106 protein-coding genes (1 of these 106 running past the window's edge) are annotated in these 115,343 nt (G+C 35.7%); 53 read left to right on the top strand and 53 right to left on the bottom strand.

What is annotated here, in order from left to right:
• Both ACY2RT_RS07705 and ACY2RT_RS07700 read right to left on the bottom strand, forming a co-directional pair.
• A protein-coding gene (locus ACY2RT_RS07705) for a phosphoglycerol geranylgeranyltransferase (protein ID WP_490155323.1) crosses the window boundary here: on the bottom strand, positions 1-633 show its 5' portion. Its footprint begins 72 nt before the window's first position; the window shows 633 of its 705 coding nt (coding positions 1-633); its start codon is at positions 631-633; its stop codon lies beyond the left edge, outside the window.
• On the bottom strand, positions 630-1,274 hold the full coding sequence (locus ACY2RT_RS07700) for a 4'-phosphopantetheinyl transferase superfamily protein (protein ID WP_490155322.1): 645 nt from the start codon (positions 1,272-1,274) through the stop codon (positions 630-632). Before ACY2RT_RS07700 ends, ACY2RT_RS07705 begins: the two co-directional genes overlap by 4 nt.
• An 81-nt stretch (positions 1,275-1,355) precedes the next feature.
• Between ACY2RT_RS07700 and ahcY the strand changes: the two genes are divergently transcribed.
• Complete coding sequence (gene ahcY, locus ACY2RT_RS07695; protein WP_490155321.1) at positions 1,356-2,672, top strand: adenosylhomocysteinase; 1,317 nt, start codon at positions 1,356-1,358, stop codon at positions 2,670-2,672.
• Between the two features lie 92 nt (positions 2,673-2,764).
• Complete coding sequence (locus ACY2RT_RS07690) at positions 2,765-4,777, top strand: endo-beta-N-acetylglucosaminidase (protein ID WP_490155320.1); 2,013 nt, start codon at positions 2,765-2,767, stop codon at positions 4,775-4,777.
• Positions 4,778-4,785: 8 nt separating this feature from the next.
• Here ACY2RT_RS07690 and ACY2RT_RS07685 read toward each other — a convergent pair whose 3' ends face one another.
• On the bottom strand, positions 4,786-5,484 hold the full coding sequence (locus tag ACY2RT_RS07685) for a hypothetical protein (RefSeq protein WP_490155319.1): 699 nt from the start codon (positions 5,482-5,484) through the stop codon (positions 4,786-4,788).
• Positions 5,485-5,841: 357 nt separating this feature from the next.
• On the opposite strand from ACY2RT_RS07685, the gene ACY2RT_RS07680 reads away from it, so the two are divergent.
• The 9 genes from ACY2RT_RS07680 to ACY2RT_RS07640 all read left to right on the top strand — a co-directional run bounded on the left by ACY2RT_RS07680 (position 5,842) and on the right by ACY2RT_RS07640 (position 11,036).
• Positions 5,842-5,997 carry a hypothetical protein gene (locus ACY2RT_RS07680; RefSeq protein WP_490155318.1) on the top strand — a complete coding sequence of 52 codons (156 nt, stop codon included), beginning with the start codon at positions 5,842-5,844 and terminating at the stop codon, positions 5,995-5,997.
• Between the two features lie 42 nt (positions 5,998-6,039).
• Positions 6,040-7,995 carry a tetratricopeptide repeat-containing sensor histidine kinase gene (locus ACY2RT_RS07675; protein ID WP_490155317.1) on the top strand — a complete coding sequence of 652 codons (1,956 nt, stop codon included), beginning with the start codon at positions 6,040-6,042 and terminating at the stop codon, positions 7,993-7,995.
• 8 nt (positions 7,996-8,003) lie between these two features.
• Positions 8,004-8,672 (top strand): response regulator, encoded by a 669-nt coding sequence (locus ACY2RT_RS07670; RefSeq protein ID WP_490155316.1) that lies wholly within the window; start codon positions 8,004-8,006, stop codon positions 8,670-8,672.
• Positions 8,673-8,760: 88 nt separating this feature from the next.
• Positions 8,761-9,033 (top strand): hypothetical protein, encoded by a 273-nt coding sequence (locus tag ACY2RT_RS07665; RefSeq protein WP_490155315.1) that lies wholly within the window; start codon positions 8,761-8,763, stop codon positions 9,031-9,033.
• 10 nt (positions 9,034-9,043) lie between these two features.
• Positions 9,044-9,274 carry a hypothetical protein gene (locus tag ACY2RT_RS07660; RefSeq protein WP_490155314.1) on the top strand — a complete coding sequence of 77 codons (231 nt, stop codon included), beginning with the start codon at positions 9,044-9,046 and terminating at the stop codon, positions 9,272-9,274.
• 2 nt (positions 9,275-9,276) lie between these two features.
• Complete coding sequence (gene yidD, locus ACY2RT_RS07655; RefSeq protein WP_490155313.1) at positions 9,277-9,600, top strand: membrane protein insertion efficiency factor YidD; 324 nt, start codon at positions 9,277-9,279, stop codon at positions 9,598-9,600.
• An 86-nt stretch (positions 9,601-9,686) separates the two neighbouring features.
• Positions 9,687-10,388: a hypothetical protein gene (locus ACY2RT_RS07650; protein WP_490155312.1), complete on the top strand. Its 702-nt coding sequence runs from the start codon at positions 9,687-9,689 to the stop codon at positions 10,386-10,388.
• Between the two features lie 21 nt (positions 10,389-10,409).
• On the top strand, positions 10,410-10,775 hold the full coding sequence (locus ACY2RT_RS07645; RefSeq protein ID WP_490155311.1) for a hypothetical protein: 366 nt from the start codon (positions 10,410-10,412) through the stop codon (positions 10,773-10,775).
• A gap of 15 nt (positions 10,776-10,790) precedes the next feature.
• A complete protein-coding gene (locus ACY2RT_RS07640; RefSeq protein WP_490155310.1) occupies positions 10,791-11,036 on the top strand; it encodes a hypothetical protein in 246 nt (81 codons plus the stop codon).
• 57 nt (positions 11,037-11,093) lie between these two features.
• On the opposite strand, the gene ACY2RT_RS07635 is transcribed toward ACY2RT_RS07640, so the two are convergent.
• From ACY2RT_RS07635 to mutY, 9 genes are all read right to left on the bottom strand, one after another.
• Entirely contained in the window at positions 11,094-11,675 is a 582-nt protein-coding gene (locus tag ACY2RT_RS07635; protein WP_490155309.1) for a DUF3332 domain-containing protein, read from the bottom strand.
• Between the two features lie 134 nt (positions 11,676-11,809).
• A complete protein-coding gene (gene rpmA, locus ACY2RT_RS07630; RefSeq protein ID WP_490155308.1) occupies positions 11,810-12,073 on the bottom strand; it encodes a 50S ribosomal protein L27 in 264 nt (87 codons plus the stop codon).
• 20 nt (positions 12,074-12,093) lie between these two features.
• The gene (gene rplU, locus ACY2RT_RS07625) at positions 12,094-12,651 is read right to left on the bottom strand and encodes a 50S ribosomal protein L21 (RefSeq protein ID WP_490155307.1); all 558 of its coding nucleotides are present in this window, start codon (positions 12,649-12,651) and stop codon (positions 12,094-12,096) included.
• Positions 12,652-12,773: 122 nt separating this feature from the next.
• Positions 12,774-13,211, bottom strand: a complete 438-nt coding sequence (locus tag ACY2RT_RS07620) for a DUF4199 family protein (RefSeq protein WP_490155306.1) — start codon at positions 13,209-13,211, stop codon at positions 12,774-12,776.
• A gap of 80 nt (positions 13,212-13,291) precedes the next feature.
• Entirely contained in the window at positions 13,292-14,161 is an 870-nt protein-coding gene (locus ACY2RT_RS07615; RefSeq protein WP_490155305.1) for a DMT family transporter, read from the bottom strand.
• Between the two features lie 56 nt (positions 14,162-14,217).
• Positions 14,218-14,775 (bottom strand): gliding motility lipoprotein GldD, encoded by a 558-nt coding sequence (gldD, locus tag ACY2RT_RS07610; protein ID WP_490155304.1) that lies wholly within the window; start codon positions 14,773-14,775, stop codon positions 14,218-14,220.
• 1 nt (position 14,776) lies between these two features.
• A complete protein-coding gene (locus tag ACY2RT_RS07605; RefSeq protein WP_490155303.1) occupies positions 14,777-16,108 on the bottom strand; it encodes a gliding motility-associated protein GldE in 1,332 nt (443 codons plus the stop codon).
• Positions 16,109-16,129: 21 nt separating this feature from the next.
• Complete coding sequence (locus ACY2RT_RS07600; protein WP_490155302.1) at positions 16,130-16,591, bottom strand: single-stranded DNA-binding protein; 462 nt, start codon at positions 16,589-16,591, stop codon at positions 16,130-16,132.
• Between the two features lie 60 nt (positions 16,592-16,651).
• The gene (gene mutY, locus ACY2RT_RS07595) at positions 16,652-17,719 is read right to left on the bottom strand and encodes an A/G-specific adenine glycosylase (protein WP_490155301.1); all 1,068 of its coding nucleotides are present in this window, start codon (positions 17,717-17,719) and stop codon (positions 16,652-16,654) included.
• Positions 17,720-17,845: 126 nt separating this feature from the next.
• Here mutY and ACY2RT_RS07590 point away from each other — a divergent pair, with 126 nt between their 5' ends.
• From ACY2RT_RS07590 to ACY2RT_RS07580, 3 genes are all read left to right on the top strand, one after another.
• A complete protein-coding gene (locus tag ACY2RT_RS07590; protein ID WP_034260286.1) occupies positions 17,846-18,136 on the top strand; it encodes an HU family DNA-binding protein in 291 nt (96 codons plus the stop codon).
• Positions 18,137-18,422: 286 nt separating this feature from the next.
• Complete coding sequence (locus tag ACY2RT_RS07585; protein ID WP_490155300.1) at positions 18,423-19,973, top strand: Rne/Rng family ribonuclease; 1,551 nt, start codon at positions 18,423-18,425, stop codon at positions 19,971-19,973.
• A gap of 70 nt (positions 19,974-20,043) precedes the next feature.
• Positions 20,044-20,520, top strand: a complete 477-nt coding sequence (locus tag ACY2RT_RS07580; protein WP_490155299.1) for a regulatory protein RecX — start codon at positions 20,044-20,046, stop codon at positions 20,518-20,520.
• Here ACY2RT_RS07580 and ACY2RT_RS07575 read toward each other — a convergent pair.
• The 4 genes from ACY2RT_RS07575 to ACY2RT_RS07560 all read right to left on the bottom strand — a co-directional run bounded on the left by ACY2RT_RS07575 (position 20,517) and on the right by ACY2RT_RS07560 (position 24,481).
• Positions 20,517-21,380, bottom strand: a complete 864-nt coding sequence (locus ACY2RT_RS07575) for a cupin-like domain-containing protein (RefSeq protein ID WP_490155298.1) — start codon at positions 21,378-21,380, stop codon at positions 20,517-20,519. The two genes, ACY2RT_RS07580 and ACY2RT_RS07575, sit on opposite strands and share 4 nt — an antisense overlap.
• Positions 21,381-21,494: 114 nt before the next feature.
• Positions 21,495-22,127 carry a fibronectin type III domain-containing protein gene (locus ACY2RT_RS07570; protein ID WP_490155297.1) on the bottom strand — a complete coding sequence of 211 codons (633 nt, stop codon included), beginning with the start codon at positions 22,125-22,127 and terminating at the stop codon, positions 21,495-21,497.
• 69 nt (positions 22,128-22,196) lie between these two features.
• Positions 22,197-23,291 carry a biotin synthase BioB gene (bioB, locus tag ACY2RT_RS07565; protein WP_490155296.1) on the bottom strand — a complete coding sequence of 365 codons (1,095 nt, stop codon included), beginning with the start codon at positions 23,289-23,291 and terminating at the stop codon, positions 22,197-22,199.
• A gap of 32 nt (positions 23,292-23,323) precedes the next feature.
• Complete coding sequence (locus ACY2RT_RS07560) at positions 23,324-24,481, bottom strand: beta-ketoacyl synthase N-terminal-like domain-containing protein (RefSeq protein WP_490155295.1); 1,158 nt, start codon at positions 24,479-24,481, stop codon at positions 23,324-23,326.
• 66 nt (positions 24,482-24,547) lie between these two features.
• Here ACY2RT_RS07560 and ACY2RT_RS07555 point away from each other — a divergent pair, with 66 nt between their 5' ends.
• Positions 24,548-24,988, top strand: a complete 441-nt coding sequence (locus ACY2RT_RS07555; protein ID WP_490155294.1) for a cytochrome c oxidase assembly factor Coa1 family protein — start codon at positions 24,548-24,550, stop codon at positions 24,986-24,988.
• Here the strand turns inward: ACY2RT_RS07555 and bioA are convergent.
• From bioA to ACY2RT_RS07540, 3 genes are read right to left on the bottom strand one after another with little or no spacing between them, the layout of a single operon-like run.
• Positions 24,974-26,239, bottom strand: coding sequence for an adenosylmethionine--8-amino-7-oxononanoate transaminase (gene bioA, locus ACY2RT_RS07550; RefSeq protein WP_490155293.1), 1,266 nt, complete (start codon positions 26,237-26,239; stop codon positions 24,974-24,976). The two genes, ACY2RT_RS07555 and bioA, sit on opposite strands and share 15 nt — an antisense overlap.
• Entirely contained in the window at positions 26,217-26,843 is a 627-nt protein-coding gene (gene bioD / locus ACY2RT_RS07545; protein ID WP_490155292.1) for a dethiobiotin synthase, read from the bottom strand. Before bioD ends, bioA begins: the two co-directional genes overlap by 23 nt.
• Entirely contained in the window at positions 26,840-27,985 is a 1,146-nt protein-coding gene (locus ACY2RT_RS07540; protein WP_490155291.1) for an aminotransferase class I/II-fold pyridoxal phosphate-dependent enzyme, read from the bottom strand. The genes bioD and ACY2RT_RS07540 overlap by 4 nt, the downstream gene beginning before the upstream one ends.
• Before the next feature lie 37 nt (positions 27,986-28,022).
• Between ACY2RT_RS07540 and ACY2RT_RS07535 the strand changes: the two genes are divergently transcribed.
• Positions 28,023-28,547 (top strand): GNAT family N-acetyltransferase, encoded by a 525-nt coding sequence (locus ACY2RT_RS07535; protein ID WP_490155290.1) that lies wholly within the window; start codon positions 28,023-28,025, stop codon positions 28,545-28,547.
• 17 nt (positions 28,548-28,564) lie between these two features.
• On the opposite strand, the gene ACY2RT_RS07530 is transcribed toward ACY2RT_RS07535, so the two are convergent.
• The 11 genes from ACY2RT_RS07530 to ACY2RT_RS07480 form a co-directional block, all read right to left on the bottom strand.
• Positions 28,565-29,230, bottom strand: coding sequence for a hypothetical protein (locus tag ACY2RT_RS07530; RefSeq protein ID WP_490155289.1), 666 nt, complete (start codon positions 29,228-29,230; stop codon positions 28,565-28,567).
• Between the two features lie 33 nt (positions 29,231-29,263).
• Positions 29,264-30,355, bottom strand: a complete 1,092-nt coding sequence (locus tag ACY2RT_RS07525; protein ID WP_490155288.1) for a hypothetical protein — start codon at positions 30,353-30,355, stop codon at positions 29,264-29,266.
• Positions 30,333-30,860: a hypothetical protein gene (locus ACY2RT_RS07520; RefSeq protein ID WP_490155287.1), complete on the bottom strand. Its 528-nt coding sequence runs from the start codon at positions 30,858-30,860 to the stop codon at positions 30,333-30,335. Before ACY2RT_RS07520 ends, ACY2RT_RS07525 begins: the two co-directional genes overlap by 23 nt.
• A 1-nt stretch (position 30,861) precedes the next feature.
• On the bottom strand, positions 30,862-31,347 hold the full coding sequence (locus ACY2RT_RS07515) for an RNA polymerase sigma factor (protein ID WP_490155286.1): 486 nt from the start codon (positions 31,345-31,347) through the stop codon (positions 30,862-30,864).
• A 152-nt stretch (positions 31,348-31,499) separates the two neighbouring features.
• Positions 31,500-32,342, bottom strand: coding sequence for a DUF4249 domain-containing protein (locus ACY2RT_RS07510; protein ID WP_490155285.1), 843 nt, complete (start codon positions 32,340-32,342; stop codon positions 31,500-31,502).
• Between the two features lie 4 nt (positions 32,343-32,346).
• Entirely contained in the window at positions 32,347-34,725 is a 2,379-nt protein-coding gene (locus ACY2RT_RS07505; RefSeq protein WP_490155284.1) for a TonB-dependent receptor, read from the bottom strand.
• 185 nt (positions 34,726-34,910) lie between these two features.
• Positions 34,911-35,189 carry a F0F1 ATP synthase subunit delta/epsilon gene (locus ACY2RT_RS07500; RefSeq protein WP_490155283.1) on the bottom strand — a complete coding sequence of 93 codons (279 nt, stop codon included), beginning with the start codon at positions 35,187-35,189 and terminating at the stop codon, positions 34,911-34,913.
• 81 nt (positions 35,190-35,270) lie between these two features.
• Entirely contained in the window at positions 35,271-36,776 is a 1,506-nt protein-coding gene (atpD, locus tag ACY2RT_RS07495; RefSeq protein ID WP_490155282.1) for a F0F1 ATP synthase subunit beta, read from the bottom strand.
• A 187-nt stretch (positions 36,777-36,963) separates the two neighbouring features.
• On the bottom strand, positions 36,964-38,811 hold the full coding sequence (gene glmS, locus ACY2RT_RS07490; protein WP_490155281.1) for a glutamine--fructose-6-phosphate transaminase (isomerizing): 1,848 nt from the start codon (positions 38,809-38,811) through the stop codon (positions 36,964-36,966).
• 14 nt (positions 38,812-38,825) lie between these two features.
• Entirely contained in the window at positions 38,826-40,454 is a 1,629-nt protein-coding gene (gene bamH, locus ACY2RT_RS07485; protein ID WP_490155280.1) for a BamH family beta-barrel-assembly machinery protein, read from the bottom strand.
• Between the two features lie 17 nt (positions 40,455-40,471).
• Positions 40,472-41,281 carry a glycogen/starch synthase gene (locus ACY2RT_RS07480; protein WP_490155279.1) on the bottom strand — a complete coding sequence of 270 codons (810 nt, stop codon included), beginning with the start codon at positions 41,279-41,281 and terminating at the stop codon, positions 40,472-40,474.
• A gap of 106 nt (positions 41,282-41,387) precedes the next feature.
• Between ACY2RT_RS07480 and panC the strand changes: the two genes are divergently transcribed.
• From panC to radA, 5 genes are all read left to right on the top strand, one after another.
• Positions 41,388-42,233: a pantoate--beta-alanine ligase gene (gene panC, locus ACY2RT_RS07475; RefSeq protein ID WP_490155278.1), complete on the top strand. Its 846-nt coding sequence runs from the start codon at positions 41,388-41,390 to the stop codon at positions 42,231-42,233.
• A gap of 12 nt (positions 42,234-42,245) precedes the next feature.
• Entirely contained in the window at positions 42,246-42,596 is a 351-nt protein-coding gene (gene panD / locus ACY2RT_RS07470; protein ID WP_490155277.1) for an aspartate 1-decarboxylase, read from the top strand.
• A gap of 1 nt (position 42,597) precedes the next feature.
• Positions 42,598-43,563: a lysylphosphatidylglycerol synthase transmembrane domain-containing protein gene (locus tag ACY2RT_RS07465; protein ID WP_490155276.1), complete on the top strand. Its 966-nt coding sequence runs from the start codon at positions 42,598-42,600 to the stop codon at positions 43,561-43,563.
• A 62-nt stretch (positions 43,564-43,625) separates the two neighbouring features.
• Entirely contained in the window at positions 43,626-44,780 is a 1,155-nt protein-coding gene (locus ACY2RT_RS07460; RefSeq protein ID WP_490155275.1) for an alpha/beta hydrolase, read from the top strand.
• 175 nt (positions 44,781-44,955) lie between these two features.
• Positions 44,956-46,317, top strand: a complete 1,362-nt coding sequence (gene radA / locus ACY2RT_RS07455) for a DNA repair protein RadA (protein ID WP_490155274.1) — start codon at positions 44,956-44,958, stop codon at positions 46,315-46,317.
• On the opposite strand, the gene ACY2RT_RS07450 is transcribed toward radA, so the two are convergent.
• Genes ACY2RT_RS07450 through ACY2RT_RS07435 form a run of 4 tightly spaced genes read right to left on the bottom strand, consistent with a single transcriptional unit; the run spans position 46,318 to position 49,538 of the window.
• Positions 46,318-47,358: an aldo/keto reductase gene (locus ACY2RT_RS07450; RefSeq protein ID WP_490155273.1), complete on the bottom strand. Its 1,041-nt coding sequence runs from the start codon at positions 47,356-47,358 to the stop codon at positions 46,318-46,320.
• A 44-nt stretch (positions 47,359-47,402) separates the two neighbouring features.
• Complete coding sequence (locus tag ACY2RT_RS07445) at positions 47,403-48,365, bottom strand: OmpA/MotB family protein (RefSeq protein WP_490155272.1); 963 nt, start codon at positions 48,363-48,365, stop codon at positions 47,403-47,405.
• Between the two features lie 2 nt (positions 48,366-48,367).
• Positions 48,368-48,769, bottom strand: coding sequence for a DUF2255 family protein (locus ACY2RT_RS07440; protein ID WP_490155271.1), 402 nt, complete (start codon positions 48,767-48,769; stop codon positions 48,368-48,370).
• A 4-nt stretch (positions 48,770-48,773) separates the two neighbouring features.
• Positions 48,774-49,538 (bottom strand): exodeoxyribonuclease III, encoded by a 765-nt coding sequence (locus ACY2RT_RS07435; protein ID WP_490155270.1) that lies wholly within the window; start codon positions 49,536-49,538, stop codon positions 48,774-48,776.
• Between the two features lie 123 nt (positions 49,539-49,661).
• Between ACY2RT_RS07435 and ACY2RT_RS07430 the strand changes: the two genes are divergently transcribed.
• Positions 49,662-53,078: a DUF8818 domain-containing protein gene (locus tag ACY2RT_RS07430; protein WP_490155269.1), complete on the top strand. Its 3,417-nt coding sequence runs from the start codon at positions 49,662-49,664 to the stop codon at positions 53,076-53,078.
• 63 nt (positions 53,079-53,141) lie between these two features.
• On the opposite strand, the gene ACY2RT_RS07425 is transcribed toward ACY2RT_RS07430, so the two are convergent.
• Positions 53,142-56,060: a GEVED domain-containing protein gene (locus ACY2RT_RS07425; protein WP_490155268.1), complete on the bottom strand. Its 2,919-nt coding sequence runs from the start codon at positions 56,058-56,060 to the stop codon at positions 53,142-53,144.
• A 246-nt stretch (positions 56,061-56,306) separates the two neighbouring features.
• Here ACY2RT_RS07425 and ACY2RT_RS07420 point away from each other — a divergent pair, with 246 nt between their 5' ends.
• On the top strand, positions 56,307-56,663 hold the full coding sequence (locus ACY2RT_RS07420) for a hypothetical protein (protein WP_490155267.1): 357 nt from the start codon (positions 56,307-56,309) through the stop codon (positions 56,661-56,663).
• A gap of 40 nt (positions 56,664-56,703) precedes the next feature.
• Here ACY2RT_RS07420 and ACY2RT_RS07415 read toward each other — a convergent pair whose 3' ends face one another.
• The 4 genes from ACY2RT_RS07415 to ACY2RT_RS07400 form a co-directional block, all read right to left on the bottom strand.
• The gene (locus ACY2RT_RS07415; protein ID WP_490155266.1) at positions 56,704-58,878 is read right to left on the bottom strand and encodes a T9SS type A sorting domain-containing protein; all 2,175 of its coding nucleotides are present in this window, start codon (positions 58,876-58,878) and stop codon (positions 56,704-56,706) included.
• Positions 58,879-59,135: 257 nt separating this feature from the next.
• The gene (locus ACY2RT_RS07410; RefSeq protein ID WP_490155265.1) at positions 59,136-61,292 is read right to left on the bottom strand and encodes a T9SS type A sorting domain-containing protein; all 2,157 of its coding nucleotides are present in this window, start codon (positions 61,290-61,292) and stop codon (positions 59,136-59,138) included.
• 83 nt (positions 61,293-61,375) lie between these two features.
• Positions 61,376-62,911, bottom strand: a complete 1,536-nt coding sequence (locus tag ACY2RT_RS07405; protein WP_490155264.1) for a glycine--tRNA ligase — start codon at positions 62,909-62,911, stop codon at positions 61,376-61,378.
• A 63-nt stretch (positions 62,912-62,974) separates the two neighbouring features.
• The gene (locus ACY2RT_RS07400) at positions 62,975-63,856 is read right to left on the bottom strand and encodes a DUF8428 domain-containing protein (protein ID WP_490155263.1); all 882 of its coding nucleotides are present in this window, start codon (positions 63,854-63,856) and stop codon (positions 62,975-62,977) included.
• Between the two features lie 220 nt (positions 63,857-64,076).
• Between ACY2RT_RS07400 and ACY2RT_RS07395 the strand changes: the two genes are divergently transcribed.
• Positions 64,077-64,607 carry a ComF family protein gene (locus ACY2RT_RS07395; RefSeq protein WP_490155262.1) on the top strand — a complete coding sequence of 177 codons (531 nt, stop codon included), beginning with the start codon at positions 64,077-64,079 and terminating at the stop codon, positions 64,605-64,607.
• A 36-nt stretch (positions 64,608-64,643) separates the two neighbouring features.
• Entirely contained in the window at positions 64,644-66,248 is a 1,605-nt protein-coding gene (locus ACY2RT_RS07390) for an Ig-like domain-containing domain (protein WP_490155261.1), read from the top strand.
• Here the strand turns inward: ACY2RT_RS07390 and ACY2RT_RS07385 are convergent.
• The 4 genes from ACY2RT_RS07385 to ACY2RT_RS07370 form a co-directional block, all read right to left on the bottom strand.
• Positions 66,235-67,014 (bottom strand): amidohydrolase, encoded by a 780-nt coding sequence (locus ACY2RT_RS07385; protein WP_490155260.1) that lies wholly within the window; start codon positions 67,012-67,014, stop codon positions 66,235-66,237. The genes ACY2RT_RS07390 and ACY2RT_RS07385 overlap by 14 nt on opposite strands.
• Before the next feature lies 1 nt (position 67,015).
• The gene (locus ACY2RT_RS07380; protein ID WP_490155259.1) at positions 67,016-67,486 is read right to left on the bottom strand and encodes an ankyrin repeat domain-containing protein; all 471 of its coding nucleotides are present in this window, start codon (positions 67,484-67,486) and stop codon (positions 67,016-67,018) included.
• Between the two features lie 102 nt (positions 67,487-67,588).
• Positions 67,589-69,820: a catalase/peroxidase HPI gene (katG, locus tag ACY2RT_RS07375; protein WP_490155258.1), complete on the bottom strand. Its 2,232-nt coding sequence runs from the start codon at positions 69,818-69,820 to the stop codon at positions 67,589-67,591.
• Positions 69,821-69,950: 130 nt separating this feature from the next.
• A complete protein-coding gene (locus ACY2RT_RS07370) occupies positions 69,951-71,096 on the bottom strand; it encodes a methionine aminotransferase (protein ID WP_490155257.1) in 1,146 nt (381 codons plus the stop codon).
• Between the two features lie 104 nt (positions 71,097-71,200).
• Between ACY2RT_RS07370 and ACY2RT_RS07365 the strand changes: the two genes are divergently transcribed.
• Positions 71,201-73,450 (top strand): tetratricopeptide repeat-containing hybrid sensor histidine kinase/response regulator, encoded by a 2,250-nt coding sequence (locus ACY2RT_RS07365; RefSeq protein ID WP_490155256.1) that lies wholly within the window; start codon positions 71,201-71,203, stop codon positions 73,448-73,450.
• A gap of 4 nt (positions 73,451-73,454) precedes the next feature.
• Here ACY2RT_RS07365 and ACY2RT_RS07360 read toward each other — a convergent pair whose 3' ends face one another.
• The 4 genes from ACY2RT_RS07360 to ACY2RT_RS07345 form a co-directional block, all read right to left on the bottom strand.
• Positions 73,455-74,201 (bottom strand): succinate dehydrogenase/fumarate reductase iron-sulfur subunit, encoded by a 747-nt coding sequence (locus ACY2RT_RS07360; RefSeq protein ID WP_490155255.1) that lies wholly within the window; start codon positions 74,199-74,201, stop codon positions 73,455-73,457.
• A 9-nt stretch (positions 74,202-74,210) separates the two neighbouring features.
• On the bottom strand, positions 74,211-76,226 hold the full coding sequence (locus ACY2RT_RS07355) for a fumarate reductase/succinate dehydrogenase flavoprotein subunit (RefSeq protein WP_490155254.1): 2,016 nt from the start codon (positions 76,224-76,226) through the stop codon (positions 74,211-74,213).
• Between the two features lie 10 nt (positions 76,227-76,236).
• Positions 76,237-76,902, bottom strand: a complete 666-nt coding sequence (locus ACY2RT_RS07350; protein ID WP_490155253.1) for a succinate dehydrogenase cytochrome b subunit — start codon at positions 76,900-76,902, stop codon at positions 76,237-76,239.
• 105 nt (positions 76,903-77,007) lie between these two features.
• Positions 77,008-79,851, bottom strand: coding sequence for a WD40/YVTN/BNR-like repeat-containing protein (locus tag ACY2RT_RS07345; RefSeq protein ID WP_490155252.1), 2,844 nt, complete (start codon positions 79,849-79,851; stop codon positions 77,008-77,010).
• Positions 79,852-79,980: 129 nt separating this feature from the next.
• On the opposite strand from ACY2RT_RS07345, the gene ACY2RT_RS07340 reads away from it, so the two are divergent.
• The gene (locus ACY2RT_RS07340) at positions 79,981-80,565 is read left to right on the top strand and encodes a Crp/Fnr family transcriptional regulator (RefSeq protein WP_490155251.1); all 585 of its coding nucleotides are present in this window, start codon (positions 79,981-79,983) and stop codon (positions 80,563-80,565) included.
• Between the two features lie 74 nt (positions 80,566-80,639).
• Positions 80,640-81,932 (top strand): aminopeptidase P family protein, encoded by a 1,293-nt coding sequence (locus ACY2RT_RS07335; RefSeq protein WP_490155250.1) that lies wholly within the window; start codon positions 80,640-80,642, stop codon positions 81,930-81,932.
• Here the strand turns inward: ACY2RT_RS07335 and brnQ are convergent, their stop codons facing one another.
• A complete protein-coding gene (gene brnQ / locus ACY2RT_RS07330; RefSeq protein WP_490155249.1) occupies positions 81,933-83,198 on the bottom strand; it encodes a branched-chain amino acid transport system II carrier protein in 1,266 nt (421 codons plus the stop codon).
• A 30-nt stretch (positions 83,199-83,228) separates the two neighbouring features.
• Between brnQ and ACY2RT_RS07325 the strand changes: the two genes are divergently transcribed.
• The 3 genes from ACY2RT_RS07325 to ACY2RT_RS07315 all read left to right on the top strand — a co-directional run bounded on the left by ACY2RT_RS07325 (position 83,229) and on the right by ACY2RT_RS07315 (position 84,519).
• Complete coding sequence (locus ACY2RT_RS07325) at positions 83,229-83,999, top strand: alpha/beta fold hydrolase (RefSeq protein WP_490155248.1); 771 nt, start codon at positions 83,229-83,231, stop codon at positions 83,997-83,999.
• Between the two features lie 65 nt (positions 84,000-84,064).
• Positions 84,065-84,319 (top strand): DUF1660 family phage protein, encoded by a 255-nt coding sequence (locus tag ACY2RT_RS07320; protein ID WP_490155247.1) that lies wholly within the window; start codon positions 84,065-84,067, stop codon positions 84,317-84,319.
• Positions 84,316-84,519, top strand: a complete 204-nt coding sequence (locus tag ACY2RT_RS07315) for a hypothetical protein (RefSeq protein WP_490155246.1) — start codon at positions 84,316-84,318, stop codon at positions 84,517-84,519. Before ACY2RT_RS07320 ends, ACY2RT_RS07315 begins: the two co-directional genes overlap by 4 nt.
• Before the next feature lie 2 nt (positions 84,520-84,521).
• Here ACY2RT_RS07315 and thiL read toward each other — a convergent pair whose 3' ends face one another.
• On the bottom strand, positions 84,522-85,577 hold the full coding sequence (gene thiL / locus ACY2RT_RS07310; protein WP_490155245.1) for a thiamine-phosphate kinase: 1,056 nt from the start codon (positions 85,575-85,577) through the stop codon (positions 84,522-84,524).
• A gap of 467 nt (positions 85,578-86,044) precedes the next feature.
• Here thiL and ACY2RT_RS07305 point away from each other — a divergent pair, with 467 nt between their 5' ends.
• The 18 genes from ACY2RT_RS07305 (at position 86,045) to ACY2RT_RS07220 (ending at position 103,388) form a co-directional block, all read left to right on the top strand.
• Complete coding sequence (locus ACY2RT_RS07305; RefSeq protein ID WP_490155244.1) at positions 86,045-87,964, top strand: choice-of-anchor B family protein; 1,920 nt, start codon at positions 86,045-86,047, stop codon at positions 87,962-87,964.
• Between the two features lie 115 nt (positions 87,965-88,079).
• Positions 88,080-89,492 (top strand): choice-of-anchor B family protein, encoded by a 1,413-nt coding sequence (locus ACY2RT_RS07300; protein ID WP_490155243.1) that lies wholly within the window; start codon positions 88,080-88,082, stop codon positions 89,490-89,492.
• A gap of 310 nt (positions 89,493-89,802) precedes the next feature.
• The gene (locus ACY2RT_RS07295; RefSeq protein WP_490155242.1) at positions 89,803-91,215 is read left to right on the top strand and encodes a choice-of-anchor B family protein; all 1,413 of its coding nucleotides are present in this window, start codon (positions 89,803-89,805) and stop codon (positions 91,213-91,215) included.
• Positions 91,216-91,314: 99 nt separating this feature from the next.
• Positions 91,315-91,629: a hypothetical protein gene (locus ACY2RT_RS07290; protein ID WP_490155241.1), complete on the top strand. Its 315-nt coding sequence runs from the start codon at positions 91,315-91,317 to the stop codon at positions 91,627-91,629.
• 11 nt (positions 91,630-91,640) lie between these two features.
• On the top strand, positions 91,641-92,999 hold the full coding sequence (locus ACY2RT_RS07285; RefSeq protein WP_490155240.1) for a hypothetical protein: 1,359 nt from the start codon (positions 91,641-91,643) through the stop codon (positions 92,997-92,999).
• A gap of 28 nt (positions 93,000-93,027) precedes the next feature.
• Complete coding sequence (locus ACY2RT_RS07280) at positions 93,028-93,801, top strand: MbnP family protein (protein WP_490155239.1); 774 nt, start codon at positions 93,028-93,030, stop codon at positions 93,799-93,801.
• Between the two features lie 10 nt (positions 93,802-93,811).
• On the top strand, positions 93,812-94,885 hold the full coding sequence (locus ACY2RT_RS07275; RefSeq protein WP_490155238.1) for a cytochrome-c peroxidase: 1,074 nt from the start codon (positions 93,812-93,814) through the stop codon (positions 94,883-94,885).
• Between the two features lie 176 nt (positions 94,886-95,061).
• Positions 95,062-95,391, top strand: a complete 330-nt coding sequence (locus ACY2RT_RS07270) for a HesB/IscA family protein (RefSeq protein WP_490155237.1) — start codon at positions 95,062-95,064, stop codon at positions 95,389-95,391.
• An 18-nt stretch (positions 95,392-95,409) separates the two neighbouring features.
• On the top strand, positions 95,410-96,858 hold the full coding sequence (gene sufB, locus ACY2RT_RS07265) for a Fe-S cluster assembly protein SufB (protein WP_490155236.1): 1,449 nt from the start codon (positions 95,410-95,412) through the stop codon (positions 96,856-96,858).
• Between the two features lie 20 nt (positions 96,859-96,878).
• Complete coding sequence (locus tag ACY2RT_RS07260; RefSeq protein WP_490155235.1) at positions 96,879-97,295, top strand: hypothetical protein; 417 nt, start codon at positions 96,879-96,881, stop codon at positions 97,293-97,295.
• 3 nt (positions 97,296-97,298) lie between these two features.
• A complete protein-coding gene (gene sufC / locus ACY2RT_RS07255) occupies positions 97,299-98,051 on the top strand; it encodes a Fe-S cluster assembly ATPase SufC (protein ID WP_490155234.1) in 753 nt (250 codons plus the stop codon).
• Between the two features lie 21 nt (positions 98,052-98,072).
• Positions 98,073-99,389 (top strand): Fe-S cluster assembly protein SufD, encoded by a 1,317-nt coding sequence (sufD, locus tag ACY2RT_RS07250; protein ID WP_490155233.1) that lies wholly within the window; start codon positions 98,073-98,075, stop codon positions 99,387-99,389.
• 26 nt (positions 99,390-99,415) lie between these two features.
• Positions 99,416-100,633 (top strand): aminotransferase class V-fold PLP-dependent enzyme, encoded by a 1,218-nt coding sequence (locus ACY2RT_RS07245; RefSeq protein WP_490155232.1) that lies wholly within the window; start codon positions 99,416-99,418, stop codon positions 100,631-100,633.
• Between the two features lie 10 nt (positions 100,634-100,643).
• Positions 100,644-101,093, top strand: a complete 450-nt coding sequence (locus ACY2RT_RS07240; RefSeq protein ID WP_490155231.1) for an META domain-containing protein — start codon at positions 100,644-100,646, stop codon at positions 101,091-101,093.
• Positions 101,094-101,095: 2 nt separating this feature from the next.
• The gene (locus ACY2RT_RS07235) at positions 101,096-101,521 is read left to right on the top strand and encodes a SufE family protein (protein WP_490155230.1); all 426 of its coding nucleotides are present in this window, start codon (positions 101,096-101,098) and stop codon (positions 101,519-101,521) included.
• 4 nt (positions 101,522-101,525) lie between these two features.
• Positions 101,526-101,852: a DUF59 domain-containing protein gene (locus ACY2RT_RS07230; RefSeq protein ID WP_490155229.1), complete on the top strand. Its 327-nt coding sequence runs from the start codon at positions 101,526-101,528 to the stop codon at positions 101,850-101,852.
• Positions 101,852-102,358: a DUF2480 family protein gene (locus tag ACY2RT_RS07225; RefSeq protein ID WP_490155228.1), complete on the top strand. Its 507-nt coding sequence runs from the start codon at positions 101,852-101,854 to the stop codon at positions 102,356-102,358. Before ACY2RT_RS07230 ends, ACY2RT_RS07225 begins: the two co-directional genes overlap by 1 nt.
• Positions 102,359-102,470: 112 nt before the next feature.
• On the top strand, positions 102,471-103,388 hold the full coding sequence (locus tag ACY2RT_RS07220) for a DUF3078 domain-containing protein (RefSeq protein WP_490155227.1): 918 nt from the start codon (positions 102,471-102,473) through the stop codon (positions 103,386-103,388).
• Between the two features lie 132 nt (positions 103,389-103,520).
• On the opposite strand, the gene hflX is transcribed toward ACY2RT_RS07220, so the two are convergent.
• Positions 103,521-104,726, bottom strand: coding sequence for a GTPase HflX (hflX, locus tag ACY2RT_RS07215; RefSeq protein ID WP_490155226.1), 1,206 nt, complete (start codon positions 104,724-104,726; stop codon positions 103,521-103,523).
• Positions 104,727-104,801: 75 nt separating this feature from the next.
• On the opposite strand from hflX, the gene ACY2RT_RS07210 reads away from it, so the two are divergent.
• From ACY2RT_RS07210 to ACY2RT_RS07200, 3 genes are all read left to right on the top strand, one after another.
• On the top strand, positions 104,802-105,767 hold the full coding sequence (locus tag ACY2RT_RS07210; protein WP_490155225.1) for an endonuclease/exonuclease/phosphatase family protein: 966 nt from the start codon (positions 104,802-104,804) through the stop codon (positions 105,765-105,767).
• A 64-nt stretch (positions 105,768-105,831) separates the two neighbouring features.
• The gene (locus ACY2RT_RS07205; RefSeq protein WP_490155224.1) at positions 105,832-106,746 is read left to right on the top strand and encodes a PorP/SprF family type IX secretion system membrane protein; all 915 of its coding nucleotides are present in this window, start codon (positions 105,832-105,834) and stop codon (positions 106,744-106,746) included.
• A gap of 20 nt (positions 106,747-106,766) precedes the next feature.
• Positions 106,767-108,659 carry an OmpA family protein gene (locus ACY2RT_RS07200; protein WP_490155223.1) on the top strand — a complete coding sequence of 631 codons (1,893 nt, stop codon included), beginning with the start codon at positions 106,767-106,769 and terminating at the stop codon, positions 108,657-108,659.
• 4 nt (positions 108,660-108,663) lie between these two features.
• Here ACY2RT_RS07200 and ACY2RT_RS07195 read toward each other — a convergent pair whose 3' ends face one another.
• The 3 genes from ACY2RT_RS07195 to ACY2RT_RS07185 form a co-directional block, all read right to left on the bottom strand.
• Complete coding sequence (locus ACY2RT_RS07195; protein ID WP_490155222.1) at positions 108,664-109,572, bottom strand: alpha/beta fold hydrolase; 909 nt, start codon at positions 109,570-109,572, stop codon at positions 108,664-108,666.
• Between the two features lie 96 nt (positions 109,573-109,668).
• Complete coding sequence (locus tag ACY2RT_RS07190) at positions 109,669-111,087, bottom strand: DUF5689 domain-containing protein (protein ID WP_490155221.1); 1,419 nt, start codon at positions 111,085-111,087, stop codon at positions 109,669-109,671.
• A gap of 23 nt (positions 111,088-111,110) precedes the next feature.
• Positions 111,111-114,002: a carboxypeptidase-like regulatory domain-containing protein gene (locus tag ACY2RT_RS07185; RefSeq protein WP_490155220.1), complete on the bottom strand. Its 2,892-nt coding sequence runs from the start codon at positions 114,000-114,002 to the stop codon at positions 111,111-111,113.
• A gap of 189 nt (positions 114,003-114,191) precedes the next feature.
• On the opposite strand from ACY2RT_RS07185, the gene ACY2RT_RS07180 reads away from it, so the two are divergent.
• Positions 114,192-115,256 (top strand): endonuclease/exonuclease/phosphatase family protein, encoded by a 1,065-nt coding sequence (locus tag ACY2RT_RS07180; protein WP_490155219.1) that lies wholly within the window; start codon positions 114,192-114,194, stop codon positions 115,254-115,256.
• Positions 115,257-115,343 lie beyond the last annotated feature (87 nt).

Here is a 115,343-nt window from a genome sequence, read left to right as displayed (position 1 = left end):
TTGAGTTTCATTTTTAATGCCTCCTCCCACTAATAACGGGACCTGTAACACTTCTTTTACAGCTTGTATAATTGCAGAGTTTACCGGAAATTCTGCTCCGCTCCCTGCTTCCAAATAAATTAATTTAGCTCCCATATATTGGCCTGCCAATGCAGTATTTACAATAGTTTCCAATTCATTTTGAGGGATAGGATTGGTATTTGTAATGCGTGCTACAGCCGATTCATTCCCGCCGTCCAGCAATAAATATCCGGTGGAAATTATCTCTAAATCTGAATCACGAAGTTTTGAAACAGACTTTACTTGTTGCCCTACAAGATATTCTGCATTTCTTCCGGAAAGTAATGATAAAAACAACAGAGCGTTAGCTGAAGGTGTCACTTGCGAATAATCTCCGGGAAATAAAAAAATTGGTAACTCAGTGTATTTCTTAAGTGCATCTACGGTTGCTTCGGTATAACCATTGACAACAGTACTTCCGCCAACAAAAAGATGTGTGGTTTGTGAAGGGATCTTCTTCAAAAAAGTTTCAACTTCAGAAGCATCAAATTTATCCGGGTCTATGAGAATGGCGAGGAATTTTTTCCCTTCAGAGACACCATCAAGTAAGGTTTGGTAATAGATTTGTGTCATTGTTCTATTTCTTCAGAAATTAATGCATACGCACAGGTAAATCCTTCAAATTCTAAAAACCAGACATTGTATAGTTCCTTTTTGTCTTCAAACCTAACATTTGCCGTAGACTGTAGTTCTTCCAAATTAAAATTGTCAACATAAATATGTTGTAAAAAACTTACGCCCGGAGTTGCAAAACTTTTATACAAAGACTCTTTAGCACCCCAGACCATAGTCAATTTTCGCATAATAGCGTCTTCATTCGCAAGAGTTCTATATTCTTCGACAGGTGTGAATTTGTGAGCTATTTTTAGAATCTTGAGGCGCTGTTTTTCAATATCTATCCCCACTTCTGTATCACTGATAATGATAGCCGAAAAGATAAAAGAATGTGTAATCGAGATATGTTTATTGTCTTTTAAATGCGGTTTTCCGTATGTATCATAAAACAAATCATGATCGGTATAGCCTTCATTAGCCAGTAGGTGTCTTACACTCATAAATCCGCGCCGGTGCAGATCACTTTTCATTCCATCCACCCGGGTACGACAATTTTTAGTGAGTATAATCCCTTCAGAAAGTTCCTCAAAAGATTCATCTATCTTCCAAATAAGAACTTTAGTAGTAGGGCTAACTGTTATAGTTTTGTAAAGTGGCATATAATATTGCAGATATTATGTATTTTTGCAATCCGAATTGCCTTCGGAAAGGAAAAAATTAATAAATTCAAATATAGTAATATGTCAACTAAAACAGTGCCTTACACAGCGTATAAAGTAAAAGATATTTCCCTTGCAGAATGGGGACGTAAAGAAATTGAATTGGCAGAAGCTGAAATGCCCGGTCTTATGTCTTTACGCGAAGAATACAAAAATGAGCAACCTTTGAAAGGTGCACGTATTGCAGGTTGTTTGCACATGACCATACAAACTGCTGTATTGATCGAAACGTTACAAACTTTGGGAGCTGAAGTGACCTGGAGCTCTTGTAATATTTTTTCTACACAAGATCAAGCTGCTGCTGCTATTGCTGCCACAGGCACTCCAGTCTATGCATGGAAAGATATGACTGAAGAAGAATTTGACTGGTGTATTGAACAGACACTTTTCTTTGGTGAAGACCGCAAGCCTTTGAATATGATCTTAGATGACGGGGGTGATCTAACCAATATGGTATTTGATAAATATCCTGAGTTAGCTTCCGGAATTAAGGGCCTTTCGGAAGAAACCACTACCGGAGTACATCGTTTATACGAACGTATGAATAATGGTACTTTGGTAATGCCTGCTATCAATGTAAACGATAGTGTGACCAAGTCTAAATTCGATAATAAATATGGTTGTCGTGAAAGTGCTGTGGATGCTATAAGACGTGCTACAGATATAATGCTTGCCGGAAAACGTGTAGTAGTTTGTGGGTATGGCGATGTAGGTAAAGGTACTGCTGCTTCATTTAAAGGTGCCGGGTCTATTGTAACAGTTACTGAGATCGATCCTATTTGTGCATTACAAGCTGCTATGGATGGCTTTGAAGTTAAAAAACTGGAAACTGTTATAGCGAAAACCGATATAGTTATCACTACTACAGGAAACAAAGACATAATAACCGGAGAACACTTTAAAGCAATGAAAGACAAAACCATTGTTTGTAATATCGGTCACTTTGACAATGAAATTGCTGTTGCCTGGTTAAACGATAACTATGGAAATACTAAAGTGGAAATTAAACCGCAGGTTGATAAGTATACTATAAACGGTAAAGACATCATTTTACTGGCTGAAGGTCGTTTGGTGAACTTAGGATGCGCTACGGGGCACCCAAGTTTTGTGATGAGCAACTCCTTTACAAACCAGACCTTAGCCCAAATTGAGCTTTGGAAGAACAGTGACCAATATGAGAACAAAGTATATATGCTTCCGAAGCATCTGGATGAAAAAGTAGCAAAACTACATTTAGAGAAAATTGGAGTGGAATTGACAGAGCTTCGAAAAGAACAAGCCGATTATATTGGCGTACAGGTAGAAGGGCCTTATAAGCCTGAATATTACAGATACTAAACAAAGTCTTTTTCTGAAATAAAAAAGCCTGCATCAAATTGATGCGGGCTTTTTTTATTACTTTTAGTTTTTGCTAATTATATAACAGTACCATGATTAAAAAAATTACACTTGTTTGTATTATATGTCTTCAATTTACCGCCTTCTCGCAAATTATAAATGATCAAGCGCCTTATGTACTCACGATCGCCGAATTAAAGAACTGGACAGAAACCGGGACAACAGCAGATCCGTTATTAATTGCTTCCGAGCCATTAGCGGAACGTTTTATAAATACAGATACTCAATTTAATCCAAGCCTTCCCAATGATATGGGAATTGCATATTTACCGGACGGTATGAATAATTTTGCAAACTATGGTGAAGAACAATCACAATTCAATTTATATAATTTTACAAACTGGTCTTATATAGATAAGCTGGTATGGTTTGGAGGTACTGCGAGTCAGACCGTACAACTTCCCTCTGCACCGTGGACGAACGCTGCTCATAAAAATGGAGTTAAGGTGTTTGGAAATGTCTTTTTTGCACCAAATGCTTTTGGAGGCTCCACTGCTACGATGTTAGATTTTCTGGAACAAGACGGAAGTGGTGATTTCGTAGTGATCCCTATCATGGTAAACATGATGCAATACTATAATTTTGACGGTTGGTTTATCAATGAAGAAACCTCTACAGATGGTGCTACAGCTCAATTGATGTATGAATTTTTGAGAGACCTGACTACAGCAGTAGAAGCGCTTGATAAAGAGGTTATGTGGTATGATGCCATGCTTCTTTCGGGTTCTGTAGGTTGGCAAAACAGATTGAATGCCGGTAATAGTGTCTTTGTACAAAATGATGAAGATGGGGACACCTCAAACGGTTTTGAGCAGCGTGTAAGCAGCAATATCTTTATTAATTTCTTTTGGAGTAATAGTGCCTTCCCAAGTTCATCAAGAGACAGAGCCAATACAATTGGACGTTCTGCATTTGAGGTTTTTACCGGGGTTGATGTATGGCCGGGAAGAAATCAGGCTCCATTCCAGACCGGGGGTAATAATTGGATGGGATTGTTACATGAAAATACAACTACTCCTTATACTTCCTTAGGGCTCTTTGCCCCTAATTGTATATTTAATAACTCAGTATATAGTAATTTCAATAACGATCCTTCAGACTATGTAGATTTTTACAGCGAAGAAAGACATATGTTCGCAGGCGCAGACCGCAACCCCCGATTGGAAGATGCTACAGGGTTTAAAGGTTATGCCAATTGGATTCCAGCAGCGTCTACCATTACTGAAATTCCTTTTGAAACTAATTTTAATACAGGCCACGGATTAAAAAAGTTTACAGAGGGAATTGAAACCAGTGCCACGCCCTGGCACAACATGAACGATCAGGATATCTTACCTAACTGGCAATTTGCATTTACAGAAAACAACACTGTATCTGCTTCCTGGGATTTTGACGATGCTTACAACGGAGGAAGTTCGTTAAAGGTAGAAGGAACGCTCAATGCCGGAGAAAATAATGACCTTCTTTTGTACAAAACAAAATTGTTATTGACCTCTGATTCTAAACTGGACATTGTCTTTAATTATAGTCAAATTGACAACACCCGCCTTAGAGTGCTATTAACTTTTGCAGACAATCCTACTGAAACTGTTCAGTATTGGATCAATCCGGGTGCAGCTCCGGGTTGGTTTGGAAGAAGTGCCATCTTACAGGAGCATGCAGGCAGGGAACTTGCCACTATAGGTTTACGGTTTGCTTCTGCCGAAACTTTAAACAACTACAAAATAAATATTGGTAATCTTAAAATCCACAATGGGATAGGCCTTGGATTTGAAGATAACTTATTAACCGACAATGCGATCGTTGTGACTTACTCACCTGAGAAATCTGATCTCATTAATGTACATATAGATCGAAACCATCTTTCCGGTGTATTAGACTATGAGCTTTACGGCATTGATGGTAAATTAGTAGCTCATGACAAAATTGGAAGTGCTGAAACGATCTATGCTCTGCAAACCGGTTCTTTTTCAGAAGGGGTTTATTTGCTTACTATAAAGAGTAGTGATTCTTTTTCTAAAACAATTAGGATTAGGGTGAAGTGATTTAGGTTTTATTTGATAGAATCACATGGTTGTACCCTTGAATTGATTATTGTTTTAGTTATAGCTTTTACTGTTCTGTCGCTTTCAGGATTTATCCCTGAATAAGTGAAGTATGTAAATACATTGTTTTGTCTATCATACCACTTAATTGGTTTTCCATCTTTAAAAAAAGTAGAGTCTTTGCAAACAGGGACTTTTTTAAATTTCTCTAATCTAACTATATCTAACTTTTCTTCATTTTCCAGACCAGAACACCTAATCTTTTCAAAATGATCTTCAACCCATAACATACAATTCTTTTTATAATACTTCAATATAAATAAGGTTAGTACTACAATTAAAATAATACCAACTATGTAACAAAACTTCAATCTTCTTTTCAATTTTTCGTTTTCATTTTCTTCTTTTCTTTTTTCTTCAAAGTCCTTAAAATCCACATAACCCAAATATTTACAAAGAGCATTAAGAGTATCATCTTGAGGTTCTATCCTCTCTATCACTTTTGTTATATACCCTTCATAATATCTGTTAAAAGTTCTTTTATCAATAATTAAATTGAATTTTTTCTCCATGTGTTCAGAAAGATAATTTGAAAGCCCTCCTCCAGTATTTTTTTTAGAGGTCCTTTTGGCTTTTTCAAACACAAATTCCATCAACTCTTCCAGTAATCTTTCTTTATCTGTTTCTATAGCTCTTTTATCTTTCATTTCATAGTGATTTGATTATCAAATACTTAAAAACAAAATAATTAATGTCTTATAAATGTCAAATAGATGTCCTAGTTATGTCTACACTCACTTCAATAATCCACCCTTTATTTGCTTCAGTATCAGTCAAGTTATGCTTTGCTAACATAACAAATGTACAAAACTGACACTACGGAAATCCACATACGGCTAGCTGAAAGCCAAATGGAAAGTAGCTAAAAGTTACCGTACAGGATTTTCACTTTCCAAAAACTTAGGAGTACTCCAAACTCTAACGGGTTGCTATAGCCCGAAAGGATAACTGTGTTGCAAAACACGGATAGCAACCCTTTTGTTCAATTTAAAAATTTAAAAATCATGAAAATTCTTTTTTATATACTATTTGCTCTTTTTATGAGCACGCACTTTACATCTTGTACACCTACTCCACTCTCTCAACAAGTAGATCTTTCTCCTACCGAAGGTGAGGACGGAGAAATTGAAGAAGACGATGATGATGGAGGTAATGGCTAAATTATCAATGATTTAATTTAGTAATTTAGAGGGATGAAACATATGTGTGTTACATCCCTCTTTTTTCTTTATATAATTAGCTTTGTTTCTCTTCTCTCCTGTGAAACAAAACAGAAAACTAACCCTTTTGTTTCTCCTTTAGAAAAAAAATTAAATAACATCTATAACAATGACTCAATATCTATAAAAGAAAAATTAGAGATCACAAACAACTTCCTTAAGGAAGTACTTCATTCAAATGAAGATACCTTACTGTACAGAGCACTTATGTTAAAAACCTCCTTACATTCTAAAAAAAACCAAAAGGATAGTGCTATTTACTTTTCAAACAAATTGTATACTACTGCTAAAAAAAATGGGGATACATTATATATGGGAAAAGGACTTACAAAGCTTGGTCTTTATCATAAGTCCATAAACAAATTACCTACTGCTTTTAATTACTTTGCAGAAGCATATAAAATTCAAAAGTATCGTGGAGATACTATTTCTGCCGGCAAAAATTTACACTCTATGGCTGATATTCAAAAAAGCCTGGGAGATTATAACGGCAGCAAATCTACTGCAATAGAAGGAGTGCAATATTTAGAAGGTTCTGCAGAAATTAAGAGTCTTGCCGGTTTGTACCAAAATATTTCTACAGCTTTTAGAGCACAGGAAAATTATGAAAGCGCTTTAGATTATAATTACAAGGCCATACAGCTTTGTAAAGATGAGAAGGCTTTAAGAAAAATAGGGAAAATAAATCACTTGAAATTATTAAACACAAAAGCTAATATCCTGGCAGATAAAGTCGAGTATAAAAATGCCATTAGAATACTGGATAGTCTGTTAAACGATTCAATTGTTATAAAAAATAAAAAAGAATACGCTCGGGTACTTAGTAATAAGGGTTTTATAAAATGGCGGGAGAATGAAGCAAATAGTGAATCGGAAGCATTGTTATTGAATTCTTTACAATTACGTAAAGCTTCTAATGATATTCAAGGCCTAATTGCCAGTAATATTCACCTTACTAAGTATTATTCAAAAACAGATAAACGTAAAGCATCAGCCTATGCAGAAGCAGCATTTTTTAATGCCAAAGAAAGGAATAGTATGAATGCTTCTCTGGAAGCGCTCCGACTTTTATTTGATATCAAAAATGATTTGAAAGAGCCTATTGCTAATGATCTTTCCCTTTATTACATCACTATAGACAAAACTCTTGAAAATATTAATACAAAAAATCAAAAGATATATGCAGTAACAAAATTTGATAATGAAAAGCTTTTAAAGGAGAAAGCTGAAGATGGACTCCAAATTGAAAAAGAAAAAAATCAAAAGAATACCTATTTTGCTTCAGCATTAGTGATCTTGTTGGGATCCATATTTCTATACTTCTTCCTAAAGCAACAAAAAAAGATTGGGATGATAAACGAAAGGCATTATACTGAAAAAATTCTTTCCAAAAAAATTCACGATGAAGTAGGTAACGATATTTTTTACATCATGACTCAGATTCAAAAAAATCCTTCTATAGTAAAAGATGCTGAAGGATTAAAGATACTAGATGGTTTAAATGAAGTTTATAATAAAGCACGTGATATTTCAAAAGAACTTACAAGTATTGATACGGGAGATGCTTATGGAGATGAGATTGCTGCACTATTAAATTCCTATGGAAATGATCAGACCAAAATAATTACTACAGAATTAGAAACCGGTTTTTGGAAAGCTGTTTCAGATTATAAAAAAAAGGAAATATACCGTGTATTACAGGAATTACTTACCAATATGAAAAAGCATAGCAAAGCTACCTTTGCTGCTGTTACTTTTGCAAAAAAAGGCAATAAAATCTTTGTGAATTATGTAGACAATGGGGTGGGCGTTGAAATCCTTAAACTCAATACAGGACTTAAAAGTGTGGAAAACCGCATAGATACTATTGGTGGGACTATTACTTTTGATTCTAAACCTACCGAAGGTTTTAATGCAAAAATTATGTTTACTTCTTAACTACAAATATGTTATTCACTAAAATATTAGTTGCGGAAGATACCGATAGTAATAAAAAAGGTGTTGTGGATACACTCGTTGAACTATCTATTCCTGTTGTGCATCAATCTCAGTTTTGCGATGATGCTTTTTTAAAAGTTAAAAAGGCTTCTTTAGACGGATCACCTTATCAGCTTTTAATTAGTGATTATCATTTTACCCCATCACACGGGAGAAACAATATAACCTCCGGAAAGGAATTAATTACTAAAGTAAAAGAAGTCCAGCCAGATATTAAGGTCATTGTATTTTCGGTAGAAGACAAGCAGTTAATTATTAAATTTCTTTTAAATGAGTTAAAGATCGATGGCTATGTTTGTAAAGGGCTTTACGGGCTAAAAGAGCTTATTAAAGCGTTAGATGCAGTTTCAATAAATCAAACCTACACCTGTCCTGTTTCAACTGCTGTGCTACAACAGAAGAACGTTCTGAAATTAGATGCATATGACAAGCAATTACTGCGCCTCCTTGCAGATGGATTAAAACAAAGTGAAATAAGTGGTCATTTTAAATCCAAAAATATTACCCCCAATAGTATTCGGTCCATCGAAGGACATATTAGCAAACTTAAGGACGAATTTAATGCAACTACGACTGCACAACTTATCTATATTGCCAATTCACTGGGCCTCATTTAATATTCTATAAAACTTTTTACCTATCTGCGGATTCCCACAAAGAATTAGTATCAAGCTATCTTAAGTTTGTAAAAACAAATCTAATAACATGGGACTTAAAGTATTAATTACGCTAGACTTACAAAATGCAACTGACAAACAGAGAGAATCTTTTTATTCTATTCTCAAAAATGAAAGCTGGAACAAATTATCAACTCTAACAACAACTTGGAAGGCTTCATTCAAAGATGAGATTACCCGAATATCTGCAATAAGAATAATTAAGCAAGACATAATAGCTGCAAAAAAACATAGTGGTATAAGCAGAGTTGATTTTGCATTTCAGCTTGATACAAAAGACATAATAATTGATAATCTATAAACAAAGAGAAATGGAATATAAAGTTGTCCCTTTTGCACCATCAATTGATAGAAATAAAAATGCATCCTTGCAATCTGCAGAGCAACTTGAGGAAATGATTAAGAACTTTTCCAATCAAGGATGGAAATATGTTCGATTAGAAAGCGTCACTACATATGTAAGAGCAGAAACGGGTTGTTTTGGTTTTGGTGATAAGCCTGGTTATACTATATATAAACAGATGGCTGTATTTGCTAAGTAAACATGAAATATGTCTTATTATTACTCATCCAAGTATATTGGATAATTCTTCCAAAATCAAAACGCAAAAAATGCATTTTCAAAAAATCTTGTTCTAACTATGTTTATGAAACAACACAAGAGAATGGATTTTTTAGTGGGATAGAAGCTCTTTGGTTTAGATTTCATAATTGCAGATCGGGATTTCAAGTTTTTGAAGATTCTATTAGTGGAAAAGTAAAAATGATTCTTCCTAATCATAAAATAATTAATGAGGATGATATTGCAGATAGATTAATCAAAGACATAAAATCAAACACGACCTCATCGATCTGGGGAGAGCGATGAGTCAAAAATCAATTCCTTGCGGATTTCCACAAGGAATTGATGGTTTATGTCTATAAGTTTATATCTCTAAATTAAATACTGTTGACATGAAATGGACTATTATATCTACCTATCTTTTATTAATATTAGTTTCTTTTAGCTGTTCAAGCTCAAAAACTTTAAGATTTTCCAAAAAAACGGATGATATCGTAAAAACTGAATCGCTCAAAACTTTTCTAGCTCAAAATAAAAACCCAAAAGTAGTACTTAGGGTTAGAGAAAGTTCTAATAATGTAACGGAAAACGAAAGTAATGATTATCTATATAATGCAATTGAAAACCAATTATTAGCTAGTGGATATATAGTTAGAGATCGTCAATTGTTCAACCAGATTATTGGAAATAAGGATAATAATATAGATTATGAAGTTTTAAAAAATAAATCTGATACAGATTTAATTATAGAATTAACAAAACTTGATTCACAGGTGTTATATAAGACTAACAAGTATTACAATAAAAATAATGACCCAAAAGTAGAAAAACTATACTCTTACGAAAGGTTTGGAGCTTCTGTAGAATTCAAAGTTGTATTAATTAATTCAAATGAATTTGCAGGAGTTTATAAGTTCAATTATACCCCTTGTACTGAGGGGTGTATAATTTCAAAATCTATTAAAGAATTGATGAAAGAGAGAAGAAAGAAAGAGAAAAATAATAAAATAGGGTATGAAGGAGTAGAAAAAAATGAATTAGAAATTTTTATTAAAGACGCTACTCAAAAATTAGTTGCCGAAATGAGAAAATAAATTTAACTTTCTTTAAAGAAAATGAAAACTTTAACTGCTATTATTATTGCTATTGCATCCTTTTCTAACATATATTCACAAAATGTTTCATGTAACGATCTTTTTGAGTTTATTGTTGATAATGGTCAAAAAAAATCTACAATTAATTCTTATACATTAGATTCTTCTTGGTTATATAAAATAACTGCTTACAGTTACGAATATAAAATATATGTTGTAGCAGAAATTAAAGAAAGTGAATATAACTATAACACAAATAGTTATATTTTTTGTGATATTCCTTCTCAAAATTGGGCTAACTTCCAATATGGTGGGTATGGAGATTCAGACTCCTATGGAAAACGATTTCACAAATACATCATGGGTTATAAATGTAGTTGTTATTAACTAAATACAAAAAAAATGAAAACCTTACTTATTACCGGATTACTATTCATCACATTAGCTGACACGGTCAATGAAAATGATACCCTAATCAAAAATACAGCAGAAATAACAGATGTCTTTATTTGTACCGGAAAATACAGTAAGCGATACCATTACAATAAAAATTGTCGAGGACTCTCTAATTGTAAGAGTGAAATTAAAAAAGTTTATCTAAATGAAGCCAAACATAAAGGTAGAACCTTGTGTGGGTGGGAAGATTAAAGGAAAAAAGCTCAACTTAAAAAGTTGAGCTTTTTTAATTCATACTATTGAAAGATATTAATTTCCAACAGCCGTTATACAGTCTTTGTAATTATAGATCTCATTGTTAATTTTTGCCAGTCTTTCTTCACGAGGGGTAGCAGGGTCCAGTTTGATCTTCTCTCCATTTGGTAAATGATACACGATCAATCCCTCTTCAATAGAAGATAGTTTAATAAGTTCTCCGTTTTGCTTTACAGCATTCCATGATCTTTCGGAAGGCTTATAAACCAGATCTACACGTTCTCCCTTTCTGTCACCATCTAATATCACGATCTCAAATCTGTTCTTAGAAGCAGTCATTTCAAGTTGTGTACCATTATGTTCAACTATTTGTGTTTCATATTCTCCCTCGGTCATCGCAATAGGATTGCTGCCACTCCAAAATTCTATCACATTGAATATTAAAACATCTCCTACAAAAAACAATCCATAGACTGGAATAATATTCAATCCCCAAAACACTAAGTTGTTTACAAATTTACTATCGCTTATCTCATGATTCCAGTCCTTTAAATTGTTAAAGGCACTAAATGAACCCAAACAGCTTGAAAATAAAAGGGAAGCTGATAAAGCACTACAAATAACTAGTTTTCTCATAATTATATTATGTTTAAGATTAGATTTCAAATTAAGATAAAATATCCAAATAAACCCTCTTCCGGAAAAATAATCATAACAAAAAAACCCTCAACGTTAATGTTGAGGGTTTTATATTCAGTAAAGAAAAGTTCTTAAGCTTCTGCACTTGGTATAATAGAAACGTAAGATTTGTTGTCTTTCTTTTTAGTAAACTTTACAGTCCCGTCCACCTTAGCGTGTAAGGTGTGGTCTTTACCGAGATACACATTCTCACCTGGATTATGGTGTGTACCTCTTTGTCTTACGATGATATTTCCTGCTACGGCAGCTTGACCACCAAATATCTTAACGCCTAAGCGTTTCGATTCTGATTCACGACCGTTCTTAGAACTACCAACTCCTTTTTTGTGAGCCATTTTCTTTCGGTTTTATATTATTATTTACTTAATGCAGCAATTAAATCGGCTTTCTTCATAGAAGAAATACCACTAATCCCTTTTGCTTTTGCCAATTCTTTTAATTGAGCAACTGTCATTTTACTCAAATCTTCTGCCGGAGCAGCTTTCTTTTCAGCTTTAGCTTTAGGTGCAGTTGCTTTGGTTTCCTTTTTAGGAGCAGTTGCTTTGGTTTCTTTCTTTGGAGCCGCTTTCTCAGCTTTCGCCGGAGTTGCTTTTTTTGCTCCTGAAGCTACAATGCTTTCAATAACAATTTGAGAAAGAGATTGTCTGTGTCCGTTTTTAACACGGTATCCTTTTCTACGTTTCTTTTTGAAAACAATAACTTTATCACCTTTAAGGTGCTTTACGACTTTTGCTCCAATTTGAGCGCCGTTTATAGCCGGGGCGCCAATAGTTACTTTGTCTCCGTCACCAATAAGAAGAACATTGTCAAAAGACACTTTTTTACCTTCTTCTACAGGCAAACGATTGACAAAGACTTTTTGGTCTTTCGCAACTTTTATTTGCTGCCCTGCTATCTCTACAATTGCGTACATAGCGTAATCGTTTATTATAATTAGTTATACAAATCCTTCTATCCCTACGATAAAAGCGGGTGCAAATATAATTCTAATTAATTAAACCGCAAACAGTTTCTATAAAATTAAAGACGTAAGGTCTAAGAATTTTGATTCCAGGATTCTTTAAGCAATTGCATAAATGCTAACGTAAGGACTAGTGTAGTAGAAAAGCCCATCATTACTAAAGAAATAATTATAATAAGCCCTCCTTTATTATAGTTTAATCCCCAGGAATCCAATATTGCTTGTGCAAATTGTTCATCAATCTGAAAAATATAGATCGCCATAAATACTGCAAAAAGTATCGTAGCGACACCTCCTGTAAAAAGTCCTATTTGAAAGCCATTCTGATATTTAAAACTGGTTTTTTCTGATTTGTATTTTTTCATTGCCATTAAAATTCCTGCACCAAAAATTACTGCATTTGCAGCACTTAACACAGGATATTGATGTAATCCTAATAATTTTGTAATTAGGAAATAGGCGATTAAAGCAATAGCAATAGCAATTCCATATTTTAGATAATATTTTCCCATAGCTCAAAATATTGGTGTTCTATAAATTTCGGAAAAAAATTCAGAAATACCTGATAATTAAAGCTTTATTATCCTTTATATTATTTTTTATTCCCCAAATACACGCCAAATAATATAATGGCCGCTGCAAATGCCTGAAGAAAACCAAAAGATTCCCCGTCTATTAATCCCCACATAACTGCTACTATGGGCATGGTATATGTTACCGAAGAAGCAAAAACCGGGCTTGCAATTTGGACCAGTTTATTGAATATCACTTTTGCGATCGCAGTACCAAACAATGATAGAATAGCAACATAGCCAAAAGATATTTGCATCTCCCTGGAATCTAAAATGGTCTCAAAAAAACCTGTCAGGTACAAGATTGCCAAAGCAGGTAGAAAAAGAAATATAAAATTCCCTGTGGTTACAGCCAAGGCACTAATGTCATTTAAATACTTCTTAATAATGTTTACATTAAACGCATAACCTATTGTTGCCAAAATGATAAGGGTACTATACCAATAATTTTGATTAGGGTTTAGATCTGCTCCCGCCAAAATAAGTAATACGGTTCCAACGAGCCCAACTATAACACCCAAAATTTGTAGTCTGGAACTAAGTATCTTAAATAATAAAATCCCTATGGCAACAGTTGCCAAAGGTGTTAAAGAGTTTAATATAGAAGCAATAGCACTGTCAATATGATTTTGAGCCATTGCAAATAAGAAAGGTGGGAAAAACGAACTTACAAAACCCGAAATGACAACCCATTTCCAATGCCGCTTTTTTACCTGTTTTAAGCTCTTAAAACCAACGCTAAATAGAAAAAGGGAAGTTATTACTATACGGAGTGCCCCTACCTGATAATCTGTTAATCCAACTAAGCTTTTCTTAATAAGGATAAAAGAACTCCCCCATATAATAGAAAGTATGAGGAGATATATCCATTTAAGATTGGTGTTTTTCATTTTTTGTTTTCAAAAAACAAAAGTCTGAAAAATTAGGATTAAGTATTGCTAAAAAGCTAATTCTTTTGCCAAGAAATTGTTTCCATTATACGGCGAATGTCATTTCGGAGGTAAACGACTGCAGGGTAAATAGAATCGAAGTTAGGTTTGGACTCAAAATAAAGTGAACCGGTAACAAAATGATTGATACTGTCTGTTACATAAAACTGAGATTGAGTAGCGGCATCCCCGTTGATCATATAAAACATTCCATATACCTTGTTAATGGAATCTACACGAGGTTGTTCAAAAATGGCTTCTGCTTTAATAGTATGATCATACGTAAGTTTTTGGGCATCGTATAATAAGGAATCTAGATTATTATTCTTGATCTCCCTATATGTTAAATAAACTGTTGCTCTCATAGTTGGATATTCCAAATTCAACCAGCAATTTTTCTTTTGCTGAAGCACAGCTTGTTCATTTTTTTCAAACACATATGGACAATTATCTGTAGTTTTTTTATAGGAAGCTACGGGATAGTCCAACCGAAGCATTGCGCTTGGCTTTATGACGACATCATCATCACAAGAAACCAGAAAACCCATAAATAATAACAAAAAGATAATTCGCATACTAGATAACAATAGAAAGTTTAATTTGCTTGATGCGTTTATTTTCAAACGCTTCAATGGTAAACGTATAATTATAAAAGGTTATTACTTCATTTTTCCTAGGAAACCCTTTCGATATCTCCAAAAGAAAGCCTGCAAGTGTTTCAGCCTCTCCTTTTTCACTCTCAAATATTTCCGGGTCTTCCAGTTGTATTACTTTATAAAAATCCTTTAAAGGTGTTTTACCTTCAAACACAAAGGTGTTCTCATCTAATTTTGAAAATATAAGATCTTCATCATCAAATTCATCACTAATCTCTCCAACGATTTCTTCAATAATATCTTCCAAAGAAATAAGTCCACTGGTTCCGCCATATTCATCCACTACAATCGCTAAATGCATCTTCATGTCTTTAAATTCATTTAGCAAATCATCTAGTTTTTTATTTTCAGGAACAAAGTATGCTTCTCGTTTTAAAGAGACCCAATCTAAGCTTTTTCGATCTATAAAAGGAATCAGGTCCTTTACATACAAGACCCCCGTAATAGTATCTATACTATCCTTATAAACCGGTATTCGTGAGTACCCATGAGAAATAATTTCCGGAATGATGTCTTTAAAAGCAGTCTCTTCATTCAATGCAAATACTTCCATACGAGGTTTCATTACTTGTTTAGTGTCTGTATTTCCAAAAGTGACAATTCCTTTTAGGATTTTCTGTTCTTCACGGGTTGTATCTTCTTCACTAGTGAGTTCCAATGCTTGTGATAATTGGTCCACACTCAAATTGGATTTTTGTTTTCCAAACTTTTCCTGAAGATAAATTGTTGCAGAGCGCATAGGTAGACTTAAAGGAGCAAATAACTTGTCCAAAACGTTTAACGGGTATGCCATAAATGAAGCAAATGAAACCCTATTTCTACTGGCATATACTTTTGGGAGAATTTCTCCGAATAGTAAAATAAGAAAAGTTGCCAGGCCTATTTTCAATAAAAAAACCGAATCGATTTCAAAAAAATAGAGATCAAGTCTGTAGTTCCATCCTTCAAACCAAACCGAGCTCAAAGATTCAAACAACAAAACAATGGCAATGTTAATAGTATTATTGGCTACTAAAATCGTAGCTAATAACTTTTTAGGCTTTGATAAAAGCTTTTGGACAATTGCAAGCCTTTTCGAAGGAGATTTTCCTTCATTTCCTTCAAAATCGGCAGGAGTTAATGAAAAAAAGGCAACCTCTGCACCGGAAATTAAAGCAGAACATAAAAGTAGCACAATTAATACAATAATGCCTGTTATATGTGTGAAGTTAATTAATGCAATTAATAATAAACTGGGAGGCTCTATATCCAATGTGTTGATATTGATTAAACATTAAAACGGTAAATCATCATCATCCTCTGCAATGGTTTCTTGAACCTGAGGATTTTGTGGTTCCGTTTTAGGAGCTTCGGGAGTCATAGTACCCGCATTTGTTTGCGGCATGGCTCCACTCTCACCCTTTGGAGTTAAAAATGTAAACTCTGTACATTGTATTTCTGTGCTATAGCGGTCGTTTCCTTGATCATCTTGCCATTTGCGTGTTTTCAATCTTCCTTCCACATAAATTTTATCTCCTTTCTTCAAGTATTTTTCGCAAATTTCAGCAGCTTTGTTACGTACAACAATATTGTGCCATTCAGTATTAGTGACACGTTCCCCTGTGGTTCGGTTGGTATAGGACTCATTGGTTGCCAAGGGAAATCTTCCTATACTTCCACCTCCATCAAAATAGTGCATTTTTACTTCATCACCGGTATGTCCTATTAGCATTACTTTGTTTAATGTTCCACTCATGGTCTTTAAATTGAATTAATATACAAAGGTAAATTTTGTGTTTTAAATATAGGTAAATTTTCAGTTTTTCATGGGAGAAAAATTCGAAATAAAATTTTCAATTAGTACCGGGACAGCATAGCTGCCTATTTCAGAAACAGGAATACCTTTTCTTTTTAATTCTGAAACTTCCACAATCCAAAACCGGGTATAGAGGTGTTGATGAGATAATTTATGAACCACAGGTTCTTCATTGAAAAGAGTAACTGACCGAAGGTTTAAATCTTTGGCAAACGTTCTATATTCAGAAAGCTGTTTTAGTGATCCTATATCTATTTCCGAAACACTTTCAATTAATGGAAACTCGTACAACTGCTGCCAGATTCCTTTTTTGGTTCGCTGTTGTAAAATTGTATGATCATTTTCAGAAAGTACTACCATATAATTAAAATATCTCTTTCTAACTTTCAGCTTTTTAAGCTTCACCGGTAGTTTTGAAACTCGCTTATTTTTAAAAGCTTCGCAGGTATCATTAAAAATGCAGTTATTACACTCCGGATTTTGTGGAATGCAGTATCGGGCTCCAAATTCCATAATTGCCTGATTACAAGTTCCCGGTTGCGATACATCTATAAGACACTGTGCTAATTGTTTAAACTCCTTGATTCCCGTGGTACTGTTAATTGGAGTTTCAATTCCGAAAAGGCGGGACAAAACTCTATAGACATTCCCATCTACAACAGCTGTCGGCTTATTAAAGCAAATAGAAGCAATGGCGCTTGCCGTATAATCACCAATACCTTTTAGTTTTATAAGTTCTTTATAAGTATCAGGAAATTCTCCGTTTAATTCATTTGATATATATTTTGCTGTAAAGTGTAGATTTCTGGCGCGTGAATAGTAGCCCAACCCCTGCCATAATTTTAAAATTTGTGATTCAGGAGCATTGGCAAGGTCTTTAATAGTAGGAAATGTCCTAATAAATTTTAAATAGTACGGTAATCCTTGTTGTACACGGGTTTGCTGTAGCATTATTTCGGATAGCCAAACAAAGTATGGATTTGTTGTTCCTCTCCAGGGGAGGTCACGTTTATTTTCTAAATACCACGGAATGAGTTTTTTATATAAAAAAGTGGCTTTTTTTGGCATTTCACAAAAATAGCCTTTATCTAATTATAATTTAACGGATTATGGTTTGAATTATTGATTTTAAAATCCTTATATTTGCCCTCTTGAAAAATAAACATAATAATTATAATTTAAAGAATTTACAGAATGACTAAAGCAGATATCGTAGCAAAAATTTCCGAAAAATTAGGAATGGAAAAAGGTGATGTTCAGGCTACAGTAGAAACCTTTATGGATGAGGTTAAAAACTCTCTTGAAAGTGGGGACAACGTTTACTTAAGAGGATTTGGAAGTTTTATTATTAAAAAAAGAGCTGAAAAAACCGGTAGAAATATTTCAAAAAATACTACAATTAAAATTCCTGCACACAACATTCCGGCGTTTAAACCTGCAAAGGTATTTGTAGAAGGCGTTAAGACTAATGTTGAAGTAAAATAATAATAACATTAAAAAAAAGTTAGTATGCCTAGTGGTAAAAAAAGAAAAAGACATAAGGTAGCAACGCATAAGCGCAAGAAAAGAAGACGCGCTAACCGCCACAAGAAAAAGTAGTTTTCCCAACTACTTTTTTCGTTTAAGAAAGAAAACGTTCTTTGAAAATGAAATTATATTGCTTTTATACCTTAAAGCAATTAGTTTCGACGGGTTTATTATAAAACCTGTGATAAATTATTGTTTAATCCATTTGTCATGCTAAAGCGTGATGGATAAAAATTAATTAAAAGTGAACTACGAATTATTTATTAGATCCAGTTCACAAGAAGTTGATTTTGCCCTTTTAAAAGATGGAAAACTAGTAGAATTAAATAAAGAGGAAGAGGACAACAAGTTTTCGGTTGGTGATGTTTATCTCGCCAAAATTAGAAAAACTGTTCCTGGCCTTAATGCTGCATTTGTAAATGTAGGTTACGAAAAAGATGCATTTTTGCATTATCATGATTTAGGGCCAAAAGTTCTTTCTCTTTTAAAATTCGTAAAACGTGTAAGCACAGGTAAACTTAAAGATTACTCTTTAAAAGAATTCCCATTTGAAAAAGAGATTGATAAAAATGGAGGTATTAACGATGCCCTTAAATCCAATCAATCTATTCTGGTACAAATCGTTAAAGAGCCTATTTCCACAAAAGGACCAAGAATTAGCTCCGAGCTTTCCATAGCTGGACGTTATATTGTTTTGGTTCCTTTTTCAGACCGAGTTTCTATTTCTCAAAAAATAGAATCCAAAGAAGAAAAAGAAAGGTTAAAACGCTTGATTACAAGTATAAAACCTAAAGGATTTGGTGTTATTATACGTACAGTAGCAGAGGGTAAAAAAGTAGCAGAACTGGATAGAGATTTACAAAATCTCGCAGATCGCTGGACAGCGATGTGTAAAAAGCTACAAGGAGCGCACCATCCTAGTAAGGTGCTTAGTGAATTAAGTAGGGGTTCTTCTATGATCCGAGATGTATTTAACGATTCATTCTCGGCCATACACATAGACGATGAAACACTCTATTTACAAATAAAAGATTATGTGCAGGAGATTGCACCTAATAAAGAGAATATCGTAAAGTATTATGATTCCAAAGTCCCCATTTTTGAAAAATTTGGGATCGAGCGTCAAATTAAAACTTCTTTCGGTAAAACTGTTTCCGGTAGTAAAGGAGCATATTTGGTGATAGAACATACAGAAGCCATGCACGTCATAGACGTGAATAGTGGTAACCGTAGTAACAAATCCAAAAACCAGGAAGATACAGCGCTCGAAGTAAACTTAATTGCTGCTACCGAAGTAGCACGGCAATTGCGTTTGCGAGACATGGGTGGTATTATTGTGGTCGATTTTATAGACATGGCAAATGCCGGCAACCGCAAGAAGCTCTTTAATCATCTTCGTGATGAAATGAACGATGACAGAGCGAAACATAAAATACTTCCACCAACTAAATTTGGATTAATACAGATTACTCGCCAACGGGTAAGGCCTGAGATGAATATTAAGACCCGCGAAGAAAACCCCAACAATAATGGTGGTGAAAGCGGAGAAATCGAAGCCCCTATCATAGTGGTAGATAAAATTAATGAGGAGGTTAAACGCCTCATCCAAAAAGACTATAAAAAGATTACGCTTAATGCGCATCCTTTTATAGCAGCCTTTTTAACAAAAGGTTTTCCGTCTGTGCGAACCAAGTGGTTTATGGAGCACAAAAAATGGATAAAAATTCAACCTAGAGACGCTTACACGTATCTTGAGTATCATTTCCACGATAAAAACGGAGAAATGATAAAATAAAGTAAAACCCTTTCTAATTAGGAAGGGTTTTTTTATGTCTTATTCTGAAAAGATTTTTTAATTTCCCTTCTTGAAAAAATACAAAACATATTCTGTTTCCGAAGCTACGAAACGTATGGAACACTACTGCACCTATCAAGAACGTTGTCATAAAGAAGTACACCAAAAGCTGAAGGAAATGCGAATGATCCCCGATGCGGTTGATCAAATCGTATTTCATTTACTACAGAATAACTTTTTAAACGAAACACGGTTTTCACAAGCCTTTGCTCGTGGAAAATTCAAAAACAAAAAATGGGGGAAAAATCGTATTGTTCGCGAATTAAAATTCCGTAATATTTCAAAATACAATATAACAGCTGCTTTAAAAGAAATTAATAAAACCGAATATTACCAAACATTCCAAGAGCTTGCTGAAAAACGATTTACCCAATTAGCATCTGAGAGTGATCTTCAGAAAAAAAGAAAAAAACTAACTAATTATCTGTTATACCGTGGATGGGAAAGCAGTTTGGTGTATGAAAAAGTAAATGAAATAATATGCTAGGAGATACCTAATTTACGATGTGTCTTCGTAATGGCTTTTTTATTTTTAGCATCTATCCAGGCTTGCCCTTTGAATCTTCTCATTAAGTTATCATAATGTCGCATGATAAAAATATTATATAATGCCTTTCCAAAATTTTTGGGGTTTCGTGCTATTGCACGTAAACTCATAGAAAATCCTGGCGTGAGGTAGCGCATATAATGCCAATAACCTTCGGGCATATAAAGTACATTACCATGCTCCAAATGGGCAATATAACCTTTCGCTTTTTTAAGGGCCGGCCATTTTTCATAATCAGGATTTGTAAAGTCTATATCTTCGCGCGTAATTAATGAATGAGGTATTTTGTAGAGAAAATCATTTTGTTTTTGGTCAAAAAGAATGGTTTCTTTTTTCCCGTGAAAATGAAAATGGAAGATATTTGCCAAATCGATATCATAATGCATAAAGGTATAACTATCCTTTCCACCAAAAAATAACATAGGCAGGCCTTTCAATAATTTTAAACCAAAATCAGGATATGAAAAATCGTTTTGTAAAGTTGGTACTTCTTTTAAAATATTCCACAAAAAAATTCGAAATTTAGTAGGCTCACGTTTTAAGAGGTCAATGTATTCGCTCATTCTCATTTTCGCATGCGGTTCATTGAATCCATCTTTATAATCCACAGGCCGGTTATCATAAAGAGGCACAATTTTATCACCTGCAACCTCGGCCATATAATCCAGGTTCCAGTTTTTAAATGCCGGCCAATCCTCAACAAACCGCTCTATTACAACTGGTTTTTGAGGTTTAAAATAATTTTTAAGAAAATCTTTCTTAGTAATGGTTTTAACTCTGTCTACTTCTTGTAACTGCATATTCTATAATAAGACTTCAAAAATACAAATCTTATGCAATATTCTTTTAAAGCCATATAATCATATAAAAAAGACCGGCGTAAAACCGGTCTTTTTAAATTATTTATCAATATGTTAATTGTTTGTAGTAATTACAAGGGCATTGGTATATTCACTGAAACCATCCGAACCGCAATTAGCCCTCACATAGATTTCATAGGTTGTAGCCGGAGTTAATCCATCAATCCTGTAACTATTTTGAGATGTCGGCACAATGGTTCCACTACCTACCGGATGGCCTACAAGTCCGTATTCAATCTCCCAAGCTGTTTCATTATTCTCATTCCAGGTTATATCTATGAAGTTAGACCCCAAACCTATTTGTATAAGATCTGTAGGAGTATTACAGATTACTACAGGGTCAAGTGTGATAAAATCCAAAGTGATATAATTACTAAATCCGTCACTTCCACAATTGTTACGTAAATAAATTGTGTAACTCGTAGAAGGAGTTAAATTCTCGATTAAGTAATTAAGCTGTGAAGTTTGCACTACAGTACCCGTACCCAGTTGAAAACCTGTTTGGCCATATTCAATTTGCCAGGCTGTTCCCATGTTTGTATCCCATTCAAAAAGTAATGAAGTACTGTTCACTTGTAACACGGAAATAGATATTGGTGTGTCACAATTATTATTGGTCCCATCATCATCTTTTTTACAAGAAATCACCGCAATGGCCAAAAAAACTACCAAAAAAATCTTTTTCATAAATAATATGTTTGTTTGTTGTTTAACGAAAAGTCTTCCGAAATATTTAAAAATCTAAAAAAATAAAGGTTATTCTGAAGCCTTTGCTTTCTGCTTAGCTTCTTCATTCCGTTCAATAGTATGCCCCGGACGGCTCCATTTTGGTTTTTCTCCTAAGGTTTGATATTGTGAAGCTTCGGCTTCCACAGTTTCGGGCTGAGCTTTTTTTACAAAAGGTTTTTGAGGCTCTAATCCAAGTAATTTAAACATTTCCATGTCTTCATTTACATCGGGATTAGGTGTAGTTAAGAGTTTATCTCCGGCAAAAATTGAATTTGCTCCGGCAAAGAAGCACATTGCCTGCCCTTCTCTGCTCATTTCTGTCCTCCCTGCCGAAAGCCTTACTTGTGTTTGAGGCATTACAATACGAGTAGTCGCAACCATACGTATCATTTCCCAAATAGAAACGGGTTCTATCTCTGACATAGGCGTTCCTTCCACAGCAACCAGTGCATTGATAGGTACAGATTCCGGTTGTGGATTTAAAGTAGCCAAGGCTACCAGCATTCCTGCACGATCCTCCAGTTTTTCTCCCATACCAATAATTCCCCCGCTACAGATAGTAACATTTGTTTTTCTAACATTATCAATAGTATCCAAACGGTCCTGATATGCACGTGTAGAGATCACATCTTTGTAATAATCTTCACTGGTATCCAAATTATGATTATAAGCATACAAACCAGCTTCTGCCAGTCTTTTTGCCTGATTTTCTGTGATCATTCCAAGCGTACAGCAAACTTCCATATCCAATTTATTAATGGTTCGTACCATCTCCAAAACCTGATCAAATTCTTCACCATCTTTTACATTACGCCATGCAGCCCCCATACAAACCCGGGAACTTCCTGAAGCTTTTGCACGTAAAGCCTGTGCTTTTACATGTTGTACACTCATTAGATCATTCCCTTCAATATCTGTATGATATCTGGCTGCTTGCGGACAATACCCGCAATCTTCCGGACAGCCTCCTGTCTTTATAGAAAGTAAGGTAGAAACTTGTACATGATTTGGATTATGAAACCCGCGATGTATCGTTGCTGCTTCATACAGTAGTTCCATCATGGGTTTATTATAAACATCTAAAATCTCTTGTTTGGTCCAGTTGTATTTAATGTCGCTCATAAGTCAAAAATAAATAAAATATAAATCTAAAATCAGGGATTGGATATAATAATACTAACAGCGTTACCGCCAAACCCAACAGCATTAATCATTACTGTTTTTAATGTGTCAGGTAAATGTCTTTGGTTACTGAAAAACGGGTTTTCAATTAGTTTGTTATGTTGCAACATTAAAACAGCCATCTCCACACTTAACATTCCAGAAGCTGCAAAAGTATGTCCTACCAACCATTTATTGGAAGTAAGTAATGGTATATTATTTCCAAAGACATTTACAACCGAATTATACTCTGCCATATCTCCTTTTACGGTTCCGGGAGCATGCATTATAACGATATCTACTGTTTCCAGTTTTGCTTTTTGAAGTGCCATACGCATAGATTTCTGAAAACATTCGGCATTTTCGGAAATAGAACTGTTGTGTACCAACTTTTCGGTCGCATATCCATATCCGCTAATGATCGCTTGTGTTCTTTCTGAAATTCCTTTTTCCAAAACAGCTACTGCTGCACCTTCTCCCAACACCATTGTATTTTTCTTTTTCTGAAGCCGCAACGACTCACAGGCCATTACATTTTCAGATTTAGAATAGAGCTTCAATGCCTGCATTTGTGCAATCGTAAAAGGTGTTAACGCTGCTTCGCTACCACCAACTACAAAAGCATCTACCATATCTGCTTGCAACCATGCAATTCCGTTGAGCATTGCATGCAGAGCAGTAGAGCAGGTAACAGAATGCCCTATTTGTACTCCTTCAATTCCTAATTCCTGTCCTACCCAGGAAGATATATTCCCCAAAGTGGTTGTAGGAGATGTATACGCCGAAATGCTTTCGCTTTTCAAAAACTGCGAATGGTACTTTTCAAACAATTGTGTAGCTCCACGTGAAGACCCAATATTTATCCCTACGTTTTTAGTTAAATATTCTTCAATTGAAAAAGCTTGCCTGGAAGCTAATATTGCAAGTAAAACAGAGCGATCCAGTTTTTGATAAACAGAATTTTCGCTCTGAAGTTTCATCAATCTATTTTCTGCATCAGCATTGAGCCCGGAAACCCAAATTTCAGCTTTATTGAATCCCTTTTTAGTGAAAAGCGGACGTTTCTCTATATAACTTTGCCAAACTTCATTTTGAGAAGCTCCTAAAGCAGAAACAGAAGCAATATTTGAAATTGAAATAGGTTTGTGCAACTTTTTTATTAATTTGTTGCAAAAATAAGGGTTCTAGTTTTTGTAAACACCCTAATTCAAAATTATATGGAAGAAAATTCAGATCATAGAAGTTGGTTTGGCAGAAACTGGAAATGGGTAGTTCCTTCAGGTGGTTGTCTATTAATTATCATCCTTTTCATAGTCTTTGCAGGAACATTATTTGTGGGGGTTACATCCATGTTTAAAGATTCGGAGCCTTATAAAGAAGCTGTTTTAAAGGCTCAAAACAATGAAATTGTAATTGATGCTTTAGGAGAACCCATTGAAACTTATGGGATGATAAACGGAGGGATTAATTACTCTGGCGGTGAAGGCCATACTAATCTTGAAATACCTATTAAAGGCCCTAAGGGAAAAGCTTTAATCACTGTAGTTGCAGACAAGTATACAGAAGTGTGGGAATATCAAACACTAGAAGTAACCCTTGAAGATACCGGTGAAACCATTCCGTTACTTATTATTGAAAATACATTAGAGAATCGATAAACTTTTCTCAATAGTTGTATGTATTTTTTTCAGTTGTTTATCTGTAATTACATAAGGAGGAATCATATAAATGGTATTCCCTAAAGGACGTAAAAAAACACCTTGCTTCATAAAAAATTGAAACAGTTGATCGCGAAGGTCACCATAACGCTCCATTTCAATATTTAAGTCTAATGCAAAAATTACTCCTAAAGACCTAACAGAATTAACTTTAGAATGATTAGCTATTTTCTTTATAAATGATTGGTGTGCGATGGCGATACGAGAAATATCATTTTGAATTTCTTCTGAAGTCAGTAACTCAATTCCGGCAATGGCAGTTGCACATGCTATAGGGTTAGCACTATAGGTATGTGCGTGAAAAAATCCTTTCCCAATTTCATCATCCAAAAAGGCATCAAATACTGCTTGTGTACAACTTGTAATACTCATAGCCACCATACCGGCAGTTAATGCTTTGCTTAAACAAATGATATCGGGTTGTGTTTCTAAATACGATGATGCAAAATGTTTTCCGGTTTTTCCAAAACCGGTCATTATTTCATCTGCTATACAAAGAATATTGTTTTGCTGACAGAGTTTCAGAATCTCTTCTAATCCCCCGGCATCATGAAATTTCATTCCGGCAGCACCTTGCACCAAAGGTTCATACACAAATGCGGCACATTTGTTTTCATTACTAATTTGCTTCAATTTTATAAGCACCTCCGCCAAATTATCTTTTTGCGGAACGGGAATTCTTTCAACCTTTAGAAAGAAATCTTCAAACGGGCCATTATACACAGAAAGTCCTGAAACACTCATTGCTCCAAATGTATCGCCATGGAATCCATCTTCAAAAGCCAATAAGGTATCTCGTTTTTCTCCTCTGTTAAAATGGTACTGTAATGCCATTTTAATTCCTGCTTCTACTGCAGTGGAGCCATTGTCATTGAAAAATATCTTTTGTTGGTTTGAAGGTAGAATCTTCATTAATTTTTCGGAAAGTTCTATAGCAGGCTTATGTGTAAAACCTGTAAAAACTATCTGGTCCAATTCCTTCATCTGTTCAGAAGCACAAGAAATAATATAATCATTACAATGCCCATACATGGCTGTATACCAAGAAGCTATCCCGTCTATATATTCATTCCCATCTTCATCCCATAGCAAAGCATCTTTAGCTTTTACAATACCTATTGGCGCTGTGGCGGTCTGATGTTGCGTAAGTGGGTGCCAGATATGTTTTTTATCTCTTTCCTGTAAGTTCATTTTTAAATTTTTCGGCATATTCTCTAATCACATTCTTATCAAAATAAAGTTCAATATCTATGCGTCCTAAAATTGGTATTCCGGTCATCTTTGAAATAATAGTCTCCGTGGACGGGTGTTCATCTCCATTAAAAATACAACCGAAGATATTAAGTTTTCTATTCTTTAAGGCTTCAATCGTCAATAACGAATGATTGATACTCCCCAGCACATGACGCGACACAACAATTACTTTATCTGTGGGCTTAATGAGATCTATTACCGTTTCTTTATTATTCAAAGGCACTAAGAGGCCTCCGGCACCTTCTATTACAAGGTTATTCTTTGTACTTGGCCGTTTAATGTTTTTAACTTCAATATGAATACCATCTATTTCTGCTGCTCCATGCGGACTCATTGGAGTCTCTAAATTGAACATGCTTGGATGAAACTTTGTTTTTGAATTTGAAATCAATCTTTTTACTTTATGAGTATCGCTATTGTCAAGTTCACCGGCTTGTATAGGCTTCCAATAATCTGCTTCCAAGGCTTCTGTAATTATTGCCGAAACAATTGTCTTACCAACATCGGTATCAATACCTGTTATGAAATAGGTGTCCGTCATTTAATGAATATAGCTAATAGTTCTACAATTGTTTTAATCTCTTTTTCAGTATTAAAGCTATGAATGCAAAGTCGCAAACGTTCCTGCCCTTTTAAAACTGTTGGCGAAAGAATAGGCTTTACATTAAACCCTTCTTTTCTAATCTTTTCTGAAATACTTTTCACACGATCATTCCCCGGTACGAGACAACAATGAATTGCCGAACCGCTTTCAATAAAAAAGTGTTTTAATTCATGTTTTTCAATATATAATCGTAATATCGCAATATTTCTATTAAGTTTTTGTATTTCTTCCTCGCCATCCCGAATGGTCAACAATTCATAAGTAGTTTTTATAGTTGCCACAGAATGTGGAGGTAGTGCTGTGGTATATATAAAACTTCTGCAAAAATTGATTAAATACTCCTTTAAATCATTACTTCCCAAAATTGCAGCTCCATGGCATCCCAAAGCTTTTCCAAATGTAACAACACGTGCAAAAACCTTATTCTCCAAGCTTAATTCCTGTACAATTCCTTTTCCCATACCTATAACACCTAATGCATGTGCTTCATCTACGATTAAGTGATAGTTATTTTCTGAACAATAGTTAGCCAGTGATTTTATATCCGGGATATCTCCATCCATTGAAAAAACAGACTCGGTGACAATATATACTTCCTGGTTGCTTTGACTTCGCTCAACAACTATCTTTAAATCTTCTATATCGTTATGTCTGAACTTATATGCCTTTGCATTGCTCATTAATATTCCATCTCGAATGGACGCATGGATCAATTCATCATAGAAAATCACATCTCCGCGCTGTGGAACACTACTAAAAAACCCGCTATTGGCAGCATAGCCACTATTGAAAATTAATGCCGTTTCACATTTATGAATAACTGCAATAAGACTTTCTGTTTCTTTGTAAAGTTTGTAATTTCCCGAAAGTAACCTTGAGCCTGTAGCTCCGTTTTGTTGTAAGTTGTTCTCTTTTAAGATCTTTGAAGCTCTGTTAAAAATGGTTTCTGAAGTACTAAACCCCAAATAATCATTAGAAGAAAAATCTACCAATTCGCCAAAATTATCCAAAACCCGCAAAGCATTATTTGCTATACGGTCCTCTATTTTTTTCTGAAGTTTTTTGGGTAATTGACTCACGTTCCAAATTTAAGTATCTTTAAGTAAACCTTTGCTAATGATTACCTATAAAACAGCATCGACCTCAAAAGAATTACAACAAATTTTATTGCTTCAGCAAGCCAATCTCCCGCAAGCAATCTCTTCATTAGAAAAACAAAACGAAGGATTTGTAACAGTACATCATGATTTTGATATCCTAAACCGAATGAACAATGCCTGTTCGCACATTGTTGCAAAAGACCGCGAAAAGGTTGTTGGTTATGCTTTGTGCATGCATCCCAAATTTGGAAATGAAATTGAAGTATTAAAACTAATGTTTTCTGAGATCAATAAGGTTTTTTCTGAAAAATATATAGTAATGGGGCAGGTTTGTATTGATAAAGCCTATAGAAAGCAAGGTATCTTCAGAAAATTATACGAAACAATGAAAGAAGCTGTTATCCCGGAATTTTCAACGATCATTACCGAAGTAGATACAACAAATGTCCGTTCCCTTGATGCGCATTACGCTATTGGATTTAAAACACTTTCAAACTACAAAGCAAGTGGGAGAGATTGGGAATTGATCTATTTGTCTTAGAAAGCTATTTAACGCTATTAAAATTTATCCTTTACCGGTTTTTTCCTTCCTAAATTAAATACTCCAATCTTAAGGCCAACCACAACTGAGAACCCGTTAAGATTATCCTTATCAAAAGGCAGCAACTCATAATCACTTGTAAAGCGATAACGAATTCCTGTTTCCAATTGTGTATAGCGTGTAAAATTATACAACAAATTTATCCCAGGTTCCACTACAAAAAAACCGTCAAAATCATCTTCTTCAAATTCGGCAGTTTCATCTTTTATTCTATCCGCATCTGTATAGGCTACCCCTCCACCACCTATAAGAACAGGAAAGGAAACACTTATAAACTTCTTTCCAAATAAAATTGGCTCTATATGAAAGCCTCCATATCCTCCTATAAGAGCGATTTTTTCACCCCTAAATATATTTGGGCTTGTATTATCCATCTCCCTATATAACCCCGTAAATCCAAATCCAATTTCTAATTTTTGATTTGCAACATAGGCCATTTTTATATTACCAGAGAAAGTCCCCTTTTTTTTAATTCTACCATATTGAGCGCTAAAGCCCACATAAAAACCATGAACTACATTATTACGGTCATCAAATTCTACATAAGTATCAGTTTCATTTGTTTGTGCAACAAGAGTACTACATGCCAGCAGTATAAACAGTATTGTATTAATTTTTTTCATTGGTCATATAATTAAATTCAGTAAAAAATAATGTCATAGCTCCTTAAGAATAATAACTCCCTTTACGCCTATAACTGAAAAAATGTGTCCGGTTTGATTTCCATAATTAGCATTTATGCTTCGTACCATATTTTTCTTATCTAATAAGTCGGATTGAATATTCCGCATAGTCTTAGGTAATCTAAGCACACCCTGTTCCAGGTTTGCATTAAACTTAAACGAGGTATTCGAAATATTTACATACACTTCAGAGTTTTCTTGATTTATTCTTACTGCCGGCGTAGGAGTTGAGAACCCGGCTATTCTAAGTTCGGTTAGATCTAGGTCAATATTTATTTTTTCTGAGAGTTGTTTGACAATTATAGTCCCGTATTTGCTTTCTCCGTCCAAGTGCTTAACACTAGCTATTTCAATTTCGTCTTTATTGGAATCCAATTGAATTGTTTCCATTTGGTCTAGTGTAATGTCAGATCCGTTTGACATCAATTTTAATTGTGATGCATTGTTAATGTTCAAGGTAGCATCATAGGCACTAATGGTCGTTTTTTGCAGATTAAATGCTTTTAGTGTGCCATACTTAATCGAAATATTTGATTCTTTGATCTCATGAGAAAGTCTTACATCACCATGCTCTACATTTGCTATAAGATAACCATCCCAATCTGAAACTCTTATGTCTCCATATTTATTAACCACTTCTATTTCGATATTTTGCGGTACATAAATGGTATAATCAATTTGAGAATTTGCTTTAGACCCAACAGTAGCACTTATCTTATTTAAAAATTTACGAAACATCCCTTCTTCTTTTTTATTGATAATAGAAGTTATGGAAATCCTGTTTTTTGAAGCCTTTATATTGGGTTGAATCCTGTCTAGTAAATCTTTAGCTATTTCTTCATCTTTTCCTTGCGAATCGATTTCAATTGTAATCTCAACCTCATTTTTATCCCACCCGTAGATAGTTACATCTCCATATTTATTGGTTATAGACACGCTTCCATTTTGAGTAAAAGGATACGATTCCTTTATTTGTTTACTTACAGTTTCTTGTGCCATTGTTATAAAGGCAGTAAGCAACGCAAATAACAGTAAAGTTTTTCTATAAAATATACGCTTTTTCATCTTCTTCTTCTTTTTTAGACGGATACGTTTTGTTCAAAAGATTTTCCATCAATTGTATTTTCTTTCTATAGTTATTAATGATTGCCTGCATGATCTTTTTATCATTAATTCCTTCTTTCAATTCTAGTTTTAGCTTAGCATACTCAGCATCCAGGTCGTCTATCAGTAATAAGAAATCTGTTCGTTCTTCTTCAGTAAGATTTGGATTGTTTTTAATTAATGTTACTTGTTGGTTTATCAAAGTACCGTAATAATTATCTACTTCCAGTAACTCTTGATTTGTAAATGAATCATTCATTCTATTTGCAAAAAACAAGCCGCTCCCTACTATCAATACAATACTGGCCGCAACCTGCCAACCACTTCTTTTCCAAAGTGGAATAACTTTTGTCTGGCTTTTTGGTAGTTCCTTTTCAATACGATCCCACAGACGTTCCTTGTCTATCTGGAACTCATCAAATGCTTTCCTGTTTTGGGCTACATATTCTTCTAACTTCTTTTTCATACTACGCTATTAATTCTACTAATTTCTTTTTTGCTCGATGGTATTGCGATTTTGATGTAGAAACACTTATTTCCAGTATTTCTCCGATTTCAACATGATCATACCCTTCAATTAAGTATAGATTGATTATGGTTTTATAACCTTCCGGCAATGCTTGTATCCCCTTCTTTATTTTATCAACGTCCAATTGTGCATCATTGATTTCTTCGGGTTCGGGTTCGATTCCCCAATTTTCTTCATCTAATGCAACCAGAGGGATTTTTTTAATTTTTAAATAATTAATACTCTTATTAATCACTATGCGCTTAAGCCAGGAACCAAAAGTGCTTTCATATTTAAAAGAATCTAAATTTTTAAAGGCACTTATAAAGCTATCTTGAACTACATCTTCTGCATCTTCCTTTACTTTTACAATCCGAATACTTACATTGTACATGGCATCAACGTAAAGAGAATACAGCGTGTACTGCATCTTACGATCTCCCATTTTGCATTTTTCTATAAGCTCTTTATGTCTATAAAGTATAGCGTTATCCACCCGAGTATATAAGATTCTAATTTTGCTGTTGCATCTTTATCTATTTTAAAAGACAATTAAAAAAAAGAAGGGTTGCACGGCTCCTAAAATTTGTGTTGAAATCATTCAAAGGTGTAAGATACCGTGTCAAACTCGGAAACTCTAAAATATCCAAACGCATAATTATCTGTATTTGTAGTATTTATGCAATTACCTTTGATTCTGGCCGGTGTTGGACTAAAAGGGTCTCCGCCACTATCATATTGTTCTATAAGTATGTTTAGGTAGTTGTAATATTGTTTTGAAATACCGTACAAAAAAATATCTACAGTATCCCCGGGGTTAAATTCTGCATTTGGATCATCTTCATCTTCATCATTTTCGAAGAATACATCAATTTCATTGCCATTTATAAATTCATCCTTGAAAGCTTCCAGAGTTGGAAAATTACCTTCTTCTACTAATCTAACAAAGTAATAGTTTTCTTCATCTTCAGGATCGTCAAAAAAGATACTTACATCCAATACTTCTTCATCAAAACCACCTTCAAAAGATTGCTCTACTCTTTTGATTTCTGAAACAGACATCAGTTTCTCTGAAGCCATATACACCTCACCATTGTAGATAACTTCCAGCTCGTAGTTATTATTTATAATTGGGTTAAACACTGATGTAGTATAACTGCCGTCGTTTTGATCTACAAAGGAAAATACTTCATTTGTATCTATATTGGTTACAACAACCGAAGCACCGGTAACAAATGCATCTGTATCATTACTAAAGAAAGGAGTGGAAAGACTTAATTGTATTGTTTGATTGTTCCCTTGTGTTCCTTTCTGCAAATCTAGAGAAGCTTCAATTACCAATCTTGGAGGTGCATCATTCAAATCTACCGAGATAGGATCTTCACAGCCTGATAATAAAATACCAAAGGTTAATATTGCTAGTTTTATATAAAGTTTCATAGTATTAAAATTTAAAATTATAGGTTATAGAAGGTATAATACCAAAAATCGCTGTTCTTGTTGCTTCATTTTGCCCATTATCAGGATTTTGATTAAAAGAAATGGAAGCTGCATTTCTACGATTATATACATTGTAAATACCAAAAACCCACTCTCCCTTCCACTTTCTATCGGGTTTGTTATTAGGCTTATACGTTGCCGAAATATCTAATCTGTGATATGCAGGAAGTCTATCTGCATTTCTATCAGAAAAACTTGCTATTGATAACCCTTCATACTCATACTGTCCATTGGGATAGGTCACTGGCCTTCCAGTTTGGAATACCAGATTTGCACTTAAGTTCCATTTATCGGTCAACTTATAAACTCCTGTCGCCGAGAAATCATGGGTACGGTCATATGGTGTATTGTACCAATTCCCATTATTAATTCCAGGACCTCCGGCATTACCACCTAATGCACGTTGCTCAGACTTTGAAAGTGTATAAGCAAACCAGCCTGTAAATTTTCCTTTATTTTTTCTTAGCAAAAACTCTAAACCATAGGCTCTCGCTTCACCCTTTAATATTTCTGTTTCAATAGTATTAGTTCCTATAATATCTGAGCCATCTACATAATCTATTCTATTATCTACTGTCTTGTAATAAGATTCTACTTCTATAGAATACATATCGTCCTTAAAGTTTTTGTAATACCCAACTGAATATTGATTTGACAATTGCGGTTTTATATATTTTCCGCTAGGCGCCCAAACATCTAATGGAGTTACCGAAGAAGTATTGGACAACAAATGTAGATATTGCGATGCTCTGGTATAACTTGCTTTAACCGAAGACGACTGATTTAACTGATATGATAGCCCAAAACGAGGTTCCAGGTTTCCAAAATTTTTGATTGTTTCTCCTTTCTTAAAAGTTGTTTCACTTTCGGCAATTCCTTCTTCATAAATACCTAATTCGCTGTTATATACTACCGGTTGATCGTTAACGTAGTTTACCATATTCTGGCCTCCAAGTCTTGAAAATGTGCTATACCGTAATCCATATCTGGCTGTAAGTTTTGGTGTTAATTTATGTTCTACACTTGCATAGGCCCCTCCTTCAAAAGCTCTTTTTTGATCAAGCTTTAAATAGTTGATTGCAGAGTTATCTTCTGTGGGCCTAACTTCTCCAGGATTAAGGCGGTATAAAATTCCGTTTACTCCAAAGTCTATTTTTAAATTTTCATTAACATAGTATCCTAAATCATACTTTAAATTATAATTTTTGATATCTGCATTCCAATCCAATTTTATAAACTCTAAAATTAATTGGTAATCATACTTACTATATATCAAAGACAAGTTTGAAAAAAGCCTATCGTTAAATACATGATTCCATCGTAGATTTCCCGAAGCATTACCGTAGTTATTCTTTACTATTTTATTTATATTGAAAATATCTCTTCCAAAATAACCCGAAAGGTATACTCGATTGTTTTTATTAATCTCATAATTCGTCTTAAGGTTAAGGTCATAAAACGAAACTTTGTCATCTTTTAAGTCCTTAATCCCCTTTGTTAATAGGTGTGCATAAGATGCTCTTCCAGCAACAAGGAAGGATCCTTTATCACCAAACAAAGGTCCTTCTGCAGCAACTCTGCTGGAAATAATTCCTATACCTCCTGTAAGGCCAAAGTTTTTACTATTACCGTCTTTTTGACGTACGTCTAAAACCGAAGAAACTCTTCCTCCAAAATTAGCAGGCATATCCCCCTTATACAATTTAATGTCCTTAATAGCATCTTGATTAAATACCGAAAAGAAGCCAAAAAAGTGAGAAGTATTATAAATAATTGCTTCATCGAGCAATACTAAATTCTGATCTGCAGCTCCACCTCTTACGTTAAAGCCAGCTGTTCCTTCTCCATTATTTGTCACTCCCGGAAGCATTTGTATTGACTTTATAAGATCTACTTCTCCAAGAACAGCCGGCATTTGTTTTATAGTTGCCGCTTTCAACTTAAATACACCCATTTGTGGAGTTCTTATATTGGTTCGTTCCGGTTCTTCAGCAATAATTAAAACCTCCTTAAGTGTTGTAGAAGCTTCCATAATTTCAAAGTTCATACTTTGATTGGCATCTAGTGTAATTGTATTGGTTACTTCCTGATACCCTACATAAGAAATCGTTAATTCGTAAGTGCCTTTTGGAGCAGTTATCGAAAAGAAGCCATATTCGTTTGTTATAGAACCAATGGTTGTCCCTTTTAAGTAAACCGTTGCGCCAAGAACGGTTTCTCCATTTACTTGATCTTTTACATACCCGCTAATACTATATTTTTCCTGCGCTAGCATTTGTGTGCAAAATAAAAGCAAGGTGCCTATTAAAATGTTTTTTGTCATATTGATTTGTACGTTTTTTTTGATTGTATATTGCTAAAGACAGTATAAAAAGTATAAGGGTTGCATGGATTCATTAAAAAATGGTTTTTTCTTTTCATTTAGACGCAGCAAGGAATTTATAAAATAAAAAACTCCAAGCTCTTTTAAGAACTTGGAGTTTATATATTTATTTTAAAGTCTAGTACTTAATCTGCTAATACAATTATTTTATTGTCGTTCATTTCGACCGTACCACCATTAATTTCCAATACCCATTTACCAGTATCTTCTTTGGTAAATTTATTTTCGAAACCTTCTGTAATAGTAGGATTTCCTTTAAATTTTACTTTACCGGCATCTAGTAAAGAAACAATAGCGGCGTGATTATTCAACATCTGGAAAGGGCCTTCTACTCCCGGTACAGTCACTGATTCTACTTCACCGGATACTATAGATGCTTCAGGGGTTACAATTTCTAAATACATAGGTTTTTCAGTATTCAGTATTCAATGTTTAGTATCAGTTTTTTTGTCAACTGTTACTGTTCACACTGTTTACTATTATTTTTATGCTTCAGCTAACATTTTCTCTCCGGCTTCAATCGCTTCTTCGATAGTCCCTTTTAAGTTAAAAGCAGCTTCAGGTAAATGATCTAACTCACCATCCATGATCATATTGAATCCCTTGATAGTTTCTTTAATATCTACCAATACTCCTGGAATTCCTGTAAATTGTTCTGCTACGTGGAAAGGTTGTGATAAGAAACGTTGTACACGACGTGCACGTCCTACTGCCATTTTATCTTCTTCAGATAATTCTTCCATTCCCAAAATGGCAATAATATCCTGTAATTCTTTATAGCGTTGCAATAATTCTTTTACACGTTGTGCACAATCATAGTGCTCATTTCCTAAAATATCTGCTGTTAAAATACGAGAAGTAGAATCCAATGGATCTACTGCAGGATAAATTCCTAACTCAGCAATTTTACGAGATAATACTGTTGTTGCATCTAAGTGGGCAAACGTTGTTGCCGGTGCAGGATCTGTAAGGTCATCCGCAGGCACATATACTGCTTGCACAGACGTAATAGAACCTCTCTTTGTTGAAGTAATACGTTCCTGCATGGTACCCATCTCTGTAGCAAGAGTTGGTTGATAACCTACTGCAGAAGGCATACGGCCTAATAGAGCCGAAACCTCGGAACCTGCTTGTGTAAAACGGAAAATATTATCTACGAAGAACAATACATCTTTCCCTTGACCATCACCTGCTCCATCACGGAAATACTCAGCAATTGTTAATCCAGAAAGGGCCACACGTGCACGTGCTCCGGGAGGTTCATTCATCTGTCCAAACACAAAAGTAGCTTTAGATTCTTTCATGGCTTTTTTATCGACCTTAGAAAGATCCCATCCACCTGCTTCCATAGAATGTAAGAAATCATCACCATACTTGATAATTCCTGATTCCAGCATTTCACGAAGCAAATCGTTTCCTTCACGAGTACGTTCTCCTACTCCTGCAAATACAGATAATCCACCATGTCCTTTTGCAATATTGTTGATTAACTCCTGAATCAATACTGTTTTACCAACCCCGGCTCCACCAAATAATCCAATTTTACCACCCTTTGCATAAGGCTCGATCAAATCGATTACCTTAATACCTGTAAATAAAACTTCTGTAGAAGTAGACAGGTCTTCAAATTTTGGAGCTTCACGGTGAATTGGCAATCCGTCTTTTCCTGATTTAGGTAAGTTCCCTATACCGTCAATTGCATCTCCAATTACATTAAAAAGGCGTCCGTATACATCCTCACCAATTGGCATTTGAATAGGAGCACCCGTAGTAACAGCATCTTCTCCCCGGCTTAAACCATCGGTAGAGTCCATAGAGATAGTACGTACCGTATTTTCACCAATGTGAGATTGTACTTCTAGAATTAATAAATTTCCATTATTATTTACTTCTAATGAATCATAAATCTTTGGAAGTTCTGCTCCGCTTTCAAACGAAACATCTACTACCGGGCCAATAATTTGTGCAACTTTTCCTGTAACTTGTGACATGAGTAACTGTTTATTTTTTAGTTATCTAAGAGTGATAAAAGCACCCCGTTTTTCAACGGTGCAAAGATAGTTTTTTCTCTTAGAATATTGCAATGGAAATGCCGAATTTTTTGTAGCAATCATTGAAGCTGGTGATAAGCTTAGATTCCTGTTAAGGTTGTTAGTAAAAAATTGTTGATCCCTTTGATTATTCTACCGTAACAGACTTAGCCAAGTTACGGGGCTGGTCAACATTTCTCCCCAACATTACAGCAATATAATATGAAAGCAACTGTAACGGAATAGTAGTTACAAGAGGTGTTAAGGCTTCCGGTGTTTGAGGTACTTCCATAACATAATCTGCCAGTTCTCTTACTGTAGTGTCTCCTTCTGTAACAACAGCAATAATCTTTCCTGCACGGGACTTGATTTCCTGAATATTGCTTACAACCTTTTCATAATGATTACTATTTACAGCAATTACGACTACAGGCATGTGCTCGTCAATAAGAGCGATAGGGCCATGTTTCATTTCGGCCGCAGGATATCCTTCTGCATGGATATAGGATATTTCTTTAAGTTTTAATGCACCTTCTAATGCTACAGGGAAGTTATACCCTCTTCCTAAGTATAAAAAGTTCTTCGCAGTTTTAAAAATTTCAGCAATTTCCTTAATGTGTTCGTCACTTTCTAAAGTTTCCCCAACCTTGGTTGGTATCATTTCCAACTCACGTAAGTGTAACATAAAATCTCTATGAGAAATGGTCCCTTTAATTTTAGCTAATTTCAAAGCGATCATAGTAAGCACAGTAATCTGTGTAGTAAACGCCTTTGTAGATGCTACACCTATTTCGGGGCCTGCGTGTGTATAGGTGCCACTATGTGTCTCACGAGAGATCGTAGAGCCTACTACATTACAAATACCGTAAACAAATGCGCCTTTTTCTTTAGCCAATTTAATAGCAGCCAATGTATCTGCTGTTTCTCCACTTTGAGAAATTGCAATTACGACATCTTTTTCAGTAATGATAGGGTTTCTATATCTGAATTCTGAAGCATATTCCACCTCAACCGGAATTCTCGCCCAATCTTCAAAAATATATTCGGCTACCAATCCTGCATGCCAGGAAGTCCCACAGGCAACAATAATGATCCGGTCTGCATTAGTGAATTTTTCAATATAATCTTCGAGTCCACCAAGCTTTATAATTCCTTTATCTGCAAGCAACCGGCCACGATATGTGTCTTTTATCACCGAAGGTTGTTCGTAAATCTCCTTTAACATAAAGTGATCAAAACCTCCTTTTTCAATTTGTTCTAAATTAAGTTGCAATTCATGTACATAAGGAGCTACCAGGGTATCATCTTTTATCTTGCGAACTTTTACATCTCGTCCGCGGCGGATAATCGCCATCTCTTCGTCTTCTAGATAAATAGCATTATTGGTAAATTCTATAAAAGGTGAAGCATCGCTAGCCACAAAAAACTCATCATCACCTATACCTATGGCCAATGGGCTTCCTAATTTTGCAACCACAATTTCATCGGGTTTATTTCTATCGAAAAGAGCAATTGCATAAGCTCCTACTACTTGGTTTAAAGCTATTTGAACAGCTTTTCCAAGTTTTACATTTTCATTCTTTTTAATATCTTCAATAAGGTTTACCAATACTTCGGTATCAGTGTCGGTAATGAATTTATACCCCCTTTTTATCAATTCCTTTTTAATGGAAGCATAGTTTTCGATAATCCCATTGTGAATGATTACCAAATCTCCACTTTGCGAATAATGTGGATGTGAATTAATATCATTTGGAACACCGTGTGTTGCCCAACGGGTATGCCCAATTCCCAGACTGCCATTTAATGATATGGATCCATTGACCTTACTTTCAAGGTCCGATACTTTTCCTTTTGTTTTACAGAGTTGAATATTAGCACCATCATATAATGCAATACCAGCACTATCATATCCTCTATATTCTAATCGTTTTAAACCATTAAGAATAATAGGGTATGCTTCTCTTTTACCAATGTAACCAACAATTCCACACATAGCATCATGAGATTTTAATTAGGTTTAGTATAATAGATTTGGAGCTTTAATTTTTTATCTTGATCTGTAGTATTATTTCCAAATAATATGGTCCCTTCCGGAGAAATAATACTTGCTGCGGGAACTCTTTCAATTCCCGGAGATTGCGCGTCTTCTAGATCTTGAAAATCTGTAACTAATACATTTTGAGAAACCATAAGACCTAAAGACACATTTGTTGAATCTTTTCTAATAAGATTACTTATATGATTAGTAACCCTAATCTTATAAAAATCTCCGTTCTCATCACTTCCCCTATCCAGTCTTCCCAAATGTTCTGTTTTCGCATCAATAGGTTCTGCAGATGAACTGGTGTCAAAAGTATAATCTAATAACAGCCTTCCATTATTTATATCGAAAATCACCAAACGATCCGGTTCAGAAGATCCTCCGGTAATTTTGCTTTGATCTACATAAAATATTAGATTCGCTTCATTAATAAGCCAGTTTTGAATTCTCAAAGAATCCAATTCATCAGGGATTCCATTTTCACCATCAACCAATACTCCATCCAGTACTGCTTTTTCATCAACATCTTTAAAAAGGTCTACAACAGTTATAATTCCGTCTCCCCCTCTTACATACAATGATTCCTCTCCATTCTCAACATCGGGGTTTTGTATTGCTGCTTCTATGGTTGAATCTAATTCATTCTCAAAAACATTCACACTTACGCCTCCTAAAGATAATATAAAAGTTTCATCTATTGTTTCAGAAGTTGTGGTATCATCACTTGTAGTAGTTACAACGCGTGTGTAATTAAGAGTAATATTCGCTTCGGCCACATCAAAACCAAAAAGAGTCCCATCATCGGTATCTGATGTTGTTTCAAAATATATGCCTCTAAAGTATTCTTTGAAATTATTGTTATTTAATAGTTCGGGAGTCCCTTCCTTATCTATAATTTTTTCTTTAAAAAAGTCTACCGGCAGCTCAACTCTTAAGCCTGGTGATAATTTAACTTCTTCATCTACATCATCAGTTGTATCATCGTCCTCGGCAACAATTATCTCTTCTGAACTTGGGGTGAAATCTTCAATAATTGTTGTTAAAAGATTTCTGTTCCCTGAGCCATTATCGATTAAATTCTCTTCAAAGAGTTGTTTTTGATTTGCATAGTATTTTTGAAGTTCTTCAAAATTTTCATTTGGATCTAAATCTCTCAAGAAATAATTTGACTCGGAAATCTTTATATTTATTGGTTGAGAACCAAAAATAGAATCTAGAGTATATGTTGTCTCATCTCCTGTAGTAGTCCCTTCGGCAAAGAAAGGAATGTATAGAAATACACTTTTAAGTTCTGTACTATCTCCAAAATCAGGGTCCGGATCATCCATTATAACCTGCGATAGTAAGTTTACTGTAGACTTTCCATAAACAGGGTCATTATAAACTCCTAATTGATAATAAGGTAAGGCATTGGTCTGTACAGGGGACAATTTTTTGCTATAAGCTGCAAGTTTATTGCTGGTGTACAGGTCCGAATCAAAGTTTTGTACTCCAATATTTGAGACCAAAGGTTCAAAATCCTCTTCACAGGAAGCTAAGGCTACTATAAATATAAATATTGCCATTAGCTTTGGCAATGTATTCGTGATCTTCATATGCAATAATGTGTGTATTAAACCAATACTTTTGATTGGTAAAAGTCTAAATACGCCTGAGAAAAATCATCCATATTATGATATTTTAACACTGGCTTTTCGAGATTATTAAGAAATGAACTCAGTTCTTCGGGAATTTCTTCGGACCCAACAATTACTGCATCCGAATTTTTAACGGCTACTTTCATTATATTCACATAGTCCGGATCCTTTAATTCAATAATTTGTTCCTCCTCAATTCCATCAAACTTAATTTTTTCAATAAGCTTTTTATCTAACGTAGCATCAAAGCCTTGATTGTATACAGAAAGGACTATTTTACTATTTTCAAACAAAGGTTCATTGTCATAGTAATTTTTAAGGTATAATGGTAAAAAAGAAGCTAACCAGCCATGAACATGGATAATGTCAGGCGACCAGTTTAATTTTTTTACAGTTTCAATTACTCCTTTTGCAAAAAAGATGGCTCGTTCGTCATTATCTTCAAAAAAGTTCCCATCCTCATCTGCATAAGTAGCTTTACGCTTAAAGTAGTCTTCATTATCTATAAAATAGACCTGCATACGTTCTTTGGGAATGGACGCCACTTTTATTATCAAAGGCATGTCCATATCATTTATTACCAAGTTCATTCCTGATAATCTAATAACTTCATGTAATTGGTGTCTACGTTCGTTAATATTGCCATAACGAGGCATGAAGATTCGAATTTGACCTTCATTATTATTAACCATTCTGGGAGCTTCAAACGACATTGAAGAAATCTCGGTCTCCGGGAGGTATGGAATTACTTCAGAAGACACATACAAGATTCTCTTATCTTTCATAAAAATTTACTTTATACTGGCTTTGTTGTTAAAAACACGCAAAATTACGAAAATTTATGAAGATTGGCCTTAATATATTAATTTTGCTCGTGCTTATTTCATATTTATGAATATCTATACAAATAGTGATTCTCTTTCACTAGCTCTTTCTACTGATAGAAATATTAAAAAAATTGGTTTTGTTCCCACAATGGGGGCACTTCACAAGGGTCACTTATCTCTAGTGCAAAGAGCTTTGCAGGAAAACGACTGTGTTGTTGTAAGTATTTTTGTAAACCCCACCCAATTTGATAATGTTAGTGATTTAGAAAAATATCCTCGTACTTTAGAGAAAGATATTCATTTGTTGAACACTTTAAAAGGAACTATTCTGGTTTTTACTCCGGAAATTTCAGATATATACCCCAAAAAAGTAGCTTCAAAACAATTTAACTATGGTGGAATCGAGTTTGAAATGGAAGGTAAGCATCGAAAAGGACATTTTTACGGGGTTGGCACAATTGTAAGTTACTTTTTTAAAATTGTAAAACCGGACTTTGCCTATTTTGGAGAAAAGGATTTTCAACAATTACAAATCATAAAAAAGTTGGTGCAGCTTGAAAAATTTCCGATTGAAATTGTAGGATGCCCTATAGTTCGGGAGAAGAACGGACTTGCAATGAGTTCCCGAAACAAGCGTCTTTCCAAAAAACAATTTGAAAAAGCTGCTATAATTTCGAAAACGCTGAAAGAGGTGCAGGAAAAGTTTAAAACACATACTATTTCACAATTAAATAAACTGGTTAAGGAACGGTTTTTGAGTAACGATAGTATAGAACTGGAATATTTTGAAATAGTCAACGAAAAAAACCTCAAGACTGCAAAACGGAAACATAAAAAAAACGCCTATAGGGGATTTATAGCTGCTTTTGCAGGACCCGTTCGTTTAATAGATAATATGCCTTTAAATTAATATCTTTGCACAATGCAAATACATGTAGTAAAATCTAAAATTCACAGAGTAAAAGTTACAGGCGCAGATCTTAACTATATTGGTAGTATTACTATTGATGAGGACCTTATGGACGCTGCTAACATAATAGAAGGTGAAAAAATACAGATTGTTAATAATAATAATGGAGAGCGTTTAGAAACGTATGCTATACCAGGCCCACGTGGAAGTGGCGAGATCACCTTAAATGGTGCTGCAGCCCGTAAAGTAGCCCCGGGAGATATCCTCATTTTAATTACTTATGCTCTTATGGAGGCTTCTTTAGCTAAAAACTTCAAGCCGGCATTGGTTTTTCCAAATGAAGAAAATAACTTATTAATGTAGTTTGAACACCTCTTTAACCAAATTCTTAAAGATTGCAGTCCCTCTTGGCCTTGGGGTTTTTTTAATTTGGTATTCTTACTCAAGATTTTCTCCTGAACAACTTACCGAGATCAAGTTCCATTTTGAAAATGCCAATTACGGTTTTATAATTTTGGCTGTAACTTTTGGTGTTCTTAGTCATATCTCACGTGCATATCGTTGGAATTTCATGTTGGAGCCTTTAGGATATCAACCTAAATTACTCAATAATTTTATGGCAGTCTATATTGCATATCTTATGAATATATTCATCCCTAAAAGTGGTGAGGTTTCCAGGGCAGTAGTCATTAATAAATATGAAAATGTACCTTTCGACAAAGCATTTGGCACCATTATTTCCGAAAGAGTTATAGATGTGATATTCCTGTTTGGGTTTACTCTTATCGCATTATTACTTCAGTTTGATGTTCTATTTGCGTATTTATCTGAAAATATTCCCGCTTCAAAAATAATGTATGCTTTAGGAGTGTTTGTGGTGCTCATGTTTGTATTACTATTATTCCTGAAGTTTTCAAAATCAAAATGGAAACAAAAGGTAAAACAGTTTTTCAAGGGATTAAAAGATGGGGTTTTTAGTGTTCTTAAAATGAAGAAAAAAAGAGCATTTATTACACATACGTTTATTATCTGGGGATTGTATCTGCTTTCTTTTTATACTGCAACGTTTGCTTTGGAAGAAACTTCAACCATAACCATTGCTACACTTATTATTACTTTTGTAGTAGGAAGTTTTTCTTTTGCATTCACTAATAGTGGCTTTGGGTCATATCCGTTTTTTGTAGCAGGAATTTTAGCCGTTTTTGGTATTTCAGAAACTTTAGGAACTGCCTTTGGATGGATAGTATGGACATCAAATATTGCATCCATTATCTTTTTTGGAGGGCTTTCCTTTTTTATGTTGCCAATTTATAATAGACTCATAAAGTAGTTTTATTCGAAAGTATGCCAATTTCAAAATTTACTATCTTTCCATATTCAAAAAAACCTCTTATGAAGAAATTAATTCTGCTTTCTATCTGCTTTCTAAGTAGTTTTTCATTGCTGTCTCAATCTAAGGTTATTTATGAAGAATTTGATTCGTATAAATTGGATGAGACACGAAAGTTAAAAATTCAACTTCCCCGGGACTATGAGACGAATACAGAAAAAGTATATCCTATTGTGGTAGTGCTTGATGCCAACTACCTTTTTGAACCCGTCGCTGGAAATGTTGATTATTTTGGATATTGGGAAGATATGCCAGAATCCATCGTTGTAGGTATTATGCAGGGAGATGGTCGTTATGAAGATTGTGACTATGATGACACCAATTTTTTACCGGTAGATAAAGGTGCGGATTTCTTTGAATTTATTGGTTTAGAATTAATTCCTTATATCGATGAAAACTTTAGAACTGCTAAGTTTATAATTGCTGTAGGCCACGATTTTACCGCAAACTTTATAAATTATTACCTGTTTAAAGATCCGCCTTTATTCAACGGCTACATAGCTCTAAGCCCTGATCCTGCTCCAATGATGGAAGACCGCCTTCCAGCTCGTATTCCTGAGATAAAATCTAAAATCTTTTATTATCTGGCAACCGGAACAGATGATATAAAAGACTTAATGGAAAATGCAGAACGAACCAATATGTTATTGAAGCATCTAAAAAGTGATAGCTTTAATTATTTCTATGACAATTTTGATGGTGCTACACATTATTCACTAGTAGCTAGAGCTATACCATCGGCAATGGAAAAGATCTTTTCTGTCTATCGCCCCATTAGCAAGCAGGAATATACCGACGTACTTTTAAAGATGGAGACACCCATACACCAATACTTGGTGGATAAATATAAGACCATAGAAGATCTTTTTGGTCTTACCAATACGATTCGGGTGAATGATTTTATCGCTGTGTGTAAAGCTTCAGAAAAGAGAAAACAATGGGAGTCCCTTCGTGACATTGCCACTATGGCAAAAAAACAATATCCGGATACGGTTTTAGGCGATTATTATCTGGCGCGTTATTATGAAGAAACCGGTGACCCTAAAAAAGCAATGCGAACCTATCAAGGAGCTTTCGATAAAGAAGAAGTGGATTTTATTACAATTGACCTGATGCTGGACAAGGCTGATAAGATCAAAGATGATTTTGGATATTAGTTTTATATAAAACAAACCCTCCACAGTATAAACTCTGAAGGGTTCTTTGGTTAGTTAGTTTTATAGTAAGCCTTAATTACTCCTCAATAATATTTTGCTATCTATAGCGCTAAGATATTTTTAAATTATCTTTTATGAAATACGTATTAACACTAATATTTTAGCAAAACTAATTATGGCTAAAACTAAAACCACTTTTTTTTGTCAAAATTGCGGAGCACAATTCGCCAAGTGGCAAGGGCAATGCACCTCATGTAAAGAATGGAACACCATTGCTGAAGAGGTAATACAAAAAGCTGAAAAAGTTTCATGGAAATCAGCTAAAAGCAATACTAAACGTGTTTCCAAACCTCAAAAGATCTCAGAAATTTCCTCTCAAACCGAAACACGGTTAGATACCAAAAACAATGAACTCAACAGAGTTTTAGGAGGTGGCCTGGTCCCTGGATCACTTACTCTTTTGGGAGGTGAACCCGGAATTGGAAAGAGTACATTAATGCTTCAAATTGCATTACAATTACCCTATAAGACCTTATATGTTTCGGGAGAAGAAAGCGCGCAACAAATTAAAATGCGTGCAGACCGCATTCAGCCGGATTCCTCAACTTGTTATATTTTAACCGAAACAAAGACACAAAATATCTTTCGTCAAATAGAAGAAATTGAACCGGATATTATCGTGATAGATTCTATCCAAACCCTCCATACAGATTATATAGAAAGTAGTGCCGGAAGTATTTCACAAATCAGAGAGACCACAACAGAGCTTATTAAATTTGCCAAAGAAACAGCCACCCCTGTTATTTTAATTGGACACATTACCAAAGACGGAAATATTGCAGGGCCCAAAATCCTGGAGCATATGGTAGATATGGTCCTTCAGTTTGAAGGCGATCGTAATCATATTTACAGGATTCTTCGTGCCAATAAAAATCGTTTTGGCAGCACACATGAATTAGGCATATATGAAATGCAAGGTAGTGGCTTACGAGAAGTGAACAATCCCTCAGAAATATTAATCTCAAAGAATGAAGAAGACCTCAGCGGAACAGCAATCTCCGCAACCTTAGAAGGTATGCGTCCGTTAATGATCGAAATTCAGGCACTGGTAAGTACTGCTGTATATGGTACTCCTCAACGCAGTGCAACCGGTTATAATGCGAAACGATTGAATATGATCCTTGCTGTATTGGAAAAACGTGCCGGATTTAAATTGGGAGCGAAAGATGTGTTTTTAAATGTCACCGGAGGAATTACCGTTGATGATCCGGCAATAGATCTGGCTGTTGTAGCTGCAGTGTTATCGTCAAACATTGATATTGCCATTGACAAATCCATGTGTTTTGCAGCAGAAATTGGATTGGCTGGAGAAGTTCGTCCGGTTACAAGGGTGGATCAACGAATTTTAGAAGCACAAAAACTGGGATACACTAGTATTATTATCTCGAAATACTGCAAAATAGAAAGAAGTAATTATACAATTACTATTATCAAAGTTGCAAAAGTACATGATGTGGTGCATCATCTTTTTGGCTAGCTAAGGTGCAGGATTAGGCATTCTACTATGTACTTGTTCAATCTCTCTTAAATTTTCTTGTGAAAGAGTTACATTCACACTATCAATATTCTCCGACAATTGTGCTAATGAAGTTGCACCAATAATTGTAGATGTTACAAATGGTTGTTGTTGCACAAATGCAATACTCATTTGAGCTAAGCTTAAACCATATGCTTCAGCTATTTTACTATATTTTTGTGTTGCTTCAAAAGAACCTTCTCCATGATATCTTGAATAATTGGGGAACAAAGTAACCCTTGCTTTGGCAGGTGTTGCCCCATTCAAATATTTTCCGGAGAGCATTCCAAAAGCTAAAGGAGAATATGGCAGGTAACCTATATTTTCCCGAAGTAGAACTTCTGTTAAACCAACTTCGTCTCGCCTCTGTAATAAGTTATAAGAGTTTTGAACTGATACCATTTTTAATTTTCCTTTGCGATGTTCTTCCATATACCGCATTACTCCAAAAGGTGTTTCGTTGGACAATCCAATATGTCTTACTTTGCCTTGCTTTACAAAGATTTCTAGTCTATCAAGTATCGCTCCTATATTATCTTCCCATTGTTGGTTAACTGCATAATTGTAATCACGAACTCCAAAGATATTTACAGCACGTTCTGGCCAATGTAATTGATATAAATCTATATAATCTGTTTGTAGTCTTTTTAAGCTTTTATGCAGCGCATCTTCTAAAGAATTGACACTAAAATCTAAATGTTTGCGAAGATCTTTAAAAATACCTCTGCCTGGTCCTGTTATTTTTGTAGCTAAGGTAATCTCACTTCGATTGTTGTTTTTTTCCAGCCAGGTTCCTATAAATTTTTCAGTCAACCCTTGTGTTTCCATTGTAAATGGAACAGCATACATCTCTGCGGTATCTATAAAATTAATTCCTTTGTCAATCGCCAAATCTAATTGCTCATGCGCATCATTTTCAGTGTTTTGACGACCAAAAGTCATTGTGCCAAGGCATATTTTACTTACGTTAAGATTAGTGTTAGGGAGTATAGTGTATTTCATATAAAGTTCTCTTGTTGGTTATCAAAGAGACATTTTCACATTAATTATAGTTCGTTTAACAATTTGGAGATCTCGTCCAGTTTCGGTGTAAGGATTACTTCAATTCTCCGGTTCTTTGCTTTCCCTTCAGAGGAGGTATTAGTAGCGATGGGTGCATACTCTCCTCTACCTGCAGCTGTTAAATTATCTTTTGGTATGCCGGAATTTTCAGTTAAAATAGAGACGATAGCAGTTGCTCGTTTTGTAGAAAGGTCCCAGTTATCCTTAATATTTCCACTTCCGCCATAGGGTACATTATCGGTATGTCCTTCTATAAGAACAGCAATTTCCTTATTTTGAGCTAATACCTTTCCTAAAGCTACCACTGCCTCTCTACCTCGGGAATTCACAGCCCAGCTCCCGCTTTCAAATAATAGCTTATTTTCCATGGAAACATATACTTTACCATCGCGCTGTTCTACAGTCAGGCCATTGCCTTCAAAATTTGTAAGTGCTGCCGAAATAGCATCTTTTAAGGCTTTCATTTTTGCATCTTTTGAAGCAATAATACCTTCCAGTTCTTCTACTCGTTTTGATCGTGCTGCTAAATCCTTTTTTAACTTCTCGAGGCGTTCGCTTTCCAGTGCCAGTGCTTTTTCTTTTGCCTCGAGTTGTGTTAACAGGCTCCGGTTACGTTCTAAATTTTCGGTCAATGCAGAAGAGCTATTCGCTTCTAAAGCATCATAAGAGTCTTTTAATCTTTTGTATTTGTTTTCGGAAGCTGCCAGCTCCATTGCAAGGCGGCTTTTATCTGCTTTTAGCGTTTCAATTTCTTTCTGAAGATTTGCAACTGTATATTTTTCTCCATTTCCTTCGGTATCATCCAGTTGAGACATCAGAGATTCATTTTCGGTCTTCAGCAGGTCGTATTTGCTTTTCAGGTCATCATAAATTTTTGAGGAAACGCAGGAAGTAGCCATTGTTGCAATGACTACTGCAAAGAAAATTTGTTTTATAGTTATGTTCATTTTTATGGGGTTGTGGGGTTGTTTTTTAAATTTTCAGAATAAAAAAATTCCATTGTATAATCAGCATACTCCGGCTGACTTATCCCTTCTGAATAATATATATTCTCCGGTTCGTTATATCTGGTACGATACGCTTCATTTATCAATGAGTGGATCTCTAAATTCTTGTTTAGTTTTTCTCCTTTTACTGAAATTATTTTATCGCCGTATTTTAATTGTCCCATTCCGGTCTCAAGAAAAGCCGTAAACCAACTTCTCTTGCTTTTATTCCAGCTTCTGGCAAAAATTCGTTCATTTACAGTAACCATCCAAATTTCCAGAAAAGTATCTCTTTGTACTCCTCCTTTAATTTCGACATAATTATGTGCCTTCATGTGAGTATAAAGATCTTTTGGAAAACTCATACCTCTAAAATTTCAATTCTACCAGATGTGGGCAATGGTCACTATGATATGCTTCGGGTAATATAACGGCTCGTTTTAAATTTTCTTGCAATGGCTGTGCAACCATATTATAGTCAATACGCCAACCTTTGTTATTTGCGCGAGAATTTGCCCGATAGCTCCACCAGGTGTAGTTGTGAGGTTCTTTATTGAAATAACGGAAAGAATCTATAAATCCACTTCCAATAAAATTACCAATCCACTCGCGCTCTACCGGAAGGAAACCCGAAACATTTTTATTTCGAACCGGGTCATGTATATCTATTGCTTCATGACAAATGTTATAATCCCCACAAATTACCAGGTTGGGAATTTCCTTTTTAAGTTGATCTATGTATTCCTGAAAGTCATCCATATATTTCAACTTATTTGCTATTCGAGCTTCATTGCTCCCACTGGGAAGGTATAAGCTCATTATCGATACATTTTCAAAATCCAGACGAATATTACGGCCTTCAAAATCCATATAATCTATCCCGGTGCCATATTCCACATGTTTAGGAGCTGTTTTTGAAAAAATTGCTACACCACTATACCCCTTCTTTTGCGCACTGTACCAATAATGATGTGGATATCCTGCATTTTCAATTTCGGCAACTTCAACCTGATCAATATTTGCTTTGGTTTCCTGAATACAAATAACATCTGGATTTGCAGTTTGAAGCCATTCAATGAACCCTTTTCTCATTGCTGCCCGAATACCATTTACATTGTATGAAATTATCTTCATATAAGCTGTTTTATATAATTCCCACTAAATTAAATAACATTGTATTTTTACAATGAACATCGCCAAAAAGATTTTAAAAAACAATCAACAAAATAAACAGCGCTGTGTTAAGTTGTATACCTAATGAAGTTATATCTTACTCTTTTATTGTTCTTTGTTGCTAGTTTAGGCTTTGCACAAGATATTTCTTCAAATTATCGCAGCAAAAAAGTAGCCATAAGTGATACAATTGTTGTTGACAGTGTAAGTATTAATCCGACGCGATTTCAAATAATAGGTAACACAGGAGAAATACTGGATTCTTTAGGTTATAAAATTGACTACAAAAAAGCAATCCTTATCCTTTCTCAAGATGTAAAACAATCTCAGGATTCAATTACGGTAAATTATCTCCGTTATCCCAATTTCTTAACCAAGGATTATTATGAATTCGATTCCAAAATTATTGTTGAAAATTCCGGAGCTATCGATAAATTATACTCTTTGGAAGAAAGTACTGCACAAAGAGAATTTACTCCTTTTGAAGGATTAAACACTGTGGGTAGTATCTCCAGAGGAGTTACAATTGGTAACAATCAAAACGCTGTTGTAAATTCTCAACTGGATTTACAGATCACCGGAAGATTAAGTGATAAAGTTTCCATAAGAGCTTCTATACAAGATGCTAATATACCTACTCAGGAAGGAGGTTACTCCCAGAGTCTGGATGAGTTCGACCAAATCTTTATAGAGCTATATGGCAAAAGTTGGAACATACGTGCCGGAGATGTTGACCTTCAAAATCAAGATAGCTATTTTGGAAAATTCAATAAAAAGGTACAGGGTATTTCTTTAGGTGGAACCTTTGCACATAATGATGGTTCTAAAACAAGTGCTTTCGCTTCCGGGGCGTTGGTGCGAGGGGTCTTTGCCGAAAGTAAATTCACCGGTCAGGAAGGTAACCAAGGGCCATATAAATTAGTAGGGCCTAATGGCGAGCTCTTTATTTTAATTGTTTCGGGGAGTGAGCGTGTGTATGTTAATGGTTTGCTTTTAAAACGTGGAGAAAATGAAGATTATGTGATTGATTACAATGCGGGAGAGCTGAAATTTAACCCTACTTACCCTATCAATGCCAATATGAGAATTAGTGTAGAGTATCAATATACAGATAGGAACTATACACGATTCATTGGATATGGAGGAGGAAACTACAGTAATGATAAACTAGATCTGGGTGTTTATCTTTATTCTGAAAGTGATGCTAAAAACCAGCCTTTACAGCAAAACTTATCTGAAGAACAGGTAACGATCTTACAAGCTGCAGGAGACAATATGGAAGCAATGACTGCTCCCTCTGCAGTGCCGGATACATATTCGGAAAATAAAATTCTATATAAGAAAGAAACTGTAAACGGTGTTGAAGTATTTGTTTTTTCCAGCAACCCAAATGATGAATTGTTTAATGTTCGATTTACGCTTGTGGGTGACACTATGGGGAATTATATTGTTAGTGATAATAGTGCCATTAGCCGGATCTTTGAATATATCCCTCCCGTAAACGGAGTGCCACAAGGCAATTACGAACCTATTATTCAATTAACGGCTCCTACCAGATTGCAGATTGGAGGCATTAACGGCAGTTACCATCCTTCTGAAAAGACAAATATTGCTTTTGAGGTAGCGGGAAGTAAAAATGACCTTAATTTATTCTCTGGAATCAATGATGGAAACAATGAAGGATTTGCAGGCAGGATCGCTGCACAGCAAACCCTTATCACGACTACAGATTCATTAAAAATAAACGGCTTTGCGTCAATGGACTATGTGAATAAAGATTTCAGGAATATTGAAAGAGTTTACAACATAGAATTTAATCGTGACTGGAACCTTATAAATCCTTTGGGGAATCAAACATTCTTAATTTCAGGAATAGAGATTTTTCATCCTAAGAACGGGGGTGGGCGGTATGAGTTTCAGAATCTGGAATTTTCAGAAAACTTTAGTGGCTCACGACAAGTAATGACTTCTAATATGCTGTTCGGTAAATTAAAAATTCAAACTCATGGAAGTTATTTAAAAAGTACAGGCGATTCTCTGGATTCAAAATTCTTTAGGTTAAATAATACTACTGTATATGGTCTAAAAAAAGTCTGGATAGGTGGAAAAGTGAGCTTTGAAGACAATCAGATGCGTAATATCCGTAATGACAGTTTAACACTTGCGACCCAAAAATATAATGCATTTGAAATATTTTCGGGTATTGGCGACAGCACTAAGATTTTCGTAGAGGCCGGATACAGATTTCAGGTTAATGACAGTATTCGTAATTCGGTTTTACAAAAAGTAAATACCTCTAACACCTATTTTGTAAAATCACGGCTCATCAATAGTAAAAACTCAAAACTCTCTTTGTTTGCAAACTATCGTGTTTTAAAAGATGAAGATGGGGATGATCCCGATGAGAAATCACTTAATTCACAAATACTATATAATCAAACTCTACTTAATGGAGGCATCAATATTAATACATCCTTAGCTTCAAACAATGGGGTTATTCCCCAACAGGAATTTACCTATGTGAAAGTAGAACCGGGAGAGGGTGTTTTTACATGGATAGATTACAACAATGATGGAATACAGGATCTGGAAGAATTTGAAATAGCTCAGTTTCAGGACGAAGCAGAGTATGTCCGTATTTTGTTGCCTAACCAGATTTTTCTAAAGATCAGGGAAAATAAGTTCAGTCAGATTATTACGCTAAATCCAAGATCTTGGGAAAACAGTAAAGGGTTTAAAAAATTCTTATCGCATTTCTATAACCAAACATCTTATGTGTTAGATAGAAAAGTAGAACGAAAAAGTGACGGCTTAAATATCAACCCTTTTGAAGATGGTGGTGATGAGCAACTAGGCTTGGTTTCAAATTTCAGAAATGCATTATTTTTTAATCGTGGAAAACAAAAATATACCACAAGCTATAGTTATATTACAACATCAAGCAACAATCTACTTTCTTTAGGGTTACAAAAAAACAAACTGGAAAGCCACCAATTAAACTTTAACCACAAATTTTGGGAAAGCTGGCTGGCTAACCTTAAAGGAGCTTTGGGGACGAATAAAAGTATTTCTGAAAATTTTGTTTCGAGGAATTATACTCTGGACACCTATGAAATTGCCCCTAAAATTTCTTATCTATTAAATTCAAAAACCCGTTTTGATGTGTTTTACAGGTTTTTAAATAAAGACAACTCTTTGGGAGAAATGGAGCAATTGGATCAACAAAAAATAGGAGTATCCTTTGCTTATAGTAATGAGCAAAAAATTTCTGTAAACGGAGAGTTTAATTTTATAAGCAATGCTTTTACAGGAAGTGCTTTTTCGCCTGTAGCGTATCAAATGCTGGAGGGACTACAACCTGGCACCAACTTCACCTGGAATTTGCTGCTTCAAAAAAGGATCACCAAATATTTAGATGCCAATCTTTCGTACTTTGGAAGAAAAAGTGAAAACTCTAAAACCATACATACCGGAAGTATTCAGCTTAGAGCATTTTTCTAATAAAAAAAGTCCTCAATTACTTGAGGACTTTTCTTTTTAAATAGAACTTTATTTCAGAAAAGGTTATTTAACAACAATACGTTTTACTTTTCCTCCATTTGCAGTTCCTAGTTTCACTAAGTATACACCACTGGAAGCGTAAGACATATCTAGTTGGTAGTTATAAGAATCATTTTCTTTCTCTACCCTGTAATAAAGTAATCTTTGCCCCAATACATTGTAAACCTGTAGGTCAAGCTTATCATCGTAACTGGTATTACTTAACGTTACATCAAAAATATTCTTTGCTGTTTCAATAACAGTGAAGTCTGCATCGGCCAGTACATTATCATTAACACCTAAAGTACCAATGTTTGCAGAATAGTCTTCGGTCTCACCATACTGAGTTTCTTCACAGGCATCAGCAGGTACCGGAGCATCCCAATTTGTTTTTGCCCTCATAATATGTTGCCCAACAGCAGCTCCTGCAGGAATTACTAAATCCATTGTTTCAGTATAAGTTCCGCCTGCCTGGCCATTGGCAATCTCATAGTTGTCCACAACTACTTCATTAGAAGTAAATACAAAGTCATCATTAAAATCGATCCATACAGTTACAAATTGATCTCCATATCCTGTAGTTACCGTAAGTTCGTAAGTAGTATCTTGTTCCATATTAGCGACAAGGTTGGTAAAATCACCATACCCTTCACAAGCAGATGGGTTATTGATATTGGATACACTAAATAACTGGAATCCATCACCAAGAGAACAATCTGCAGTTGGCTGACAGTTTGAATTAACAACTACTACAGAAGTTTCATCGTTAGCAGTATCACTATCTCCAGCTAAAGAAGTAGTAGCACTTAAATTATAAGATCCAAGAGCAGAGAAATCACCTGTCTGAGTAAATGTATATGACATTGATGTATTCCCGGGAAGTGGTCCAGCAACAACTTCTGTTACATCATTACCATCTAAATTGTATGTTACATCAAAATTAGATTGTGTAGCTCCGCCAAAGTTATTGATCGAAACAGTAATTGGTTCTGCATTAGTCAGACCAACTCCTGAAGTTGGTGAACTAATAGAAACTACCCCCAGATCATTTGGTTGCAAGTGAGTCACATCTACCGTAATTTCATCGTTAGTATTATCCTCATCTGCTCCATATACAGTACCTACAGTAATAGAGTAGGTTTGTCCAACAGTAGATAAATCTGCTGTTGCGGCAAATGTAAACTGTGCAGATGTTGATGTTGGAATAGTCCCTACAAAAGGTTCTGAAACTACAAGGCCTCCATCTATCTGGAAGGTTACATTGAATCCTGAAGCATCAAGTTGACCATAATTAAAGATGGTAACCGTAACTGTTTCAGCATTGGTAAGTGTTCCTGTAACCGGGGTATCCAAATTCACTGCACCAAGGTCATTATTAAAATTAGGTGCAATTTTAAATACTCCAACAACATTAGCTCCGCCATTATTCATATATTCATTGATAAACCAGAATGTTTTATCGTCATTAGGGTCTACGTCTATTTTACTATAATCCCCGTAGCGAAATCCTGGAATATTTTGATTACCGTTTGCAATTAACTCTTCAGCAATAGTCATCGTATTGATAGGATCTGCTGCAAATCTTCCTGTATAGTAAGAACTTACTTGTATTGGATTAGGATCATTAGGGTCTATGGTCATCCCTGAGTATCCCATACCAATATTCCCCTGTACGTCCATCATCATACTTGCGTGCCATGCATGTTTGTCTCCGGGAGCTGTATAGGTACCTTCCTGAAAAATACTCCACGGCTGTCCATCGCCTGCCTGACGTAATTCATACCAGCGAACAGCTGCATGCTCTCCGGTAGTAGCATCTACATCTATCACGAAGTTAAATACCGCTGAATTGTGCCCGGCAAATTTTCTAAACTGAGCCTGATTCATAATGGTAGCCTGTAATGCGTCAATTGGTGTTCCTCCACCAGGTTGAGTTAAGTTAGAAAAACTACCCCCATCAAAAACAGAAATATATGGTGTTGTTACAAGTTCATTAGGTGCAGAAATAGTTGAATTTCCTGGTGTTGCCCAGTCAACATCAATAGTCCATACCTTAATATGATCTGTTGCTACACCGCCCCATGCATCATCTTGTAAATAAATAATAGGTGCACTTCCTGCAGCCGGCATATTTCCATCACTTACGTTAAGTGCTTGCGGGCTGTAAAAACCACTGGTTGCAATTCCGGTTAAGTCAAATCCTTGAATACCTGCTGCTGCGTTTCCGGCTAGCATCTCATCTCTTTCCAATGCCCACACTTTATTGCTAGAGGAAGTATTATCGGTGATATAATATCCGTCACTCCATATTGAAAGCTTCTGGTAATCATTGATCTGAGGAATGCTGTATAAATACCAGCTTGATGTAATTGGGTCAGGTCCGTCGGAAACAGCTATTTCAGCTCCTGCGCCTACAAATAAATAGGTAACTACCCATCTGTCTGCTGCATTGTCATAAGATACGGTAAGGTCACAACAACCTCCGTTAGAAAAAATATTGTTCACGTTAAGAGGTCCTGTTAAATCAACTCCCGCTTTATCGTAAATCATAAAGCCAGTGTTATAAACCATAAAAACATGATTTGGTCCAACGCCTAATGAAGGGTCAGATGGTGGGCCTACAGTATTGTTAAGATCAAACACTAAAGAAGGAGCTTTTCCTTGTAGTTTTTGAGTTAAAGGATCTTGATTTCTAAAAAAGTAATCATCTTCTGTTTGTTTATCTTTCCCAATTATAACTTTATTTCTTGAAGATCTTCCGTCTTTAGGTTCTTCGGTTAAAGGTATTGCAGGATTTAGGGTCGTTTTAGATGCCAAAGGAGGCACTATTCTCATTGAGCCAACTGTTCCAACATATGAGGCGCCGGCTTCTTGATTTTCTTGTGCATTTGCCGTAAAAATAAAAGCAAAAAGCAACAATACTAGAGAAATTTTTGATTTCATAAAATAAGGGTTTATATAAATAAATAATTTAAGGGTTTCTAAAGTACCAACAATTTTTAAATATACAATGGCAATTTTTGATAAATTATTAATCACAACACATTGACTATTAAATAGTTATTAATTTTATTCCCTATTAGGTTAATAGGGACTTCTGGTTAAAAAGGGAAAAGGTTTTTAACTATAGTTATTAAGCGGCACATTATTTGTAATTTAACAACATGTAAAACACTAAAAATTATAATTATGACATTTATTAAAACCTCATTAGCAATTTTGTCTTTAGCGATAATGTCTTGTGGCTCAGCTAACATCGATAAAAATTCTTCTTCTGAAACAGAAACTGCTAAGGAAGCTAAAAAAATGATGGAAGCCGGTTACAAAAAAGCTACCATTATAGCTTCTACGAAAGAAGGTGATTGTCCTTTTACGTTACAAATGGAAGATGATGTGCCATATTTGTTAGATCCTATTAATCTTGATGAAAGCTATAAGAGTAATGGAATGAAGGTTTGGGTTACATATAGTGGACTTCGAATGATGAATCGTTGTGATAATGCTACTCCGGTTAGCATCAAGGATATACAAAAAAGAGCGGAGTAAAACTCCGCTCTAATATTTTATTATAACAATTCTTAAAAAATTACTTAACAATTATTTTTTTCGAATTACCTGCCTTATTGTTTCCTAGTCTAACTATATAAACTCCGGAAGCAGCATAAGACATATCCAGATTATAGAAATACCCTTTTCCATTTTCATTATCAATATTATAGTTTAATAATGTTTGTCCAAGAATATTAGTAACAGTTAAAGTTAGAGGTTCTGTAATTGTAGTTTTTAATGATACATCAAAATGATTATTCCCTTTATCAACAATCATTAGGTCAGAATCCTTAACAACATTGTCTTCAGTACCTAAAGTAGTGTTGGTAATGCTCTTCGTTGTACTATCATTTGAATTTTCCTGGTCACCAGCAAGGTTTGTAGTAACTTCTACAACATATGTCTGACCGGGAGTAGAAAAATCTCCAGTCGCAGTAAATGTATATTGAGCAGATGCAGATGCAGCTAACGGTCCTGCAAACACTTCATCAGCAATACTATTTCCATCAATTGTTAAGTTTACCGGAATATTTGATTGTGGATCAATACCATAGTTAAAAATAGTAACAGTTACTGATTCTGCACTGGTTAATGCACCATCTACAGGTGCGTCTATACTAATAGCACCTACATCATCTGCAAGACTAGGAGCAATTTGGAAAACACCTACGTGATCTCTTCTTCCCGGGTTTGCAATTTCATTGATAAACCAGAATGTTTTATCATCTGCAGGATCAACATCAATTTTTGAATAATCCCCGTATCTGAAATTTGGAATATTATTAGTTCCCGCTTTGATCAAAGTTTCTGCAACAGTCATAGTTCCTGCAGGATCTGCAGCAAATCTTCCCGTATAATAAGAACTCACTCTAAAGTCTGTTGGGTTTGGAGTAGTTGGACCTGCCATACTCGTATATCCCATACCTATATTCCCTTGATCATCCATAGCTAAACTAGCGTGCCATGCATGTCTTCCGTCCGGAGCAGTATAAGTACCTTCCTGGAATAAGGTCCAAGGTTGGTTATCTGCTGTTTGGCGAAACTCCATCCAGCGTACACCCGCAAGTTCAACAGCCGAAGCATCTGTATCTACCACAAAGTTGAATAGTGCGGAATTATATCCCGGGAATTTTTTAAACTGTGCCTGATTCATAATAGTCGCCTGTAAAGCATCTATCGAAGCTCCGCCTCCAGGCTGTGACAAATTAGAGAAGCTTCCTCCGTCAAATACTGAGATATAAGGAGTTAAAGCTATCTCTGTAGCAGCTGAGACTGTCGAATTTCCAGGAGTTGCCCAGTCTACATCTATTGTCCAATATTTTACGTGATCTGTTGCTACTCCACCCCAGGCATCATCCTGTAAGTATACAATAGTTGCACCTCCGGCTGCTGGCATATTATCATCGGTAACGTTAAGCGCTTGTGGACTATAGAAACCACTCGTTGCTATCCCCGGAAGGTTAAACGTCTGAACTCCTGCAGCAGGATTTCCCAAAAGCATTTCGGCTCTCTCTAAAGCCCATACTCTGTTAGATCCTCCTACATTAGCAGTTACATAATATCCATCGCTCCATACTGAAAGTTTATTGTAGTCATTTACATTAGGTATGGTATAAACATACCATCCATCGTTTACAGGATCAGGGCCATCAGATACAGCAACTTGAATTTGTCCGTTGCTGGACCACAAATAACTTAACACCCATCTATCTGCAGCTGCGTCATAAGACACGGTAAGGTCACAACAACCTCCACCAGAAAATATATTAGTTACTCCTAACTGACCAGTTAATGGGGTTCCTGTCTTATCAAAAATTCTAAATCCTGTGTTAAATACAGATACCACATGATTAGGGCCTACACCTAACGAAGGATCTGTAGGAGAAGAACCCGAAGCAGAAGCTTCAAATTCAAAAAGTAAAGCTCTGCTTTGTATTTTTCCTGTTAAAGGATGAGGATTACTAGCCAAATAATCGTTTTCAGTTTGAGGGTCTTTACCAATTATAACCGGGTTTTGACCAGATCTTTTGTCTTTTGCCTCTTTTAAAGAAGTATCCGCAGGTTCTAGATACTCTTTTGAGGCCAATGATGGAACATACATCATAGATTCCACTGTTCCGGAATAAATTGCCTTTTGCTCCTTGTTTTCTTGTGCCTTTGCTGTGAAAACAACAGCAAAAAATAGCACTAGTAGAGAAATTTTAGATTTCATAAATAAGTTTTTTAGTAAATAATTTAGTTTTAAGATTTTTTAAAAGGGTTCCTAAATTACCAACTATTTTTTAATATACAAGAGAAATTTTTGAGAAATTGTTTTTTATCCATTGATTATTAAATTATTACACCTATACTTAATTACTGGGTTTATAAGGATTCTTGCTTAAACAAGTAAAAAAATGATGAAAAGTTTTTACAAAAAAAGCGGAGTTTCCTCCGCTTTTTAAATTTCTAAATGAATTCTGAAAAGATTTATTTTACAATAATCTTTGCAGTTTTCTCAATGGATGTATCTCCTATTTTTATTAAATAAACTCCACTGGCAACATAAGACATATCCAATGAATATGTAAACTTATTGCCTTCATTAACAAGATTATTAAATACAAGTATTTTACCGGTAACGTCATATACGCTAAGAGGTAATACTTCATTGTAATTAGTATTCAAGACAATATCAAATTTCTTATTGTCTGTAGAAGACACAATCAATTCGGCATTGGCAATTTCAAGATCTCCAACAGATAGTACGCCGTCATTTTTAGGATTTTCAGCATAAAAATCATTATCGGTGAAATTATCTCCTACTAAGTTTGTTTCAGTTTCAATTCTATATAATTGCCCGGGAGTAGATAAATCTGCCTGAACCGTAAAAGTATATGTGTCTGTTGCTCCAGGAGCAATAGATCCCGTATATACCTCACTAACAGGGGTCCCACCATCAATGCTATACGTTACCGGAATATTGGTTTGTGTTGATGTACCATAGTTTTCGATTGTAATGGTAATATCTTCCGTAGCAGTTAAAGCTCCACTATTAGGTAAAATATCTACTATGGCTACATCATCTGCCGGTAATGTGTTTTCCAGATTAAATGCCCCAACAACATCTCTTCTACTAGGGTTGAAATATTCAGCAATATGCCAAAAATCTCTATCATTCTCTGGATCTACTGTTAAATGTACATAGTCTGCGAATCTAAGATTAGGGCTATTTGCAGTACTTTGGCCAATCAAACCTTCAGCAACGGACATTGTTCCCGGAGCATCTCCTTGTAATCTCCCTGTATATCTAATGGAGATCATATCGGTTGTACTTACAGAACTATATCCCATTCCAATATTACCATAAATATCCATTGCCATACTTCCTGAAAATGCATGCCTTCCTGAAGGAGCAGTATATGTTCCTTCCTGATGGATCGTCCATGGCATTCCGGATTCTGTTTGGCGTAATTCATACCAGCGAATACCAGCCAGCTCACCGGCAGTTGGGTCTGTATCTACTACAAAATTGAATACGGCAGAGTTATATCCGTCAAATTGTCTAAATTGTGCCTGGTTCATAATAGTAGCTTGTAAAGCATCAATATCCGGGCCTCCCGGCTGACTTAAATTTGAAAAGCTACCTCCGTCAAAAACACTAATAAAATCTGTAGTTGCAAGTTCCTGCGCTGTGGAAATTGTAGAATTTCCCGGTGTTTCCCAATCTACATTAATAGTCCATATTTTTAGATGATCTGTTGCAACACCTGCCCATGCATCGTCTTGCAAGTATACCACATTAAAGTTTCCGGGTTTTGGATGAGACCCTGCAGTATGGTGAAATCCTTGTGGGCTAAAAAATCCGCTGGTTTGAATCCCAGTTAGGTTAAAAAATTGAAACTGGGCTGTATCGCCTGTCAACATTTTCTCACGCTCTACTGCAAAAACTCTTCTGTTACCAATATTAGCTGTAACATAATATCCATCAGGCCAAACAGAGAATTTTGTATAATCAGGAAAGCTTCCTGTTCCAAAACCGGTCGTATAAATATACCAATCGTCGTTTACTGGGTCTGGACCTTGACAAACAGCAACATTAAATCCGTTTGGTGAAGAATCAAATTCAGTGATAAGGAATCGATCTGCCATTTGGTCATAGATAACAATAGGATCTCCAATGTTATTCCCCGGGAATAATGTAGATAGAGAAGCTTCCGGAGTTAATGGGTTTCCAGATTTATCAAATATTCTGAAAGCCGAATTCCACGCACCTATATAATGGTTAGGTCCAATTGCACCGGTAGGGTCTGAAGGTGTTGCCTGTGAAATATCTGCCTCAAAAGTAAGGAATGGAGGGTTTGCCATTCTTGTAGGAGGTGTTGTTTGTAATGCCAGATCCGGCCCCATAGAACCTTTTCCAGGAATTACTCTATTTCCATATTGCCTTTTAGGTCTTCCTTCTGTAGGTGTATTGTCTGCGAGTACTAATGTCCCGTTTTGGATTTGTTTGGCAATACTGGGAACATAAATGGGATCCGCCAATATTCCTGTTTCATCAGCTCCTGTATTTACAGTTTGCTGTGCATACACAGAACCTGTAAAAGCTACCAAGAGCAGTACAAAAAAATAATTTCTTAATTTCATAGAGTTGTTTTTTTAAATTATAAATGTATTAAGTTTATAAAAATAACAATTCCAACTCTTTTAAAAAAAGAAAACGCCCTAATTTATTGCAGCCAGGTCTTGTATGAAACGCTTTCGCTTATTTTTTTTGAGATTTCCTGAATAGAAATCCGTTCTTGTTTCATAGTATCTCTATAACGTATGGTAACTGTTTGGTCCTCTTTTGTTTGATGATCTACAGTAATACAAAAAGGCGTCCCTGCCGCATCTTGGCGACGATAGCGCCTTCCTACTGCGTCTTTTTCATCATAAATCACATTGTAGTCCCATTTTAAAGTATCAATAATTGATTGAGCTATTTCCGGTAAACCGTCTCTTTTAATCAAAGGCAATACAGCTGCTTTTACAGGTGCTAAAATTGAGGGTAATTTAAGTACGGTTCGGGTACTACCATCTTCTAAGTTTTCTTCCTGAAGTGAATTACTTAGAACCGCAAGGAACATTCTATCCAGACCAATAGATGTTTCCACTACATAAGGAGTGTAGTTTTTATTTAATTCAGGATCAAAAAACTGTAATTTTTTACCACTGTATTCTTCGTGTGCTTTAAGGTCGAAATCTGTACGGGAATGTATTCCTTCTAATTCTTTAAACCCAAAAGGGAATTTAAATTCTATATCTGCTGCTGCATTTGCATAATGGGCTAATTTCTCATGGTCATGAAAGCGATAGTTTTCTTTCCCTAATCCTAAAGAATGATGCCAGTTTAAACGTGTTTCTTTCCAGTATTCATACCACTTCATTTCTTCACCTGGACGTACAAAAAACTGCATTTCCATTTGCTCAAACTCACGCATTCTAAAGATAAATTGTCTTGCTACAATTTCATTACGGAAAGCTTTCCCGGTTTGTGCAATTCCAAATGGAATTTTCATTCTACCTGTTTTTTGCACATTTAAGAAATTCACAAAAATTCCCTGAGCAGTTTCAGGGCGAAGGTATAAATTGGTAGCACTTTCGGCCGAAGCTCCTAACTTAGTTCCAAACATCAAATTAAACTGCCGTACTTCAGTCCAGTTCTTACTACCTGTTTCGGGGTCAGCAATTCCCAGTTCTTCGATGAGTGCCTTAACATCTGCCAGATCTTCAGCATCTAAAGCTCGAGCCATCCGCTCTAAGACTTCTCTTTGTTTTGCTTTATATCCAATTACACGTTCGTTAGTGGTCACATATTGTTCTTCATCAAAGCTTTCTCCAAAGCGTTTGCGGGCTTTTTCTATTTCCTTTTGTGCTTTTTGATTCAGTTTTTCTGCATAATCCTCGATTAACACATCTGCACGATAGCGTTTCTTTGAGTCTTTATTATCGATCAATGGATCATTAAAAGCATCTACGTGACCTGAAGCTTTCCATGTCGTAGGGTGCATTAAAATAGCAGCGTCTATCCCCACAATGTTTTGGTGCATATATACCATACTTCGCCACCAATACTCACGTATGTTCTTTTTAAGTTCTACACCGTTTTGTGCATAGTCATACACAGCGCTAAGGCCATCGTAAATTTCACTCGATGCAAAAATGTAACCATACTCTTTTGCGTGCGATACTACTTTTTTAAATTGATCTTCATTGTTTGCCATAGCGCAAAAATAAAAAAACCGCTACGATAACATCGCAGCGGTTTCAATTTTTTATTTCATTTTTTATTTGAGCTCCATGGTAGTTGATGCAACTTGTTTAGAACCATCAAAAACATTGATGATGTACCTTCCTTCAATAAGGTCTTCCTCCTTGGCATTTACAAGTACACAAACATCTAATTCTTCATTTTCATAAAAGACATTTGTAGCTGCACTATAATTAAGTACTTCTCCATCAAACTGTAAGTTTTCTTTATCTCCCAGTAAATTATTCTTAGGGTTGATGACCTGAACAAATAATGTTCTGTCTCCTTTTTCAGCAATAGGATTAGGAGTTAGTGTAAAACATGCTCTAACTTTATCGGCACGACTGGAACGTCTGGTATCTACAATTTTTCCGCTGCTTCTAATAATAACAGCTTCTCCACGAAGATCAACAGCATTTACAATGGATCCTTTTTTAATGGTTTCGGCCATTGCCACATTTTTTTCATTTACAGAGTCTACAACCTTTATGGTATTGCTCAACACCATATTTGTACTATCTCGCTCCATAGCAAGGAGTTGATTTGCAGCAATTAAACTGTCAGCTCTTTTAAATAACAACTTACGCTCCTGCTTTAGTCTCCCAATTTCAGCTTTGTAACGCCCAATTAAAGCTACATTTGCTTCTGATGTTTTAACAGAATCAAGCAGAATCTCAATTCGCTGACGGGCATCCAAAAGGTCTTTATCCTTTAGTTCATTATCCTGTATAATCTCGTCGTAATTTGCTATGAGTTCTTCTAACTCACCTTCGATTTCCACTTTTTGCTTCTCAAGCCCGGTTACCGTATTTTTACTATCATTGTATAGAGTTACGGTGTAAACAGCCAAAGCTATCAACAATGCAGAAAGCACTCCAATTAATACTTTAAATTTAGTGCTGTTGTTTTCTGTGCTCATAATTATAGGTTTAGAATAGATTTAGGGGTCAAAAGTACTAAGGGGATTAAGATATAAACGTTTAAAAAATGGTAAAAAAAATTAAAATATGTTAAATATCTTATTTCCAAAAGTTTGTAATGGCTGTAAAAAGATTTTATTAAAAGCTGAAAACACACTCTGTACTCAATGTTTACACAGACTTCCTCTTGTTTGTCATCATAAAACAGCAAACCAATCTATGAAAAATATTTTTTATGGGAGGTTTGTAGTGGAAAATGCTACTGCATTATTACAATTTCAAAAAAAGGGAATTACGCAAGAGATCTTACACAATCTTAAATATAAGGGGCAAAAAGAGATCAGCTTCTTTTTTGGCAGATGGCTGGGGTCCGAATTATCTTCAATAAAAGAATACCAAAGTTTAGATCTGGTGATCCCTGTACCATTACACAAACAAAAGCTTAAAAAAAGAGGTTACAATCAGGTAGAAGGTTTTGGAAAAGAAATCGCAGCTGCTTTAGATATTCCTTATCAGGACGATATTTTGCTAAAAATCTCCAAAACAAATTCGCAGGTCTTTAAAAAGCGTTTTACCCGCTTTGAAACAGAAGAAATTTTTACCGTACAAAGACCCGAACGTATCGAGAATAAGCATATTTTGTTGGTCGACGATATTATAACTACCGGTGCTACAATAGAAAACTGTGCTTTACAATTACTTAAAAGTACAAACATTAAACTTAGCCTGGCGACCATTGCTATCGCATAAAAATACCTATTTTTGCTATCTCATAACTCTAAATGTGTGAAACACCGTCTGCTCTATATTCCAATTGTCTTTTTGTTTTTGCTTTCCTTTGCTGATTGTGCTAAAAAGGGAACTCCTTCAGGCGGAAAAAAAGATTCGATCCCTCCGGTACTGGTAAAAAGCATTCCGGAAAATTTCAGTACTAATTTTTCTGAAAATGAAATAAGGATTTATTTTGATGAATATGTGAAACTAAAAGATCTTCAAAAAAACCTTATAATTTCTCCTCCTTTAAAATATGCTCCGGAAATTACTCCTTTGAGTACAGCCAAATTTGTGAAAATAAAGATCTTAGACACTTTAATTGCCAATACCACCTATTCTATCAATTTCGGACAAAGCATTGTTGATAATAATGAAGAGAATCCTTTTGAATACTTTAAATATGTTTTTTCAACCGGAAGCTATATAGATAGTTTAAAACTTTCCGGTGTTGTAAAAGACGTATTATTATTAAAACCTGAAATCCCTACTGCCGTGATGTTGTATGAGGTGGATGAAACATTCAAAGATTCGGTTATTTTTTCAGAAAAACCCATGTATATCACTACTACAAAAGATAGTACCAGCACTTTTGAACTTACCAATTTAAAGGAAGGGAATTACTTGCTGGTGGCTCTTAAAGAAAAAAATAACGATTATACATTTCAGTCAATACATGATAAAATTGCCTTTGCAAATGAGGTTATTTCACTTCCAACGGATAGTACATTTCAACTTAATCTATTTAAAGAAATACCAAATTATAAAATAGCACGCCCTAAACACGAATCCAAAAACCATATTCTTTTTGGTTTTGAAGGAGATGCAAAAGAGCTATCCGTCGAATTGCTCTCAACAGTGCCTGAAGGATTCACTTCTAAAACATATCAGGATAGCAAAACGGATACCTTACACTATTGGCTTAAACCTCAAATAGAAAGTGACTCTCTGGTATTCATTGCTAAAAATTACGGTACTATTGATACTCTTAACGTTCGAATGCGAAACCTGTTTAAAGATACGTTAACGGTTTCGCCAATTAACAGTAGAATTCTGCTCCCTAAGGATACCTTAAAATTAAAGGCAAACACTCCCCTAAGTACTATAAATACTGAAAAAATTGAAATCATAGATAAAGATTCCACTGTAATTACTGCAACAGCACAAATCAATAAACGCTTTAATACTGCCGAAATTATTTTCCCAAAAACCGAAGAACAAACCTATAACATAAAACTGTTTCCCGGAGCAATAACCGATTTCTTTGAAACTGTAAATGATACGTTAAACTATGGCGTTAGGACCAAAGCATTTTCAGATTATGGTACATTGACGTTCACATTAAATAATGTAAAAGAAACAGCTTTGATAGTACAATTGGTTGATAGTAAGTTTGAATTAATTACCGAAAAACCTCTTCCTGAAAACAATACTGTATATTTTGACTATATAGATCCCGGAATTTATTATCTGCGTGTCGTGTTTGACGAAAACGAAAATGGAATTTGGGATACCGGTAATTTTTTAGAACGTATACAACCCGAAAGAATAGTGTATTATCCTTCTCAACTGGAAATTTTGGCAAATTGGAGCCTCAACGAAATATTTACACTAGATTAAAATTATCCCGGTCATTTAAAAACTGCAGGTGCTTTCTGTGTTTTGTAATATGTTCCTTTTCTAAAACAACAGTTTCTGTAAATTCTTTTTCAGAAACACAGGTAGAAATTTGCTTACCTAATACATTATAAACCACAGAATGTCCCACATATTCATAACCATTACCATCCAATCCAACCCGATTTACCCCTATACAATAACTCATGTTTTCTATAGCACGTGCTTTTAATAATACATCCCATGCTGTAATTCGCTTTTCAGGCCAATTGGCAACATATAACAATACATCGTAACCAATCGTATTTCGGGCCCAAACCGGAAAACGAAGATCATAACAGATCAAAGGGCATATTTTAAAGCCTTTGTAATCAAGAATTAGCCTTTTAGTCCCCGCAGAATAGGTTTTATCCTCTCCTGCTAATGTAAAGGTGTGACGCTTATCGTATGTTTTATAATCTCCATTTGGAAAGACAAAAAACAACCGGTTATAAAAAGTATTGTCTTCTGAAATAATTACGCTTCCTGTAATGGCAGTAGTATGTTTTTTTGCCTCCAGGATCATCCATTGTAGTGTTTCGCCATTGGATTTCTCTGCCAGATTTTTAGCATTCATAGAGAATCCTGTTGTAAACATTTCCGGGAGCACTATCAAATCTGTTTTTCCAGAAATATCATTAATCTTATCTGAAAACTGCTTCCTGTTAGCAATTGGATTTTCCCAATGCAAATGTGATTGAATTATTGTTACGGAAAGCGTTCTTTGCATATTATATTGCTTCTAATATTTGAACAACATCCTTAATATCTTGCATCTTGGCGTGTGCTAAGGCAGTATTACCTCTATCATCTAAGATCTCTGAGTCAGCTCCACTATTCAATAATAATTTTACAATTGCAACCTTACCAAAAGTAGCCGCAAAAATTAGCGCAGTAGCTCCATTATAATTTCTAATATTGACATTGGCTCCTTTTTCAATTAACAATTCTGCCAATGGCAGGAATCCTTTAAAACTCACTCCCATCAGGGCTGTATTTCCCGAAGCGTCCCGGGCATCAATATCCTGAGGATGTTGCAGAATTTCTTCAGCAATTGCATTATGACCGTAGTAAGTTGCCAGCAATAACGGAGTGGAACCTCGCTGATCTTTAGTGTTCACCAAATCCGGTTTCCCGGCCAGAAGATGCTTCACTTGCACCTGATCTCCTTCTCTAATGGCATTAAAAAATACTTCATCCATAGTCTTTCACAAGTTAAAAAAATGAAGCAACATAGATACTATGCTGCTTCAAAAAAGTAAGTCATTCATTATAACTCCCGTTCGGCAGGAAGCATATTAGAGCTAAGTCAAATCAAAACGGTCTAGGTTCATCACCTTAGTCCAGGCAGAAACAAAGTCTCTCACAAAGCGTTCTTGAGAATCATTGCATGCGTAAACCTCAGCAATAGCACGAAGCTCAGAGTTTGATCCAAAAATAAGATCAGCTCGTGTTCCAGTCCATTTGAGTTCACCAGTAGTACGATCACGTCCCTCAAATACATTTTGATCATCTGAAATTGCCTTCCAAGTCGTTCCCAAATCAAGGAGGTTAACAAAGAAATTATTGTTTAGTTTCTCCGAATCATTTGTGAAGACACCATAATTAGACTGATCGAAGTTTGTATTAAGAACACGCATACCACCAACTAATACAGTCATTTCCGGCACCGAAAGTGTCATTAATTGTGCTTTGTCAACCAACAATTCCTCCGCCGGTACTTTTTGACCTTTTTTAATGTAATTTCTAAAACCATCTGCAACGGGTTCAAGATAAGCAAATGATTCTACATCTGTTTGTTTTAGTGATGCATCTGCCCGACCAGAAACAAAAGGCACCGTCAAATTATATCCTGCATTTTTAGCTGCCTGCTCTATAGCTGCACATCCACCTAGAACAATTATATCTGCTAAAGAAACCAGCTTATCACCATTTTGAGCATTATTAAATTCCTGTTGAATACGTTCTAGCGATTCTAAAATTTTCGATAGTTCTGCCGGGTTGTTTACTTCCCAGTTTTTCTGTGGAGCAAGACGAATACGAGCACCATTAGCTCCACCGCGCTTATCTGAATCACGGTAAGTAGAAGCTGATGCCCAGGCAGTAGATACCAATTGAGATATAGAAAGTCCCGAGTTAAGAATTGTATTTTTTAACGAAGCAATATCCTGATCGTCTATCAATTCGTGTGTAACACTAGGAATTGGGTCTTGCCAAATAAGTTCTTCCTTAGGAACTTCCGGCCCTAAATAACGACTAATGGGCCCCATATCGCGATGTGTTAACTTATACCAGGCACGAGCAAAAGCATCTGCAAACTCCTTAGGGTTTTCATAAAAACGTTTTGAAATTTTTGCATATTCCGGATCTTCTATTAAGGAGAGATCAGTCGTTAACATAAAAGGTGTTTGACTTTTAGATGGGTCATGAGCATCCGGTACTGCTCCTTCGCCTGCACCTCCTTTTGGCTTCCACTGGTATGCCCCCGCCGGACTCTTGGTTAGTTCCCATTCATAACCGAATAGGTTCTCAAAGAAATTATTACTCCATTTGGTTGGGGTAGTAGTCCAGGTACCTTCAAGCCCACTGGTAATTGTATCTCCTGCATTTCCAGAACCAAATGTATTTTTCCAACCCATACTTTGTTCCTCTATACTTGCTGCAGCAGGTTCTCTACCTACATATTTATCTGCATCGGCAGCACCATGTGCTTTACCAAATGTATGCCCCCCCGCTATAAGCGCAACCGTTTCCTCATCGTTCATAGCCATACGCCCAAAAGTTTCTCTTATATCATGCGCGGCCAAGATTGGGTCAGGGTTTCCATTGGGTCCTTCAGGGTTTACATAAATAAGTCCCATCTGAACTGCACCTAGAGGATTCTCGAGATCACGATCTCCTTCGTAACGCTTATCTCCAAGCCATTCAGCTTCAGAACCCCAATAAATGTCTTGTTCAGGTTCCCAAACATCCTCTCGCCCACCTGCAAAACCGAAAGTCTCAAAGTCCATTGACTCTAAAGCACAATTACCGGCAAGTATCATTAAATCCGCCCAGGAGATTTTTCTTCCGTATTTCTTTTTAATGGGCCACAATAATAACCGTGCCTTGTCTAGATTTCCATTATCCGGCCAACTATTAAGTGGGGCAAAACGCTGAGTTCCTGAACCTGCTCCACCCCGGCCATCACCAATACGATACGTACCGGCACTATGCCAGGCCATACGAATAAAAAGAGGTCCATAATGACCAAAGTCTGCAGGCCACCAGTCTTGAGATTTTGTCATCAAATCATAGAGATCCTTTTTTACGGCATTAAGGTCAAGGCTCTTGAACTCCTCTGCATAGTTGAATCTATTATCCATAGGGTCTGACTTAACTGCGTTTTGCCGTAAGATATTTAACTTCAACTGATTTGGCCACCAATCCCTATTCGAGGTACCGCCACCGGCCACATGATTTTGAGTACCCCCCATAAATGGGCATTTATTTATATCACCACCTTCATGCATATTGTAACTTTTTGTATCGTCCATAATTTTTTTGTTTTAAATCAGAATAAGTCTAAAATTAAAAAATAAAACTGGCGGATACTTACCTAATCAATTGTATGTAATAATTTATCTATTGATAAAATTTATACTTAGAGCTAAAAACAATTGAATTTTAATATTGTATTCCTTTCAAGATAGCCGCAGCTGTCTCGAGTGTATCTTGGGTTTTCGCAAAGCAAACCCGGATTTGTTTGAAGTCTTCTTTGTGGGTATTAAATACTGATGTGGGAATTGTTGCAATTTTATAATCTTTGGTCAATCGTTCGGCAAAAGCAATATCATTTTCTGAAGAAATTTCAGAAAAATCCAATAATTGGAAATAAGTTCCCTTTGAAGGGAGAACTTTAAACCGGGAATCTTTGATTAAATTTAGGAAAAAGTTCCTTTTTTGTTCATAAAATATTGAAAGTTGAAGGTAATGCTGAGGTTCTTCAAGATAAGTGGCTAATGCTTTTTGAACCGGATGATTTACACAAAATACATTGTATTGATGTACTTTTTGAAACTCTTTCATCAAACTTTTGGGCGCTACACAATATCCTACTTTCCAGCCGGTATTGTGAAAGGTCTTCCCAAATGATGCTGCAATAAATGTTCTATTTGATAATGCTTCAAATCTTGCAGCACTTTGATGTATTTCTTCATCAAAAATGATATGTTCATATACTTCATCACTAATAACCAAAAGGTCATATTTCTCAGAGATTTGCTGGAGCTGAAGCATATCACTTTCAGAAAACAGCATCCCGCTTGGATTGTGGGGGGTATTAATAATGATAAGTTTTGTTTTGGAGCTTATTTTTTCTGAAACTTCATTCCAATCCGGCTCATAATTTGGAGCTTTTAACTGAATTGGGACCGAAATACCCCCAAATAAATGAATCGTCGGTTCGTAACAATCATATGCCGGTGTGAAAATTATAACCTCATCACCTCTGCCTATTGTTGTTGCAATTGCAGTAAAAATTGCCTGTGAAGCCCCAACGGTTATAGTAATTTCATTATTTGGGTTGTATTTTTTACCATAAAGCATTTCTACCTTTTTAGAAATTTCTTCCCGTAACTTCATATCTCCTGCCATTGGAGCATATTGATTATATCCATCTTTCATTGCTTTTGTAACAAGTTCTACAAGCATTGAATCACTTCTAAAATTTGGAAACCCCTGTGACAAGTTAATGGCATCATGTTTTTTTGCCATAGCACTCATAACCGAGAAAATAGAGGATGAAACTGAAGGAAGTTTAGATATTATCATATACTTAAAATAGTTAAATGGTTTATTTTCAAAAGTCAAAATTTATATTTTCCTCTTTTTTGTAAGAAAAATCGTATATTCGTCATCCCAAATCTATTAAATCAATGAAGAAATACCTACATTTCTTGTTGTTTTACTTATGTATTTTCCCCGCTTGTGGACAAAGTCTTTTGTCTACACAAGATTCGTATGACCAGGATTTATCTGCAAAGAAAATACAATTTCAAAAGCTACTTGACTCTTCAAATGCACATTATAACAATGGGGATTATAGAAAAGATCTGGCGTTAAACTTTGGCCTTTTAAGTTTAGCTTTTGAGATTGACGACCCTTACTACATTCATAAAGGTTATAGAAATCTGGCTTATGATTACCTTGTTTTAGGTGATACATTGATGGCAAAAGAAAGCTTCGAAAAATCTGAAAAACAAGCACAACTTACAAAAAACGACACCGTAAGAGCCCATACTTTTATGGACTTGGCTAATATATATTCTATTTCGGGAGATCGTATAGAAGAAGCTTTTGACTATCACAATAAATCCATTGAGCTTTTTGAGAAATTGAATGACTCTACAGGTTTGGCAAAAGCTCATTACAATACAGTCCTCACTGCAATAGAAGGTGAAAATTTTAATAAAGCCTATGTGCATATTATTAAGGCAAAAAAGTTTATTAAATATGGTGATCCCAATTATGCAATTAGTTTAGAAAACCTTCTTGGTCAATATTACTATTTAAAAGGGAATTACGAGATGGCCGGACTTTATTTCACAAAAGTTATTAAAACTGCTGAAAAAGAAGAAAAGACAATTGTCCTCGAAGATGCTTATTATTATTATAGTGAAAATTTGTTCAAACAAAAAAATTATAAAGATGCTTATGAAGCACGAATGGAGTATGAAAAATATTTTGAGATCAATCAACAAAAAAACATATCTGCTGAAATTGAAATTGCCTCTGCAAATCACCAGGTAGCAGAATATAAAAAGGATGTTCAAAAAGCAGAATTACAATACCAACTTCAAGCACAGATAGTACAGAATAAAAGTAGGCTTAATAATATTTTAATTTTCGGATTTGCATGCTTTCTTATCCTATTTATTGCTCTGTATTTTGCTTATAGAAAAAGGAAAGAACTTGTACGAGAATTGAAAGTGAAAAACAAAGAATATTTAATAGCTAAGGAAGAGACCGAAAAACTATCCAAAGCGAAAAGTAAATTCTTTTCAACTATAAGTCATGAGCTTCGAACCCCACTATATGGTGTTATTGGTTTAACAACAATTCTGCTTGAAGACAAATCACTTAAGAGCCATTTAAAGGACCTGAAATCTTTAAAGTTTTCTGCAGATTACCTTTTGGCATTGATCAATGATGTATTACAAATTAATAAAATAGACTCAAATAGCATTGATAATGAACAAACATCTTTTGATATTCGGGAACTAATCAAAAAGATCGCATCTTCTTTTGAATATATGCGTATTCAAAACAATAATGAGATGCATATTCATATTTCAGACTCTGTTCCGGAATTTGTTTTTGGAAATTCGGTTCGTTTATCCCAGGTATTGATGAATCTTATTGGTAATGCGTGTAAGTTCACTGAAGACGGAAACATTTATATAATTGCCGAGACTACCAAGAACACTCTTGACAAGACCGCTATTAAATTTTACATTAGAGATACCGGGATGGGAATTCCTATCGAAAAGCAGGGAAATATTTTTGAAGAATTTTCACAGTTAGGTGCCAATGACTATAAATACCACGGTACCGGATTGGGGCTTCCTATTGTAAAAAAACTATTGAAACTTGACAATGCCGATATCACACTCAAAAGCAATCCCGGCAAAGGATCATTATTTTCATTTACTATTGAATATGATATCGTTAATGAAACAAAAGAGGAAAAAATATCGACTTTCTTAGATTGCAGTTTGTTGAAAGATAAAAAGATTCTAGTAGCAGAAGATAATAGAATTAATCAAACAGTAACCAAAAAGATTCTGGAAAAAAACGGCATGCATTGTACAATTGCAGAGAATGGTCAAATCGCGATTGAAAAAGCAGCTTCAGAAAAATTCGATCTGATTTTAATGGACATTAATATGCCTGTTAAAAACGGAATAAGCGCAACAAAAGAAATTAGAAAATTCAATAAAAGTATTCCTATTCTCGCATTGACCGCAGTAGAAGTAGAAGAAATGCGTTATAGTATTTTTGAATCCGGAATGAACGATATCATTGTAAAACCTTACGATGTAACAAAATTTATACAAACAATTTTGAAGAATATTACAGAAGTTTCAGATCCCTCAAAGAAGCTTTCACAGCTAAAAGCTATGTAATTGATTATCCTTTTAGGGTAGCGCTCAAATATTCGCGATTCATTCGTGCGATATTCTCCAAAGAGATTCCTTTAGGGCATTCGATCTCACAAGCACCGGTATTAGTACAATTCCCAAATCCTTCTTTGTCCATTTGTTCTACCATGCTTAAAACTCGTTCTGTTGCTTCTACACGCCCTTGTGGCAGTAATGCATATTGAGAAATTTTTGCTCCTACAAATAACATAGCAGAAGAATTTTTGCAAGTAGCAACACAGGCTCCACATCCAATACATGTTGCGGCATCCATAGCTTTGTCTGCAGCTTCTTTGGCTATTGGAATAGCATTAGCGTCTTGTGTATTTCCTGAAGTGTTTACTGAAATGTATCCTCCGGCTTGCTGAATGCGTTCAAAAGAGGACCTGTCGACAACCAAATCCTTAATAACAGGGAAGGCTTTTGCTCTAAAAGGCTCAATCGTAATTGTATCGCCATCCTTAAACATTCTCATATGAAGTTGGCAGGTTGTTATTCCTCTGTCGGGTCCATGTGCTTCTCCATTGATAAACATCGAGCACATTCCACAAATTCCTTCACGGCAATCATGGTCAAAAGCCACAGGTTCATCGCCGGAATTTATAAGTTGTTCGTTCAAAACATCCATCATTTCTAAAAAAGACATATGTTCTGAAATATCAGATACTTTATATTCGACCATTTGACCCTTAGTTTTCGAGTCTTTTTGTCTCCATATTTTTAATGTAAGATTCATATCGCCTTTCTATTTATAAGATCGTTGTTTTAACTCAATATCATTAAACTCTAGTTCTTCTTTATGCAATACAGCATCACTAGGTTCTCCTTTATATTCCCAGGCAGCAACAAAAGCATATTCATCATCCTTTCGCTTAGCCTCTCCTTTTTGTTCTCCATCCAACTCTACAGATTCTTCTCTAAAATGACCTCCACAGGATTCCTCCCGCATTAAAGCATCTTTTGCAAACAATTCTCCCAACTCCAGGAAATCTGCCACTCTACCGGCTTTTTCTAGCTCGGGGTTCATTTCATCTGCAATTCCGGGAACTTTTATATTTTTCCAAAAATCCTCCCGAAGTTCTTTTATTTCTGAAATTGCTTCAGTCAATCCTTTAGCATTTCTTGCCATACCTACTTTATCCCACATGATCTTACCTAACTTTTTGTGATAATAATCTACAGAGTACTTTCCGTTATTATTTATAAAGAAATCGATCTTGCTTTTTACTTCTTTTTCAGCAGCAGCAAATTCAGGGGTATCAGTCGATATTTCTCCTGTCCGAATATCATCAGACAAATAATCTCCGATAGTATATGGAAGTACAAAATATCCATCTGCCAGCCCTTGCATTAAGGCCGAAGCACCTAAGCGATTTGCCCCGTGATCAGAAAAATTAGCTTCTCCAATACAATATAGCCCGGGAACAGTGGTCATCAAATTATAGTCCACCCAAACACCTCCCATAGTATAGTGGGTAGCAGGGTAGATCATCATAGGTGTTTTATATGGGTTCTCATCAACGATTTTCTCATACATTTGAAAAAGATTTCCATATTTGGCTTCTACAACAGCTTCTCCTAATTCTTTTATTTTTTCTTCGGAAGGATTTTCAATATGGTGTAATTTTGCTTGTTCCTTACCATATCTTTCAATAGCCGATTTAAAATCCAAATACACGGCTTCACTGGTCGCATTAACACCATACCCCTCATCACACCTTTCTTTTGCTGCTCTGGAAGCTACATCACGAGGCACCAGGTTCCCAAAGGCAGGATACCGTCTCTCCAAATAGTAGTCTCTATCTTCTTCAGCAATTTGAGTTGGTTTTAGTTTTCCTTCTCTAATAGCCAGCACATCTTTCATATTCTTTGGCACCCAAATACGTCCATCGTTTCGAAGGGATTCGGACATCAATGTTAATTTAGATTGATAATCCCCTGAACGTGGAATACAGGTTGGATGAATTTGTGTATAACACGGGTTTGCAAAAAACGCTCCTTTCTTATGAATTTTCCAAGCAGCAGTGGCATTAGACCCCATTGCGTTGGTCGATAAGAAATAAACGTTTCCGTATCCTCCGGAAGCAATTACAACTGCATGTGCAGAATGGCGTTCAATTTCTCCGGTCACTAAATTTCGGGTTATAATCCCTCTTGCCTTACCGTCTATTTTTACGACATCCAACATTTCATGTCGGTTAAACATTTCTATTTTACCACGTGCAATTTGTCGATTCATTGCAGAATAAGCACCTAATAATAATTGCTGCCCTGTTTGGCCTTTGGCATAAAAAGTACGGGAAACCAAAACTCCTCCAAAAGAACGATTGTCCAACAATCCTCCATAATCGCGGGCAAATGGAACTCCTTGTGCTACACATTGATCAATAATATTTGCCGAAACTTCAGCCAGACGATATACGTTTGCTTCCCGGGAGCGATAATCTCCTCCTTTTACAGTGTCGTAAAAAAGGCGGTAGGTAGAATCTCCATCCCCTTGATAGTTTTTTGCTGCATTGATTCCTCCCTGGGCAGCAATCGAGTGTGCACGTCTTGGAGAATCTTGGTAACAATAGGCTTTAACATTATAACCTAGCTCAGCCAACGTAGCAGCTGCACTCCCTCCAGCCAATCCTGTACCTACAACAATAATATCAATGTTACGTTTGTTTGCCGGATTAACAAGGTCTATTTTGTTTTTATGGTTTGTCCACTTATGAGCAATGGGTCCCTCAGGTATTTTAGAATCTAATATCGACATAGCTTATTATTTAGTGGGGTATTTGATTAAAATGATGATAGATGGCAATGAAAATAAAACCTAACGGAATTAATACTGCAAACAATTTTGTAAATCCTTTTAGCGCCTTTGAATAGGAATTATTAAATCCTATACTTTGGAAAGCTGATGAGAATCCATGCCACAAATGAAAAATAAGTAATATAAATGCCAATACATACAAACTTACCCGTACAGGGCTTTCAAATTTATGGACTGTCTCAGATAAATATCTTGTAGGGTCTTCAGGGTGAGATTCAATATATTTATGTACTATTTCCGGTATCCAGAAATCATAAAAATGCAGTCCCAAAAATGCTAAAATCACAAGCCCGGAAATAATCATATTTCTAGAGGCCCAACTTGCATTAGCACTTCCTTTATAAGATTTGTAACTCACAGCACGTGCATTTCTGTTTTTTAATTCTAGCACAATTCCCATTACAAAATGGTACACGACTCCAAAAATGAGTATAGGTTGCAAGATATATTGCACCAAGCCATTCGTCCCCATAAAATGTGACCAGCTGTTAAAAACGTCCGGAGCAATTACAGAAGTGAGATTTATTACAAAATGTTGTGCCAGAAAAAACACAAGAAACAAGCCTGAAAGTGCCATTGCTACTTTCTTGGCTATTGAAGAGGATATTATTCCCATTATGGTTTTCTTTTATAGAAAATTAAAGTACAAAAATACGGCGCAAAGCCATTTTTGCCAAACAATATGATTTGTTTTACCAGCTATTTAGAACTATTATAAACACTACTTTACTTCAAAAGAGACTTTTGCTGTTTTCCCGTTTTGGTTTATTGCAATAGTATACACTCCTTTTGGTAAATAATGCTTCTCATTTTTAGCCTTCTTTATTTTTGTTCCGGCTTTCTCAAGAACCTTTACTCCCTTTTCTGAAACCGTTACATCGTAATCAATGATATTAACTCCTTTTGAAGCATCAAGATCAAATTGTTGCAGTTTTTCTCCTTCTTCAGTTTCGACGGTAATTGTTGCTTTTCCTTCCTGCGGACTATAAGCCTGAATTACAATCGAAGGCTCTAACACATCCCTCCAGGGGCTAAAACTGTCTCCCCAACGATTTGAAGCATAAACAGGTTCTGTTTCAGCAAGCAAGACATCATTTGTATTTTCGCTATTCATTAGCTGAAGCAGAGCAATATCTGCCACATAGATGGACCTCCCGTGTGTTCCTACAACCAGATCTTTGGCTTCGGGCTGCACAACTAAATCATGAACAGCCACATTTGGTAATCCTCCGGAAAATACTTCCCAACTTTCTCCTCTGTTAAAAGAAACATAAGTTCCATTATCTGTGCCCAAATACAACAAATTTTCATTTACAGGATCTTCTTTTATTACATTTACAGAAGAAGCAGGTAAATTTCCATTAATACTTTTCCAGGTAGCACCATAATTATCACTTACAAAAACATAAGGTTTAAAATCATCCCAACGATACCCATTAAGCGTTACATATACCCGTTCTTTTTTATGTAAAGAAGCAATCACTCTACTTACCCATAGGTCCTTAGGAAAAGAAGCTGAAATATTCGTCCAATTTCCTCCGCCATTTCTGGAAATGTGAACCATCCCGTCATCACTTCCTGTATACAACAGACCAAATTGAAACTTTGATTCAGAAATGCTGGTTAGAGTTCCATAAGCAACATTCCCAGGCTTTCCGCCTTGTGTCAAATTACCGGAAATAGCTTCCCAATCTGTTCCTTGATTCATACTACGCATTAATTTATTTCCTCCTAAGTATAAAATATCCTGATTGTGCGGGCTTAACAAAATGGGGCTCTGCCAATTAAAACGATACGGACTTTCTCCTAGCTCATGTTTTGGCTGAATATAGGTAGTTTCATTGGTTTCGCGGTTGATTCGAAAGTAGTTCCCAAATTGATATCCCGTATATACTATATTACTATTCCTATTGTCTATTTGAATTTGCATTCCGTCCCCTCCCATAATAGACTCGTACGGGTATTGTCCACTTTGGTGCCAATACTTACTTTCTTCATATTCATGAGAGCCTACCCATACTCCATTGTCCTGCAGGCCACCATAAACATTATACGGCGTTTCATGGTCTACATTGATAGCATAAAATTGTCCAACCGCCGGCGCATTGTTCTTAATCCAGTTCTCTCCATCATCATAACTAATATTAATTCCCCCATCATTACCATCAATTAAATGGCCTGGCATTTTTGGGTTTATCCAAAGTGCATGATGATCAACATGCACATTATCGGCATTGATTGATGCAAATGTTTTTCCTCCATCTTTTGATTTAAGAATAGGAACTCCATATATATAAATACCATCCTTATTACTTGGGTCTACATGAATCTTTCCAAAATAATAACCATACGAGTAATAGATTCCATCCAAATAGCCTTCGTGAGTTTTATTCCAAGTCTTTCCTCCATCTGTACTTTTATAAACTTCAGCACCAATCACCGGGGTGTCAAATAATAAAGAGTTGGCATCTTCCAAATATTTAGCAAGATCTGCCGGTTGTACTGTTCCGCTACGTACCATATTCTTTACACTTTCAGCTTTATATTTCTCCGGAAAATGATTTGCACGTAAATATTCATTTAGTTTTTTATTATCCAGTGCTAAGAACTGTGTTGAGGTCATATTCTTAAAATTGTCTTTGGAAAGAACATCACTATCATCATCAGATGCATCATCAGCTTTTCTTCGTGCCTGATTATCATGAATTGCATATACTGTGTTAGCATCAAAAATGGCAAGGCCAATTCTGCCAACACCTTCCCCTGTAGGAAAACCGCTGCCGGCTACCGAAACTTTAGTCCAGGTATTTCCTGCATCAGTACTTTTATAAATACCACTGCCAACACCGTTCCCTCTAAAATTCCAGGCCTTTCTGTCTTTATCCCAGGATGCCGCATACATTAGGTTGAAATTATTAGGATCCCTTTCCAGTTCAATAATTCCGGATTGGTTGTTGACAAACAATGTTTTATTCCAGGACTTTCCTCCATCCATAGTTTTATAAACTCCTCGTTCATCATTGGTAGAATACAAATGCCCTACTACTCCCACAAGTATTTCATTTGGATTGTTTGGATTGATCAAGATGCTGCTAATATGATGCGAATCTTTTAGCCCTATATTTTCCCAGGTTTTTCCATTATTGGAAGATTTCAGTAAACCAATCCCTGCATAAGACGAACGTGAAGCGTTCACCTCACCGGTCCCTACCAAAATGGTATTGTTCTTCCAGTCAACCGCTAAACTTCCCACATTTTGTGTAGGGCTACTGTCTAAAACAGGAGTAAAACTTGTACCGTTGTTTTCAGTATGCCAAACACCTCCACTGGCATAACCCACATAAAATTCTATAGGATTATCCGCATTTACTGCAAACCCAACCACACGGCCACTCATAACAGTAGGCCCTATATTTTTAAAAGGGAGGTTCTTTACAATGGAATTTTTAGTAAGCGCAGCTTTTTGTTGTAATGCATTTTCTACATCGGAGGCCAATGTTGCAGGCTGCTGTGCAAAAGAAATAAAAGATAAAATGAAGCAGGAAAGAAGAAGTACTTTTTTCATGGTTAGTAAATTTAGAACGCTGAAGATACAGATAAATAGAAAATCGGCAAAAGGTTTGAAATTTTAGATTTCCTATTTTTGAAAAAACTAATCCCTATTTAAAATCGAACCAATAAACATTAGTAGCAAATGAAAGATTCGGAAATTAATTTTGAGCACTATTTGAGAATGATCATAAATGACGAAGAACTGGAGTCTCAAATACCTGCCATCTTAACGTCTTTCTCATTCTTAAAGCTTCTCAAAAATGAGTTTTTTGTAAAAGAAGGGGAAGTTTGCCCTTATTTTTGTTATATAGAAAGCGGTATTTTACAACACTCCATTACTATTTCAGGAGAGGAAAAAACAACGTATCTCGCTTTAAAAAATTCATCGACTTCAGCTTTAAAAAGTTTTAGGAACCAAGTTGTTTCAAGAAAAAACATTAAAGCTATAGCTAACTGTGGTTTATGGGTGATAAATCTCGAAAGCTTTGAATACTTACTTAAGAACAATGAAGCCTTCAATAGATTCTATTATAATTTAATTGAAAATCAAATTTATTTGATTGATGATTACCGGATAGACTTACTTATTCTATCACCGGAAGATCGATATCAAAAGCTACTTATCAACGAGCCCAAATTATTACAACAGGTCCCTTTACGTTATTTGGCTTCTTTTTTAGGAATTTCAACAAGGCATATGAGTAGAATTCGCAAAAATATAATTTAAAGCCATATGGCTGCTTAAATTAAATATATCTTTAATTACTTTTACACAAAACCAATTAATTAGATAATAATACCATGAAATATCATCAAATTGATCGCAATCTTTATATCAAAAATCGAAAAGACTTCATGGCGCAAATGAAGCCAAAAAGTCTAGCAGTATTTAACAGTAATGATATATACCCAATTAGTGCGGATAGCCTTATGCCGTTTCAACAACATAGAGACATTTTGTTTTTATGCGGGGTAGATCAGGAGGAAAGTATTCTGGTATTGTTCCCTGAAGCGGTCGAAGAAAAAAATCGTGAGATTCTTTTTTTGAAAGAGACCAATGATCATATTGCTGTTTGGGAAGGTGAAAAGTTAACTAAAGAAAGAGCTTTTGAGGTAAGTGGAATTAAAACCGTGTATTGGTTGGATGAATTTGATAAGGTCTTTTTTGAATTGATGACACAAACCGAAACTATTTATTTCAATACTAATGAGCATTACCGTCAAGCTGTTGAAACTGAAACCCGTGAAGATCGTTTTATAAAAAGAGCCAAAGAAAAATTTTCCGCTCATAGCTGGGCAAAAAGTAATCCTATTTTGCAACGCCTTCGCTCAGTAAAGAGTTCTATTGAAATTGATTTATTGCAAACTGCTTGTGATATTACTGAAAAAGGATTTCGCCGTGTCTTAAACTACATAAAGCCCGGTGTTTGGGAATATGAGATTGAAGCTGAATATATGCACGAGTTTATAAGAAATCGTTCGCGCGGATTTGCCTATACTCCTATTGTTGCAAGTGGAAATAATGCCAATGTTTTACATTATATTGAAAACAACCAACAATGCAATAATGGAGATTTAATCCTGATGGATGTGGGTGCAGAATATGCTAATTACAGCAGTGATATGACCCGTACTATTCCTGTTAACGGAAGGTTTACAAAACGTCAACGCGAGGTCTATGATGCTGTAAACCGTGTGAAAAATGAAGCTACAAAGATGTTAGTCCCCGGTGCTTTTTGGAAAGAGCATCATGTGGAAGTTGGCAAAATAATGACTTCAGAATTATTAGGCTTAGGGCTTATCGACAAAGCTGATGTACAGAATGAGGACCCTGAATGGCCTGCCTATAAAAAATACTTTATGCATGGAACGTCTCATCATCTAGGGCTAGATACACATGATTACGGAATTTTATGGGAGCCTATGAAAGCCAATATGGTTTTTACGGTAGAACCTGGAATTTATATTCCTGAAGAAGGTTTTGGTGTGCGTTTGGAAGATGATGTGGTAATTCAGGAAAAGGGAGCTCCCTTCAACTTAATGCGTAACATTCCTATTGAGGCAGATGAGATCGAGGATTTAATGAATCGCTAACTACCCTTTCCTTTTAAATACATTTGAAATTACAAAAGCTGCAATAGCCGGCAGCACCCAGCCTAAGCTATTAGCTGCTAAAGGAATCCAACTTTTAATAGCTGTTACTGTTTCTTCGGCCATCACAAATTGTAGGAAGTCAGGAATACTAAAGAGCAAAGTCACCAGAGTTACTGTTCTAAAAACCATTTTTGAAGCAAAGCGATCCGGGACTATGTTCAGCAGAATTAGAACTATGGTAATAGGATAGATAAACATAAGTGCCGGGACTGCAATATCTATAATGTAATGTACATCAAATTGCCCTACAGCTACTCCTAAAATACATCCCAGCACTGCTGTAATTTTATAGGCGAGTTGAGAGTTCCCGGAAATACCTTTTACAAAATCTGCAGTTCCTGTCACAATCCCAACAGCAGTAGTAAAACAAGCCAAGGCAACCAATACCCCTAAAAATGTAGTACCAATATCTCCCAAAGCCTGTGTACTTAAAGAGATCAGTAATTCGGTCCGGTTTTTACTTTCAAGTGTCCCGCTATTTAATGCGCCCAAAAATATAAGTCCACCATAGATAAAGAATAGTCCCAATCCCGCTATTAGCCCGGATCTTGCAATCATTCTTTTCTTTTCTATATAATTATACTTTCCATGCATGGCATAAGAAATTACAATAACTCCACCTACTACTACTCCCCCTATCGCATCAAAAGTTTGATAGCCTTCTAATATTCCTCCGGTAAAAGAATTCTCAAAAAGAGAAGTTCGCAATGGTTCCACATCTCCAAAAGTTCCAATACAAATAATTGCTAACAGAATGATAATAATTAGAGGTGTTAAAAACTTGCCCATAATATTTATCATTTTGGATCGATTGAGTACAAAGACCAAAACCAATGCAAAATAAATAGTACTCATCCATAATGATGAAATTTCAAAATAGGGTTGTATGGACATTTCATAAGTAACCGATGCAGTTCGCGGTGAAGGCAAAGATATCGAGATGACATACACTAATATTGCATATACCATGGCAAAGCCCGGAGATACTTTATTGGCAAAATCTAACATGGTACCTTGTAAACGGGCATGCCCATAAATAGCCAAGATGGGAATCACAACAGCAGAAATTGCAAATCCAATGGTTACCCAAATCCAACTTTCACCAGCATTGTAACCCAAATAAGGTGGTAAAATAAGATTCCCTGCACCAAAAAAAAGTGAAAATAACGCAAAAGCAGTAACAAAGGTTTGCTTGGTCTGGTTCATTAACAGATATTTGTTTGCCGAATATAGAAAATGAACCTGATTTATACTAACACTATGCTTTTTTATGAGGTTTTTGGGCAAGGTCCTGCTGTTGTTTTACTCCATGGGTTTTTAGAAAGTTCTACCATGTGGAAAGAGATCATACCCAAAGTAAGCAAGGACCATAAAGTAATTACTATTGACCTGCCTGGGCATGGAAAAAGTGAATGTATCTCTGAAATCCACACCATGGAACTCATGGCAGAAGCTGTTCATAATGTATTGCAATATCTCAATATAACTGAAGCTGCTTTTGTGGGACATTCTATGGGCGGTTATGTGGCTTTGGCATATACCGAATTGTTTGAAACGGAAGTTTCAACTTTAGTTTTGTTAAACTCTACACCGGCAGAAGATTCTGTAGAACGAAAAGAGAACAGGGAACGTGCATTAACTGTTATTCAAAAAAACCCTAGAGCATTTATAGGTATGGCAATCACCAATTTATTTGCAGAAGGTTCTCAGGAAAAGTATGCTTCAGAAATTGACACCCTAAAAAAAGAAGCTTTTCAATTTCCTTTGAGAGGTATTATAGCAACTATTAAGGGAATGAAGATCCGTAAGGACCGTACTTCAATTTTAAAACAGTTTGGTAAAAACAAAATTATGATCTGTGCTACCGAAGATCCTATTGTCCCTTTTTCAGTTTCAGAAATATGGGCAAAATTTTGTGGAACAGAATTAAAAAAGGTTTCGGGAGGGCACATGAGTCATATTGAAAATAAGAATGAAATTGTTAAAATTATGCATTTCATCGAATAATTTTACTTTTTATCGGTTTTTGAATAAATATTTCTATATATTTAACAAAACTAAAACTAACAACTATGAATAGCTCCTCCCCAAAAACATCGTTTTCGCTATTTGGTGTACTTTGCGCTACATTTGGCCACGATTACATCGTAACTAGAAAAGTCACTAATCACATAAATGAATATAAATGTACTCACTGTGGACGAGAAGTCACAGACGGAGAAGGTGGAAAACTAGAAACACTGACGCAAAATATTAAAGACGTTAATACAAATGTTGCTGCATTTTTTCAGAAAAAAATGCGCAGAATATCAACAAATCAGGTATGAAGAAAATTGTATGCAAGTTAAAAGGGCATACCTATGCCTCCATCAAAAAGGACAACATATTTATTAAGGAATTTGAATGTATCCATTGCAAACAAAGATATACTACAGATGGATATGGGCAAATGGTAAAACTTACCAAATACTGGAAAGAAAATCATCAATTTTTTGAGAAATACCTTTCCAAAAGAACAGCTTCATAGATTTAATCATCTTTTTGCATAGCATTCCATCCTCGTGCAATCAAAGGAATTTTTGTGTCTGCACGGGTAATTAAATGAGTTCCTTCTTTTTCATTTGTAATATGCCCAATTACTGTTAAGTGAGGATTCGCTTTAATTTTTGGAAAATCCTCAGTACTTATAGTGAAGAGCAATTCGTAATCTTCACCTCCACTTAATGCTACTGTAGTACTGTCCAACTTAAATTCTTCGCATGTGCTAATGACCTGAGGATCCAATGGAATTTTATCTTCATATAAATTACATCCTACATTCGATTGCTTACATATATGTATAATTTCTGAAGAAAGCCCATCACTTATATCGATCATTGCAGTAGGTTTTACATCTAATTCTGAAAGCAACTTAGGGATATCCTTTCTGGCTTCAGGTTTTAACTGGCGTTCTATTAAATAAGTATATGCATCCAGATCGGGTTGAGAATTTGGATTGACTTTAAAAACCTCTTTTTCTCGTTCTAAAACTTGTAAACCCAAGTAAGCTGCTCCCAGATCTCCGGTTACCACCAACAGGTCATTCTCTTTTGCACCATTACGATACACAATAGTTTCTTTTTTTGCATTCCCAATCGCAGTTATACTAAGTATCAAACCAGTTGTGGAAGACGTAGTGTCACCCCCCACCAAATCTACATTATACATCTTAACAGCTGTCGCTATACCTGCATATAGCTCTTCTAAAGCTTCCACAGGAAATCTGTTGGACACCGCAATTGAAACGGTGATTTGCGTTGCTGTGGCATTCATGGCATATACGTCGGACAGATTTACCATTACGGCCTTATAACCTAAATGCTTTAGCGGCATATAACTCAAATCAAAATGAACTCCTTCTATCAATAAATCTGTAGTTACTACTATTTGATTATCTCCTTCTGAAGAGATCACAGCTGCATCATCTCCAATACCTTTAATTGTAGTCTTTTGATGAATATCAAAGTTTTTGATAAGATGATCGATCAAACCAAATTCACCAAGCTGTGAAATATTTGTCTTTGAAGGGTTTTTATTTTCAAGCATGTTCTATAATTATCAGGGCACAAAAATAACGCTTCGCATTTAAATAATGCTCTATTTTACAAGCAACTATTTATTTTATCTACTCAAAAAGGTAAATTCTTGTTTAAAAACAGTTCTCCTATCGTATTTTTTATACTTTTGAAACCCTTAGTCAGGCATGGATTGAAAATTTTGTAGTAGTGAATGGGTTTTCATTGTAGTATTAATAATTTTTTCATGAAACATTCGTTATCCAAATACCTAAATAAAAAATGAAAAAGAAAACACCATTGCTTTTAAAAGTAGGGTAAATTGAAAGGTATCTGTTCTTTATAAAGGACGGTATTTTGTTAGAGTCAAATGCCAAAATAAAAAAGGCCTAAGCTGTAGTTTAACAAAAATTGTCAATTTTTAAATAACATAGTAACATTGCTGTTAATCTTGCACATTGATAATAGTAGTATTTCTTAAAACTTAAAACCATTAAAATGAAAAAATTCTTACTCCCAATTCTCTTGATGAGCTTTACTCTTGTAAATGCCCAAACACCTTGTACAGGTGGTTCTGCCGGTGGTTATCCATGTGATGGGTATTTTTTACAATCTGAAATTTCATTAGCGGCAATGAGTGCCGGATCTGGAAACGACTCCTGGGGTTGGACCGATCCTTCTAACGGAAAAGAATACGCTCTTGTTGGTCTTGATAACGGAACTGCATTTATAGATATCTCAAATCCTACAAGTCCAATCTATCTTGGTAAACTTCCTACTCATACCAGCAGTAGCATCTGGAGAGATATTAAAGTATATAGCGACCACGCATTTGTAGTAAGTGAAGCAAATGGTCACGGAATGCAGGTCTTCGACTTAACAAGACTACGAAACGTAACCAATCCACCTGTGACTTTTTCAGAAGATGCACATTACAATGGTTTTGGAAGCGCCCATAATCTTGTTATTAATGAAGATAGCGGTTATGCATTTGGTGTTGGGACATCAACATTCAATGGCGGACCACACTTTATAAACATTCAAGACCCTACCAATCCTGTTGCTGCCGGCGGTTATGCCATGGATGATTACAGCCATGATGCACAAGTGGTTACCTATTGTGGGCCAGATAAAGATTATTCTGGACGTGAAATTTTGATTGGAAGCAATGAGAATGAAGTGTCTATTGTTGATATTACAGACAAAGCAAATCCCGTGGGCATCTCTACAATTTCATATACAAATGTTGGCTATACTCACCAGGGATGGTTCACCGAAGATCAACGGTATTTCATTTTAGGTGATGAGACCGACGAAATAAACATTGGATTTAACACAAAAACGATCATTTTTGATTTTAACGATCTGGATAATCCTCAATTCTTCTTCAACTTTACAGGGCCTACATCTGCATCAGACCACAATGGGTATGTGAAAGGAACTAAATATTATATGGCTAGTTATCGTGCAGGACTCCGAGTTATGGATGTAAGTGATATAGCTAATGGAAATATGACCGAAATAGGGTTTTTTGATTCTCACCCTTCAAGTAATAGTGTGAATACAAATAATGGAGCATGGAGTGTTTTTCCATATTTTGATAGTGGTAACATCATCATAAGTGACCAAGATGCTGGATTTTTACTTGTAAAGGCTATCACCGATGATACTACTGCTCCTAACGCTGTTTGTCAGGATGCAACTGTTTTTCTTGATGCAAATGGCAGTGCTTCTGTAACTGCTGCAGAAATAAATAACGGCTCAAGTGATAACAGTGGTACTGTATATCTTATTCTTTGTGATGATACTTTCGATTGTTCAGACCTTGGAGCAAATACGGTAGAATTGGAAGTATATGATGATTTTGGTAACAAAGACTACTGTACTGCAACAGTCACCGTAGTAGACGATATAGATCCTGAAATTACTTGCCCAGTAGGTCTTACTGTAGCTTACGATTCTGGAAATCCTTTTTATACTCTCGAAAATTTTGATACAACGGGAGATGTTACAGCAACTGATAACTGTGCAGCCGGCCTTGTGATAACTCAAGATCCAGTTCCGGGAACTCAATTAAATGTAGGAGTTCATACAATAACTTTTGAAGTTACAGACGGATCTGGGAACACAGACACGTGTTCTTTTGATCTAACAGTGGAAGAAGAGCTTGGCACAACAGATTTTGAGCTTGAAAAAGGATTGGTTATTTTTCCTAATCCTGCTTCAGAAGTAATTACAATTGCTTCAAAAAATGTAAGCCTTTCTACCATAGAAGTAGTTGACATATCCGGGAAACGTATTTATGCAAATACAAATATTGATTCAGAAACAGCAACAATAAATATCTCAGCATTCTCAAAAGGATTGTATTTTGTAACTATAAATAATACTATCACAAAGAAAATTATTAAAAAATAATGGTCTCTGGATAAAGTAAAAACAACTTTTAAGCAGTAAAGCACTAACATTTAACTCTTTAGTTATTGTTAGTGCTTTTTTTATTGCTAGCTTTATGGTTCTCTAAAAAAAATAAATGAAAAAGTCTTTATTCTTTTTAATAGCACTAGCATCTTTAGGGTTGGTTGCTCAAACTCCGTGTAACAATGGAATGGCCGGTTCTTTTCCTTGTAGCGGTTACGATCTGCAATCCCATATTCCACTCGCTACTATGAATTCCACGAGGGCAAATGACTCCTGGGGCTGGACAGATCCGCAAGATGGAAAAGAATATGCTATTATCTGTCTAATTGAAGCCACTGCTTTTATTGATATCTCAGACCCTCTTAACCCTGTTTACCTGGGGAGCCTCCCTACCGAAAACAATAGCAGCACATGGAGAGATGCAAAAACCTATAACAATTTTGCGTTTATCGTTAGTGAAGATCCCGGACATGGTATGCAGATTTTTGATTTAACCAGATTACGAAACGTAACCAACCCTCCTGTAATATTTACAGAAGATGCTCATTATAGTGGTTTCGGTAAAGCCCATAATGTTGTAATCAATGAAGCTACCGGTTACGCCTATGGTCTTGGCACCAGAGTTAACAGTGGCGGACCTCACTTTATAAACATCCAAGACCCATTAAATCCCGTAAATGAAGGCGGTTATTCTGCAGAAGGATATTGCCACGATGCACAAGTAGTTATTTACAATGGCCCGGATACAGATTATACCGGACGTGAGATTCTTTTTGGCAGTAATGAAGACAAAGTGGTTATAATAGATGTTACCGATAAAACAAACCCTCAAACTATAGCTACTATTACATATTCAAATCTGGAATACACACATCAGGGATGGTTAACTGAAAATCAGCGATACTTTTTATTGGGAGATGAACGAGATGAAATAAATCTTGGGCTTAGCAGCAGGACTATCATTTTTGATTTTAACGATCTGGACAACCCCCAGTTTCACTTTGAATATACAGGTTCGACATCGGCAACCGATCATAATGGTTATGTAAAAGGAGATAAGTTCTATTTATCAAATAATGCTGCAGGATTTAGAGTAATGGATATTTCAGATATTGCCAATCAAAATATGGCAGAAATAGGTTATTTTGATTCTTACATCTCAGATAATAATGCAGGGTACAACGGAGCATGGAATGTGTATCCCTTTTTTGAGAGTGGAAACATTGTAATAAGTGACAGGACTGAAGGTTTCTTATTGGTTAAACCTTCAACACTCGCATCAGATGACTTCGTCTTTGATAATGGCCTTTCTATATATCCAAACCCAACTTCTGATCTTGTTACAGTGAAATCTGAAAACACGATCATTTCAACAATACGTATTGTTGATGTTTTAGGGAATTTAATTTATTCTGAAAAAGAGATCAATTCACAAACAAAATTAATTGATCTATCTGCATTTTCAAATGGATTATATTTTATAAAAATTAACAACAACAGCACAAAGAAAATTTTAAAGAACTAGTATGTTTATTAGCCTAGTAGGTTAATAGAGCATTGATTTTTAACGAATTAAGTTATAATTAATGCTTTTTTATTAGTAGCTTTACGGGTCTTGATTAAAAGATGGTATACACTTATTAAGTAGGGTAAATAACTAGATATCTGTTCTTTATATAGAATTGTATTTTGTTACGACCAACAATCAAATCACTAAAAAAATAAACATATCTGTAATTTAATAAAAAATGAACGACTTGTAAACAGTATAGTACTACTACCAATTCTATCGTTTTAGTAACAGTAGTATATTTTATAAATTTAAAATCAATCAAATGAAAAAATTATTACCCTTTTTACTAGCTGCAACAGCAACTCTAGTTACTTATGCCCAAACTCCTTGTGTTGGAGGATTTGCCGGTGGTTTTCCATGTAGCGGATATGACCTTTTATCCAGAATAACTCCTGCCCAAATGGGTGCCAGTGGAGGAAATGACTCTTGGGGATGGACCGACCCTCAAGATGGAACTGAATATGCAATTATATGCCTTAATAACGGAACAGCATTTATAGATATTTCTGACCCCATTAACCCTGTCTATCTGGGTAAGCTACCTACTCATACCGGTAGTAGTAGCTGGAGAGATGTAAAAGTATATAGCGACCATGCTTTTATTGTAAGTGATGTAAATGGAAATCATGGTATGCAGGTTTTTGATCTAACAAGGTTACGTTCGGTAGGAAGTCCTCCTGAAACATTTACTGAAGATGCCCATTACAATGGCTTTGGAAGTTCACACAATATCGTTATCAATGATAATTTGGGATATGCTTATAGTGTTGGTGATAACACTTTTTCAGGCGGAGTTCATTTTGTTGATATTTCTAACCCTACAAATCCGGTTGCTGCCGGGGGGTATTCAGGAGATGGTTATACCCATGATGCACAAATAGTAATCTATAATGGTCCTGATACCGACTATACAGGGCGTGAGATATTTTTTGGATGTAATGAAAATGAAATCGTAATTGTAGATATAACTGATAAAGGAAACCCACAACATATTTCTTCGATAAACTATTCAAACGTAGATTATACTCACCAAGGGTGGCTTACAGAAGACCAGCGTTATTTTATAGCCGGAGATGAAGGAGATGAATTTACTTTCGGATTCAATACCCGAACTCTTATTTTTGATTTTAATGACCTGGACAACCCTCAATTTTCTTTTGAATATTCAGGACCAACTTCGGCTGTTGATCATAACGGTTATGTTGTTGGAGATAAGTACTATCTCGCGAATTATGCAGCTAGTTTAAGAGTTATTGATATTAGCGATATAGGAAATCAAAATATTTCTGAAGTAGGATATTTTGACACATACACAAGTAACAATAATGCCAGTTACGCCGGAGCTTGGAACGTATATCCGTTTTTTGCAAGTGGGAACATAGTTATAAGCGGGACTGAGGGCTTTACTTTAGTAAGACCTTCTACATTATCAACTGAAGATTTTACTGAAAGTGACTTTGCAATGTCTCCTAATCCTGCTAAAACCTCTGTTACTATTTCATCTAAAACTAACCCAATTTCACAAATTGAAGTATATAGTCTGGTAGGACAGCTTATTTTTAGCTCAAATTATTCTGACAGTGTTTCAGAAAGTATTGATATTTCTAGCCTGACTGCCGGAATGTACTTGGTGAAAATTAATAATAGTACCACAAAAAGATTAATAGTGAATTAACCTTTTTTGAATTTACACACTTGTAAAGAACATAATACTAATGTATAACCTTCTGCGTTATGGTTAGTATTATGTTTCTTTATATTTGTAACCAAAGAAATGAAAAAACTAGTGCCCCTTATACTAGCAGCAACAATACCAGTAATTGCACCTGCACAAATAGTCTGTGTTGGGGGTTTTGCTAATTCTTATCCCTGTAGCGGATATAATTTACAATCTTCGTTTTCTTTAGCAACGTTAGAGGCCAGTTCTGGAAATAATTCCTGGGGATGGACCGATCCCGAAAATGGCAATGAGTATGGCCTTATAGGATTTACTAACGGAACTGCGTTTATTGATATTTCCAGCTTTACCGCAGGAATGTACCTTATAAAAATAAATAACAATACCGTCAAGAGATTGATGGTGAATTAACCCTATACAAGATGCTATTAAAAAAAATACAAATTATTAAAGTTATTGGACTGTTACTTATCGCCGGAGTTTTTACTTCATGTGATAAGGACGATAATAGTCCCGATCCTATAATAAATAATTTTGCTGGTGAGATAGAATATATTAAGACCTTTGGAGGAAGTGATGAAGATGATGCTGTTTCCATAGTAGAAAATGCTGACGGATCTTATACCATTTTTGGCTCTACAAGAAGTACCGATGGCGATATCACAGACAAAGCATCGAACGATTTGGATTTTTGGCTTTTAAAAGTTAGCCAGACTGGTGAGAAGATATGGAGCAAAACATACGGAGGAAGTGATGATGAAAAAGGCGCAAAAATCACTAAAACTAATGATGGTGGTTATCTCTTAAGCGGGTATAGCTCAAGTGGCGATGGCGATGTATCTGGCAATGAGGGTTTCCATGACTATTGGCTGCTTAAAGTTAATAGCGAGGGTGCTATACAATGGGACCGTAATTACGGATTTTCCGGTAGTGATCAGGCATTTGATGCATTTCAAACAAAAGATGGCGGTTATTTTCTTACCGGATTCCTTGATGTGACCGCAAGCGGAGGCCTGGGGAATGACGATGGAAAAAGTCGTACCCTACACGGTGTTGGTGAATACTGGGCCATTAAATTAGATTCCGGAGGAAATAGAGAATGGAGACGTTTTTTTGGAGGAACCAACAACGATAGAAGTTACGATGCGCTGGAAACAGCAGACGGAGGTTTTTTAATGGTAGGTGCTTCAGAAAGTTTAGACTTTGACATTACAGATAGTAAAGGAAGTTACGACTTTTGGGCCGTCCGTCTAAATGGTAATGGCGATAAATTATGGACCAAATCTTTTGGCGGTTCCGAAATTGATATAGGATATGCAGCTACCATAACTAAAGATGGAAGCTACATGTTCGTTGGCGATACTCGTAGTTCAGATGGTGATATTACATCTGCATTAGGAAATGCAGATGCCTGGGTGGTGAAATTTGATGACTCCGGAAATATTATCTGGCAAAAAACCTACGGCGGAAATCAATTTGAATCTGCAAGAAGCGTCAAACCTCTCGCCAATGGAAATTATCTAATATCTGGATCAACACGAAGCGGAAATGGAGATCTTACAGCTAATTATGGTGAAAATGATGCTTGGGTATATATCATTGATGAACAAGGAAATCTTGAATTTCAAGTCAACAGTGGTGGATCAAGCCTAGATTTTGCTAATGATGCTATTGAAACAAACGACAATAAAGTAGTTGTAGTTGGAAATACAGAAAGTAATGATGTAGACATCGTTCAAAACAAAGGAATTAAAGACTTTTTAATAATTAAAATCAAATAATAAATAAACCTAGTAAATTTTAAAAAAAATGAAAAAAATTGCCCTATTAGCCCTAATTGCATTGGTTACATTTAGTTGTAATAATGATGACGACAATAGTACAACTCCCGTAAATGTTGACTTTTTATTTACTCATAACTTTGATGGCAGCTCTATTGAAAATTCAGATTTTGACCAAATTCAATACACAAATGAGAACGGAGAACAACTAAGCGTATCAAAACTAGTATATCTAATCTCAGATATTACATTTACAAATTCATCCGGAGATTCATTTGATGCAGGCGACTACAATCTTATTAACGTTAGAGAAGGAACCAATTTAACCTTTACACCAAATATCCAAATTCCTCCCGGGAACTATACTGTTTCATTTACATTTGGGTTTGATGATGAAGACAATATAGATGGTGCATATGCCGATCTAAACTCTGCAGACGGTGGCTGGAATGTTCCTGCAATGCTTGGTGGCGGATACCACTATATGAGAATGGAAGGTAAATTTATTGACAACACTTCTACCGAAACCGGATATGCCTATCATACTATTAGAGCAGCAGATATAAGTACAACACCTGTAACAAATCAAGACACTTCTTTTGTTGTGACCCTTGGAACCGTTACTGTTTCCAATGATACTCAGGTTGAAGTAAAAATGGATCTGGCAGAATGGTATAAAAACCCTAATCTTTGGGATCTAAATGCTTTACATACCGTATTAATGCCTAATTTTAATGCACAGATCATGATGTCTGAAAATGGCCCCTCTGCCTTTAGTTTAGGTGCTGTTACTCAGAATTAAAATAGAAAAAATGCGTTGCCCTTTATTAATATTATTATTATCACTTCTTATCATCTCCTGTAATACGGGAGATGATAATGACAGTGATGCTTATGAAGCTACGCCAAGTCCATTGGTTGTCCCACAGTTATTTAAGGATAAACTATTAGACCCGATAATCCCTGCGGATAACCCACAAACTGTTGAAGGGATCGCCCTTGGGAGAAAGCTCTTTTTTGATCCAATTCTTTCAGCAGACGGCACACAATCCTGTTCCAGTTGTCATGACCCTCAGAATGCATTTACAGATTCAAAACAATTTAGTGTGGGAATTGATGGAAGTGTAGGAACCAGAAATTCTATGCCTATCTTTAATGTAGCCTGGAATTTTAATGAAAATTTCTTTTGGGACGGAAGAGCTATTGGTGTTGAAAATCAGGCTTTTGCCCCTGTAACCAACCCAATAGAAATGAAAAATACCTGGCCTAATGCAGTGTCAAGTTTACAGGCCAGTAGTGAGTATCCCGACTTATTTCTGAAAGCATTTGGAACATCTACTATAGATTCTACTCTGGTTGTAAAAGCCATTGCTCAATTTGAAAGAACATTGATCTCAGCGAATTCAAAATTTGACCGTTATTCCAGAGGGGAAGCAGAGTTGACTCCCTCCGAATTGAACGGCCTTAATGTTTTTATGGACGAAAACAGAGGTGATTGTTTTCATTGCCACGGAAACCCCAATAGCCCTTTATGGGCAGACAATATATTTCATAATAACGGGTTAGACGAAACTTTTACAGACCGTGGACGTGGCCTAATAACCGGTGATCCCAGAGAATTTGGTCAATTTAAATCTCCTTCTTTACGCAACCTGGCATACACCGCTCCATATATGCATGATGGTAGATTTGCTACATTAGAAGAAGTTATTAATCATTATAGTGAAGGACTGGTATATTCTGAAACAATAGACCCCTTAATGAAAAAAGTATCTGAGGGAGGTGTTCAATTGAGCGAAGAAGACAAAGCCGATCTAAAAGCTTTTTTGCTAACATTATCAGACCCCTCATTCATCTCGAATCCTGACTTTCAGGATCCAAACTAATTTAGGAAATATCCTGGATTTCTAACCACTGCCTAATTGCTTTTACTTACTGGAAAAGCAATATGTTAATTATTACCTAAAACTATAATACTATAAGTTTAAATTCTTTTGCTTGCATGGTTAAAAGACGTTTTTAACTTATATTTGCACTCTAATTTAGAACAAATCTATATAAAATGATCAAAGTAAGTGACTATGCAAAATCAAAAATTACACAGCTCATGACCGATGAAGGTTATGATGTTGTAAGTGATTTTGTTCGTGTTGGAGTAAAAAGCGGAGGTTGCTCCGGTTTGTCCTACGAACTTACTTTTGATAAGGATCAGGGTGACAATGATAAACTCTTTGAAGACGCCCCGGTAAAGATTGTAATAGATAAAAAAAGTTTTTTATACTTAGTAGGAACAACATTAGAGTATAGCGGTGGCCTTAACGGAAAAGGGTTTGTTTTTAACAATCCTAATGCGAACAGGACATGTGGATGTGGAGAAAGTTTCTCTCTTTAATGATAGCTGAAAAAGAAAATGGGTAAGTTTACTGAAGACGATTTAAAAAAAGAGCTCGAAACCAAAGAGTATGAGTATGGGTTTTATACAGATATAGAGTCTGAAACCTTCCCTGTTGGTTTAGACGAAGACATTGTTCGCGCTATTTCAAAAAAGAAAGAAGAGCCGGAATGGATGACGGCGTGGCGCTTAGAGTCATTTCGCCATTGGAAAGAAATGATAGAACCGGAATGGGCAAACGTTCAGTACGAAAAACCCGATTTTCAAAATATATCCTACTACTCTGCTCCTTCTAAAAAAGCAAAATATGACAGCATAGATGAAGTCGACCCGGAATTATTAGAAACCTTCAATAAACTGGGAATTTCGTTAGAAGAGCAAAAAAAATTAGCTGGTGTCGCAGTAGATATTGTAATAGATTCTATCTCTGTTGCAACAACTTTTAAAGATACCCTTGCAGAAAAAGGAATTATCTTTTGTTCTATTTCTGAAGCCATTAAAGAACACCCTGAGCTTGTTAAGAAATACATAGGTAGCGTTGTCCCTCAAAAGGACAACTTTTATGCAGCGTTAAACAGTGCTGTATTTAGTGATGGTTCTTTCTGTTATATTCCTAAAGGAGTACGCTGCCCTATGGAACTATCAACTTACTTTAGGATTAATCAAGCAGGAACGGGTCAGTTTGAACGCACTTTGGTAATAGCAGATGAAGGAAGTTATGTAAGTTATTTGGAAGGTTGTACGGCTCCCAGTCGTGATGAGAACCAATTACATGCAGCTGTTGTAGAATTGATCGCAATGGACAATGCCGAAATTAAATATTCAACAGTACAAAATTGGTATCCGGGTGGAAAAGATGGAAAAGGTGGCGTGTTTAATTTCGTAACCAAAAGAGGTCTTTGTGAATCTAATGCAAAAATATCCTGGACACAAGTAGAAACGGGAAGTGCTATCACCTGGAAATATCCCAGTTGTATCCTGAAAGGAGATAATTCTATTGGAGAGTTCTATTCTATAGCCGTAACCAACAATTATCAGCAAGCAGATACTGGAACCAAAATGATCCATTTAGGGAAGAACACAAGAAGTACTATTATATCCAAAGGGATTTCGGCTGGAAAATCTCAAAATAGTTATCGAGGTTTAGTTAAAATTAATCCAAATGCAGACAATGCCCGTAATTTTTCACAATGTGATTCGTTATTGATGGGAAACAATTGCGGAGCACATACCTTCCCTTATATTGAAGTAAAAAATAAGACAGCTCAAATTGAACATGAAGCAACGACCAGTAAGATTGGGGAAGATCAGATATTTTATTGTAATCAGCGCGGTATTGACACAGAGAAAGCCATTGCTTTAATTGTGAATGGTTTTAGTAAAGAAGTATTGAACAAGCTGCCTATGGAATTTGCCGTAGAAGCACAAAAACTATTAGAAATAAGCCTTGAGGGCTCAGTCGGTTAATTAAAAAAACAATTATCATTATGAAAAAGATCCTTTCATTATTCGTTCTAATGCTAATCGCATTTTCTTGTAAAAATTCAGAAGAAAAAAAAGTTGAAGAAACTACTTCAGAAGTTACAGAGGTAAGCTCACAAAGTGAAAAAGGAGGTAGAATCTATCAGGGAGAGTTTATTTATATGGATGATATAGCAGTGTTTAAAGGAGATGTTTTTATCTATGGAGTTGCTATGAATGAAGTCTCTACCAAACTTGCCGAGCAAGTTAAAACTGTAAAAAAAGATGAGTTTGATATGGTTCCCGTAATTGTAAGAGGAATCGTCTCTCCTAAACCTGAAGATCAGGAAGGATGGGAAGAAATTATCACTTTAACAGCTATCCTTGAGGTAGGTGATGAACCTGCAAAGGCAGATATTAAATTTGAAGAAAAGAAAAGTTAAGGAATGTTACACATTAAAGATTTACACGCTGGTGTAGAGGAAAAAGATATCTTAAAAGGTGTCAACCTGAACGTAAAAGCGGGAGAAGTACATGCTATTATGGGACCTAACGGTTCCGGAAAAAGTACTCTGGCTTCTGTAATTGCAGGAAAAGAAGAATTTGAAGTTCATAAAGGCGACCTTACATTAAATGGGGAAGATATTGCTGAGCTTGATCCCGAAGAAAGAGCGCACAAGGGTGTGTTTTTATCTTTTCAATATCCGGTAGAGATTCCCGGAGTAACAGTTACCAACTTTATAAAAACAGCTATCAATGAAACCCGTAAAGCTAAAGGGTTAGAAGACATGCCTGCAAGCGAGATGCTCAAGCTTATCAAAGAAAAAGCAGATATGCTTGAAATCGATCGTAAATTTTTATCCCGTTCTTTAAATGAAGGGTTTTCCGGAGGAGAGAAAAAAAGAAATGAGATATTTCAATTAGCAGTGATGGAACCTAAGCTTGCCATTTTAGATGAAACCGATTCGGGATTGGATATTGACGCCCTTAAAATTGTTGCTAACGGAGTTAATAAATTAAGAAACAAAGATAATGCGGTAGTGGTTATTACACATTACCAGCGTTTATTGGATTATATTGTTCCGGACTTTGTACACGTGTTAATGGATGGTAAAATTGTTAAGTCTGGAGGCAAAGAGTTAGCCTTTGAACTTGAAGAAAAGGGATACGATTGGATCAAAGAAGAAGTAAATGCCTAACAGCAATTTGAATATTGAAACATGAGTTTAAAAGATAAATTACTTTCCTCTTATATAGCTTTTGAAGATGATTTAGAAGTCGATTCTCCTATACATGAGATTCGCAATAAGTCCATTAAAAAATTTGAAAACGATGGATTTCCAACTAAAAAAGACGAAGCGTGGAAATATACGTCCTTAAATTCTTTGCTGAAAAATGATTATAGTGTTTTTCCAAAGCAATTAGATAATATTATTGAACTCAAAGATGTCAAAAAGTATTTTCTTCATGATATTGATACGTATAAAGTAGTTTTTGTAGACGGTGTTTACAGCTCGTTCCTTTCAGAAACAACACATGATAAATTAGATGTATGTTTGTTGTCGGCAGCATTAAGCAAGCCTAAATACAAACCGGTAATTGAAGCTTATTTCAATAAGGTTGCAAAAGACGAAAGTCTAACGTCCCTTAATACAGCTTTTGCAAAAGAAGGAGCATATATACACATCCCTAAACACAAAGAGGTAGAAAAACCCATTGAGATTATTAACTTCTCAACCGGTAATGAAACTGCAATATTCTTACAACCCCGAAATTTAATTGTAGTAGGAGAAAATGCTCATGTACAGATTATTGAACGTCATCAAAGTCTTTCTGAAAATGAAGTACTTACTAATAGTGTAACGGAAATTTTTGCTGAAAAAAGAGCTTATATTGATTATTACAAAATTCAAAATAATCTAATTTCAGCTTCACTAATAGATAATACCTATTTAGCTCAGGAACGGGAAAGTAATTGTAATGTTCATACATTTTCTTTTGGCGGAAAATTAACCCGAAACAATCTTAACTTCTATCAAAATGGAGAATACTGTAATTCAACCTTAAAAGGGATTACCATTTTGAAAAATAAACAACATGTTGACCATAATACATTAGTACATCATATTGCTCCGAACTGTGAAAGCCATCAAGATTACAAAAGTATTTTTGGCGATGCTTCAATAGGTGTTTTTAATGGAAAAGTTGTCGTTGAGAAAGAGGCACAAAAGACAGATGCATTTCAACAAAACAACAATATTCTAATCAACGATAAAGCAACTATTAATGCAAAACCACAGCTGGAAATCTTTGCAGATGATGTAAAATGTTCTCACGGTTGTACTATTGGCCAATTAGACGATGAAGCACTATTTTATATGCGTTCTCGCGGAATTGCAAAAAAAGAGGCTCGGGCTTTATTAATGTATGCCTTTGCCAATACAGTGTTGGAAAGTGTGAAAATTCCTGAATTAAAAAGACGAATCAATAAGTTAATTGCCAATAAGATTGGTGTTAACTTAGGCTTCGAAATTTAATTTTTATAATCCTTTTAATCTCACTTATGGCATTCGATGTTCAAAAAATACGAACTGATTTCCCTATCCTTCACCGTACAGTAAACGGATATCCGTTAGTATATTTGGATAATGCCGCAACTTCCCAAAAACCTCAAGTTGTAATAGATTGTATTGTAGATTATTATAGCAAGTACAATGCAAATATACATCGAGGTGTGCATTCGCTTTCTCAGGAAGCAACCGATGCTTATGAAGCAGCTCGAAAAAAAATTCAAACGCATTTTAATATAAGGCATTTACACGAAGTAATTTTTACTTCGGGGGCGACCCACAGTATCAATCTGGTTGCTAATGGCTTTTCTTCAATTCTTAAACAAGGTGACGAAGTTCTTGTTTCGGCTTTAGAACATCATTCCAATATTGTCCCCTGGCAAATGTTATGCGAACGTACAGGAGCCACTTTAAAAGTGATTCCAATGAGCGAAGAAGGAGTGTTACTCCTTTCAGAATATGAAGCAATGCTTTCAAAAAAAACAAAGTTGGTCTTTGTTAACCATATTTCAAATGCTTTGGGAACTATCAATCCCATTGAAACTATTATTAAAAAGGCTCATGCCATTGGTGCAGCAGTGTTGATTGACGGGGCTCAATCATGTTCACATATAAAACCCGACCTGCAACAACTCAATGCAGATTTTTATGTGACCTCAGCTCATAAAATGTGTGGCCCAACAGGGGTTGGAATTCTTTACGGAAAAGAAAAATGGCTTACCAAATTACCCCCTTATCAGGGCGGTGGTGAAATGATCAAGGAAGTTACCTTCGAAAAAACTACGTATGCAGCATTACCTCATAAATTTGAAGCAGGAACTCCCAACATTGCAGGAGGTATTGCTTTTGGTGCTGCAATTGATTATCTTAACAGTATTGGCTTTGAAGCCATTGGAGCTTATGAAAAAGAGCTGCTGGATTACGCAACTCAACAATTATTAAAAATTGAAGGCTTAAAAATTTACGGTACAGGAGTAGAGAAGACTTCTGTAATTTCGTTTAATATTGAAGGTATCCATCCTTACGATATTGGTACTATTGTTGACAAATTGGGAATAGCAGTGCGTACCGGACATCATTGTGCCCAGCCCATAATGGATTTTTATAAGATTCCAGGGACTGTTCGTGCTTCTTTTGCTTTTTATAATACAAAAGAAGAAGTAGATAGTTTGGTGGCAGCAGTAACAAAAGCAAAATTAATGCTAACTTAAATATTAAATCATGAGAATACTAACCTTACTGACCGTATTTATCTTTACCATTGTAACCAGTAGTTGCGATGAAACTAAAAAAGTAATTGATGTGGCAGGAAATGTACAACTATCCGGAATGTATACAGTTACCAATATTAACGGCAATGCTGTAAACACTTCAGGTGACAAGAAAGTGCATATGTCTTTTGCTGCCCTAGATAAGACCATCCGTGGAAATACCGGATGCAATTCTTTCTTTGGGAGCTATATTTTAGATTTATATGCATTGAGTTTTAGTGATATTGGCCAGACAGAAATGGCGTGTGATGAACCAATTATGACTACAGAAAATGCTTTTATGCAAGCACTTAGAAATACGGGGTCTTATTCATTACAAGAAAACATACTTACACTGTATTCTAAGGTAGACAGAAGCGTTTTACTAACTGCCAAAAAGGATACTAAAGAAGCAAACTAATAATGACAATTGAAGCCATACAAGAAGAATTAATTGACGAGTTTTCATTATTCAATGACTGGATGCAGAAATACGAATATATGATAGACTTGGGAAAGTCATTACCACTAATTGATCCTTCTTTTAAAACAGACGACAAATTAATTAAAGGATGCCAATCCAAAGTTTGGTTACATTCTGATTTGGAGAATGGCAAAGTTGTTTTTACAGCAGATAGTGATGCAATTATTACCAAAGGTATTGTTGCGATTCTAATTAGAGTATTCTCCAATCAAAAACCAGAAGATATTGTTGCCGCTAATACTAATTTCATTGATGAAATAGGTTTAAAGGAGCATTTATCTCCCACACGTGCCAACGGCCTGGTTTCAATGATCAAACAAATGAAGTTGTACGCTATTGCGTATCAGGCACAACTTAAAAACTAAGAATATGTCAACAACAAATATTGATACAACCGAATTAGGCGAAAAAATAGTAAAAGTGCTTAAAACTATTTACGATCCCGAAATTCCTGTAGATATTTATGAATTAGGATTAATCTACGATGTATTTGTAAATGAAGATTTTGAGGTGAAAATTCTTATGACACTTACAACACCAAATTGCCCGGTTGCCGAAACATTACCCGTTGAAGTAGAAGATAAGGTTAAATCCATCAAACTCGTGAAAGATGCCGAAGTGGAAATCACTTTCGATCCGCCCTGGAGTCAGGACCTGATGAGTGAGGAGGCTAAATTGGAATTGGGAATGTTATAATGGAAAAGGAAATTATAAATAGAGTTGCTAACAGCAAGTTAATTACTTTCGATTTAGAAGACTTCTATCCTGAAGGAAAGCGTATTGTTCTTGATATTTCAAAATGGCTACATGAAGGCATTGTCCTTCGTGAAAAAGAATATAGAGCATATGCAAATAATCATGATTGGGAGCAATATACAGATTGTTACGTTGCTCTTGTCTGTAGTACGGAAGCTATTATTCCAAGTTGGGCATATATGCTATTGTCTTTAAAATTGGCTCCTTTTGCCAAAAAAACAATTGTTGGTTCCTTAGATGAATTAGAAATTCTTTTATTCTCTGAAATCGTTAATATGCTTCAGCTTGATCATTTTAAAGACAAATCGGTTATCATAAAAGGCTGTTCAAATAAAGTCATCCCCTCAACTGCATTTGTTTTATTATCTCAAAAACTTCAGCCTTTAGCAAAGAGCATTATGTATGGAGAAGCTTGTTCTTCGGTTCCATTATATAAAAAAAAATAAGTCTTTAATCGAAAGATTAACGTTGCTTGTCGAAAGCTCATTTTTTTTGAATATAAATTTTTCCAAAACGCAAAAAGAACATATAAATTTGTCTCACATAAAAACACAACTAATGAAAAACCTGGTATTTTTCTTATTACTAATTTGTCCCTTTATCATCTCTGCACAAGATGCCGAAGAGAAGGAAGCTCCTAAGGATGGTTGGACAAAAGCCGGAAATATCTCTTTGTTGTTTAGTCAGGCCGCTTTTAATGAAGAATGGACAGGAGGTGGAACTTCCAACTATGCAGCAAACCTTGGATTAATTTATGATTTTAACTACCGTCAGGAAAAACTAGTTTGGGATAATCGCATAGTGGCAGACTATGGTATCACCAAAGTAAAGGATCAGGAGTTTACGCGTAAAACAAATGACCGCTTGGAATTAAATTCTATTATTGGGAAACAAATTAGAGAAAGCAATTGGTTTTATTCTTACTTTCTAAATTTCAAAACACAAATGACCTCAGGATATGAATATGGAGAAGATATCGATGGAAATGAAATTCGTACAGAGGTAACTAAATTATTATCCCCCGGTTACATACAAACAGGGCCAGGATTGTTCTGGAAAAAAAGTGATAATCTAAAAGTAAATATCTCGCCTGCGACTGCAAAGCTTATTATTGTGGATAGTGATTTTACGAATGTTGGCAGTGACCAGGCTGTGATCGATGCCTTTAATGATGCCGGAGGTTATTTTGGTGTAGAGGCTAATGAAAGCAGTCGTTTTGAGTTAGGTGTATCTCTTTCAGGTTATGCAAAACTTGATATAATGAAAAACGTAACGGTAGAGAACGTTTTAAACTTGTATTCCAATTACCTGGAGGACCCCCAAAATATTGATATTGATTATACACTTAATTTAATTATGGCAGTTAATAAATACATTACTGCAAATGCTACTTTACAAGCAATTTATGATGATAATGCCGTGCAAGGCTTTCAAATTAGAGAAGCCTTAGGCATTGGTGTAACATATGGTTTTTAATAATTCCCTGAAAGATTGATTGATTAAAACTGTAGCGATAAATTGAACAACTCGATGTGTTTTATATCTTTGGTTAGTTAGTCGTTGAAATGTTCAAGCTACAGGGAAAAGCCGTCTTTACGACGGCTTTTTTTATTCGGTATATTCATCATATAAAAAATGATTGTAAGGGAATCTGCTTACATGGATCTTCTTTACTTTCTCATAGACCAGTTTTCTAAACTCTTCAAAATTCTCCTTTTTAAGAGCCGAAACAAAAATAGTGTCATTCTCTGTCGAACTCATCCAAGTACGCTTCCAGTCTTCCAAACTATAATGTGCTTTTGTTTTTTTAGTCACCAAATCGTCTTCATCTATAATTTCAGCTTCATAAGCATCAATTTTGTTAAATACCATTATGGTGGGTTTATCAGCACTGTCTATTTCATCGAGAATTTTATTCACCGAAGCTATATGATCCTCAAAAGAAGGATGTGAGATGTCCACCACATGTAACAATAGGTCTGCTTCACGTACCTCATCGAGTGTGCTTTTAAAAGACTCTACCAATTGCGTGGGAAGTTTACGAATAAAACCAACCGTGTCACTTAACAAAAAAGGAAGGTTCCCAATCACTACTTTACGCACAGTAGTATCAAGGGTAGCAAAGAGTTTGTTTTCTGCAAACACTTTACTTTTACTTATTACATTCATTAAAGTAGATTTCCCAACATTGGTATAGCCTACTAAGGCAACACGAACCAATGCTCCGCGATTACCTCTTTGTACCGACATTTGTTTATCAATAGTCTTGATCTTCTTTTTCAGTAATGCAATACGATCCCTAACAATACGGCGGTCAGTTTCAATTTCTGTTTCACCGGGGCCCCTCATACCAATACCTCCTCGTTGTCTTTCTAAGTGAGTCCACATTCCTGCCAAACGGGGTAGCAAATATTCGTACTGAGCTAGCTCTACCTGAGTACGGGCATAACTTGTTTGGGCGCGTTGCGCAAAAATATCAAGAATTAAATTGGTGCGATCTATAATTTTACACTGTAATATCTTTTCAATATTCTTTTGTTGTGCAGGCGATAGTTCATCATCAAAAATGGCAATCCCTATATCATTTTCTTCCACAAATTCACGTACCTCTTCCATTTTACCCGTCCCAATAAATGTTTTAGGGTTAGGCATTTCCATTTTCTGAACAAATCGCTTTAATACTTCACCTCCGGCAGTATACGCTAAAAACTCAAGTTCATCTAAATACTCCTTAGATTTATCCTGATCCTGTTGCTGAGTAATTAAACCCACAAGTATCGTTTTTTCGTATTCTAAATTTGTTTTCTCAAGCATAGATTTAATATCTTTTACAAAGGTACAAAACACTTTGTAAGGGTTTTTTGTATTTTACAGTCAATTAACGAATACATGATGCAGGATTCTTCAAAAAATAAAAGTCTTTACAACATTGCTTTTTATAACCTCGAAAATTTGTTCGACACAAAAAATGACCCAAAAACATTAGATGATGACTTTACGGAAGATTCTAAAAAGAAATGGAATGATAAGCGTTTTCAGAAAAAAATAAAGAAATTAGGCCGTGTTATTTCCAGTATTGGCTATAGTGATATTTATCATCCTCCGGTAATGGTTGGTGTAGCAGAAGTTGAAAACCAAGCGGTACTTGAAGCTTTGGTGATTTCAAAGTTTTTGAAAAATAAAGGATACGATATTGTTCATTTTGATTCTCCGGACGAACGTGGTATCGATACAGCATTGCTTTACAGGTCTGAATATTTTACTGTGGAGCACAAAGAAGTTTTCACCCTGTTTTTAGATAATGAATTTGGTGTTCGCGATTTTACCCGCGATATTTTACATGTAAAGGGGTTGTTGGAAAAAGAACCTGTGCATATTTTAGTGAACCACTGGCCTTCACGTAGAGCAGGTACCGAAGAAACAGCCTATAAACGAATTGCTGCCGCCGCAAAAAACAAAGAAATTATTTCCGGGATTATTTCTGAAAACCCTTCAGCTAAGATCATAGTGATGGGTGATTTCAATGATGATCCTCACAGTGAGAGCATAAAAGGATTAACAACACAGGACTTATATAATCCTATGGAAGTTTTACTGACCAAATATTCGGGCAGTACAAACCATAGAGGAAACTGGAATCTGTTCGATCAAATTTTGCTTTCTCACAATTTTATGCAACAACACGGTAATTCATTTCGATTTGAGAAGGCTAAAATTTTTAACCCAAGAGAGCTGGTCGAATATAAAGGGAGAAACAAGGGAAATCCGTTCAGAACATTTGTGGGACGAAAATATATTGGTGGTATTAGTGATCATTTTCCTGTGTATGGTACATTTTCAGTACACAAAAAATAGAATCTATTCTAATACTTCGGTTATCAATCAATGCGCCGATGAATAATATAAATAACCGCTTATAATGAAAAAATTATTGCTATTAGTACTCGTAATGAGTATGCTTTGCATCGACCTTGCTTTGGCGCAACAAGATCCTCAGTATACACAATATATGTACAATATGAATGTGGTAAATCCTGCCTATGCCGGTTCCAGAGAATCGATTTCCATTACCGCTTTATACCGTAAGCAGTGGTCCGGTTTTGAAGGAGCCCCTGAGACTATCACCTTTTCTGCACATTCTCCCATAACCGATAAGGTAGGTTTAGGTCTTTCGGTCATCAAAGACGAGTTGGGGCCCATTAGTGAAACAAATGTATATGCGGACTTCTCCTATACATTACAGCTAAGTGAAAGCTTAGAATTGGCTTTAGGTTTAAAAGCAGGTGCCACTTTTCATGATGTGGGCCTTATCGATTTGGAACTACAAGATCCCAACGATCCATTTTTCTCACAGGATATCAACAACACCTACCCCAATATAGGAGCCGGAGCTTTTCTATATGCAGATAATTTTTATGTAGCGCTGTCCGTACCCAATCTTTTAAATTCAGTTCATCTCGATGAAAACGGAATTAAATATGGTAGCGAAACCAATCATTATTTTGCAACGGCAGGATATGTCTTTCAGGTTTCGGAAAATGTTAAACTGAAGCCTTCTGTACTTGCAAAATCAGCTTTTGATGCGCCTTTATCTATAGATGGAAATGTAAATGCACTCTTTTATGAAAAATTTGAAATTGGAGCTTCATATCGTTTGGATGATTCCTTTAGTGGTTTGGTGGGGTTTCAGGCTACACCTGCGATTCGTATAGGCTATGCCTATGACAGGGTCGTTTCGGATATTGATGCGGTTAGTGATTCTTCACATGAGATCATACTGACCTTTAATTTGATCTTTAGTAAACGTGCTCAACGTTCCCCCAGATATTTTTAATTATCTAATTTCATTCAAAAATGAAAAATATATATACAATCTTGTTCCTCTTAATAGTTAGCATAACTGTTGTTACTGCACAAAATGAAGATACCAAAAAGGCAGATCAATTGTATGACAGATTATTCTATACAGATGCTGCCGAAGCTTATCAAAAACTGCTGAAAAAAGGAAAAGGCAGTCGCTATGTCTTTGAGCGATTAGCAAATAGCTACTATTATATTAACAATACCAAAAAAGCAGAAACCTATTATAGACGTGTTGTTAAAGGACGAAAGGTAAAAGCAAAAACTGTTTACAATTATGCACAATCATTAAAAGCAAATGGGAAAATTAGTGACTATGGTATCTATATGAGAAAATTTGCCGAGATGAAACCCAACGATTCCAGAGCAATAGCATTTATAAAGAACCCCAATTATGTATCTAAGATTATGGAAGAGGCACCAAGGTATTCGGTTACAAATATGGAAGAGGTAAATACAGAGTATTCAGAATTTGGTGGTTTTACTATGGGGATGGACTTCTATTTTTCTTCGACCAGAAATACAACTCGCAAAGAGTACGGCTGGAACGAAGAACCCTATCTGGATATTTATAAAGCAAGTGAAGTAGGCGGAACTATTAAAAATGCCGAACTAATCGATGGGGAGATTAATACGAAGTTCCACGAAGGAAATGTAGCTATTACTGCAGATGGAAAACGCATGTATTTTGATCGTAACGATTATTATAAAGGTGATTATGATAAGAATAGCGAAGGTATAAACCAAATCAACCTGTATTATGCCGAAAATGTAGACGGTATCTGGAAAGATATTCAGCCTGTATCATTTAATAATGATGAATATTCTACAGGCCACCCTGCTTTAAGCCCGAATGGCAATACGCTGTATTTTGTAAGTGATATGCCCGGAGGAAAAGGGATGAGTGATATATACAAAGTATCCGTTAACAAGGATGGGAGTTTAGGAACTCCTCAACGATTAGGAAATACTATTAATACTGAAGGAAAAGAAGTGTTCCCGTATGTAGACAGCAATGGTACTTTGTATTTTTCCAGTGATGGACATCAGGGTATTGGAGGATTAGATGTGTTTTCTGCTGAAGCTACCGGAAACGGATTTGAAGAAGTAAAAAATATGGGTAAAGACATAAACAGTCCCGGGGACGATTTTGCTTTCAAATTCAATTCCGCTACCATGGCAGGCTATGTTTCTTCCAACCGAAAAGGAGGAAAAGGAAGTGATGATATTTATATTGTAAAAGAATTGGAAATTCCTTGTCAAGTGGTTATACATGTAAAGGTCGTGGACGAGTATACAGATATGCCTATTGATGGAGCCCGTGTGAATTTAAATGATACTCTTGAGAATACGCTAAGTAGCATGACAACCGGCCCGGAGGGTACCGTAACTTTTCTTGCGGAATGTGATAAAGAATATGTACTACAAGGGTTGTCCAAAGGCTATGAAAGTAATGTGGTAACTATTGCCCCAACAAATATTCCTGAAGTTAACAGCTTGTTAGAGCTACGTCCTATTGAAGCTATTATTGAAGATGATAAAGTAGTTCTAAATCCAATATTATTTGATCTGGACAAGCATAACATTAAACCGCAGGCCGCTTTCGAATTGGATAAACTTGTTGCTATTATGCAGAAATACCCTAAGATGAAGATCAGTGTGGAAAGTCATACAGATACTCGTTCCAGTGACGAGTATAATCTGGACTTATCGGAAAGGCGTGCACAAGCTACGGTACAATATGTGATCTCTAAAGGGATTGATGCTAGTCGTATTAACGGCAAAGGATATGGTGAGGGCCAGCCTAAAATTGATTGTGGTAAAAATTGCACCGAAGAACAGCACCAAAAGAACAGACGTTCAGAGTTTATTATTGTTGAGCGTTAATTTTTTATTCTACCTCCTGCAAAAAATCTTCGATCGTCTTAAAGTATAGCTCCGGTTGGTCCAGCCAGCCATAATGCCCACATTTTTCAAGAATTGTTACTGTTGAATTTCTGAAAACACTATGTGCTGTTTCTGCAATACTCTTATCAATGATATCTTCCTGTCCCTGAACAATTAAAACCGGTGCTTTGAAATCTTTTAGTTCTTCCGAACAATCAAAATCTATCTTTCTCATGTTCTGAAACACAAGTCGATTGATCGTAACATTTCCTTGTGTTAGCCTTTTGGCAACTACAGGAACATTCGATTTGTCATATAAATATGCCGGAGCAAGGAACCTTCCCCGCTGCAGTCTCGCAAAATAGGTAGTATCTCCATTTGCAATTTTAGTGTTCCAATAATTCAAAGAATCTCTTTGTGATTGGGTCAATCCTTCTGTGATGTTGATTATTGAAAATAGATCCATATTAACACCTCCCGAAGAAGATAAAATAAGACCTTTTACTTTTTCCGGAAATTTGGATGCGTAGTAAGATGCCAGCATTCCGCCAAATGAATGTCCAAACACGATCCATTCCTCAATCTCTAAATGTTTTCTAATCGCCTCAATATCCCGGATCATGGCATCCATTGTAATAGTCTTGGTATCAACATACGGTATTTTAGATTTTCCCGTACCCCTTTGATCATATATAATAGCTTTATGAGATTGGCCCATAATTTTAGCTAAAGGTCTGAATCCTTCACTGGACATCCCCGGACCTCCGTTAATAATTAACATAGGATCTCCTTCCCCATAGGTAGTCAAACAAATGGTATTATCGTCATTAACAATACTTAACTCGGTCTGAGAAAATAGTGTAATGGGGATAAAAAATACGGTCAGAAAGATTCTTATAGTTTTTATGTCCATAGTATAGTTAATAAAATGAGCTCAGCAATTTTGAATATCATCTTTAGTAATTAATTTGCTTAAATGTAGCCAAAATTTTAAATACTAAAACAGCACTTAATTCCCACTTATTTTAATGTTGTCTATATGGTAACGTGTAGTGGCACTAGGGTCTGACCCTTTATAAAAGAAAGCAATGTGAACAGTCCCGTCTAAACATGAAATATTGATGGGCCCTATATTTTTAAACCCACCAAATGCATCCTGTGGCCCAATAGGAATAGTAGCATCCAATAATAACCAATCTGTTGTGGTAACATCTCCCGTAAAATTGGTGGAGGCCCATACTGTCAAAATAGTTCGGTTGTCATAAGCTGCTTCAATATCAAACAGTAATTCTTCTCCGGTAGTTGCATCCATATTGATTTCCGGGCTTACCAACCATACTTCTATAGTGGCTTCTCCTGAATTAAATCCTGAAATCTGTACGTAGTTATTTGCACTAAAACTTCCTAAGCCCCATTTCGTAGTTCCATTACTAACATTCACATTTGTCCACCCTGCAACTTCATAATCTTCAATGGTATTAAAGTCTTCAAAATTTTCTCCATACAATCCGGTTCCACCACCACTGGGAGTTGTGCATACAAAAATATCCGGATCACAACGTTCCTCACTATCAAAATTAATAGCAGTAGGGTCATTTACCACGATATTTAGTGTGTCTCCAAAAAAATTATAGGTTAGAATTCCCTCTATGCTACCCCTGCCTATAGGCAGTAATAACGCTTTAAAATCGGCAAAGGCAGATGTGCTAAAGATAACTCTTGCCCCATTGGTACAGCTTTCCAGAAGACGTTCTCCATCAAACTCATCAGTAGGTTCTGCCGCAAAGGTTACGGGACTATCACCTAATACTTCGGTACGATCAAACTGTACATCATTCAAACGAATATATAAATTGGTCAACTCGTCTTTGAAATCACTGATATTTAAATCCAAGGGGGTGATTTCTGCTACTTCCGAATCTCTTGTTACAAAATTGAATAATTGTGACTCTGCAATTTTTCCCAGACTATTTCCATCACGTACACCAAGAGCTAAAACACCGCTATCGAAACCAACTGTCAATCCATCTAATTTCACATATACTTTTCTGCCAAATTCATAAGTAGTAAATAATGGGTTCATGTCTGCCAGTACTTTTACTCCTGCTGAAGGATTTGATGCTGCGTTCTGAAGAATTAACTCTTCAAAGTAGTTGCCTCCCTCATCACTGGAAATAACATATCCTGAAATATACATCTCATTATCGGGGTCCTCATCATTAAATGTAAGCACCTGGTTTTCATTATTATTTATTTCCTGAATTAATAGGTTGCGTAAGGCACCAATGGTAATTACATTGGCAGGTTCTATATTTACAGCTTCTATTGGCTGCGTAGGGATATCAAACTCTCCGTCTTGGACACAGGATATCACAATTATCAAAGCTAAGAACAGTATAAATATTTTATAAAAGTTAATGGTCTTCATAGTATATGAGTTGTTGTTTTCTATTAAAATCTAACATAAAGGTTTGCATAATATGTAGTTCCTCTTCCGAAGAAATAACGGGATCCAAATACAGGAGTTTCTCTTTTACTTTCTTCCAGTACTTTACGATAATCTGCATAGCGGGAATTTTCGAAGCCTCCCGTTATATATTCTTCCCCTAATACATTGTTGATGGATGCAAAGAATCCTATGTAGTACCGTTTTATTTTCCACGATTTTCCACCCACCACATTAAAAAGCATATAATCATCAAACTTTTCTTGTTGTAATAGTGTTCTCGCAATTTCCGGATGATAATCGTTAAAAGGCTGCCCTGAAAAATCTGTCACAAATGCATCAGACCTTCTTATGGTACTTACATCTATATATGCATTTGAAAAGTAGTTGGAAGTAACACCTATCCACCAGAAATCAGGAGCACTGTATTCAAAACCTAATTGGTATGCATGTTCCGGTCCACTGGCAACATGATAGTTTTCCAGTTTAGTTGTTCCATCATCAAGGATCAAGACACCATTTTCAATTCCTAAAACATCTGTTATACCTAAGAAATCTTCGGATGTAAAATATTGGTTCGGATTGTTAGTATATGTGTTCTGGCCCACTGAAGCTGCTGTTTTTAACTTAACTGTTGGCGTTAGCTGTGCTTCTACTCCTAGTTCCGTTCCCATTCGACGGCTTTCAATTCCTGTCAATATTTCCTGCAAAAAAGCATTTCCATTTTCTTTTCCTCGCACCGATTCGGTAAAATAAAAATTGATATCCGTTTGACCTGCAATGGTATTGTAGTATGTAGTTAGCCTCGCTTTTACAATTGGAGAACGAAAAATATAGCTTACATCTGCATTCTGAATAGCTTCATTTTCCAAGCCAATTACCGCATCATTATTTTGACGTGAATTACTAAAAGAATTTCGCAAACTTGGTGCTTTGGTAATAAGTCCGGCATTCATATCAACTAAATGTCTTCCTGTTATTTTATAAGTAAATCCCCCTTTTACTCCAAAATTGGTAAAGCTCAATTTCTCACTTGGACCGAAAGAAGCTGCTCCTGGAAAGTTTCCATTTTCAAACAACCCTATACGCTGATAGTTTGTTTGGGAAACCACTGCTCCCAGATAAAAGTCTACTGTATTGTATTTAAACTGAGCTTGCACAAAGCCTGAAAACACTGATGCTTTTAACTTATAATTGTACTTATAGCGATCTCCTTCCGTAACTATACGATCTGGATTACGAAGGTCATTTTGAGCTACATCTACAATGGCCTGGTTATTATCTCCTTCAGCAAAATAATCTATATCCAAATATCCGGTTCCTCCCAGCAAGTCACTTAATTCGGCAAAATTCTCACTTTTCAAGCTTCTGTAATTAATGTTTCCGCTAATGGTGCTTTTTTCAGAAATAGGTGTATTAAAAATGGGATTTATTGTAAACTGTGTGTCATCTGTTCGGTCATTCTGAATAGCATAAATAGAATTTCCACCGTTAGCAACATTTATGGGATTCGTATTTGCAAGATATAGAGCTTCCCAGTCTAACTGCCCGTCATGAATAAATTCCTGCTCAGCTTGATATGCTAATTGATACTGGTATGGTGATGGATCCTCAAAACGAAGAAAATAGCTTGGCATCCTTTGATAGTAATTTCCAAAAGGATTACGGGCACCACCTAAGTAAGAGTTCTGGCCGTTAAAAGTAACTAACCGTGTACCGCCATTATCAATACGTGTGTTGCCTTTTTTACCAAACTGATACCCTAAGTTGGTATTCAATGTGGCCTTATCTCCTATTTTCCAATAATGATTAATAAGTAATACCGGTTCTTCGATCTTACGAATTCTACTGTTACGAATCTGTCCGTCTTGATATCCCCAATTAGGATTGTAGCGAACTCCTTTAAGAGTTTTAGCTTCCTGAGTGATCGCTGTTGAACTGCCTCTTCGGTTAGGGGTGTAGAAAGTTGTTAAATTTAAACTGTGTTCATCGTTTAGTTTTTTCTCTACGGAAGCAAAGAATGAATTAGCATCGTACAAAGTACCATTCTGGAATCCTTCATTTCCAAAACGTCTCGAAAGCAATACCGAGTAAGCCCAACCGCTTACAGATATTCCACTATGGTACGACCCCATTACTCTCCCTTCATAACTTCTATTTGCCGCAGCAAAAGATATACGCCCTCCTTTGCGATATTGTGAGGCCCTCATAATGATATTGGTAGTCCCTGCAATGTCTCCAAAAGTATAATCGTTTGCTTTTAGACCCATGGAAAATTCACGGTTGCGCTGCACATCATTTAAACCTCCCCAGTTTCCCCATTGAGGGCGGCCAGTATATTGTTTATTCATTTCAATCCCGTTGATCAATACCTTACCGTTTGCACCGTCCAATCCTCTTGGGCGAAAAAAGGTTGCGCTAAAATCAAAAGCTGCTGCTTTTAAAAAAACATCTCCGGAGGCTTGTAATAATCCGGATATATTAAAAGAAGTCACTTCATCCCGGCCTAGTTCATCATCGCTTAGGTGTATTATTCCTATTTGGGATTCTAATTGGGTTAGATCTACTTCCAGTAAGATAGGGTCGAGGTTGATTAATTTTCCTTTCTGAATAGTGACAGGAATCCTTTGAGTGTAATATCCGGTCTTTTCTACTACAACTATTTGTTCTCCCGGTGAAGTATGAGTGTTTTCAATGAAAAACATCCCTTGTGCATTTGTAACAGCACTAAATACAGTTCCCTTAATTTGAATCTCAACATCCGGAAGTGCTTCGCTTGAATTGATATCTACAACCCTTCCCTTCACAATAGTTTCTTGTGCTATTCCCACAGGAAGAAAAAAGAATACTACACAGAAAGAAAAAATGAATCGATTCCCCTTTATTTTTTTGTACACAGATAAGAAATTAATGGGGAGCGCTGCAAATTATATTTTTTGATTTAAAAAATTAAAAAGAGGCACACACCATTCTTGAATCATGTGTACAACCCTCTTTTTTCTGTATGAAACTCCCTTAAGTTTGTTGATATATTTCAAAATATAAAACCTCTTTAGAGAATCATTAAAACACTTTTCATATATACAATGAAGCTATCCTATTATTTCGCAGTATTTTTCATTCTTTTTTTCAGTACAGCTATCGCACAGGACAAAAAAGCGTATAAAGTTGCTACTATTGCTTTCTACAATCTTGAAAATTTATTTGATTTTGAAGATGATCCTCTAACCTTTGACGATGATCGAACCCCAACCGGAAAAGATCACTGGACTGAAGAAACCTATAATGCCAAACTAAAAAACATGGCAAAGGTCATTTCTGAAATAGGTCATGATGTTACAGGAACAACTCCTTCATTAATAGGCGTTTGTGAAATCGAGAATAGAAAAGTTTTGGATGATCTTGTAAATCAGGAACCTCTCCTACATAAGAATTACGGAATTGTACAATTTGACTCCCCGGACAGGCGCGGGATCGATGTTGCTTTATTATATCAAAAAAAACTATTTATTCCTACTAATTACAAAGCAGTACCATTATACATTTACAATGATAATGATAAAGCCAAACGGGTATTCACCAGAGATCAATTAATAGTGAGCGGAATGCTGGATGGTGAAAAAGTTCATGTGATTGTAAATCACTGGCCATCCCGAAGAGGAGGAGAAGCATACAGCCGTCCTAAACGTATCAAAGCAGCAAAATTAACCAAACGGATTATAGACTCTTTACATAGCGAAAATCCTTACGCAAAGATCATTACCATGGGCGACCTTAATGATGACCCTACAAGCCCAAGTGTAAAAGAAATTCTAGGAGCCAAAAAGGATCGTGAAAAAGTAAAATTAAAAGAACTGTTTAATCCCATGGAAGATATGTACAAAAAAGGTTTGGGAACACTGGCATGGCGTGATAGTTGGAATTTATTTGATCAAATAATCATTTCGGCCGAATTACTCAAAAACGAATTTTCCAGTTATCGTTTCTATAAAGCCGGAATCTACAACAAGGCCTATCTTTCTAACTTGCATGGGCGCTATAAAGGCTACCCATATCGCAGCTATGCGAATGGTAGCTTTACCGGTGGCTATAGCGATCATTTTCCTGTATATATCTATTTAATTAAAGAGGTTAATGATATGCCTAAATAATAACCCGATTTTTTTCTTCCAGTATTGCAAATCAGCCAAAGTATAGTTCTTTTCATCGAAAACACATAGTATGATATGATACCCTAA

It is taken from the genome of Ulvibacter sp. 2210JD10-4 (assembly GCF_058148525.1).
Note: the sequence above shows the minus strand (reverse complement) of the source record. Positions and strands in the feature narration are given on the sequence as shown.

Coding starts and splice junctions, on each gene's coding strand:
- ACY2RT_RS07700 (WP_490155322.1), bottom strand. CDS start 1,274: ATGCCACTTTACAAAACTATAACAGTTAGCCCTACTACTAAAGTTCTT.
- ahcY (WP_490155321.1), top strand. CDS start 1,356: ATGTCAACTAAAACAGTGCCTTACACAGCGTATAAAGTAAAAGATATT.
- ACY2RT_RS07690 (WP_490155320.1), top strand. CDS start 2,765: ATGATTAAAAAAATTACACTTGTTTGTATTATATGTCTTCAATTTACC.
- ACY2RT_RS07685 (WP_490155319.1), bottom strand. CDS start 5,484: ATGAAAGATAAAAGAGCTATAGAAACAGATAAAGAAAGATTACTGGAA.
- ACY2RT_RS07680 (WP_490155318.1), top strand. CDS start 5,842: ATGAAAATTCTTTTTTATATACTATTTGCTCTTTTTATGAGCACGCAC.
- ACY2RT_RS07675 (WP_490155317.1), top strand. CDS start 6,040: ATGTGTGTTACATCCCTCTTTTTTCTTTATATAATTAGCTTTGTTTCT.
- ACY2RT_RS07670 (WP_490155316.1), top strand. CDS start 8,004: ATGTTATTCACTAAAATATTAGTTGCGGAAGATACCGATAGTAATAAA.
- ACY2RT_RS07665 (WP_490155315.1), top strand. CDS start 8,761: ATGGGACTTAAAGTATTAATTACGCTAGACTTACAAAATGCAACTGAC.
- ACY2RT_RS07660 (WP_490155314.1), top strand. CDS start 9,044: ATGGAATATAAAGTTGTCCCTTTTGCACCATCAATTGATAGAAATAAA.
- yidD (WP_490155313.1), top strand. CDS start 9,277: ATGAAATATGTCTTATTATTACTCATCCAAGTATATTGGATAATTCTT.
- ACY2RT_RS07650 (WP_490155312.1), top strand. CDS start 9,687: ATGAAATGGACTATTATATCTACCTATCTTTTATTAATATTAGTTTCT.
- ACY2RT_RS07645 (WP_490155311.1), top strand. CDS start 10,410: ATGAAAACTTTAACTGCTATTATTATTGCTATTGCATCCTTTTCTAAC.
- ACY2RT_RS07640 (WP_490155310.1), top strand. CDS start 10,791: ATGAAAACCTTACTTATTACCGGATTACTATTCATCACATTAGCTGAC.
- ACY2RT_RS07635 (WP_490155309.1), bottom strand. CDS start 11,675: ATGAGAAAACTAGTTATTTGTAGTGCTTTATCAGCTTCCCTTTTATTT.
- rpmA (WP_490155308.1), bottom strand. CDS start 12,073: ATGGCTCACAAAAAAGGAGTTGGTAGTTCTAAGAACGGTCGTGAATCA.
- rplU (WP_490155307.1), bottom strand. CDS start 12,651: ATGTACGCAATTGTAGAGATAGCAGGGCAGCAAATAAAAGTTGCGAAA.
- ACY2RT_RS07620 (WP_490155306.1), bottom strand. CDS start 13,211: ATGGGAAAATATTATCTAAAATATGGAATTGCTATTGCTATTGCTTTA.
- ACY2RT_RS07615 (WP_490155305.1), bottom strand. CDS start 14,161: ATGAAAAACACCAATCTTAAATGGATATATCTCCTCATACTTTCTATT.
- gldD (WP_490155304.1), bottom strand. CDS start 14,775: ATGCGAATTATCTTTTTGTTATTATTTATGGGTTTTCTGGTTTCTTGT.
- ACY2RT_RS07600 (WP_490155302.1), bottom strand. CDS start 16,591: ATGAGTGGAACATTAAACAAAGTAATGCTAATAGGACATACCGGTGAT.
- mutY (WP_490155301.1), bottom strand. CDS start 17,719: ATGCCAAAAAAAGCCACTTTTTTATATAAAAAACTCATTCCGTGGTAT.
- ACY2RT_RS07590 (WP_034260286.1), top strand. CDS start 17,846: ATGACTAAAGCAGATATCGTAGCAAAAATTTCCGAAAAATTAGGAATG.
- ACY2RT_RS07575 (WP_490155298.1), bottom strand. CDS start 21,380: ATGCAGTTACAAGAAGTAGACAGAGTTAAAACCATTACTAAGAAAGAT.
- ACY2RT_RS07570 (WP_490155297.1), bottom strand. CDS start 22,127: ATGAAAAAGATTTTTTTGGTAGTTTTTTTGGCCATTGCGGTGATTTCT.
- bioB (WP_490155296.1), bottom strand. CDS start 23,291: ATGAGCGACATTAAATACAACTGGACCAAACAAGAGATTTTAGATGTT.
- ACY2RT_RS07555 (WP_490155294.1), top strand. CDS start 24,548: ATGGAAGAAAATTCAGATCATAGAAGTTGGTTTGGCAGAAACTGGAAA.
- bioA (WP_490155293.1), bottom strand. CDS start 26,239: ATGAACTTACAGGAAAGAGATAAAAAACATATCTGGCACCCACTTACG.
- bioD (WP_490155292.1), bottom strand. CDS start 26,843: ATGACGGACACCTATTTCATAACAGGTATTGATACCGATGTTGGTAAG.
- ACY2RT_RS07535 (WP_490155290.1), top strand. CDS start 28,023: ATGATTACCTATAAAACAGCATCGACCTCAAAAGAATTACAACAAATT.
- ACY2RT_RS07530 (WP_490155289.1), bottom strand. CDS start 29,230: ATGAAAAAAATTAATACAATACTGTTTATACTGCTGGCATGTAGTACT.
- ACY2RT_RS07525 (WP_490155288.1), bottom strand. CDS start 30,355: ATGAAAAAGCGTATATTTTATAGAAAAACTTTACTGTTATTTGCGTTG.
- ACY2RT_RS07520 (WP_490155287.1), bottom strand. CDS start 30,860: ATGAAAAAGAAGTTAGAAGAATATGTAGCCCAAAACAGGAAAGCATTT.
- ACY2RT_RS07515 (WP_490155286.1), bottom strand. CDS start 31,347: ATGGGAGATCGTAAGATGCAGTACACGCTGTATTCTCTTTACGTTGAT.
- ACY2RT_RS07510 (WP_490155285.1), bottom strand. CDS start 32,342: ATGAAACTTTATATAAAACTAGCAATATTAACCTTTGGTATTTTATTA.
- ACY2RT_RS07505 (WP_490155284.1), bottom strand. CDS start 34,725: ATGACAAAAAACATTTTAATAGGCACCTTGCTTTTATTTTGCACACAA.
- ACY2RT_RS07500 (WP_490155283.1), bottom strand. CDS start 35,189: ATGTATTTAGAAATTGTAACCCCTGAAGCATCTATAGTATCCGGTGAA.
- atpD (WP_490155282.1), bottom strand. CDS start 36,776: ATGTCACAAGTTACAGGAAAAGTTGCACAAATTATTGGCCCGGTAGTA.
- glmS (WP_490155281.1), bottom strand. CDS start 38,811: ATGTGTGGAATTGTTGGTTACATTGGTAAAAGAGAAGCATACCCTATT.
- bamH (WP_490155280.1), bottom strand. CDS start 40,454: ATGAAGATCACGAATACATTGCCAAAGCTAATGGCAATATTTATATTT.
- ACY2RT_RS07480 (WP_490155279.1), bottom strand. CDS start 41,281: ATGAAAGATAAGAGAATCTTGTATGTGTCTTCTGAAGTAATTCCATAC.
- panC (WP_490155278.1), top strand. CDS start 41,388: ATGAATATCTATACAAATAGTGATTCTCTTTCACTAGCTCTTTCTACT.
- panD (WP_490155277.1), top strand. CDS start 42,246: ATGCAAATACATGTAGTAAAATCTAAAATTCACAGAGTAAAAGTTACA.
- ACY2RT_RS07460 (WP_490155275.1), top strand. CDS start 43,626: ATGAAGAAATTAATTCTGCTTTCTATCTGCTTTCTAAGTAGTTTTTCA.
- radA (WP_490155274.1), top strand. CDS start 44,956: ATGGCTAAAACTAAAACCACTTTTTTTTGTCAAAATTGCGGAGCACAA.
- ACY2RT_RS07450 (WP_490155273.1), bottom strand. CDS start 47,358: ATGAAATACACTATACTCCCTAACACTAATCTTAACGTAAGTAAAATA.
- ACY2RT_RS07445 (WP_490155272.1), bottom strand. CDS start 48,365: ATGAACATAACTATAAAACAAATTTTCTTTGCAGTAGTCATTGCAACA.
- ACY2RT_RS07440 (WP_490155271.1), bottom strand. CDS start 48,769: ATGAGTTTTCCAAAAGATCTTTATACTCACATGAAGGCACATAATTAT.
- ACY2RT_RS07435 (WP_490155270.1), bottom strand. CDS start 49,538: ATGAAGATAATTTCATACAATGTAAATGGTATTCGGGCAGCAATGAGA.
- ACY2RT_RS07430 (WP_490155269.1), top strand. CDS start 49,662: ATGAAGTTATATCTTACTCTTTTATTGTTCTTTGTTGCTAGTTTAGGC.
- ACY2RT_RS07425 (WP_490155268.1), bottom strand. CDS start 56,060: ATGAAATCAAAAATTTCTCTAGTATTGTTGCTTTTTGCTTTTATTTTT.
- ACY2RT_RS07420 (WP_490155267.1), top strand. CDS start 56,307: ATGACATTTATTAAAACCTCATTAGCAATTTTGTCTTTAGCGATAATG.
- ACY2RT_RS07415 (WP_490155266.1), bottom strand. CDS start 58,878: ATGAAATCTAAAATTTCTCTACTAGTGCTATTTTTTGCTGTTGTTTTC.
- ACY2RT_RS07410 (WP_490155265.1), bottom strand. CDS start 61,292: ATGAAATTAAGAAATTATTTTTTTGTACTGCTCTTGGTAGCTTTTACA.
- ACY2RT_RS07405 (WP_490155264.1), bottom strand. CDS start 62,911: ATGGCAAACAATGAAGATCAATTTAAAAAAGTAGTATCGCACGCAAAA.
- ACY2RT_RS07400 (WP_490155263.1), bottom strand. CDS start 63,856: ATGAGCACAGAAAACAACAGCACTAAATTTAAAGTATTAATTGGAGTG.
- ACY2RT_RS07395 (WP_490155262.1), top strand. CDS start 64,077: ATGAAAAATATTTTTTATGGGAGGTTTGTAGTGGAAAATGCTACTGCA.
- ACY2RT_RS07385 (WP_490155260.1), bottom strand. CDS start 67,014: ATGCAAAGAACGCTTTCCGTAACAATAATTCAATCACATTTGCATTGG.
- ACY2RT_RS07380 (WP_490155259.1), bottom strand. CDS start 67,486: ATGGATGAAGTATTTTTTAATGCCATTAGAGAAGGAGATCAGGTGCAA.
- katG (WP_490155258.1), bottom strand. CDS start 69,820: ATGGACGATACAAAAAGTTACAATATGCATGAAGGTGGTGATATAAAT.
- ACY2RT_RS07370 (WP_490155257.1), bottom strand. CDS start 71,096: ATGATAATATCTAAACTTCCTTCAGTTTCATCCTCTATTTTCTCGGTT.
- ACY2RT_RS07365 (WP_490155256.1), top strand. CDS start 71,201: ATGAAGAAATACCTACATTTCTTGTTGTTTTACTTATGTATTTTCCCC.
- ACY2RT_RS07360 (WP_490155255.1), bottom strand. CDS start 74,201: ATGAATCTTACATTAAAAATATGGAGACAAAAAGACTCGAAAACTAAG.
- ACY2RT_RS07355 (WP_490155254.1), bottom strand. CDS start 76,226: ATGTCGATATTAGATTCTAAAATACCTGAGGGACCCATTGCTCATAAG.
- ACY2RT_RS07350 (WP_490155253.1), bottom strand. CDS start 76,902: ATGGGAATAATATCCTCTTCAATAGCCAAGAAAGTAGCAATGGCACTT.
- ACY2RT_RS07345 (WP_490155252.1), bottom strand. CDS start 79,851: ATGAAAAAAGTACTTCTTCTTTCCTGCTTCATTTTATCTTTTATTTCT.
- ACY2RT_RS07340 (WP_490155251.1), top strand. CDS start 79,981: ATGAAAGATTCGGAAATTAATTTTGAGCACTATTTGAGAATGATCATA.
- ACY2RT_RS07335 (WP_490155250.1), top strand. CDS start 80,640: ATGAAATATCATCAAATTGATCGCAATCTTTATATCAAAAATCGAAAA.
- brnQ (WP_490155249.1), bottom strand. CDS start 83,198: ATGAACCAGACCAAGCAAACCTTTGTTACTGCTTTTGCGTTATTTTCA.
- ACY2RT_RS07325 (WP_490155248.1), top strand. CDS start 83,229: ATGAACCTGATTTATACTAACACTATGCTTTTTTATGAGGTTTTTGGG.
- ACY2RT_RS07320 (WP_490155247.1), top strand. CDS start 84,065: ATGAATAGCTCCTCCCCAAAAACATCGTTTTCGCTATTTGGTGTACTT.
- ACY2RT_RS07315 (WP_490155246.1), top strand. CDS start 84,316: ATGAAGAAAATTGTATGCAAGTTAAAAGGGCATACCTATGCCTCCATC.
- thiL (WP_490155245.1), bottom strand. CDS start 85,577: ATGCTTGAAAATAAAAACCCTTCAAAGACAAATATTTCACAGCTTGGT.
- ACY2RT_RS07305 (WP_490155244.1), top strand. CDS start 86,045: ATGAAAAAATTCTTACTCCCAATTCTCTTGATGAGCTTTACTCTTGTA.
- ACY2RT_RS07300 (WP_490155243.1), top strand. CDS start 88,080: ATGAAAAAGTCTTTATTCTTTTTAATAGCACTAGCATCTTTAGGGTTG.
- ACY2RT_RS07295 (WP_490155242.1), top strand. CDS start 89,803: ATGAAAAAATTATTACCCTTTTTACTAGCTGCAACAGCAACTCTAGTT.
- ACY2RT_RS07290 (WP_490155241.1), top strand. CDS start 91,315: ATGAAAAAACTAGTGCCCCTTATACTAGCAGCAACAATACCAGTAATT.
- ACY2RT_RS07285 (WP_490155240.1), top strand. CDS start 91,641: ATGCTATTAAAAAAAATACAAATTATTAAAGTTATTGGACTGTTACTT.
- ACY2RT_RS07280 (WP_490155239.1), top strand. CDS start 93,028: ATGAAAAAAATTGCCCTATTAGCCCTAATTGCATTGGTTACATTTAGT.
- ACY2RT_RS07275 (WP_490155238.1), top strand. CDS start 93,812: ATGCGTTGCCCTTTATTAATATTATTATTATCACTTCTTATCATCTCC.
- ACY2RT_RS07270 (WP_490155237.1), top strand. CDS start 95,062: ATGATCAAAGTAAGTGACTATGCAAAATCAAAAATTACACAGCTCATG.
- sufB (WP_490155236.1), top strand. CDS start 95,410: ATGGGTAAGTTTACTGAAGACGATTTAAAAAAAGAGCTCGAAACCAAA.
- ACY2RT_RS07260 (WP_490155235.1), top strand. CDS start 96,879: ATGAAAAAGATCCTTTCATTATTCGTTCTAATGCTAATCGCATTTTCT.
- sufC (WP_490155234.1), top strand. CDS start 97,299: ATGTTACACATTAAAGATTTACACGCTGGTGTAGAGGAAAAAGATATC.
- sufD (WP_490155233.1), top strand. CDS start 98,073: ATGAGTTTAAAAGATAAATTACTTTCCTCTTATATAGCTTTTGAAGAT.
- ACY2RT_RS07245 (WP_490155232.1), top strand. CDS start 99,416: ATGGCATTCGATGTTCAAAAAATACGAACTGATTTCCCTATCCTTCAC.
- ACY2RT_RS07240 (WP_490155231.1), top strand. CDS start 100,644: ATGAGAATACTAACCTTACTGACCGTATTTATCTTTACCATTGTAACC.
- ACY2RT_RS07235 (WP_490155230.1), top strand. CDS start 101,096: ATGACAATTGAAGCCATACAAGAAGAATTAATTGACGAGTTTTCATTA.
- ACY2RT_RS07230 (WP_490155229.1), top strand. CDS start 101,526: ATGTCAACAACAAATATTGATACAACCGAATTAGGCGAAAAAATAGTA.
- ACY2RT_RS07225 (WP_490155228.1), top strand. CDS start 101,852: ATGGAAAAGGAAATTATAAATAGAGTTGCTAACAGCAAGTTAATTACT.
- ACY2RT_RS07220 (WP_490155227.1), top strand. CDS start 102,471: ATGAAAAACCTGGTATTTTTCTTATTACTAATTTGTCCCTTTATCATC.
- hflX (WP_490155226.1), bottom strand. CDS start 104,726: ATGCTTGAGAAAACAAATTTAGAATACGAAAAAACGATACTTGTGGGT.
- ACY2RT_RS07210 (WP_490155225.1), top strand. CDS start 104,802: ATGATGCAGGATTCTTCAAAAAATAAAAGTCTTTACAACATTGCTTTT.
- ACY2RT_RS07205 (WP_490155224.1), top strand. CDS start 105,832: ATGAAAAAATTATTGCTATTAGTACTCGTAATGAGTATGCTTTGCATC.
- ACY2RT_RS07200 (WP_490155223.1), top strand. CDS start 106,767: ATGAAAAATATATATACAATCTTGTTCCTCTTAATAGTTAGCATAACT.
- ACY2RT_RS07195 (WP_490155222.1), bottom strand. CDS start 109,572: ATGGACATAAAAACTATAAGAATCTTTCTGACCGTATTTTTTATCCCC.
- ACY2RT_RS07190 (WP_490155221.1), bottom strand. CDS start 111,087: ATGAAGACCATTAACTTTTATAAAATATTTATACTGTTCTTAGCTTTG.
- ACY2RT_RS07180 (WP_490155219.1), top strand. CDS start 114,192: ATGAAGCTATCCTATTATTTCGCAGTATTTTTCATTCTTTTTTTCAGT.